115 protein-coding genes and 2 riboswitches are annotated in these 111,579 nt (G+C 68.8%); of the genes, 50 read left to right on the top strand and 65 right to left on the bottom strand.

The genetic code is table 11. The annotated features are described in order from the left end of the window. A partial coding sequence (locus FFS72_RS11615) for a cholesterol oxidase substrate-binding domain-containing protein (RefSeq protein WP_137874089.1) occupies nt 1–1,569 on the top strand: 1,569 nt, incomplete at its 5' end. A gap of 88 nt (nt 1,570–1,657) precedes the next feature. On the opposite strand, the gene FFS72_RS11620 is transcribed toward FFS72_RS11615, so the two are convergent. After that, complete coding sequence (locus tag FFS72_RS11620) at nt 1,658–2,494, bottom strand: mycofactocin-coupled SDR family oxidoreductase (RefSeq protein ID WP_137874090.1); 837 nt, start codon at nt 2,492–2,494, stop codon at nt 1,658–1,660. Nucleotides 2,495–2,670: 176 nt separating this feature from the next. On the opposite strand from FFS72_RS11620, the gene FFS72_RS11625 reads away from it, so the two are divergent. Then, on the top strand, nt 2,671–3,585 hold the full coding sequence (locus FFS72_RS11625; RefSeq protein ID WP_137874091.1) for a bile acid:sodium symporter family protein: 915 nt from the start codon (nt 2,671–2,673) through the stop codon (nt 3,583–3,585). Here FFS72_RS11625 and FFS72_RS11630 read toward each other — a convergent pair. After that, entirely contained in the window at nt 3,534–4,349 is an 816-nt protein-coding gene (locus FFS72_RS11630; protein WP_137874092.1) for an AraC family transcriptional regulator, read from the bottom strand. The two genes, FFS72_RS11625 and FFS72_RS11630, sit on opposite strands and share 52 nt — an antisense overlap. A gap of 69 nt (nt 4,350–4,418) precedes the next feature. Here FFS72_RS11630 and FFS72_RS11635 point away from each other — a divergent pair, with 69 nt between their 5' ends. The 3 genes from FFS72_RS11635 to FFS72_RS11645 all read left to right on the top strand — a co-directional run bounded on the left by FFS72_RS11635 (nt 4,419) and on the right by FFS72_RS11645 (nt 6,760). Beyond that, nucleotides 4,419–4,913, top strand: a complete 495-nt coding sequence (locus tag FFS72_RS11635; RefSeq protein ID WP_137874093.1) for a VOC family protein — start codon at nt 4,419–4,421, stop codon at nt 4,911–4,913. A gap of 111 nt (nt 4,914–5,024) precedes the next feature. After that, complete coding sequence (locus FFS72_RS11640; RefSeq protein ID WP_137874094.1) at nt 5,025–5,939, top strand: ABC transporter ATP-binding protein; 915 nt, start codon at nt 5,025–5,027, stop codon at nt 5,937–5,939. A 2-nt stretch (nt 5,940–5,941) separates the two neighbouring features. Beyond that, the gene (locus FFS72_RS11645) at nt 5,942–6,760 is read left to right on the top strand and encodes a DUF2705 family protein (protein WP_137874095.1); all 819 of its coding nucleotides are present in this window, start codon (nt 5,942–5,944) and stop codon (nt 6,758–6,760) included. A gap of 70 nt (nt 6,761–6,830) precedes the next feature. Here the strand turns inward: FFS72_RS11645 and FFS72_RS11650 are convergent, their stop codons facing one another. From FFS72_RS11650 to FFS72_RS11675, 6 genes are all read right to left on the bottom strand, one after another. Beyond that, nucleotides 6,831–8,003 carry a lipid-transfer protein gene (locus tag FFS72_RS11650; protein ID WP_050063623.1) on the bottom strand — a complete coding sequence of 391 codons (1,173 nt, stop codon included), beginning with the start codon at nt 8,001–8,003 and terminating at the stop codon, nt 6,831–6,833. Further along, nucleotides 8,000–8,410, bottom strand: coding sequence for a MaoC family dehydratase (locus FFS72_RS11655; RefSeq protein ID WP_050063622.1), 411 nt, complete (start codon nt 8,408–8,410; stop codon nt 8,000–8,002). The genes FFS72_RS11650 and FFS72_RS11655 overlap by 4 nt, the downstream gene beginning before the upstream one ends. Further along, nucleotides 8,410–9,435: a bifunctional MaoC family dehydratase N-terminal/OB-fold nucleic acid binding domain-containing protein gene (locus FFS72_RS11660; RefSeq protein ID WP_137874096.1), complete on the bottom strand. Its 1,026-nt coding sequence runs from the start codon at nt 9,433–9,435 to the stop codon at nt 8,410–8,412. The genes FFS72_RS11655 and FFS72_RS11660 overlap by 1 nt, the downstream gene beginning before the upstream one ends. Continuing rightward, entirely contained in the window at nt 9,432–10,580 is a 1,149-nt protein-coding gene (locus FFS72_RS11665) for an acyl-CoA dehydrogenase family protein (RefSeq protein WP_137874097.1), read from the bottom strand. The genes FFS72_RS11660 and FFS72_RS11665 overlap by 4 nt, the downstream gene beginning before the upstream one ends. After that, entirely contained in the window at nt 10,565–11,656 is a 1,092-nt protein-coding gene (locus FFS72_RS11670) for an acyl-CoA dehydrogenase family protein (protein WP_137874098.1), read from the bottom strand. Before FFS72_RS11670 ends, FFS72_RS11665 begins: the two co-directional genes overlap by 16 nt. A 95-nt stretch (nt 11,657–11,751) precedes the next feature. Then, nucleotides 11,752–13,902, bottom strand: a complete 2,151-nt coding sequence (locus FFS72_RS11675) for an acyl-CoA dehydrogenase family protein (protein WP_137874099.1) — start codon at nt 13,900–13,902, stop codon at nt 11,752–11,754. Nucleotides 13,903–14,024: 122 nt separating this feature from the next. Here FFS72_RS11675 and kstR point away from each other — a divergent pair, with 122 nt between their 5' ends. Then, nucleotides 14,025–14,681, top strand: coding sequence for a cholesterol catabolism transcriptional regulator KstR (gene kstR / locus FFS72_RS11680; RefSeq protein WP_050063618.1), 657 nt, complete (start codon nt 14,025–14,027; stop codon nt 14,679–14,681). A gap of 14 nt (nt 14,682–14,695) precedes the next feature. Then, the gene (gene otsB, locus FFS72_RS11685) at nt 14,696–17,236 is read left to right on the top strand and encodes a trehalose-phosphatase (RefSeq protein ID WP_137874100.1); all 2,541 of its coding nucleotides are present in this window, start codon (nt 14,696–14,698) and stop codon (nt 17,234–17,236) included. A 48-nt stretch (nt 17,237–17,284) separates the two neighbouring features. Here otsB and FFS72_RS11690 read toward each other — a convergent pair whose 3' ends face one another. Next, nucleotides 17,285–18,394, bottom strand: coding sequence for a LacI family DNA-binding transcriptional regulator (locus tag FFS72_RS11690; protein WP_137874101.1), 1,110 nt, complete (start codon nt 18,392–18,394; stop codon nt 17,285–17,287). An 86-nt stretch (nt 18,395–18,480) separates the two neighbouring features. Here FFS72_RS11690 and FFS72_RS11695 point away from each other — a divergent pair, with 86 nt between their 5' ends. The 5 genes from FFS72_RS11695 to FFS72_RS11715 all read left to right on the top strand — a co-directional run bounded on the left by FFS72_RS11695 (nt 18,481) and on the right by FFS72_RS11715 (nt 22,731). Next, a complete protein-coding gene (locus FFS72_RS11695) occupies nt 18,481–19,557 on the top strand; it encodes a metal ABC transporter solute-binding protein, Zn/Mn family (protein WP_137874102.1) in 1,077 nt (358 codons plus the stop codon). Then, nucleotides 19,554–20,393, top strand: coding sequence for a metal ABC transporter ATP-binding protein (locus tag FFS72_RS11700; protein WP_137874103.1), 840 nt, complete (start codon nt 19,554–19,556; stop codon nt 20,391–20,393). The genes FFS72_RS11695 and FFS72_RS11700 overlap by 4 nt, the downstream gene beginning before the upstream one ends. Further along, nucleotides 20,390–21,268, top strand: coding sequence for a metal ABC transporter permease (locus tag FFS72_RS11705; RefSeq protein ID WP_137874104.1), 879 nt, complete (start codon nt 20,390–20,392; stop codon nt 21,266–21,268). The genes FFS72_RS11700 and FFS72_RS11705 overlap by 4 nt, the downstream gene beginning before the upstream one ends. Before the next feature lie 96 nt (nt 21,269–21,364). Then, nucleotides 21,365–22,120 (top strand): LamB/YcsF family protein, encoded by a 756-nt coding sequence (locus tag FFS72_RS11710; protein ID WP_137874105.1) that lies wholly within the window; start codon nt 21,365–21,367, stop codon nt 22,118–22,120. Continuing rightward, nucleotides 22,120–22,731 (top strand): 5-oxoprolinase subunit B family protein, encoded by a 612-nt coding sequence (locus FFS72_RS11715; protein WP_137874106.1) that lies wholly within the window; start codon nt 22,120–22,122, stop codon nt 22,729–22,731. Before FFS72_RS11710 ends, FFS72_RS11715 begins: the two co-directional genes overlap by 1 nt. A 41-nt stretch (nt 22,732–22,772) precedes the next feature. On the opposite strand, the gene FFS72_RS11720 is transcribed toward FFS72_RS11715, so the two are convergent. Further along, nucleotides 22,773–23,462: a ZIP family metal transporter gene (locus tag FFS72_RS11720; RefSeq protein ID WP_137874107.1), complete on the bottom strand. Its 690-nt coding sequence runs from the start codon at nt 23,460–23,462 to the stop codon at nt 22,773–22,775. Between the two features lie 106 nt (nt 23,463–23,568). Here FFS72_RS11720 and FFS72_RS11725 point away from each other — a divergent pair, with 106 nt between their 5' ends. Further along, a complete protein-coding gene (locus FFS72_RS11725; RefSeq protein WP_171018642.1) occupies nt 23,569–24,450 on the top strand; it encodes a 5-oxoprolinase subunit C family protein in 882 nt (293 codons plus the stop codon). Between the two features lie 37 nt (nt 24,451–24,487). Here FFS72_RS11725 and rlmB read toward each other — a convergent pair whose 3' ends face one another. From rlmB to carD, 5 genes are read right to left on the bottom strand one after another with little or no spacing between them, the layout of a single operon-like run. Next, entirely contained in the window at nt 24,488–25,468 is a 981-nt protein-coding gene (gene rlmB / locus FFS72_RS11730; RefSeq protein WP_137874108.1) for a 23S rRNA (guanosine(2251)-2'-O)-methyltransferase RlmB, read from the bottom strand. 2 nt (nt 25,469–25,470) lie between these two features. Next, a complete protein-coding gene (cysS, locus tag FFS72_RS11735; protein ID WP_137874109.1) occupies nt 25,471–26,877 on the bottom strand; it encodes a cysteine--tRNA ligase in 1,407 nt (468 codons plus the stop codon). Nucleotides 26,878–26,888: 11 nt separating this feature from the next. Next, nucleotides 26,889–27,365, bottom strand: a complete 477-nt coding sequence (ispF, locus tag FFS72_RS11740; protein ID WP_050063608.1) for a 2-C-methyl-D-erythritol 2,4-cyclodiphosphate synthase — start codon at nt 27,363–27,365, stop codon at nt 26,889–26,891. A 12-nt stretch (nt 27,366–27,377) separates the two neighbouring features. Continuing rightward, a complete protein-coding gene (ispD, locus tag FFS72_RS11745) occupies nt 27,378–28,085 on the bottom strand; it encodes a 2-C-methyl-D-erythritol 4-phosphate cytidylyltransferase (RefSeq protein WP_137874110.1) in 708 nt (235 codons plus the stop codon). A 25-nt stretch (nt 28,086–28,110) separates the two neighbouring features. Next, nucleotides 28,111–28,599, bottom strand: coding sequence for an RNA polymerase-binding transcription factor CarD (carD, locus tag FFS72_RS11750; RefSeq protein ID WP_007528440.1), 489 nt, complete (start codon nt 28,597–28,599; stop codon nt 28,111–28,113). 274 nt (nt 28,600–28,873) lie between these two features. On the opposite strand from carD, the gene FFS72_RS11755 reads away from it, so the two are divergent. The 3 genes from FFS72_RS11755 (at nt 28,874) to radA (ending at nt 31,620) form a co-directional block, all read left to right on the top strand. After that, entirely contained in the window at nt 28,874–29,494 is a 621-nt protein-coding gene (locus tag FFS72_RS11755; protein ID WP_137874111.1) for a copper chaperone PCu(A)C domain-containing protein, read from the top strand. Between the two features lie 154 nt (nt 29,495–29,648). After that, nucleotides 29,649–30,179, top strand: a complete 531-nt coding sequence (locus FFS72_RS11760; RefSeq protein WP_050063605.1) for a gamma carbonic anhydrase family protein — start codon at nt 29,649–29,651, stop codon at nt 30,177–30,179. Between the two features lie 34 nt (nt 30,180–30,213). Beyond that, on the top strand, nt 30,214–31,620 hold the full coding sequence (gene radA, locus FFS72_RS11765; RefSeq protein WP_137874112.1) for a DNA repair protein RadA: 1,407 nt from the start codon (nt 30,214–30,216) through the stop codon (nt 31,618–31,620). Nucleotides 31,621–31,627: 7 nt separating this feature from the next. On the opposite strand, the gene FFS72_RS11770 is transcribed toward radA, so the two are convergent. Continuing rightward, nucleotides 31,628–32,188: a PaaI family thioesterase gene (locus FFS72_RS11770; protein WP_137874113.1), complete on the bottom strand. Its 561-nt coding sequence runs from the start codon at nt 32,186–32,188 to the stop codon at nt 31,628–31,630. 97 nt (nt 32,189–32,285) lie between these two features. On the opposite strand from FFS72_RS11770, the gene disA reads away from it, so the two are divergent. Then, on the top strand, nt 32,286–33,365 hold the full coding sequence (gene disA, locus FFS72_RS11775) for a DNA integrity scanning diadenylate cyclase DisA (RefSeq protein ID WP_137874114.1): 1,080 nt from the start codon (nt 32,286–32,288) through the stop codon (nt 33,363–33,365). 64 nt (nt 33,366–33,429) lie between these two features. Here the strand turns inward: disA and FFS72_RS11780 are convergent, their stop codons facing one another. Further along, nucleotides 33,430–34,128 carry a hypothetical protein gene (locus FFS72_RS11780; protein ID WP_137874115.1) on the bottom strand — a complete coding sequence of 233 codons (699 nt, stop codon included), beginning with the start codon at nt 34,126–34,128 and terminating at the stop codon, nt 33,430–33,432. A 70-nt stretch (nt 34,129–34,198) separates the two neighbouring features. Then, nucleotides 34,199–34,840: a carbonic anhydrase gene (locus tag FFS72_RS11785; RefSeq protein WP_137874116.1), complete on the bottom strand. Its 642-nt coding sequence runs from the start codon at nt 34,838–34,840 to the stop codon at nt 34,199–34,201. Nucleotides 34,841–34,919: 79 nt separating this feature from the next. On the opposite strand from FFS72_RS11785, the gene FFS72_RS11790 reads away from it, so the two are divergent. Beyond that, nucleotides 34,920–35,801 carry an iron-sulfur binding domain-containing protein gene (locus tag FFS72_RS11790; protein WP_137874117.1) on the top strand — a complete coding sequence of 294 codons (882 nt, stop codon included), beginning with the start codon at nt 34,920–34,922 and terminating at the stop codon, nt 35,799–35,801. Between the two features lie 7 nt (nt 35,802–35,808). On the opposite strand, the gene FFS72_RS11795 is transcribed toward FFS72_RS11790, so the two are convergent. Beyond that, the gene (locus tag FFS72_RS11795) at nt 35,809–36,552 is read right to left on the bottom strand and encodes an alpha/beta fold hydrolase (RefSeq protein WP_137874118.1); all 744 of its coding nucleotides are present in this window, start codon (nt 36,550–36,552) and stop codon (nt 35,809–35,811) included. Between the two features lie 102 nt (nt 36,553–36,654). On the opposite strand from FFS72_RS11795, the gene FFS72_RS11800 reads away from it, so the two are divergent. Then, on the top strand, nt 36,655–36,966 hold the full coding sequence (locus FFS72_RS11800; RefSeq protein WP_050063599.1) for an antibiotic biosynthesis monooxygenase family protein: 312 nt from the start codon (nt 36,655–36,657) through the stop codon (nt 36,964–36,966). Nucleotides 36,967–37,014: 48 nt separating this feature from the next. On the opposite strand, the gene FFS72_RS11805 is transcribed toward FFS72_RS11800, so the two are convergent. Beyond that, nucleotides 37,015–37,800 carry a helix-turn-helix domain-containing protein gene (locus FFS72_RS11805; RefSeq protein ID WP_137874119.1) on the bottom strand — a complete coding sequence of 262 codons (786 nt, stop codon included), beginning with the start codon at nt 37,798–37,800 and terminating at the stop codon, nt 37,015–37,017. Between the two features lie 132 nt (nt 37,801–37,932). On the opposite strand from FFS72_RS11805, the gene FFS72_RS11810 reads away from it, so the two are divergent. The 3 genes from FFS72_RS11810 to FFS72_RS11820 all read left to right on the top strand — a co-directional run bounded on the left by FFS72_RS11810 (nt 37,933) and on the right by FFS72_RS11820 (nt 39,538). Further along, nucleotides 37,933–38,295 carry a nuclear transport factor 2 family protein gene (locus FFS72_RS11810; RefSeq protein WP_137874120.1) on the top strand — a complete coding sequence of 121 codons (363 nt, stop codon included), beginning with the start codon at nt 37,933–37,935 and terminating at the stop codon, nt 38,293–38,295. A gap of 64 nt (nt 38,296–38,359) precedes the next feature. Continuing rightward, nucleotides 38,360–38,493, top strand: a riboswitch (cobalamin riboswitch). 26 nt (nt 38,494–38,519) lie between these two features. After that, a complete protein-coding gene (locus FFS72_RS11815) occupies nt 38,520–38,714 on the top strand; it encodes a CbtB domain-containing protein (protein WP_050063596.1) in 195 nt (64 codons plus the stop codon). Beyond that, the gene (locus tag FFS72_RS11820) at nt 38,705–39,538 is read left to right on the top strand and encodes a CbtA family protein (RefSeq protein WP_137874121.1); all 834 of its coding nucleotides are present in this window, start codon (nt 38,705–38,707) and stop codon (nt 39,536–39,538) included. Before FFS72_RS11815 ends, FFS72_RS11820 begins: the two co-directional genes overlap by 10 nt. A gap of 103 nt (nt 39,539–39,641) precedes the next feature. Here FFS72_RS11820 and FFS72_RS11825 read toward each other — a convergent pair whose 3' ends face one another. The 7 genes from FFS72_RS11825 to FFS72_RS11855 form a co-directional block, all read right to left on the bottom strand. Continuing rightward, a complete protein-coding gene (locus FFS72_RS11825; protein WP_137874122.1) occupies nt 39,642–40,379 on the bottom strand; it encodes a DsbA family oxidoreductase in 738 nt (245 codons plus the stop codon). A 37-nt stretch (nt 40,380–40,416) separates the two neighbouring features. Beyond that, nucleotides 40,417–43,656 (bottom strand): acetyl-CoA carboxylase family protein, encoded by a 3,240-nt coding sequence (locus FFS72_RS11830; RefSeq protein WP_137874123.1) that lies wholly within the window; start codon nt 43,654–43,656, stop codon nt 40,417–40,419. Between the two features lie 2 nt (nt 43,657–43,658). Continuing rightward, a complete protein-coding gene (locus FFS72_RS11835; RefSeq protein WP_137874124.1) occupies nt 43,659–45,323 on the bottom strand; it encodes an AMP-binding protein in 1,665 nt (554 codons plus the stop codon). Nucleotides 45,324–45,390: 67 nt separating this feature from the next. After that, nucleotides 45,391–46,017: a TetR/AcrR family transcriptional regulator gene (locus tag FFS72_RS11840; protein ID WP_137874125.1), complete on the bottom strand. Its 627-nt coding sequence runs from the start codon at nt 46,015–46,017 to the stop codon at nt 45,391–45,393. 87 nt (nt 46,018–46,104) lie between these two features. Continuing rightward, nucleotides 46,105–46,539 (bottom strand): OsmC family peroxiredoxin, encoded by a 435-nt coding sequence (locus tag FFS72_RS11845; protein ID WP_137874126.1) that lies wholly within the window; start codon nt 46,537–46,539, stop codon nt 46,105–46,107. 80 nt (nt 46,540–46,619) lie between these two features. Next, nucleotides 46,620–48,209, bottom strand: a complete 1,590-nt coding sequence (locus tag FFS72_RS11850) for an MFS transporter (protein ID WP_137874127.1) — start codon at nt 48,207–48,209, stop codon at nt 46,620–46,622. Between the two features lie 224 nt (nt 48,210–48,433). Further along, the gene (locus FFS72_RS11855; protein WP_137874128.1) at nt 48,434–50,983 is read right to left on the bottom strand and encodes an ATP-dependent Clp protease ATP-binding subunit; all 2,550 of its coding nucleotides are present in this window, start codon (nt 50,981–50,983) and stop codon (nt 48,434–48,436) included. Nucleotides 50,984–51,287: 304 nt separating this feature from the next. Between FFS72_RS11855 and FFS72_RS11860 the strand changes: the two genes are divergently transcribed. The 5 genes from FFS72_RS11860 (at nt 51,288) to FFS72_RS11880 (ending at nt 55,325) form a co-directional block, all read left to right on the top strand. Next, nucleotides 51,288–52,061: a DUF8017 domain-containing protein gene (locus FFS72_RS11860; protein ID WP_137874129.1), complete on the top strand. Its 774-nt coding sequence runs from the start codon at nt 51,288–51,290 to the stop codon at nt 52,059–52,061. A 22-nt stretch (nt 52,062–52,083) separates the two neighbouring features. Beyond that, nucleotides 52,084–53,307: a hypothetical protein gene (locus tag FFS72_RS11865; protein ID WP_137874130.1), complete on the top strand. Its 1,224-nt coding sequence runs from the start codon at nt 52,084–52,086 to the stop codon at nt 53,305–53,307. Continuing rightward, nucleotides 53,304–53,678, top strand: a complete 375-nt coding sequence (locus tag FFS72_RS11870) for a hypothetical protein (protein ID WP_137874131.1) — start codon at nt 53,304–53,306, stop codon at nt 53,676–53,678. The genes FFS72_RS11865 and FFS72_RS11870 overlap by 4 nt, the downstream gene beginning before the upstream one ends. Nucleotides 53,679–53,703: 25 nt before the next feature. Next, entirely contained in the window at nt 53,704–54,267 is a 564-nt protein-coding gene (locus tag FFS72_RS11875) for a DUF3558 family protein (protein ID WP_171018643.1), read from the top strand. Between the two features lie 83 nt (nt 54,268–54,350). After that, nucleotides 54,351–55,325: an Acg family FMN-binding oxidoreductase gene (locus FFS72_RS11880; RefSeq protein ID WP_137874133.1), complete on the top strand. Its 975-nt coding sequence runs from the start codon at nt 54,351–54,353 to the stop codon at nt 55,323–55,325. 3 nt (nt 55,326–55,328) lie between these two features. On the opposite strand, the gene FFS72_RS11885 is transcribed toward FFS72_RS11880, so the two are convergent. From FFS72_RS11885 to ftsH, 17 genes are all read right to left on the bottom strand, one after another. Beyond that, nucleotides 55,329–56,264 (bottom strand): esterase/lipase family protein, encoded by a 936-nt coding sequence (locus tag FFS72_RS11885; protein ID WP_137874134.1) that lies wholly within the window; start codon nt 56,262–56,264, stop codon nt 55,329–55,331. A 94-nt stretch (nt 56,265–56,358) separates the two neighbouring features. After that, nucleotides 56,359–56,703 (bottom strand): histone-like nucleoid-structuring protein Lsr2, encoded by a 345-nt coding sequence (locus FFS72_RS11890; RefSeq protein ID WP_050063581.1) that lies wholly within the window; start codon nt 56,701–56,703, stop codon nt 56,359–56,361. A 122-nt stretch (nt 56,704–56,825) separates the two neighbouring features. After that, nucleotides 56,826–58,337, bottom strand: a complete 1,512-nt coding sequence (gene lysS / locus FFS72_RS11895; RefSeq protein ID WP_137874135.1) for a lysine--tRNA ligase — start codon at nt 58,335–58,337, stop codon at nt 56,826–56,828. A gap of 71 nt (nt 58,338–58,408) precedes the next feature. Next, nucleotides 58,409–59,647, bottom strand: a complete 1,239-nt coding sequence (locus FFS72_RS11900; RefSeq protein WP_137874136.1) for an acid phosphatase — start codon at nt 59,645–59,647, stop codon at nt 58,409–58,411. A 115-nt stretch (nt 59,648–59,762) separates the two neighbouring features. Then, nucleotides 59,763–60,185: a rhodanese-like domain-containing protein gene (locus tag FFS72_RS11905; protein ID WP_050063578.1), complete on the bottom strand. Its 423-nt coding sequence runs from the start codon at nt 60,183–60,185 to the stop codon at nt 59,763–59,765. Then, a complete protein-coding gene (locus tag FFS72_RS11910; RefSeq protein ID WP_137874137.1) occupies nt 60,182–60,742 on the bottom strand; it encodes a cysteine dioxygenase in 561 nt (186 codons plus the stop codon). The genes FFS72_RS11905 and FFS72_RS11910 overlap by 4 nt, the downstream gene beginning before the upstream one ends. Before the next feature lie 162 nt (nt 60,743–60,904). Then, nucleotides 60,905–61,720 (bottom strand): type III pantothenate kinase, encoded by an 816-nt coding sequence (locus FFS72_RS11915; RefSeq protein WP_137874138.1) that lies wholly within the window; start codon nt 61,718–61,720, stop codon nt 60,905–60,907. A gap of 2 nt (nt 61,721–61,722) precedes the next feature. Then, nucleotides 61,723–62,163: an aspartate 1-decarboxylase gene (panD, locus tag FFS72_RS11920; protein ID WP_137874139.1), complete on the bottom strand. Its 441-nt coding sequence runs from the start codon at nt 62,161–62,163 to the stop codon at nt 61,723–61,725. 18 nt (nt 62,164–62,181) lie between these two features. Then, nucleotides 62,182–63,108, bottom strand: coding sequence for a pantoate--beta-alanine ligase (panC, locus tag FFS72_RS11925; protein ID WP_137874140.1), 927 nt, complete (start codon nt 63,106–63,108; stop codon nt 62,182–62,184). After that, nucleotides 63,105–64,046, bottom strand: a complete 942-nt coding sequence (locus tag FFS72_RS11930) for a Rossmann-like and DUF2520 domain-containing protein (protein ID WP_050063696.1) — start codon at nt 64,044–64,046, stop codon at nt 63,105–63,107. Before FFS72_RS11930 ends, panC begins: the two co-directional genes overlap by 4 nt. A 110-nt stretch (nt 64,047–64,156) precedes the next feature. Continuing rightward, the gene (locus tag FFS72_RS11935; RefSeq protein ID WP_137874141.1) at nt 64,157–65,140 is read right to left on the bottom strand and encodes a DUF6779 domain-containing protein; all 984 of its coding nucleotides are present in this window, start codon (nt 65,138–65,140) and stop codon (nt 64,157–64,159) included. Nucleotides 65,141–65,208: 68 nt separating this feature from the next. Then, the gene (locus FFS72_RS11940; RefSeq protein ID WP_137874142.1) at nt 65,209–65,676 is read right to left on the bottom strand and encodes a DUF3180 domain-containing protein; all 468 of its coding nucleotides are present in this window, start codon (nt 65,674–65,676) and stop codon (nt 65,209–65,211) included. Next, nucleotides 65,676–66,182 (bottom strand): 2-amino-4-hydroxy-6-hydroxymethyldihydropteridine diphosphokinase, encoded by a 507-nt coding sequence (folK, locus tag FFS72_RS11945; RefSeq protein ID WP_137874143.1) that lies wholly within the window; start codon nt 66,180–66,182, stop codon nt 65,676–65,678. The genes FFS72_RS11940 and folK overlap by 1 nt, the downstream gene beginning before the upstream one ends. Beyond that, nucleotides 66,182–66,553, bottom strand: a complete 372-nt coding sequence (gene folB / locus FFS72_RS11950) for a dihydroneopterin aldolase (RefSeq protein ID WP_137874144.1) — start codon at nt 66,551–66,553, stop codon at nt 66,182–66,184. Before folB ends, folK begins: the two co-directional genes overlap by 1 nt. Continuing rightward, complete coding sequence (gene folP / locus FFS72_RS11955) at nt 66,546–67,397, bottom strand: dihydropteroate synthase (protein WP_050063569.1); 852 nt, start codon at nt 67,395–67,397, stop codon at nt 66,546–66,548. Before folP ends, folB begins: the two co-directional genes overlap by 8 nt. Continuing rightward, nucleotides 67,394–67,987: a GTP cyclohydrolase I FolE gene (gene folE / locus FFS72_RS11960; RefSeq protein WP_502704107.1), complete on the bottom strand. Its 594-nt coding sequence runs from the start codon at nt 67,985–67,987 to the stop codon at nt 67,394–67,396. The genes folP and folE overlap by 4 nt, the downstream gene beginning before the upstream one ends. A 120-nt stretch (nt 67,988–68,107) precedes the next feature. Further along, the gene (ftsH, locus tag FFS72_RS11965; RefSeq protein ID WP_137874146.1) at nt 68,108–70,426 is read right to left on the bottom strand and encodes an ATP-dependent zinc metalloprotease FtsH; all 2,319 of its coding nucleotides are present in this window, start codon (nt 70,424–70,426) and stop codon (nt 68,108–68,110) included. A 250-nt stretch (nt 70,427–70,676) separates the two neighbouring features. Here ftsH and FFS72_RS11970 point away from each other — a divergent pair, with 250 nt between their 5' ends. Both FFS72_RS11970 and FFS72_RS11975 read left to right on the top strand, forming a co-directional pair. Further along, the gene (locus FFS72_RS11970; protein ID WP_137874147.1) at nt 70,677–71,309 is read left to right on the top strand and encodes a maleylpyruvate isomerase family mycothiol-dependent enzyme; all 633 of its coding nucleotides are present in this window, start codon (nt 70,677–70,679) and stop codon (nt 71,307–71,309) included. Nucleotides 71,310–71,401: 92 nt separating this feature from the next. Next, the gene (locus FFS72_RS11975) at nt 71,402–73,417 is read left to right on the top strand and encodes a serine/threonine-protein kinase (protein WP_502704104.1); all 2,016 of its coding nucleotides are present in this window, start codon (nt 71,402–71,404) and stop codon (nt 73,415–73,417) included. 4 nt (nt 73,418–73,421) lie between these two features. On the opposite strand, the gene FFS72_RS11980 is transcribed toward FFS72_RS11975, so the two are convergent. Further along, complete coding sequence (locus FFS72_RS11980; RefSeq protein WP_137874148.1) at nt 73,422–73,991, bottom strand: dihydrofolate reductase family protein; 570 nt, start codon at nt 73,989–73,991, stop codon at nt 73,422–73,424. A gap of 74 nt (nt 73,992–74,065) precedes the next feature. Between FFS72_RS11980 and FFS72_RS11985 the strand changes: the two genes are divergently transcribed. After that, complete coding sequence (locus FFS72_RS11985) at nt 74,066–74,644, top strand: TetR/AcrR family transcriptional regulator (protein ID WP_171018644.1); 579 nt, start codon at nt 74,066–74,068, stop codon at nt 74,642–74,644. Nucleotides 74,645–74,713: 69 nt separating this feature from the next. On the opposite strand, the gene FFS72_RS11990 is transcribed toward FFS72_RS11985, so the two are convergent. Genes FFS72_RS11990 through FFS72_RS12005 form a run of 4 tightly spaced genes read right to left on the bottom strand, consistent with a single transcriptional unit; the run spans nt 74,714 to nt 78,712 of the window. After that, complete coding sequence (locus tag FFS72_RS11990; RefSeq protein WP_137874149.1) at nt 74,714–76,051, bottom strand: amidase; 1,338 nt, start codon at nt 76,049–76,051, stop codon at nt 74,714–74,716. 26 nt (nt 76,052–76,077) lie between these two features. Beyond that, nucleotides 76,078–76,632, bottom strand: a complete 555-nt coding sequence (hpt, locus tag FFS72_RS11995) for a hypoxanthine phosphoribosyltransferase (protein ID WP_137874225.1) — start codon at nt 76,630–76,632, stop codon at nt 76,078–76,080. Nucleotides 76,633–76,649: 17 nt separating this feature from the next. Further along, nucleotides 76,650–77,663, bottom strand: coding sequence for a tRNA lysidine(34) synthetase TilS (tilS, locus tag FFS72_RS12000; RefSeq protein ID WP_137874150.1), 1,014 nt, complete (start codon nt 77,661–77,663; stop codon nt 76,650–76,652). Next, complete coding sequence (locus FFS72_RS12005; RefSeq protein ID WP_137874151.1) at nt 77,660–78,712, bottom strand: Rv3626c family coenzyme F420 biosynthesis-associated protein; 1,053 nt, start codon at nt 78,710–78,712, stop codon at nt 77,660–77,662. Before FFS72_RS12005 ends, tilS begins: the two co-directional genes overlap by 4 nt. 89 nt (nt 78,713–78,801) lie before the next feature. On the opposite strand from FFS72_RS12005, the gene FFS72_RS12010 reads away from it, so the two are divergent. Next, the gene (locus FFS72_RS12010) at nt 78,802–79,959 is read left to right on the top strand and encodes an RNA-guided endonuclease InsQ/TnpB family protein (protein ID WP_137874152.1); all 1,158 of its coding nucleotides are present in this window, start codon (nt 78,802–78,804) and stop codon (nt 79,957–79,959) included. Nucleotides 79,960–79,993: 34 nt separating this feature from the next. Here the strand turns inward: FFS72_RS12010 and dacB are convergent, their stop codons facing one another. Next, nucleotides 79,994–81,403 carry a D-alanyl-D-alanine carboxypeptidase/D-alanyl-D-alanine endopeptidase gene (dacB, locus tag FFS72_RS12015; RefSeq protein ID WP_137874153.1) on the bottom strand — a complete coding sequence of 470 codons (1,410 nt, stop codon included), beginning with the start codon at nt 81,401–81,403 and terminating at the stop codon, nt 79,994–79,996. Between the two features lie 126 nt (nt 81,404–81,529). Between dacB and FFS72_RS12020 the strand changes: the two genes are divergently transcribed. Together FFS72_RS12020 and lexA are read left to right on the top strand one after the other, a co-directional pair. Then, nucleotides 81,530–82,021 carry an inorganic diphosphatase gene (locus FFS72_RS12020; protein ID WP_050063559.1) on the top strand — a complete coding sequence of 164 codons (492 nt, stop codon included), beginning with the start codon at nt 81,530–81,532 and terminating at the stop codon, nt 82,019–82,021. Nucleotides 82,022–82,116: 95 nt separating this feature from the next. Continuing rightward, the gene (lexA, locus tag FFS72_RS12025; RefSeq protein ID WP_050063692.1) at nt 82,117–82,779 is read left to right on the top strand and encodes a transcriptional repressor LexA; all 663 of its coding nucleotides are present in this window, start codon (nt 82,117–82,119) and stop codon (nt 82,777–82,779) included. 8 nt (nt 82,780–82,787) lie between these two features. Here lexA and FFS72_RS12030 read toward each other — a convergent pair whose 3' ends face one another. The 5 genes from FFS72_RS12030 to FFS72_RS12050 form a co-directional block, all read right to left on the bottom strand. Continuing rightward, complete coding sequence (locus FFS72_RS12030; protein WP_137874154.1) at nt 82,788–84,026, bottom strand: arginine deiminase; 1,239 nt, start codon at nt 84,024–84,026, stop codon at nt 82,788–82,790. Nucleotides 84,027–84,039: 13 nt separating this feature from the next. Next, the gene (locus FFS72_RS12035) at nt 84,040–85,479 is read right to left on the bottom strand and encodes a basic amino acid/polyamine antiporter (protein ID WP_137874155.1); all 1,440 of its coding nucleotides are present in this window, start codon (nt 85,477–85,479) and stop codon (nt 84,040–84,042) included. Nucleotides 85,480–85,570: 91 nt separating this feature from the next. Next, a complete protein-coding gene (locus FFS72_RS12040; RefSeq protein ID WP_137874156.1) occupies nt 85,571–87,292 on the bottom strand; it encodes an MDR family MFS transporter in 1,722 nt (573 codons plus the stop codon). Further along, the gene (locus FFS72_RS12045) at nt 87,289–87,795 is read right to left on the bottom strand and encodes a MarR family winged helix-turn-helix transcriptional regulator (RefSeq protein ID WP_137874157.1); all 507 of its coding nucleotides are present in this window, start codon (nt 87,793–87,795) and stop codon (nt 87,289–87,291) included. Before FFS72_RS12045 ends, FFS72_RS12040 begins: the two co-directional genes overlap by 4 nt. Nucleotides 87,796–87,947: 152 nt before the next feature. Further along, nucleotides 87,948–88,775, bottom strand: a complete 828-nt coding sequence (locus FFS72_RS12050) for a crotonase/enoyl-CoA hydratase family protein (protein WP_137874158.1) — start codon at nt 88,773–88,775, stop codon at nt 87,948–87,950. Between the two features lie 146 nt (nt 88,776–88,921). Between FFS72_RS12050 and FFS72_RS12055 the strand changes: the two genes are divergently transcribed. Further along, a complete protein-coding gene (locus FFS72_RS12055; RefSeq protein ID WP_137874159.1) occupies nt 88,922–89,446 on the top strand; it encodes a 2-oxo-4-hydroxy-4-carboxy-5-ureidoimidazoline decarboxylase in 525 nt (174 codons plus the stop codon). Between the two features lie 13 nt (nt 89,447–89,459). On the opposite strand, the gene FFS72_RS12060 is transcribed toward FFS72_RS12055, so the two are convergent. Continuing rightward, the gene (locus FFS72_RS12060) at nt 89,460–90,029 is read right to left on the bottom strand and encodes a TetR/AcrR family transcriptional regulator (RefSeq protein ID WP_249353265.1); all 570 of its coding nucleotides are present in this window, start codon (nt 90,027–90,029) and stop codon (nt 89,460–89,462) included. A 171-nt stretch (nt 90,030–90,200) separates the two neighbouring features. Between FFS72_RS12060 and FFS72_RS12065 the strand changes: the two genes are divergently transcribed. Together FFS72_RS12065 and FFS72_RS12070 are read left to right on the top strand one after the other, a co-directional pair. Further along, a complete protein-coding gene (locus tag FFS72_RS12065; RefSeq protein WP_171018645.1) occupies nt 90,201–91,280 on the top strand; it encodes a hypothetical protein in 1,080 nt (359 codons plus the stop codon). A gap of 48 nt (nt 91,281–91,328) precedes the next feature. Then, nucleotides 91,329–91,802: a YbaK/EbsC family protein gene (locus FFS72_RS12070; RefSeq protein WP_137874161.1), complete on the top strand. Its 474-nt coding sequence runs from the start codon at nt 91,329–91,331 to the stop codon at nt 91,800–91,802. 85 nt (nt 91,803–91,887) lie between these two features. Here FFS72_RS12070 and FFS72_RS12075 read toward each other — a convergent pair whose 3' ends face one another. Genes FFS72_RS12075 through FFS72_RS12080 form a run of 3 tightly spaced genes read right to left on the bottom strand, consistent with a single transcriptional unit; the run spans nt 91,888 to nt 93,938 of the window. Continuing rightward, entirely contained in the window at nt 91,888–92,505 is a 618-nt protein-coding gene (locus FFS72_RS12075) for a hypothetical protein (protein WP_137874162.1), read from the bottom strand. A 49-nt stretch (nt 92,506–92,554) separates the two neighbouring features. Then, complete coding sequence (locus tag FFS72_RS27050; RefSeq protein ID WP_349303991.1) at nt 92,555–92,647, bottom strand: putative leader peptide; 93 nt, start codon at nt 92,645–92,647, stop codon at nt 92,555–92,557. A 10-nt stretch (nt 92,648–92,657) separates the two neighbouring features. Continuing rightward, nucleotides 92,658–93,938, bottom strand: coding sequence for an aminotransferase class V-fold PLP-dependent enzyme (locus FFS72_RS12080; protein ID WP_137874163.1), 1,281 nt, complete (start codon nt 93,936–93,938; stop codon nt 92,658–92,660). A 51-nt stretch (nt 93,939–93,989) separates the two neighbouring features. After that, nucleotides 93,990–94,106: riboswitch (SAM riboswitch) on the bottom strand. A 180-nt stretch (nt 94,107–94,286) separates the two neighbouring features. On the opposite strand from FFS72_RS12080, the gene FFS72_RS12085 reads away from it, so the two are divergent. Next, complete coding sequence (locus tag FFS72_RS12085; protein WP_137874164.1) at nt 94,287–95,507, top strand: L,D-transpeptidase; 1,221 nt, start codon at nt 94,287–94,289, stop codon at nt 95,505–95,507. Nucleotides 95,508–95,557: 50 nt separating this feature from the next. On the opposite strand, the gene FFS72_RS12090 is transcribed toward FFS72_RS12085, so the two are convergent. Genes FFS72_RS12090 through FFS72_RS12105 form a run of 4 tightly spaced genes read right to left on the bottom strand, consistent with a single transcriptional unit; the run spans nt 95,558 to nt 98,541 of the window. Next, on the bottom strand, nt 95,558–96,553 hold the full coding sequence (locus tag FFS72_RS12090; RefSeq protein ID WP_137874165.1) for a heme-dependent oxidative N-demethylase family protein: 996 nt from the start codon (nt 96,551–96,553) through the stop codon (nt 95,558–95,560). Continuing rightward, a complete protein-coding gene (locus tag FFS72_RS12095; protein ID WP_502704105.1) occupies nt 96,550–97,539 on the bottom strand; it encodes a PDR/VanB family oxidoreductase in 990 nt (329 codons plus the stop codon). Before FFS72_RS12095 ends, FFS72_RS12090 begins: the two co-directional genes overlap by 4 nt. Next, nucleotides 97,536–98,069, bottom strand: a complete 534-nt coding sequence (locus tag FFS72_RS12100) for a dimethylamine monooxygenase subunit DmmA family protein (protein WP_249353254.1) — start codon at nt 98,067–98,069, stop codon at nt 97,536–97,538. The genes FFS72_RS12095 and FFS72_RS12100 overlap by 4 nt, the downstream gene beginning before the upstream one ends. Nucleotides 98,070–98,079: 10 nt before the next feature. After that, on the bottom strand, nt 98,080–98,541 hold the full coding sequence (locus FFS72_RS12105; RefSeq protein ID WP_249353255.1) for a cupin domain-containing protein: 462 nt from the start codon (nt 98,539–98,541) through the stop codon (nt 98,080–98,082). Nucleotides 98,542–98,845: 304 nt separating this feature from the next. On the opposite strand from FFS72_RS12105, the gene glnT reads away from it, so the two are divergent. From glnT to FFS72_RS12145, 8 genes are all read left to right on the top strand, one after another. Then, complete coding sequence (gene glnT / locus FFS72_RS12110; protein ID WP_137874167.1) at nt 98,846–100,210, top strand: type III glutamate--ammonia ligase; 1,365 nt, start codon at nt 98,846–98,848, stop codon at nt 100,208–100,210. A gap of 50 nt (nt 100,211–100,260) precedes the next feature. After that, nucleotides 100,261–101,148 carry a class II glutamine amidotransferase domain-containing protein gene (locus FFS72_RS12115; protein ID WP_137874168.1) on the top strand — a complete coding sequence of 296 codons (888 nt, stop codon included), beginning with the start codon at nt 100,261–100,263 and terminating at the stop codon, nt 101,146–101,148. Nucleotides 101,149–101,231: 83 nt separating this feature from the next. Next, nucleotides 101,232–101,927: a GltB/FmdC/FwdC-like GXGXG domain-containing protein gene (locus FFS72_RS12120; protein WP_137874228.1), complete on the top strand. Its 696-nt coding sequence runs from the start codon at nt 101,232–101,234 to the stop codon at nt 101,925–101,927. A 48-nt stretch (nt 101,928–101,975) separates the two neighbouring features. Further along, nucleotides 101,976–103,301 (top strand): FMN-binding glutamate synthase family protein, encoded by a 1,326-nt coding sequence (locus tag FFS72_RS12125; RefSeq protein ID WP_137874169.1) that lies wholly within the window; start codon nt 101,976–101,978, stop codon nt 103,299–103,301. A 32-nt stretch (nt 103,302–103,333) separates the two neighbouring features. Further along, on the top strand, nt 103,334–104,566 hold the full coding sequence (locus tag FFS72_RS12130; RefSeq protein WP_137874170.1) for an allantoate amidohydrolase: 1,233 nt from the start codon (nt 103,334–103,336) through the stop codon (nt 104,564–104,566). Then, nucleotides 104,566–105,123, top strand: coding sequence for a HutD/Ves family protein (locus tag FFS72_RS12135; protein WP_137874171.1), 558 nt, complete (start codon nt 104,566–104,568; stop codon nt 105,121–105,123). The genes FFS72_RS12130 and FFS72_RS12135 overlap by 1 nt, the downstream gene beginning before the upstream one ends. A 34-nt stretch (nt 105,124–105,157) precedes the next feature. Beyond that, the gene (locus FFS72_RS12140; protein ID WP_137874172.1) at nt 105,158–106,351 is read left to right on the top strand and encodes an NAD(P)/FAD-dependent oxidoreductase; all 1,194 of its coding nucleotides are present in this window, start codon (nt 105,158–105,160) and stop codon (nt 106,349–106,351) included. A 117-nt stretch (nt 106,352–106,468) separates the two neighbouring features. Next, on the top strand, nt 106,469–107,119 hold the full coding sequence (locus FFS72_RS12145; protein WP_137874173.1) for an SDR family oxidoreductase: 651 nt from the start codon (nt 106,469–106,471) through the stop codon (nt 107,117–107,119). Here FFS72_RS12145 and FFS72_RS12150 read toward each other — a convergent pair. Then, a complete protein-coding gene (locus FFS72_RS12150; RefSeq protein WP_137874174.1) occupies nt 107,106–107,468 on the bottom strand; it encodes a YybH family protein in 363 nt (120 codons plus the stop codon). The genes FFS72_RS12145 and FFS72_RS12150 overlap by 14 nt on opposite strands. Before the next feature lie 99 nt (nt 107,469–107,567). Between FFS72_RS12150 and FFS72_RS12155 the strand changes: the two genes are divergently transcribed. The 4 genes from FFS72_RS12155 (at nt 107,568) to FFS72_RS12170 (ending at nt 110,533) form a co-directional block, all read left to right on the top strand. Next, nucleotides 107,568–108,443, top strand: a complete 876-nt coding sequence (locus tag FFS72_RS12155) for a LysR family transcriptional regulator (RefSeq protein ID WP_137874175.1) — start codon at nt 107,568–107,570, stop codon at nt 108,441–108,443. Between the two features lie 72 nt (nt 108,444–108,515). After that, nucleotides 108,516–108,962: a nuclear transport factor 2 family protein gene (locus FFS72_RS12160; protein WP_137874176.1), complete on the top strand. Its 447-nt coding sequence runs from the start codon at nt 108,516–108,518 to the stop codon at nt 108,960–108,962. Continuing rightward, nucleotides 108,959–109,930 carry an NADP-dependent oxidoreductase gene (locus FFS72_RS12165; RefSeq protein WP_137874177.1) on the top strand — a complete coding sequence of 324 codons (972 nt, stop codon included), beginning with the start codon at nt 108,959–108,961 and terminating at the stop codon, nt 109,928–109,930. Before FFS72_RS12160 ends, FFS72_RS12165 begins: the two co-directional genes overlap by 4 nt. Before the next feature lie 15 nt (nt 109,931–109,945). Beyond that, nucleotides 109,946–110,533: a TetR/AcrR family transcriptional regulator gene (locus FFS72_RS12170; RefSeq protein ID WP_137874178.1), complete on the top strand. Its 588-nt coding sequence runs from the start codon at nt 109,946–109,948 to the stop codon at nt 110,531–110,533. 9 nt (nt 110,534–110,542) lie between these two features. On the opposite strand, the gene FFS72_RS12175 is transcribed toward FFS72_RS12170, so the two are convergent. Further along, nucleotides 110,543–110,821, bottom strand: coding sequence for a DUF1905 domain-containing protein (locus tag FFS72_RS12175; protein WP_137874179.1), 279 nt, complete (start codon nt 110,819–110,821; stop codon nt 110,543–110,545). Between the two features lie 108 nt (nt 110,822–110,929). Here FFS72_RS12175 and FFS72_RS12180 point away from each other — a divergent pair, with 108 nt between their 5' ends. Next, nucleotides 110,930–111,577 (top strand): helix-turn-helix domain-containing protein, encoded by a 648-nt coding sequence (locus tag FFS72_RS12180; protein ID WP_137874180.1) that lies wholly within the window; start codon nt 110,930–110,932, stop codon nt 111,575–111,577. Nucleotides 111,578–111,579: the final 2 nt, after the last annotated feature.

The raw sequence follows: 111,579 nt of genomic DNA on the forward strand, positions 1-111,579 counted from the left end.
CAGCAGGCGTACCAGAACTGGTCCAAGGAGATCATGCTGGACTCCGTCTGGACCGCCACCCCGAAGAACTCGGGTGACGTTGTCCGCCTCACCAACTGGGCTCACTCGGTTGGATACACGCTGCGTCCGCGTGGCGCGATGCACGGGTGGACCCCGCTGACGGTCGTCAACGGCGCGTCCGTCGACAAGGTCATCCTCGTCGACACGACCGCGCACCTCAACGGTGTCGTGGTCAACGGCGCAGGCTCCCCCGCCACCGTCACCGCCGGCCCGGGCGCCACCCTCGACGCGATCACCACCGCACTTCAGGACAAGGGCCTCGGCTGGGCGAACCTGCCCGCACCCGGCGTCCTGACCATCGCCGGATGCCTCGCGGTCGACGCGCACGGCGCGGCCCTGCCCGCGGACGGCCAGTCCACGCAGCCCGGCCACACCTACGGTTCGCTGTCGAACCTCATCACCTCGCTGACCGCGGTGGTGTGGAACGGCACCGCGTACGCCGAGCGCAGCTTCTCGCGCAACGACCCGAAGATCAAGCCGCTGCTCACCAACCTCGGCCGCACCTTCATCACGTCGGTGACCCTGCAGGCAGGTCCGAACTTCCGGATGCGCTGCCAGAGCTACACCGACATCACGTGGCAGGACCTGTTCGCCCCGAAGGGCGCCTCGGGCCGCACCTTCGAGAGCTACGTCAAGGCCAACGGTGGCGTCGAGGCGATCTGGTACCCCTTCACGGAGAAGCCGTGGCTCAAGGTGTGGTCGGTGGCGCCGACCAAGCCGGCAAGCTCCAAGGAGGTCACCGGTCCGTACAACTACCCGTTCTCCGACAACCTGCCCGAGGCGGTCACCGACCTGCTCGGACAGATGAACAGCGGCGCACCGGGTATCGCGCCCCTGTTCGGTAAGACGATGTACACGACGACGGTCGCCGGCCTCGCCGCGACGAACGCAACCGACATCTGGGGCTGGTCGAAGGACATCCAGTTCTACATCAAGGCCACCACCCTGCGCCTGACCGAAGGCGGCGGCGCCGTCATCACCAGCCGCGAGAACATCGGCCAGGTCATCCACGACTTCGCCGTGTGGTTCAACGAGCGCATCGAGTTCTACAAGTCCAAGGGCCAGTACCCGCTCAACGGTCCCGTCGAGATCCGCTGCTGTGGCCTGGACCAGCAGGCGGACGTGAAGGTTCCGACGGCAGGCGCTCCGACCATCTCCGCGATGCGTCCCCGCCCGGACCACCCGGAGTGGGACACCGCCATCTGGCTCAACGTCCTCGGCGTCCCCGGCACGCCGGGCATGTTCGCGTTCTACCGCGAGATGGAGCAGTGGATGCGGTCGCACTACACCGGCGACGCCTACACCTTCCGTCCCGAGTGGTCGAAGGGCTGGGCGTTCGGCCCCGAACTGCCGTACACCGACGGCGCCATCATCAGTGGCGCACTGCCGCAGAGCTACCGTGACGGCCTGCCCGGTGGCGACAACTGGGACACCGCGGTCGCGGCGTTCAACGAGTTCGACCCGCACAAGGTCTACAGCAACTCCTTCATGGATCAGCTGCTGCCGTAGCCCTTTCCACGGCGCGGTCGCTCGTGCGGCCCCCGCGGAATCGTCCGAAGGTCCGGCACCCGTCACGGGTGCCGGACCTTCGGCGTTCCTAGCCCGTCACGCGAGCCGCGTTACCCGCATCGATCGGCAGGACGGTTCCGCTGATGTGAGCACCGGCTTCGGCAGCGAAGAACAGCACGGCGCGGGTGATCTCCTCGGCCTCGAGCCACGGGACCGGCTGCGCGTGTAGCGACGCGAAGACGGGCGCGACGTCGTCGGCCGTCGGCTTCTCCAGGTCGGGACGCATCATGGAGTACAGGGCGTCGTTGTGGATCATCGGTGTCGAGATGTTCCCCGGAGCAATGGCATTGACGGTGATGCCGTGCTTCGCGAGGTCGAGCGCCGAGCTCTTCGTCAGCCCGATCACACCCCACTTCGATGCGGAGTAGGCAGCCATGTTGGTGCTGCCCGCCCGGCCGAGCATCGACGAGATCGTCACGATTCGGCCGTACCCGCGCTCGATCATTCCGGGTGCGACGGCCCCGATCGTGTTGAAAACCCCGGTCAGGTTGCTGGCGATCGCCTCGTTCCACTGCGCCGACGTCATCGACTGGACGGGCGCAGCGATCGAGACTCCGGCGTTGGCGACGGCGACGTCGACGCGGCCGAACTCCGATTCGGCGCGCGCAACCAGCGCATCCATCGCTGCCCGGTCCGCGGTGTCGGCCTTGACCGCGATGCAGCGACGACCGGCCGCCTCCACCAGCCGGGCCGTCTCGGCGAGATCGTCCTCGGTGGCGAGTGGATAGAACACCACGTCGCTGTCCTCGCACCGATCGCAGATCACGACGTCCGCGCCACCCTCGGCGAATGCCACCGCGTGCGCCCGTCCCTGCCCGCGAGCGCCACCCGTGATCAGTGCGACCCTGCCGTCGAATTCACCCATGTTCGTCTCCTCGCCTCGTGATTCGGGGCCATCTCTACCCCGATACCCCGGCACACGGGGTCGAACTCCCGGCCACCGGTACCGGCGTCGGGATTGCCCGATTCGTCCGCGTGATGATCGTGGGCTCGTTAGGTTGGTTCCGGCCGTGACCCACCCGACCGAACGACAGGGCAAGTATGGATTCCGCACTCTCCACCACCGCCCTCCCGATAGCCCTGGCGATCATCATGTTCGGCCTCGGGCTCTCCCTCACCGTCTCCGACTTCGCCCGCGTCGCGCGACACCCGAAGGCCGTCGGCATCGCGCTGGTGTGCCAGTTGATCGTGCTGCCTGCGATCGCGTTCGGACTGATCCTGCTGTTCGACCTTCCGGCGCTGCTCGCCGTGGGCATGATGCTGCTCGCCGCCTCCCCCGGCGGCACGACGGCGAACCTGTTCTCCCACCTGTTCCGGGGCGATGTCGCACTCAACGTGTCGCTGACGGCGGTCAATTCGGTGATCGCTGTGGTGACGCTGCCGCTGATCACCAATTTCGCTCTCGGGTACTTCGATCCGCCCGAGGGTGCGAATCTGGGCCTGCAGTTCGCCAAGGTCGTACAGATCTTCGCGATCGTCCTGATCCCGGTCGCACTCGGCGTGTGGGTGCGCCGAATCCGGCCCGCGTTCGCGGATCGGATGGATCGCCCGGTCCGGGTGGGCTCCGCCGTGGTGCTGGCGCTGGTGATCGTCGGCACGGTCGTCGCCGAGCGGGAGAACGTGGGCGGCTATCTCGCCGACATCGGCGTGGTGGTGTTCCTGTTCTGCGTGCTGAGCCTGAGCATCGGGTTCCTGGTTCCGCGCGGACTCGGCGTGACGTATCGGCAGTCCATCGCCTGCTCGATGGAGATCGGAATCCACAACAGCACGCTGGCCATCACCATCGCGATCAGCCTGCTCGACAGCACCCGGATCGCGGTGCCCGCCGCCGTGTACGGCGTGATGATGTTCCCGCTGGCGGCACTGTTCGGCTGGGCGATCACCTACCGCCGCACCGCCCCTGATCAACCGGACGGAGTTTCCGAGCCCTCACCCGGGGCCGCGCCCCGCCGGTAGGCGCTCGGCGTGAAGCCGAGTACCGCACGGAAGTCCGCGCACAGGTGCGCCTGGTCTGCGTATCCCAACTCGGCGGCGACCTGCCCGACGGTGATGCCCGGATCCTCCCGCAGCGCCTGCGCGGCTTCCTGCAGTCGGTAGCGACGGATCATCGCGAGCGGCGGAACGCCCACGTACCGCTGCGCGAGGCGCTGAACCCCGCGCACGGACAGTCCGAGTCGCCGCGCCACGTCCTCGACCCGGATCACCGACCGGTCGGTGGCGATGACGTCCTCCATCGCGTTGGCGAGGTCTCCGTCGGCGTCGGGTGGATCGAGGCGGTCGGCGATCCACGCGGCGTACTCCTCGGCGGCACGCGTCCGACGCGCCGCGGCGTCGGTGATCGTCATCGCCGCCGTGACGTCGTGGATCAGTCCGGGTGCGTCGAAGGCGCTCTCGCTGTCGCGGATGCTCCGCGGATCGATTCCGAGCGACGCGATCCCCGCCGGGCGGAGCAGCGCACCGACCGCCCACCCACGGCCGTGGAGATCACGGTGCGACCGTCGGGTGGTTGGCCCGGTCAGCGTCACCTGAGCCTGCTCGACCGTCAGGTTCGACGCGGGGAACGCCAACACCTCCTGGCGGGACGACCGCCCCGGCGCGAGGTGCCACTCGGGAATCCAGAACCAGCGGACGAGACCCGCCAGCGCCCGAGGCGCCGGTTCCCGGTGAAACGTGGGAAGCCGTGCCGGGTACAGCACGCCCCGACCGTCGATCTCATCCATGTCGCACCGGCCCCCGCATGTCGCGAATCTACAAGCCGCCACCGACACCGCGAACCTAGCGTCGAGTGCATGACCAACAGCATCGCGACCGGCGTGACCGGCGCCCACACCACCGACGGCACCCCCCACGGCTACACCAGCCTCACCCCGTTCCTGGCCGTTCCGAACGCACGGGAGGCAATCGAGTTCTACCGCACCGTCTTCGGTGCACGCGTCGTCGACGTCACCGAGATGGGCGGCATCGTCGTCCACGCCGACCTCGACTTCGGCCAGGGTCGGCTCCAACTCGGTGAACCCAACCCGGAGTACGGACTGGTCGCGGCTCCCGCGGGCGACACGGACTGCTGCGCGATGGGCCTGTACTGCTCGAACGCCGACGAGGTCGTCGAGCGGGCCGAGCGGGCGGGCGCAACCGTCCGCGAGCCGCTGAGCACCTTCGTCTCCGGCGACCGGTACGCGTCCATCCGCGACCCGTTCGGTATCCGCTGGTCGATCATGACCCGCGTCGAGGACCTGTCCGAAACCGAGAGCGCCCGGAGGGTCGCGGAGTGGGCGGCCGGCTAGACGCGTCGCACATGTGCGCGGTGTTGGCAGCCCTGACAGCCGACACCGCGCACATGCGGCGGAGCCGCCCTATATTCGGACAATGGCCCCAGCGATGACGCGGCCCCGGAAATGACGCGGCCGCAGACGGCTCCGATCGTCGACGTCGACCACCTGACCCGCCGATTCGGTGAACGGCGGGGCATCACCGACGTCTCGTTCACCATCGCTCCCGGCGAGGTGTTCGGATTCCTCGGTCCGAACGGGGCGGGTAAGTCGACCACCATCCGCCTGCTGCTCGGCCTGTACCGACCGACGTCCGGTCGGATGCGGGTCTTCGACCACGACCCAACCCACGAGAGTGTTCCCATTCTCCGCCGCGTGGGATACCTGCCCGGTGAGCTGGCACTGCACCCGAAACTGACCGGCGCGCAGCACCTGGAGCGGATCGCCCGGATCCGCGACGTGACCGACGTCGGCTACCGAGACGAGTTGGTACGGCGATTCGGTGCGCAACTCGACCAACCGGTGCGCGCACTGTCGAAGGGAAACCGACAGAAGATCGGACTCGTCCTGGCCTTCATGCACCGACCCGAACTGTTGGTGCTCGACGAACCGACCTCGGGCCTGGATCCGCTGATGCAGAACGAGTTCGCGCGCCTGATCCGCGAAACCGTCGACGACGGTCGCACCGTCCTCCTGTCCTCGCACGATCTGGAGGAGGTACAGGAACTCGCGCATCGGGTTGCCATCATCAAGGAGGGCAGGATCGTCGTCACCGACACCGTCGACGGCCTGCGCCGCACTGCGCCCCGCACCGTCGAGTTCCGGTTCAACCATCCCGTGACCGCCGCCGAGTTCCAGCATTTGCCCGGAGTCGAGGTGCGCGGGATCGACGACGGACGGGTGACGCTGTCGGTGACCGGCGCGGTGTCGGAACTTCTCACGGTCGCGGGAAATCTCGGTGCCGTCGACGTCTCGGCCCGTCGCGCCGACCTCGACGAACTGTTTCTCGGCTTCTACCGTGACGAGCAGAGCGGAGACTGACGATGCGCACCGTCCCAAGGTCGTTCCGCGGGGTCCACTCCGAGATAGCGGCCATCGACCTGCTGCTGCGCCGGAAATCGCTGATCTGGTACGCGTTCGGGATGGGTGTCTACGCCCTCGTCGTCATCGCCCTCTACCCGACGTTCAAGGACGACTCCGGCCTCGACGACTTCGCGTCGAGCAGCGAGACCATGGCCGCACTGTTCGGGATCAGCGGCTCGCTCACCTCACCCGCCGGATGGTTGAACGCGAACATCTACAGCAACTTCCTGCCACTGGTGGTGCTGCTGGTGACGATCGGCTACGGCGCGTCGTGCCTGGCGGGCCAGAACGAGGACGGCACACTCGGTCTGGTCGCCACGGAACCGGTGTCCCGGCGCTCGATCGTGGTGCAGAAGTTCGCGGTGATGGCGCTTCTCGCGATCCCCGTGTGTGTGGTGACCGGATTGTGTGCCCTCGCAGGCAGGTGGTTCGAACTGACCGTCGGAATCGGCGCCCTCGTGGGCACCACCGTCGGCGTCGTCCTGCTCGGCGTCGTGTTCGGCGCGTTGGCGATGACGCTCGGCGCCGTCACCGGAAGCCGAGGCTCCGCCGTCGGCATCACCGCAGCCGTCGCTGCCGCCACCTACCTGCTCAATTCGCTGGCACCGGTGGTGAACTGGCTGCACCCGTTCCGGTTCGTGTCGCCGTTCTTCTACGCCGTCGGCGACAACCAGCTCACCGACGGACTTCCCGTGGCCTGGGCCGCGATCCTGATCGGCATCGCGGCCGTCCTTCTCGTCGCTGCCGTCGCCGCGTTCGAGCGTCTCGACGTCCAGTAGACGACAACGGCGCTCGTGCACGGTTTACGGGGCCCTCGACCCGTAAAACGCGCACGAGCGCCGAAGGTTCCTACGCCGTGAGTACCAGGCCCGACGTCGGGACGCCGGTGCCTGCGGTGACGAGCACGTTCTGCACGTCCGGCACCTGGTTCACGGAGGTACCGCGGATCTGGCGCACGCCCTCGGCGATCCCGTTCATGCCGTGGATGTAGCCCTCGCCGAGCTGGCCGCCGTGGGTGTTCAGCGGCAACCTGCCACCGAGTTCGATTGCGCCGTCGGCGATGAAGTCCTTCGCCTCGCCGCGACCGCAGAACCCGAGTTCCTCGAGCTGCATCAGCACGTAGGGGGTGAAGTGGTCGTACAGGACCGCGGTCTGCATGTCCTGCGGCCGCAGGCCCGACTGCGCCCACAGCTGGTCGCCGACCAGGCCCATTTCCGGGAGACCGCTCAGGCCGTCCCGGTAGTAGCTGGTCATGATGTACTGGTCCGCCCCGCTGCCCTGCGCCGCGGCCGCAATGATCGCGGGCGTGTTCGGCAGGTCCTTGGCACGTTCCGGGGAGGTCACGACGATGGCGATGCCGCCGTCGGTCTCCTGACAGCAGTCCAGCAGGTGCAGCGGTTCGGCGATGTACCGCGAGTTCTGGTGGTCCTCGATGGTGATCGGCTTGCCGTAGAAGAACGCGTTCGGGTTGGTCGCCGCATGCTTGCGGTCGGCAACCGCGACGGCACCGAAGTCCGCGCTGGTCGCGCCGTACACGTGCATGTACCGCTGCGCGATCATCGCGACGAACGACGCCGGGGTGGACAGGCCGTGCGGGTAGGAGAACGCGTTGTCGGTACCCGACGAGTTCACCTGCTGCACGAGAGCCGAATTGACCTGCCCGAAGCGCATTCCCGAACGCTCGTTGAACGCGCGGTACGCGACCACGACATCCGCAACGCCGGTGGCCACGGCCATCGCCGCCTGCTGGATCGTCGCGCAGGCCGCACCGCCGCCGTAGTGGATGCGGGAGAAGAACTTCAGGTTCGGGATGCCGACCGAACGGGCCACGGCCACTTCGGTGTTCGTGTCCATCGTGAACGACGTCAGCCCGTCCACGTCGGACGGCTTCAGGCCCGCGTCGTCGAGTGCGGCCTGCACCGCCTCGGCGGCGAGACGCAGTTCGCTGCGACCGGAGTCCTTGGAGAAGTCGGTCGCACCGATGCCGACGATCGCGGCCTTGCCCGAGAGTGCGTCGCTCATGCGTCCGCTCCGTCCATCACGAGGGTGACCGTCGACTTGATGTGGTCGCCGAGGCTGTCCTTGCCGACGATGTCGAGGGTGACGAGTCCGTCCTCGACGGAGGCGACGGTGCCGGTCAGCGTCAGGGTGTCGTAGGCGTACCAGGGCACACCGAGGCGCAGCTTGATCGACCTGATCACCGCGCGCGGGCCGGCCCAGTCCGTGACGTACCGCTGCACGAGGCCGGTGTCGGTGAGGATGTTGACGAAGATGTCCTTCGACCCGCGCTGCTGCGCCTTGTCCCGGTCGTGGTGGACGTCCTGGAAGTCCCTGGTGGCCAACGCCGTCGACACGATGAAGGTCGGGTCGCCGTGAATGGACAGGGTGGGCAGGGTCTCCCCCACGTTCACCTGCAGGGTCGAGCTCATCACTGCTCCTTCGCGGGACGCCACGCGTACAGCGTCCACGGCTTCTGATCGGTCTCGTCGTCACCGGGCAGGTCGAGGAACTCGACCTGAACGCGGCTTCCGATGGTCACGTCCGCAGGGTCGACGCCACGCAGCTCGCCCAGCATGCGCACACCCTCGTCGAGTTCGACGAGCGCGACGACGAACGGCAGCGAACGTCCGGGCACCTTCGGGGCGTGGTGCACGACGAAGCTGAACACGGTGCCGAGTCCGGATGCGACGACGTAGTCGGTGCGCTCGGTCTTGTCCTTCCAGATCGCGGGCACCGGCGGGTGCTGGAACGATCCGTCGGGACGCTGCTGAATGCGCAGCTCGTGCGCGGCCACACCCTCCCAGAAGAACTCGGTGTCACGCGAAACGGACGGACGCAGCATCCGGGTCGGGTCGAGGTCGTCGAGCGACTCGCCGAGGCTCGACGAGGCCTCGCGCGCCGGCGCGGCCTCCGCCTTGGCGGGCGGTGCGAACTTCAGGATGCGGAACAGCATCTCGGCGACGACCTCGTCGCCGACCTTCCAGAAGTTGCGAGTGGTGAAGAACCAGCCCTCACCGAGGCCCGTCTTCTTCGGTCCCACAACGTCTTCGAGGACGGACTCGATCGTCACCTCTTCGCCGGGACGCAGGTACCGGTGGTAGGTCTGGTCGCAGTTCGTCGCGACGACCGAGGTGTACCCGGCCTCGTCGAGGATCTCGGTCATCCGGCCGAGCGGATCGTCCTCCTCGCGGACGGCACCGAGACCACGCATCGTCCACACCTGCGCCATCGCGGGCGGGGCGACGATGCCGCCGTGGCCGGCAGCGACCGCGGCGTCCTCGTCGACGTAGATGGGGTTCTCGTCGCCGATCGCCTCGACCCAGTTGCGGATCATCGGCATGTTGATCGGATCGCGTCCTGCACGGGCCTTGCTGGCGCCGCCGTCCCGAACCCGCTGCGCCGCAGCCAGGATCGAGGCTTCCTTCTCGCTCACTGGGTTCTCCGTCACGGTCATCGGGGCACCTTCGGCAGTCCGAGCCCGGCCATCGCGATCAGCTCACGCATGACCTCGTTGACGCCACCGCCGAACGTGATCACGACGTTGCGCTTGATCTGCACATCGAGCCAGCGCATCAGCTTCGCGGTCTCGGGATCGCCGGGATCGCCGTGCGCGCCGACGATCTCGTCCGCGATGCGTCCGACCCGCTGGATGCGTTCGGTGGCGAAGACCTTCGTGGCCGACGCGTCGGCGACGTCGACGTCACCGGTCGCGGCGGCGACCTGCCAGTTCAGCAGCTCGTTGAGCCGGTAGGTGGCGTGGATCTCGCCGAGCCCGCGCTGCACGTCCGGCTCGGACAGCAGATCGCGCTTGGCCGCCCACTCGTGCACCTTCTCGTACAGCCCGGCGACACGGCCGGCCGGTCCGAGCATGACGCGCTCGTGGTTGAGCTGGGTGGTGATGAGCTTCCAGCCCTTGTTCTCCTCGCCGACCAGCATGCTCGCGGGCACCTGGACGTCGGAGTAGTACGTGGCGTTGACGTGGTGCGCACCGTCTGCGGTGATGATCGGGGTCCACGTGAAACCGGGATCCTTGGTGTCCACGATCAGGATCGAGATGCCGCGGTGGCGCGAGTCCGCGTCACCGGTGCGCACCGCGAGCCAGATGTAGTCCGCGTCGTGGCCGCCGGTGGTGAAGATCTTCTGGCCGTTGACGACGTAGTGGTCACCGTCGCGGACGGCCGTCGTGCGCAGCGCCGCGAGATCGGTTCCGGCGTCGGGCTCGGAATAGCCGATCGCGAAGTGCACCTCGCCGGCCAGGATCGAGGGCAGGAACTTCTGCTTCTGTTCCTCGGTGCCGTACGTCTGCAGGGTCGGGCCGACGGTCTGCAACGTCACCGACGGCAGCGGAACGTCCGCGCGGACAGCCTCGTTGACGAAGATCTGCTGTTCGATCTCGCCGAAGCCGCGGCCACCGAACTCGGTCGGCCAGCCCACACCGAGCCAGCCGTCCTTACCCATCCGGCGAATCACCTCGCGGTAGGTGGGACCGTGCCGCTCGGTGAGCATGACCTCGGCCTCCTCCGGCGAGATCAGGTTGGCGAAGTAACGGCGCAGTTCCGCCTGCAGCTCACGCTGCTGCGGTGTCAGATCGATGAACACCGGGCCCCCACGAGGTCGAGTCGGGACGAGGCTCCGCCGACGAGGCGGGCCAGGTCTTTGGCAATGGAGAAGTAGCGGTGCATCGGGTAGGTCACGTCGACACCGAGACCACCGTGCAGGTGGTGCAGGGTCCGCATCGCGGCGGGCACCTCGGCGGCGAGCCAGTAGGACAACACCTCGAGATCGCCGTCGGCGGAGCCGAGTTCGATCGCACTGTCGGCGTCGAGCCCCTCGGACACCCGCCACACCGACGCGAGCGCCGCGACGTGCAGGGTCCGGGAGGTGACGTACGCGTCGGCGATCTGCTGCGCGACCGCCTGGAACGTCGCCAGCGGCTTGCCGAACTGTTCGCGGGTACGCAGGTGCTCGGCCGTGAGCGTGGTCGCCCCGGCGAGCAGTCCGTCCGCGTAGGCGCCGATCGCGGCCAACGCGATCCGGTACAGCATCTGGTTGTCGCCGCCGAGAACCTCGGCCGCGGGCACCCGGACACCGTCGAGGCGCACCGAGAACTCGGGTCCACGCGAGGACGTCGAGATCGGTGCGAGGGTGACGCCGTCCGAGGTCGGGTCGACGAGCACGACACCGGCGTCCGTCGGAACGAGGATCCGGTACGCGGTGTCCGCGAACGGCACCGCCACCTTGAGCCCGGTGACGACGACGCCGTCGCCGTCCGCGACCGCGGTGGTCGCGGGCGCGACCGGGAACGCCGCGCCGGGTTCGCACAGGGCCGCGGTCAGCACCCGTCCGGTGCCGACCTCACCGAGCAGCGCGTCCTGCTGCTCGGGTGTGCCGAGTGCGAGCACCGGCAGCAGGCCGAAGCCGAGCGTCGCGAGCGCAGGCACCGGGGCGGCGCCGCGGCCGACCTCGGTGAGCACGGTCGCGACCTCGGGCAGCCCGAGGTCGGCACCGCCGAGGCGCTCGGGAAGCGCCAGCGAAAGCAGGTCTGCCTTCGCCATCGCCTCCCACAGTGCCGGGTTGACGCCACTGGGATCGGCAGGGTCTGAGGCCTCGCGGGCAAGCAGCCCGACGACGATCTCCGCCACCGTTTCCTGAGTCTGATCGAGAGAGAAATCCACGCTGAACATCCCGCCTACGAGTTAGAACGTGTTCCAAGTTGTATCAGGTTCGCCGAGGTCCGACCAGTGGTGGACCCCGCGAACCGGTTCAGGCCTCAGGAACGCGGCAACCCGAGGAGCTGCTCCGCGGCAACCGTGAGCAGGATCTGCTCGGTACCGCCCGCGATCGTCAGGCAGCGCGTGTTGAGGAACTGCTTGGCCAGCGGACCCTCGACCGCACCCACGATGCCCGCGCATTCGAGTCCGAACTCGGCGACGGCCTGCCGGTGCCGCACACCGACCAGCTTCCGCACACTCGACTCCGGTCCGGGATCCTGCCCGTCGATCTGCCGCAGGGTGGTGCGGTGCTCGAGCAGGGAGCCGACCATCGCGTCACCGACGAGGAAGCCGATCCGGTCCTCGACGACGGGGTCGATGCCGCCGCGGGCCGAGAGTTCGAGCAGGTCCTCCATCGCCTTGCCGAGCGACGATCCGCCACTCATCGCGACCCGCTCGTTGGCGAGCGTGGTCCGGGCGAGCTTCCAGCCGCCGTTCACCTGACCGACGACGCAGTCGTCGGGCACGAACACGTCGTCGAGGAACACCTCGTTGAACAGTTCGTCGCCGGTGATCTCACGCAGTGGGGACACCCGGATCCCGGCGCTGCGCATGTCGACGACGAAGTAGGTGATGCCCTTGTGCTTGGGTGCGTCCTTGTCGGTGCGCGCCAGGCAGATCGCCCAGTCCGCCTCGCGGGCGAGCGAGGTCCACACCTTCTGCCCGTTGAGCTTCCAGCCGCCGTCGACCTTGTCGGCCGTGGTGCGCAGGGCGGCGAGGTCGGACCCGGCGCCCGGCTCGGAGAACAGCTGGCACCAGATCAGGTCGCCACGCAGGGTCGGCATCGCGAACCGCTCGATCTGCTCGGCCGTGCCGTGCTGGAGGATGGTCGGCACCGCCCACCAGCCGATCACCAGGTTCGGGGTCTCGAGTCCGGCCCGGGACTGCTCCTCGCCGAACAGGATCTGCTCCGCGGCCTTCGCGGACTTGCCGTACGGCGCGGGCCAGTGCGGGGCCAGGTAACCGGACTCGGCGAACGCGACACGCCGCTCCGCCTCGGGCAGTGCCGCGATCGCCTCGATGTCCGCGCGGACGCCCTCGCGCTGCGACTCCAGGTCGCCGAGGTCGACGGTGAGATGCCTGCGGGCACCGCCGCGGGTGAGTTCGGCGACCCGGGCGCGCCACGCGGCGCCGCCGCCGAGCAGCTGGCGCAGCGAAATCATCCGGCGAAGGTAGAAGTGGGCGTCGTGCTCCCAGGTGAACCCGATGCCGCCGAGCACCTGGATGCAGTCCTTCGCCGTGTCGACGGCCGCGTCCAGCGCGACGGCCGCGGCAACGGCCGCTGCGATCGGCAGCTCCTCGCCCGTCTCGGCCGCGACGGCGGCGTCCCACGCCACGGCACGGATCTGCTCGGTGCGGCACAGCATCTCGGAGCACAGGTGCTTGATGGCCTGGAACGACCCGATCGGCTTGCCGAACTGCTCGCGGATCTTCGCGTACTCGACAGCGGTGGTCAGGCACCAGCCTGCGACGCCCGCGGCCTCCGCCGCGACCAGTGTGGCGGCGAGGTCGCGGACCCGGCCCGCCGGCACGTCGGTGAGCACGCGGTCGCCCGACACCCGCACGCCGTCGCAGGTGACCGTCGCCAGCGGAACGGTGACGTCGACGTTCTGCGCGGCGTCGACCGTCAGCCCCGCCGCACCGGCCTCGACCAGGCACCACACGACGTCGTCGCCGCGCGTCGCGGACAGCAGGACACCGAGGTCGGGTGCGGCGCCGAGCGCGTACCCGGCCGCCCCGCCGAGCACCAGCGACCCGTCGGCCTCGACTGTCGCCGTCACGTTGCCGCCGAGCGCGACACCGACCGGAAGGGCACCCTCGGCGAGTTCCGGCCCCCACTGCTTGGCGGCGGGTTCGCCACTGCGACCGACGACGAGCGCGGCCAGTGCCGTGGAGAGAACAGGGCCGGAGGCCAGGGCTCCCGCGGTGGCCTCGAGCATGGCGGCGAGGTCGACGACCTCACCGTCCGCGCCGCCCACTTCCTCGGACTGGGCGACCATGAACACGCCGAGTTCGGCGAGCGCATCCCAGTGCGTCCGCCACGAATCGGCCGGTCCCTGACGCAACGTCTCGACCGGGTTCGCGGAGCGCGCCCAGGACCGAATCGATTCCTGCACTGCTCGCTGCTCGTCTGTCGTGGCTATCGTCACAAGCCTGGTCGCCCTTCTCAGTACTGACAAAACCGTCTAGAACGTGTTCTAATCTCTTAGTCGGCTCTCAGTCAAGACCGGGCCCGCACATAGCTCCCCTAGCGATTTCAAGGAAGTTGTTGATGACCTCCTCCCCCCGCACGCGTCCGGCCGCGAAGGCCGGGACGAACGGCGCCGTCTCCACCCTGACGGACGACGACCTGAGCTCCAACGCCCAGCGCGAACGCCGCAAGCGCATCCTCGACGCTACGCTCGCGCTCGCGTCCAAGGGCGGGTACGAAGCCGTTCAGATGCGGGCAGTCGCAGAACGCGCCGACGTCGCCGTCGGCACCCTGTACCGGTACTTCCCGTCGAAGGTGCACCTGCTCGTCTCGGCCCTGGCCCGCGAGTTCGAGAAGATCGACGCGCGCAGGCGGATGCCCCCCGGCGAGAGCCCGATCGAGCGCATGCACCTGATCCTCGGACAGATCACCCGCGCCATGCAGCGCGACCCGCTGCTCACCGAAGCGATGACCCGGGCGTTCATGTTCGCAGACGCCTCCGCCGCCGCCGAGGTCGACCAGGTCGGTCGCCTGATGGACTCGCTGTTCGCCCGCGCGATGAGCGACGGCGTCCCCTCCGAAGAGCAGCTCCAGATCGCGCGCGTCGTCTCCGACGTGTGGCTGTCGAACCTCGTCGCGTGGCTGACGCGACGGTCGTCGGCGACCGATGTCGCGAAGCGTCTGGAACTGACTGTCGAACTGTTGCTCGGTGGCTACAAGGATCAAGCGGGATCGTAAGTAGACTCTGCGCAGTGAGTGCGCAGGATCTACCAGTCGAGCTCCGACGACGTCTCGTCGCCATCGCGCGGACGCCGCGTCTCCTCGTGGCGTCCGACTACGACGGCACCATGGCGCCGATCGTGTCGGACCCGTCCAAGGCGTTTCCCCACGCGGACGCGGTGCGTGCCATGCGCGCGCTGGCGATCCTCCCGGGGACGACGTCCGCAGTGATCTCCGGTCGTGCGCTGCGCGACCTGGCGATGCTCTCGCGGCTCCCGGTCGAGGTGCAGCTCGTGGGCAGCCACGGTTCCGAGTTCGACGTCGGATTCGTCCACGAGATCAGCGACGACGCCCAGAGGTTGCTGCGCGAGGTCACCGCCGAACTGCAGGCGATCGCCCAGGAGGCCCCCGGCGTCGCCGTCGAGACGAAGCCGGCCAGCGCGGCGCTGCACGTGCGCAACGCGGACCCGGACGTCGGCGAGCGCGCCCTCGAGCGGGTGCGGCAGGGCGCCGCCAAGTGGAATGGCGTCCAGGTGACCGAGGGCAAGGCCGTCATCGAACTCGCCGTGATCGTCACCGACAAGGGTGAGGCCCTGGACATCCTGCGGCACCGGGAAGGTGCGGCCGCCGCCGTGTTCTTCGGCGACGACGTCACCGACGAGAAGGCGTTCGCACGCCTGCAGGGCCCCGACATCGGCGTCAAGATCGGCCCCGGGGACTCGCTCGCCGAGTTCCGCATCGACAACACCGAGGACGTCGGCACCGCGCTCGCCTTCCTCCTCGAGGAGCGGCGTACCTGGCTCCATGGCGAGAACGCACCCCCGATCGAGCGGCTGACGATGCTCGCCAACCCGCGGACCGTCGCCCTGCTGACACCCGACGCGTCCGTCACCTGGCTGTGTCATCCGGAACCCGACTCCGCCGCCGTGTTCGCGCACCTCCTCGGTGGCGTCGGCGCCGGCCACTTCAGCATCGAGCCGCACCGCGCCGGGCTGCCCCTGAGCCAGCGGTACGTCGACGGCACGATGACGGTCCGGACCAGCTGGGCGAGCCTGCAGGTCACCGACTACCTGCCGCACGACGTCCCCACCGGGCGCACCGAACTGACCCGCGTCATCACCGGCCGCGCGAAGGCGGTCGTGACGTTCGCGCCGCGTCCCGAGTTCGGTCAGGTCCAGATCCACCTCGAGAAGGAGGAGGACGGCCTGCGGGTGTACGGCTCCAACGACCCGATGGTGCTCCGATCGCCGGGCGTCGCGTGGGAGATCACCAGCGACGGCGTCCAGCAGACCGCGCACGCCGTCATCGATCCGAGCGACGGTCCCGTCGTCCTCGAACTACGGTGCGGCACAGCCGACCTGACGTCGTCGGTCACGCCGGAAGCCGAGCGCCGCAGCGAGGCGGAGGCGTACTGGCGGGACTGGGCGGACGGCCTGACGCTGCCGTCCCGCAAGACCGGACTGATGAAGCGGTCGGCGTTGACGCTGCGCGGACTCGTCCACGCCGACTCGGGGTCGATCCTGGCCGCCGCGACCACGTCACTGCCGGAGGATCTCGGCGGTGTCCGCAACTGGGACTACCGCTACTGCTGGCTGCGTGACGCGTCGATGACCGCCTCGGCCCTCGTGGCACTCGGGTCGCTCGGCGAGGCGGAGGCGTTCCTCGAGTGGGTGCACCGCGTCCTCGACACCCTGCCCGGGCCGGAACGCCTGCATCCGCTGTACACGATCCAGGGCTCCAACCTGCCGCCCGAGGCCGTCATCGACTCACTCCCCGGATACGGCGGTTCGCGGCCTGTCCGCGTCGGCAACGCCGCGAACTCGCAGGTCCAGCTGGACGTGTTCGGGCCGATCGTCGAACTCATCGCGCATCTGGCGCATGCCCGCCGCGACAAGGGCATCACAGAGGCGCTGACGGACCGGGACTGGAACCTGGTGCTGGCCATGGTGTCCGCGGTGGAACGCCGCTGGTCCGAACCCGACAACGGCATCTGGGAGATCCGCGGGAACCCGCGTCACCACGTGTACTCGAAGGTCATGTGCTGGGTGACGGTGGACCGGGCCCTGGCCCTGGCCGCCGAGTTCGGGCGCGACGCCGGGACCGGTTGGGCGGCGCTCAGGCGCGAGATCTCCGACGAGGTCAGGGACCGAGGCTGGAGTGACCGCGCCAACTCGTTCACCGCCGCGTACGACGGAACCGACCTCGACGCCGCGACCCTCTACATCGGGCTGTCGGGGCTGATCGACCCGTCCGATCCGCGATTCGCGGCGACCGTCACCGCCACCGAGGCCGAATTGCGCAGCGGTGCAACGGTGTACCGGTACCACCACGACGACGGCCTGCCCGGCGGCGAGGGTGGGTTCCACCTCTGTGCGGCCTGGCTCGTCGAGGCATACCTGCTGATCGGGCAGCGCGCCGACGCCGAAGCCCTGTTCGCGCAGCTGGTTGCCGCGGCGGGCCCGACCGGACTGCTCGCGGAGGAGTACGACCCGGTCGCCGAACGATCGCTGGGCAATCACCCGCAGGCGTACAGCCACATCGGCCTGCTCCGCTGCGCCCAGCTTCTGAGCTAGGCAGCTGCATCCCCCGACAAGCGGAATAGGTGCCCCTTCTCGTGGCGCCTATTCCGCCGGGCCCCGCTGCCAGGTGCGAGGCGGGGCGGCGGTGTGCCCGCGAATCAGTTCCGTGTCGAGGATCTCGACGCTCGGGACACCCGAATGCGAATCGCGCAGCAGCAGCGCGCCTGCTCGGCGTCCCTTCTCCTCGGCCGGCTGACGCACTGTTGTCAGACCCGTGGCGAGCGCCTCGGGAACGCCGTCGAAACCGGTCACGGACAACTCGGAGGGCACGTCGATGCCGCGCCACCGCGCGAATTCCCGTGCACCGAGCGCCAGTACGTCGGTCGTACAGATCAGCGCCGTGATGTCGGGGTTGATCGCGAACGTGCGTTCCGCGGCCGCATGGCCCGCATTCACCGTGTGCTCGGAACTCTCCACGACCGTCAACGTCGCCGGGTCGAGACCGACCGCCAGCATCGCGTCCTGCACACCCGCGATGCGCTCGCGCTGCACGTGGAAGTGCGGGGACCGCAATCGTTCCGCGTCGGCCCGGCCGTCGCGGGCGTCGTGCCCCAGGCGCATACACAGCACCCCGACACGGGTGTGCCCGAGAGCGAGCAGGTAGTCGGCGAGTTCCCGCATCGCGCCGCGGTCGTCGATGCCGACCAGGGACGCACCCTCGATCTCGCGAGGCTGGTCGCACACGACCATGGGCAGTCGCCGTTCGAGGACGGCAGCGAGATACGGGTCGTCGTCGGCAACGGAGTAGACGACGAACCCGTCCACTCCGGCCTGTTGGACGACGGCCGCCGCCTCGACGTCGTCGCGTCCGGGGCCGGCGGGAATGAGCAGCAACCCCTGCCCGACCTCCTCGCAGGATTCGCTGAGCCCGGCGACGAAGCTCGTCGCCGCGGGGTCTCGGAACGAGTAGCTGAGCGCCTCGGTGAGCAGGAGACCGACCGCGCCCGCCTTCCGGGTGCGCAGTGAGCGCGCGACCGGGTCCGGACCGGGGTAGCCGCGACGCTTGGCCGCTTCGAGAACCCGGGTACGGAGCTCGGCGGACAATTGGTCCGGCCGGTTGTACGCATTCGAGACGGTCGTGCGGGAGACCTTCAACTCGGCGGCCAGGGACGCCAGAGTCGCCTGACGACGCGGATGACCGGAGCGGGGCATATCGGGACGGTACTGGGTGCCCTGCGTGATCGAAAGCACGACCCCGCCAATGTACAACGGAAACGGTTTCCATTAATATTTACGCCATGCCCCTCACACCCCACGCACGTCGCCGTGCCCACACCCGTCGTCACCGACGAACCGGACGCGCGACCGCGGTGACAGTGGGGCTGACCATGGCCACCGCGCTGGTTCTCGCCGGCTGCAGCGCCACCTCCGCCGACGACGACGGCCGCATCAGCGTCGTCGCCTCGACCAACGTGTGGGGATCCGTCGCCGCCGCCGTCGCGGGCGACCGTGCCGACGTCACCGCGATCATCACCGAACCCTCCGCCGATCCGCACTCGTACGAGGCAAGCCCGCGCAACGCCGCCGACGTCACCGATGCCGACCTCGTCGTCTACAACGGTGGCGGCTACGACGAGTTCATCGACGACATCCTCGCGGCCGAGGGCGACAAGCCGACCGTCAACGCCTTCGAACTGCACGGCGCGGAATCCGACCTGCATGCCGGGCACGACCACGAAGCCGAAATCGACACGGCAGCAACCGGAGCGGCCGCGCACGATGCGGCCGAGGACGCCGACTCCCACGCGGGTCACGGTCACAGCCACGGGGGCGTCAACGAACATGTCTGGTACGACGTCGCCACCGTCGACACCGTCGCCCACTCGATCGCAGCGGAACTGAGCGCACTCGACCCCGCCAACGCCGACGCCTACACCGCGAACGCCGAAGCGTTCCACGGGAAACTGCACGACGTGTCCGCGATCACGGCCGACATCGCCGCGAAGCACCCGCATACGCCGGTCGCCCAGACCGAGCCCACCGCCTTCTACCTCCTCGCGGCCGCAGGACTCGACGACCGCACCCCCGAGGACTTCACCCGCGCGATCGAGGAAGGCAACGACCCGCCGCCCGCCGCGATCGCCGCGACCCGGGACCTGATGGGCGCCAAGCAGGTTGCCGTCCTCGTCTACAACAGCCAGACCGAGGACAAGGTCACCCGCGACATGCGCTCGGCCGCCGAAGCAGCGGGCATCCCCGTCGTCGAGGTCACCGAAACCCTGCCCGAAGGCGTCGATTACGTGCAGTGGCAGGTCTCGATCGCCGAGCAGCTCGCCGCCGCCCTCGACGGCACATCCGTCGAGGCGTCCGAGTGACCGCGACACCCACGGTCGCCCTGCAGGGCGCCGAACTGTCCTACGGACCCCGCACCCTGTGGTCGGGACTCGACCTGGATGTCGCGCCAGGCGAATTCGTCGCGGTCCTCGGCCCCAACGGGTCCGGCAAGACCTCGCTGCTGAAGATGTTGCTCGGGCAGGTGCCGCTGACGTCCGGGACCGCCCGCATCGCCGGTGAACCCGTCCGCGCGGGAAACCCGCACATCGGCTACATCCCGCAGCAGAAGACGATGGACGAGGGACTGCCGCTGCGCGGCCGCGACCTCGTCGGACTCGGCGTCGACGGGCACAGTTGGGGCCTCGGATTTCGCGGTCGACGCGCCAGGAACGCCATCGTCGACGCCGCCATCGCCGAAGTCGGAGCGCAGGCGTACGCGGGTGCACCGATCGGCGCACTGTCCGGAGGCGAGCAGCAGCGGCTGCGCGTCGCGCAGGCACTCGTGGGAGACCCCAGCGTCCTGCTGTGCGACGAACCGCTCCTGAGCCTCGACCTCGCGAACCAGCGACGTGTCGCCGACCTCATCGACGCCCGGCGCCGCAGCCACGACACCGCGGTCCTGTTCGTCACCCATGAGATCAACCCGATCCTGCCGCTCGTCGACCGCGTCCTGTACCTCGTGGACGGACGCTTCCGCATCGGTACCGCCGCCGAGGTGATGACCTCCGAGGTGCTCTCCGAGCTGTACCGAACCGAGGTCGAGGTGCTGCGCGTCCGCGACCGACTCGTCGTCGTCGGTACCGGCGACGCCATCGACGCGCTCGGCGGCGCGGGCGAACTGAGCACCGACTGCGCACACCACGAGGACCACGCATGAACGACAAACTGTCCGAGGCGTTCGGCAACATGCTCGACTGGCAGACGACTCTCGACCTGCTCCAGTACGACTTCGTCCAGCAGGCGATCCTCGCCGCCGCGATTCTCGGGCTCCTCGCGGGCGCCATCGGTCCGCTCATCATCAGCAGGCAGATGTCCTTCGCGGTGCACGGAACGAGCGAGCTGTCGCTGACCGGCGCGTCCGCCGCCCTCCTCGCAGGCATCAGCGTCGGCGTCGGTGCCATCATCGGATCCGTCGTCGCCGCAGTGCTTTTCGCACTGCTCGGAAGCAAGGCCCGTGAACGGGACTCCGTCATCGGTGTCATCATGTCGTTCGGTCTCGGCCTGTCCGTCCTGTTCATGTGGCTCTACCCGGGCCGCACCGGCACAAGTTTCTCCCTGCTCGTCGGCCAGATCGTCGGCGTCGGCAACGAGGGACTGCAACTGCTGTTGGTGTGCGCGGTGGTCGTTCTCGCCGTCCTCGCCGTCGTGTACCGGCCGCTGCTCTTCGCGAGCACCGACCCCGACGTCGCGCGGGCCCGCGGCGTCCCGATCCGCGGACTGTCGCTGGTGTTCGCGGTGCTCGTCGGCGTCGCCGCCGCCCTCGGCGTGCAGATCGTCGGCGCGCTGCTGGTGCTGTCGCTGCTCATCACCCCCGCAGCCGCGGCCGCCCGCGTCACCTCCAGCCCACTGAAGACCACCCTGCTGGCGATCCTGTTCGCCGAACTCGCCGCGGTCGGCGGAATCGTGCTGTCCCTCGCCCCCGGCGTGCCGGTGTCGACATTCGTCACCACCATCTCGTTCGTGATCTACCTGATCTGCCGCCTCATCGGGTCGCGGCGCCGCGCGCACTCGGGGCGGCTCGTCGCGGCCTGATGTGCGGGGCGGCTCGTCGCGGCCTGATGTGCGGGGCGGCTTGTCGCGGCCTGGTGTTCGGGGCGGCATGCCGTCGCGGCGGCCTAGTCTGGGGTCGTGGCCATCGACCTGAACAGTGACCTCGGTGAGAGCTTCGGCGCCTGGCGACTTGGCGACGACGAGGCGATGCTGACGCTGGTGACCAGTGCCAACGTCGCCTGTGGATTCCATGCGGGCGATCCGGCAACACTGCTCGCGACCTGTCGCGGCGCCGCGGATCGCGCCGTGCGGATCGGCGCGCAGGTCGGCTACCGCGACCTCGCCGGGTTCGGACGCCGCTTCGTCGACGTCTCCTCCGCCGACCTGACCGCCGAGGTGATCTACCAGATCGGCGCCCTCGACGGCCTCGCCCAGTCGTCGGGGTCGGCGGTCGCGTACGTGAAACCGCACGGGGCGCTCTACAACACGATCGTTCACCACCGTGAGCAGGCGAAGGCCGTCGTCGCGGCGATCGTCGCCTACGACCCCACCCTGCCCGTCCTCGGACTGCCCGGATCTGTCTTCTTCGCCGAAGCGGAGGCCGCGGGCCTGCGGACCGTCGCCGAGGCGTTCGCGGACCGCGGCTACCTCCCGACCGGCGAACTCGTCCCGCGCACCCAGCCGGGTGCCGTGCTCACCGACCCCGACCTCGTCGCGGCGCGGGTCCTTCGGATGGTCGAGGACGGTCGGGTCGACGCCGTCGACGGCACCGTCGTCGCCACCCGACCCGAATCGGTCTGCGTCCACGGCGACACCCCGGACGCCGTCGCGATGGCCGTCGCGATCCGCGACCGGCTCGCCGCGGCGGGAGTCGACCTCGCACCCTTCGTGTGATGCGCGTCCTCGACGTCGGTGACGGCGCGGCGCTCGTCGAATTCGGCACCCTCGACGCCGTTCTCGCCGCGTTCCGCGCCCTGGACTCGTCCCGCCCCGACGGTGTCGACGACCTCGTGCCCGCGGCCCGGACGATTCTGGTCCGCTTCGATCAACGGGTCACGAACCGCGAGTCCGTGCGGGCGTGGCTCCGCGACATCCGACCCGTCGACGCGGCCGAGGAGGTACGCGCCGACGCCGTCGACATCGGTGTCCACTACGACGGCCCCGACCTCGAGGAGGTCGGCGATCTCACCGGGCTCGGCGTCGCCGGGGTGATCGCCGCGCACACCGGGGCCGACTGGACGGTGGCGTTCGCCGGATTCGCGCCCGGGTTCGGGTATCTCGTCGGTGGACCGGAGTCACTGCACGTGCCGAGGAGGTCGAGTCCGCGCACGTCGGTGCCGTCGGGGTCGGTCGGGCTCGCGGGCGAGTTCTCCGGCATCTACCCCCGCTCCTCCCCCGGCGGATGGCAACTGATCGGCAGCACCGACGTCAGCCTGTGGGACACCGACCGCGATCCGCCCGCGCTGCTGCGGCCGGGTGTCGGCGTCCGATTCCACGCCCTCTGACCCCGCCACCGCGTGCGCACCTGCGGTCGAGGCGACCCGGATCAGCCGCCGAGCGCGAACGCGACGAGGAAACCGGCCGCGGTCGAGATGCCGACCCACCAACCGCCCTCCCGGTACGCCTCGGGCATCAACGAATCCGCGAGGACCGCGATCGTCGCGCCACCGGCGAACGCCTGGATCACCGCAATCTGCTGCGGCTGGATCGAATCCGCAGCCGCGTTCGCGGCGACCACGACCAGCACCAGGACGACGGCTGTCACCACCCACAGCAGCCGCGCCCGGCGAGCATCGAAGTTCGGCTGGGTACGCATCGACGCCGCACCGGCCACCGCTTCAGGCACGTTGCCGACCGCGATCGCCACCAGCAGGACGAGCCCGCCCTCCGCGCTCAGTGAGACGCCGAGGGCGGTGTTCTCCGGAATTCCGTCGAGCAACGCGCCGAGCATCAGGGCCCAGCCGAGCGCCGCGGGACCGAGCCTGTTCTCGATCAGGTGGTCGGCGACCACGTAGACGAGGGCGCCCAGCATGAGGGCGATGCCCGCAACGACAACCCCTTCCGCTTCGAACGCCGGTTGGAACAGTTCGGTGGACACGGCCGCGACCATCGCGCCCGCACCGAATGCCATCAGCCCGGCCAGCGCCGGGCGCGGCAGGTCGTAGCGCAACCCGACCACGGCACCGATCAGCATCGGCAGGGCCGTACCGAGTCCGTAGAGGGCGGCTGTCAGCATGCGGCGATGGTACGACGCACGACACGACCGCACCGGGTGCGCACCCGCCGGCGCGACACACGAGTGGACGCGTCGGCAGCGGGCACACTCGGCGAGGTGCGCGACAATGGGTTTCGTGAACTCGCTCGAGGTGCAGCGCGTCGGGGCTCTGGTCCTGGTGCAGGACCGGGGCCGGCCCGGATACGCGCACCTCGGCGTGGGGCGATCCGGTGCCGCCGACCTCGCCGCGCACGATGCCGCCAACCGGCTGGTGGGCAACGCGCCCGGAGCCGCAACACTGGAAGTCACGCTGGGCGGGCTCCGTGTCCGCGCCACCGGGAGCGCGACGGCCGCCGTGACAGGAGCACGTGTCCGGTTGTCCCTCAACGGAATCGACGTACCCGACTACTGCACACTCCATCTCGGAGCCGGCGACGAGCTCACCGTCGGACACCCGACGGACGGACTCCGGAGCTACCTTGCGGTGCGCGGCGGCATCGACGTGCCGCGGGTACTCGGCAGTCGCGCCACCGACACCCTCGCCGGACTCGGCCCCGACCCGGTGCGGCCCGGAGACCTGCTGCCGATCGGAGAGGAACGGAGCGAGTGGCCCGCGACGGAACTCGCTCCGCCGCCGCCCGCGCGGCTCCGTCCCGTCGTGCTTCGGGTCCGAATCGGCCCGCGCCACGCCATGTTCGACACCGATTCCCTCCGCGTCCTCACCGGTCAGGAGTGGACGGTGACCCCGGACGCGAACAGGGTGGGAGCCCGGCTCACCGGTTCGTGTGCACTGACGCGGTCCGACACCACCGAGATGCCGAGCGAGGGCATGGTTCCGGGAGCACTGCAGGTACCGAGCAGCGGGCAGCCGGTCCTGTTCCTCGCCGACCACCCGGTGACCGGCGGCTACCCGGTGATCGCGGTCGTCGTCGACGCCGACCTGAGCGCGGCGGCGCAACTGGCCCCCGGCGATGTGATCCGGTTCTCCCAGGTCGCGAACCGTGCGTGATTCTCACCCCGGTGGGTGACAATCACGCACGGGCGCGTCAGCGGCGCTGACGCGCGATGTCGGCGAGGACGACGCCCGCCGCGACGGAAGCGTTGAGCGACTCGACCGGACCGGCCATCGGGATGCTCAGGATCGTGTCGCACGTTTCGCGCACGAGCCGCGAGAGCCCCTTGCCCTCGGATCCGACGACGACGACAACAGGACCGGAGCCGTCGTACTCGTCGAGGGTGGTGTCACCGCCTGCGTCGAGACCCACGATCTGCACACCCTTCGCGGCCCAGTCCTTCAGGGTGCGGGTGAGGTTGGTGGCCTGCGCGATCGGCAGCCGGGCCGCGGCGCCCGCGCTGGTGCGCCACGCGACCGCCGTCACCGACGCGCTCCGGCGCTGCGGGATCACGACACCGTGACCGCCGAACGCAGCGACCGAACGCACCACGGCACCGAGATTGCGGGGATCGGTGATGTTGTCCAGCGCCACCAACAGCGCAGGCTGCTGCTGCGTGCGGGCGTTGGCGATCAGGTCGTCGGGATGCGCGTACCGGAACGGCGGCACCTGCAGCGCGACACCCTGGTGCAGCCCGTTGGCGCTCATCCGGTCCAGATCGGTGCGCGGCACCTCCAGGATCGAAATGCCGTTGTCGGCCGCGATCTGCACGCTCTCCGAGAGTCGGTCGTCGTTCTCGGTGCCGACCGCCACGTACAGCGCGGTCGCGGGAACCCCGGCCCGCAGGCACTCCAGCACGGGGTTGCGCCCGAGGACGTTCTCCGGCCCTGCCTCACCCTTACGCGGGGACCCGCCGCGGCCACGCGGAGCGCTGCCGCCGGTACGTCCGGAGGTAGCTGCCTTCTCTGCCGCCCGGGCACGCTTCGCGGCGGGATGCTTGGTCCGCTCGACGGCGGGCGGGGTCGCGCCGCGACCTTCGAGGCTGCGCCTGCCCTTGCCGCCGGACCCGGTGACCTGGCCCTTCTTGGTACCGGACTTGCGAACTGCGCCGCGCCTGCTCGAATTGCCTGCCATGTCTACCCTGCTTCGTCGTGGTTTTTCTCGAGGGACCACTCGGGTCCGCCCGCGGTGTCGGTGACCGCAATGCCCGCCGCGGCGAGCCGGTCCCGGATGGCGTCGGCGGTCGCCCAGTCCTTGTCCGCCTTGGCCTGCTGACGCGCTTCCAGACTGGACTGCACCAGCACATCGAGCGCCGCGTGCGCGGCAGACGCATCCGTCGACCCCGCGGCCCAGTGCGGGTCGAGAGGATCGACGCCGAGGATGCCCATCATCGCGCGGACCTGGCCCGCGATGACGACAGCGGTGTCGAGGTCGCCCGCGGCCAGCGCGCGGTTTCCCTCGCGTTGACGGCCGTGGATCTCGGCGAGCGCCTTCGGGACGCCGAGGTCGTCGTCCAGTGCCGCGGCGAACGCGTCCGTCCAGGTCCCGACCGGAACCTGTCCCGCCCGCTCGGCCGTCTTGAGCACGAAGGACTCGATGCCTCGATACGTTTCGGCCGCGACGTCGAGCGCGTGATCGGAGTACTCCAGCATCGACCGGTAGTGGGCGCCGCCGAGATAGAACCGGAGTTCCTGCGGCCGTACACGTTTGAGGACGTTCGGCACCGAAAGCACGTTGCCGAGCGACTTCGACATCTTCTCGCCGCCCATGGTGACCCAGCCGTTGTGCAGCCAGTACCGCGCGAACCCGTCACCCGCGGCGCGCGACTGCGCCAGCTCGTTCTCGTGATGCGGGAACACCAGATCGAGACCGCCGCAGTGGATGTCGAACTCGCCACCGAGATACGCCTCGGCCATCGCGGAGCACTCGAGGTGCCAACCCGGCCTGCCGCGGCCCCACGGCGTCGGCCACGACGGCTCACCCGGCTTCTCCGCCTTCCAGAGCGTGAAGTCGCGGGGGTCGCGCTTGCCCTCGGCGGCGCTCTCGCCCTGGTGCACGTCGTCCAGCTTGTGTCCGGACAGTGCGCCGTACTTCTGCCAGCTCTGCACGTCGAAGTAGACGTCGCCGGCCGCCGCGTACGCGTGCCCGGCGTCGATGAGGCGCTGCATCAGCTCGACCATCTGGGTGATGTGCCCGGTCGCCCGCGGCTCCGCCGACGGCGGCAAAACCCCGAGCTGGTCGTAGGCCCACGTGAACGACCGCTCGTAGGTGGCGGCCCACTCCCACCAGGGACGGCCGGCATCCGCGGCCTTGTTCAGGATCTTGTCGTCGATGTCGGTGACATTGCGGACGAACGCCACGTCCAGGTCGTGCGCGGCCAACCACCTGCGCAGCACGTCGAACGCGACACCACTGCGGACGTGGCCGATGTGCGGCTCCCCCTGCACGGTTGCCCCACAGAGATAGATCGACGCGTGGCCGGGGACCAGCGGAACGAACTCACGCAGGGCCCGCGTTTCGGTGTCGAAGAGTCGCAGGGTCACGACGTGCGATCTTACCGGTCCGCAGGGGCGGGGAAGACCAGCGCGGTGGCAACCGCGGCGATGCCCTCACCCCGACCCGTCAATCCGAGACCGTCGGTCGTCGTCGCGGACACCGACACCGGTGCCCCGAGGACAGCCGACAACGCCTCCTGAGCCTCGACCCGTCGGGGGCCGATCTTCGGCCGATTACCGATCACCTGCACGGCACCGTTGCCCACGGCGAAACCGTTCACCTCGAGCAGTCGACGCACCTCCGCGAGCAGCGTCGCACCGCTGGCACCCGACCACTCCGGGCGTCCGGTGCCGAACACGGAACCGAGGTCGCCGAGACCTGCCGCCGACAACAGGGCGTCGCACAACGCGTGCGCGGCCACGTCGCCGTCGGAGTGTCCGGAGCAGCCGTCCTCGCCCTCGAACAGCAGTCCCGCCACCCAGCACGGCCGACCTGCCTCGATCGGATGGACGTCCGTCCCGATGCCCACTCGCACGGCGTGTGACTCCTATTCGTTCGTGTCCGGGTCCGTCAACGCCCGCGCCAACGCGAGGTCGAGCGGAGTGGTGATCTTGAAGGCGAGGGGATCGCCCGCGATGGTGCGGACCTTCGCCCCGACCCTCTCGACGAGTCCGGCGTCGTCGGTCGCGGCGACGTCGGATCCCGCGTAGGCGCGGCGCAGCAGCGCGGCGTCGAACCCCTGTGGAGTCTGCACGGCCCGCAGTTCCGACCGCTCGGGCGTCGCGACGACGACGCCGAGAAGATCCACCGTCTTGATCGTGTCCGCGACGGGCAGAGCGGGCACGACAGCCTCGCGTCCGGCCCGCAGTTCTGCGACCACCCTGGCGATCAGTGCCGGTGGCGTGAGCGCGCGGGCGGCGTCGTGTACGAGCAGCAGGTCGGCGTCCGGGGCCGCCTCGATTCCCGCGCGAACCGAGTCCGTTCGCTCCGCTCCCCCTGCCACCACGGAGACACCGACGGGAAGGTCCGCGCGAACCTCGTCGACACGCTCCTCCGGCACGATCACCACGACCTCGTCGACCACACCGGAGTCGAGCAGGCCGCTGACCGCACGCTCCAGCAGGGTCCGACCGCGCAGTGCCACGAAGGCCTTGGGTATGCCCTCACCCAGGCGAGTTCCCTGCCCGGCCGCGGGTACCAATGCAACGACCCGGCCACCGCTGCGCGCGTCGACCGGGTCGTTCACGATGTTCATCTGTTATCGAATGCTGTCGCGGCCGTCAGGACGCTGCCGCGAGAACCTCGTCGAGGATGATCTCGGCCTTCGCGTCGTCGGTGCCCTCGGCGAGTGCCAACTCACCGACGAGGATCTGACGAGCCTTCGCCAGCATCCGCTTCTCACCTGCGGACAGGCCACGATCCTGCTCCCGGCGCCACAGGTCACGAACGACCTCTGCCACCTTGTTCACGTCGCCGGAGGCCAGCTTCTCCAGATTCGCCTTGTACCGCCGTGACCAGTTGGTGGGTTCCTCGGTGTGCGGTGCACGCAGCACCTGGAAGACCTTGTCAAGGCCTTCCTGACCGACGACGTCACGAACGCCGACGTACTCGGCGTTGTCTGCGGGGACCCGGACGGTGAGATCGCCCTGGGCGACCTTCAGTACCAGATATTCCTTTTGTTCACCCTTGATGGTGCGAGTCTCGATTGCTTCGATCAACGCCGCGCCGTGATGGGGGTATACGACGGTGTCTCCGACCTTGAAAATCATCTGTCCCGTGCCCCTTTCGATCTGCCCAGTTTATCACGGGTTCCACCAGGGGCGGTTCCAACGTCGCTGGTCAGACGCGCAGAGCGAAGATAACGGGGGTTGACACCAGGTCACGAACATGCATCGACGGGGCGGTCGGGCAGGCGCCCGGAACACCTTTCGAGCCGTTCCGCGGTCGACACGTACGGCCCGAACGTCGACCCGGGGACGCCCGCCCGCGCGATGACTACTACTCTGCCTAGTTGTTACGACCCGACGCCGTGGAGGACACCCCGTGACAGCACTCAATGCGTCGACTCGCCGAGTCGCCACCGCCGTTGCCCTTGCTGCAGCAGCTGCCATCTCGCTGTCCGCCTGCAGCGCGGGCCAGATCACCCAGACCGCCACCCAGGTTTCCGCCGTCAACGGCAATTACGCGAACCAGGGCGACATCTCGCTGCGCAACGTGCACGTCGTCTACCCGAACAGCGAGGAGTACAGCCTCGAGCCGGGTGGCACCGTTGCGCTCGCGTTCACCGCGATCAACGAGAGCGAATACCAGGCCGAGCGCCTGGCCAAGATCACGACCGACAAGGCCGCGTCCGTGACCATCGCGGGTGAGCCCGGCGAACGGATCATCCCGCCGCAGACCGCGCTGGCAGCGGGCACCCTCAACGCCACCGTCGTCGACGACGGCGAGGAGATCGAGTCGAAGATCATCCTGGTGACGCTCAACGACATCGGCCAGGACGTCTACCCCGGCCTCACGGTCCCGGTCACGTTCAGCTTCGAGCGGTCCGGCGACATCACCGTCGACGTGCCCGTCGACGCGGGCCCGGCCACCGATCGTCACGAGTCCGACAAGTCCGGCAACGAGGGTGCAGGCACCCTCGCCGAGATCGCCGGCGGTCACTGACCGTCCCACGGACATCGAGCGGCCCCCGACCTGTCACAGGTCGGGGGCCGCTGCCGTCGGGACGACCGGTGTCACTGCCGTCGGGACGGCCGGTGTTCCTGCCGTTGTCGGGGTCGATAGGGTCGACCCACTTTCCGATGAACAGGAGCGTGACATGACCGGACCGACCGTGGTGTCCTTCGACGACGGCGCGACGCCGCGCATCGCCGATTCGGCCTGGCTGGCCCCGACCGCCGCCGTGATCGGCGACGTCACCCTCGGGGAGGACGCCAGTGTCTGGTACGGCGCGGTCGTCCGCGGGGACGCCGACTCGATCAGCATCGGCGCGGGAACCAACGTCCAGGACAACGTGTCGATGCACTCCGATCCCGGGTTCCCGCTGTCCGTCGGCGCGAATGTCAGCGTCGGGCACAACGCTGTGGTGCACGGCTGCACGATCGGTGACGCCTCCCTGATCGGGATGGGCGCGGTGGTGCTCAACGGCGCAACGCTCGGCGCGAACTGCCTCGTCGCCGCTGGCGCCGTGATCCTCGAGGGCACCGTTGTCCCACCGCGGTCCCTGGTGGCGGGAGTCCCGGCGAAAGTGCGCCGCGAACTCACCGACGAGGAGGTCCGTCATATCGAGTTCAACGCCGAGGGCTACAAGGCACTCGCGAAGAAGCACCGGGCCGCGACGTCGTCCTGAGTGATGTCGGTGCCCACACCTAGTCTTGGGCACCGTGGCGAAAACGAAGACCAGCTACCGCTGCACCGCCTGCCGGTACACGGTCGCGAAGTGGGTGGGCCGGTGCCCGGAGTGCGGTGAGTGGGGTTCCGTCGAGGAGGCGGCCCCCGCCCTCACCCCGGTCACCAACCGGCCGGGCGCGAGCGCCGCACGAGCGGCCACCGCGCTCGTACCCACGTCCCCCGCCATGCCGCTGACCCAGGTCAGCTCCACCATCAGCCGGGCGAAGCCGACGGGTGTGCCCGAACTCGACCGGGTGCTCGGGGGCGGCATCGTCCCCGGTTCGGTGGTGCTCCTCGCCGGAGAGCCGGGCGTCGGAAAGTCGACACTGCTGCTCGAGGTCGTGCACCGTTGGGCGCGCCGCGGCCCGGACGACCGGTCACTCTACGTCACCGGCGAGGAGTCGGCGGGTCAGGTCCGGCTGCGGGCCGACCGGACCGGCGCCGTGCACGACCGTGTGTACCTCGCCGCCGAATCCGACCTCGCCACCATCTTCGGCCACGTCGAGCAGGTGCAGCCGACGCTGCTGATCGTCGACTCGGTCCAGACGATGCTCGCTGCGGACGTCGACGGCGTCACCGGCGGCGTCACCCAGGTGCGGGCGATCACGGCCGCCCTGACGACGCTCGCGAAGACCAGCGGGATCCCCGTACTGCTGATCGGTCACGTCACCAAGGACGGTGCGGTCGCAGGCCCCCGGGCTCTCGAGCATCTCGTCGATGTCGTCCTGCACTTCGAGGGCGACCGGCACTCGACCCTGCGGATGCTGCGTGGAGTGAAGAATCGGTTCGGCTCGGCCGACGAGGTCGGCTGCTTCGAGCTGCACGAGGAGGGCATCGAGTGCGTCTCCGACCCGTCGGGTCTGTTCCTCCACCACCGTGAGGCGATGGTGCCCGGCACCGCCGTCACCGTCACGATGGACGGCAAGCGGGCCCTGCTCGGCGAAGTGCAGGGCCTCGTCGTCCCCACTCAGAACCCGTCTCCGCGGCGAGCGGTCAGTGGCATGGACTCCGCGCGTGTCGCGATGGTGTTGGCGGTCCTCGCCAAGCACGCCAACATCCGCACCCACGACAAGGAGGTCTACGCCGCGACGGTCGGTGGCATGCGGGTCACCGAGCCGTCCGCCGACCTGGCGCTCGCCCTTGCCATCGCGTCCGCCGACCGCGACACGGCGCTGCCGTCCGGGCTCGTCGTGCTCGGTGAGGTCGGACTCGCCGGCGAGGTCCGCCGCGTCAGCGCCGTCGGCCGCAGGCTCACCGAGGCAGGCAGGCTCGGGTTCACCGAAGCGGTGGTGCCCGGCGGCTCCGGCCCGTACCCGAAGGGCGTGAAGGTCGTCGAGGTCGGCAACCTTCAGGACGCGCTGCGGGTCGTGCCGCGGCGAGCGAGGGCCGCCCGGGACTAGGCCGGCGTCAGAGGGTCGAGTTCCCGAAGTTGGGCATCGTCGGGACACCGTCGACGAACTCGGCCATCGGCGTGAAGTGCTCCGGCTTGATCCGCAGGAACAACCCGCGCGATGTGGCGACAACCTCGTTACTCGCCGCGGGCCCCTCCACGATGCGGGCCTCCGAGCTGGCGTAGACCTTCCGTCGGATCGTCCCGTCGATCCGGGCCCGGAATTCGAGCACCGAACCCAGTGGGATCGGCCGGGCGAAGTCGATCTGCAGGTGGCCGGTCACCACCGGCGTCCCCAGCACCATGCACGCCATGCCCTGGGTCTCGTCGAACGCCGTGGTGAGAATGCCACCGTGGATCACGCCAGGTCCACCCTGGTAGCGCGACGCCACGGTCAGTTGTCCGACGACCTCGATCCCCTCGGTTGCGGTGAAATGCATCGCGAGTCCGGCGGGCTGCTCGTCGCCACAGCCGAAGCACTTGGCCCAGTGCTGGGGCAGTGCGCCTCCGGGCTCCGGGAAGAAGTCGGGGCGACTCGGAATCTCGAGATCGTCGGGCAATATCCAGGTACCGCTCATGTCTCGGTAATCTAGTCGCGACATGTGCGCCGGGGAGCCAGAGGCTCCGTCGCATCGGATCGGGGCCGCGAGGTTCCTGCGAGGCAGGGGGACGGCGATGGACGACACCGCGGCCACGCTTCGCGAGACGATCGCACGGTTGGCGCCGGGAACCGAGTTGCGGGACGGACTCGAGCGGATCCTCCGGGGACGCACCGGCGCACTGATCGTGCTCGGCTACGACGACGAGATCGAGGAACTCTGCGACGGCGGTTTCGTCCTCGACGTCGAGTTCGCGCCCACCCGCCTGCGTGAGCTGTCGAAGATGGACGGCGCGGTCGTGCTCTCGACGGACGGCACCCGCATCGTGCGGGCGAACGTGCAGTTGGTTCCCGATTACAAGATCCCGACGGTCGAATCGGGTACCCGACACAGGGCTGCCGAGCGGACCGCCATTCAGACCGGATATCCGGTGGTCTCCGTCAGCCAGTCGATGAGCATCGTCTCGGTGTACGTCGGCGGGGTCCGGCACGTCCTCGAGGGCTCGTCGACGATCCTGTCGCGCGCCAATCAGGCCGTGGCCACTCTCGAACGCTACAAGTCGCGGCTGACGGAGGTGACGAGCGCGCTCTCCGTCGTGGAGATCGAGGACTTCGTGACACTCCGTGACGCCCTGACCGTGGCGCAGCGACTGGAGATGGTGCGGCGGGTGTCCGTCGAGATCGAACGTGACGTGCTCGAACTGGGCACCGACGGGCGGCAGCTGGCGCTGCAGTTGGAGGAACTCGTCGGGGACAACGACGTCGCGCGGCAGTTGGTCGCCCGCGACTACCTGGCCGGCGCCGGTCAGCCCGCGTCCGAGGCGGTCGAAGCGACGCTCGCGGCGCTCGACGAACTCACCGACGCCGACCTGCTCGACCTGACGACCCTGGCACGGGCATTCGGGTACCCCGCGACGATCGAGTCGCTCGATGCACCGATGAGCCCCCGCGGCTACCGGGTGCTCGCCCGCGTGCCGAGGTTGCAGTTCCATCAGGTGCACCGGCTCGTCGCGTCGTTCGGGACGTTGCAGGGCCTGCTCGCCGCCACCGCGGCCGACCTGCAGGCCGTGGAAGGGATCGGCGGGCTGTGGGCCAGGCACATCCGGGAGGGTCTGTCGCGGCTGGCGGAGACGTCGATCACCGGACCGTTCGACTGAAGCGCTGTGCGTGACCTTCACCCCGGTGAGGGTGAAGGTCACGCACAGTGGCGGCGGAGCCGCGTCAGCTCAGATTGAACGGTTCCGGAGCACTGCGCAGGTTCCCCAGCTGGCCCACGACCGAGTAGGCGCCCGCAGGCACCGGCTCGCGCGGTGCCGTGCACCCGGGTTCGGAGGTCGCGCCGGACCACTTGACCGTGAACGCGGCCTGCTCACCGGCGGCGAGGGTGCGGACGTCCGCCGCCGCGTTGGGGAAGCAGTCGTTGTTCGACCACAGGCGCTGCTGGGTGTCGAGCGTGTAGACCAGCACCTGCTGCATGCCTGCCCCGAGTTCCCGGTCGCAGGGAGCGTTGCCGATGTTCGTGACCACGATGCCGAACTCGGGTTCCTCACCGGCAGGGTAGGTGGGTTTGCTCGCGCTGACCTTGACGGCAAGGGAGCTGTCGGGGCACTGCCCCGCGGCCACGGGCGTTGCCGATGCGTCCGCGGTGCCGGACGCCGAATCCGTGCCGGACGCCGAACCACCCGACCCCGAACCCGAGGCCGATCCCGATTCGGAGGCGGACGTCGAGGGCGACGCCGTCGTGGTCGTCGTCAGTGACGCGCTGGCGGCGGCCGCGTCGGTGGCCTCGTCGTCGCCTCCCCCACGCACCGCGGAGACGATCCAGATCAGCAGAACGAGCGCGACAACCGCCGCACCGATGGCAAGCCAGCGGCGGCGCCGGTAGATCTCGGGGGGCAGCGGCCCGGACGGTTCCATCACGGATACCACGGTAGGTGTCCGGGGTTCCCGGCACCTCCACCAGGTCCGGCGTGTCGCATCGGCGGCACTGTCAGAGTGCGGCTGTCTCGTCCGCGACCTCGCCGATCTCGCCGACGACGCTGCGCAGCTTCACACCGCCGTCGTCGAGTGCATAGGTGACACCCACGATGGCGCACGTGCCGTTCTCCACCTTGTCGGCGATGATCCGCGAGCGCTCCATGAGCAACTTGCCGGTCTCTTCGACGTGACGGGACTCCAGTTCGTCGATCGTCGTCAGGCCCTCGGTGCGGCCGACGAGGATGGACGGAGCGACCCGCTCGACGATGTCACGGATGAAGCCACCCGGAATCTCGCCCTTGTCGAGAGCGTTGAGGGTCGCCGCGACGGCACCGCAGCTGTCGTGGCCGAGTACGACGATCAGCGGGACGTTCAGGATCCCGACGGCGTACTCGATGGAACCGAGAACCGCGCTGTCGATGACGTGACCTGCCGTGCGGACGACGAACATGTCGCCGAGCCCCTGGTCGAAGATGATCTCGGCGGCGACGCGTGAGTCACCGCAGCCGAAGATCACCGCGGTCGGGTGCTGGCCGCCGACCAGCTTCGCGCGATCGGCAATTCCCTGGCTCGGGTGCATCGACGTGTCGCCGACGAACCGCTCGTTACCCTGCTTGAGGGCTTTCCAGGCCGAAATGGGATTCGAGTTGGGCATGCCTGCCATTGTGCACCCCGCCCCGAATTCCGTGACGGCCCGACCTGGAGAAAGCCACGAAAGAAGGTATGACGATCCCGTGAATTCCTCCGCACTCATCGCCTGGTACGAACGAGCGGCCCGCGACCTGCCGTGGCGTCGCGACGACGTGACGGCGTGGCACGTGCTGATGAGCGAGATCATGCTGCAGCAGACCCCGGTGGTCCGGGTGGCGCCGATCTGGGAGCAGTGGGTCGAACGCTGGCCGGTGCCGTCGGCGATGGCCGGGTCGAGCCAGGGCGAGGTGCTGCGCGCATGGGGCAAGCTCGGCTATCCGCGTCGGGCACTGCGACTGCACGAATGCGCGGGCGTGCTTGCCTCGGAGCACGGGGACGTGGTCCCCGACGACGTGGACGTGCTGCTGTCGCTTCCGGGAATCGGCGACTACACCGCGCGTGCGGTCGCCTGCTTCGCGTATGGACAGCGGGTTCCGGTGGTGGACACCAATGTTCGACGGGTGATCGCCCGAGCGGTGCACGGCGCCGCCGAACCCGGCAATCCGTCGACCAGACGCGATCTCGCCGACGCCGACGCACTGCTGCCCCGCACGCGAGCCCGGGCGGCGGTGTTCTCGGCCGCGTTGATGGAACTCGGCGCGACGGTGTGCACCGCGCGCAGCCCCGAATGTGAACGCTGCCCCCTCGACGACTGCGCGTGGGTGACGGCCGGACGACCGGCCCACACCGGACCCGCCCGCAAGGTGCAGAAGTTCGCGGGCACCGACCGTCAGGTCCGCGGCCGACTGCTCGACGTGCTGCGGGGCAGCGACGGCCCCGTCGAGCGCGCACTGCTCGACCGGGTGTGGCTCACGGACACCGCTCAGCGCGACCGGGCTCTCGACTCGCTGCTCGTCGACGGACTGGTCGAGCAGACCGACGGCGGCCTGTTCGCCCTCGCCGGCGAGGGCGACGCCCGCCGCTGACCGGGCGTCAGAGGTCGCCGAGGAACGACTCCACCGCGGCGCGGTACTCGGCGGGGCGGTCGTCGTGCACGAGGTGTCCGGCGCCCGCGACGAGTTCGTAGCGGGTCTCCGCCTGCCGCGGGGTGCCCGCCATCTCGCGCATCTGGCCGATGGGCGTGATGGTGAATTCCCCCTCGAGCAGGAGCGCGGGCGCCTGCACGGACCGCCACTGGGTCCAGAAGTCCCTGGTCCCCCACTCCTCGGAGATGTCCCGCCAGACCGGGACCTCGCCGTGCAGGTGGTATCCGTCGTCGCGCAGCTCGAAGGAGTCCATGAAGTACTGGGCCGCGACGGGCCCGAAGAACTCGACCATCGTCGGCTCGTCGCGGAACGGGGTCGGCCAGGCGGCGATCATCGCCGCCCAGTCGGCCGCGGTCCGACCACGGAAGTCGGGCGCCATGTCCTCGACGACAACGGCGCGCACCCGATCCGGATGCGCGGCAGCGAAACACCACGCATGCAGACCGCCCATCGAGTGGCCGATGACGACCATCGGCTCCGTGATCGACTCGACGGCCTCGGTGAGGTCGGCGACGAACGCCTCGGTGCTCGGCTCGGCGGGCGCTGGACGGCCGTGCCCCGCGGCGTCGAAGGTGTACACGTGGCCGTGTTCGCGCAGCCACGGCACGTGTCGTCGCCAGGTGCGGGCACTGCCCATCAGCCCGTGTAGCAACAGAATCGGTTCGCCGGTCCCACCCTCGTCATGGAGCACGGCACCGAGGTTAGCGGTCCGGTGCCGCGACTCCCGTCGGGTTTCGCTTTTCGGTTACGTGGTCTCGCCCGCCCTGTGTGTCGCGCGAGTACGCTCGCGGCCATGGCAGTGGTGAAGATCAACGCAATCGAGGTGCCCGAGGGCGCCGGTCCCGAACTGGAGAAGCGGTTCGCAGCGCGCGCCGGAACCGTGGAGAACTCGCCCGGGTTCCTCGGGTTCCAGCTGCTCCGGCCCACCGGTGGCGAGACCCGCTACTTCGTGGTGACGCAGTGGGAGTCCGAGGACGCGTTCGCGGCGTGGCGTGACGGCGACGCCCGTGCCGCGCATGCGGGTGAGGCGAAGAAGCCGGTCGCGACCGGCGCCTCGCTGCTCGAGTTCGAGGTCGTCCTCGACGTCGCCGCCAAGCAGTCCTGACGCGGCACTCCCCGCACCGGTCGCCCGTCGGGCGGCCGGTGCCCGCCGTCATCCCAGGTGGCGGCGCAACGCCTCGGCGGTGGCCTCGTCCGCCGGGTGAAAGGTCTCGATCGCGAGTTCGGCAACGGTGACGTCGAGTGGCGTCCCGAACACCGTCGTCGTGCTGAGGAAGGCGAGTTCCCCTGCTGCGGTCGCGATTCTGATGGGGACGACGAGTGCGCCCGGTTCCATGTCGACATCGGGATCACCGCACGGATAGCCCGCGAGTTCCGCGGCGAGCGCGACGAGTTCGGCGTCCCCGGTCACCGCGATCTGATGGTCCAGGCGATGCAGCAGATGTGCTCGCCACTGTCCGAGGTTGCCGATTCGGGTGGCCATGCCGTCGGGGTGCAGGCTCAGGCGCAGGACGTTCACCGGCGGTTCCAACAGGTGCGCGGCACACCCCTCCACGAGAAGAGCGACGGCGTCGTTGCCGTCGACGAGGTTCCAGTGCCGATCGACGACCACCGCAGGCGACGACCGGTGAGCGTGCAGAATCTGACCGATCGCCCGCGACACCGACGCCATCGGAACGTCACCGAGTGCATGCTCCGGATACGCGGGAGCGAACCCGCCTGCCAGGAGCAATGAATTACGTTCCCGCAGAGGAATTTCCAACTGGTCACTGAGTTTGAGCAGCATCGTACGCGTCGGACGTGACCGGCCCGTCTCGACGAAACTGACATGCCGCGCGGACACTTCCGCTCGGGCCGCCAACTCGAGTTGACTCATCCGGCGGCGCTCACGCCAGTTCCGGAGCAGTACCCCGACGGTCGGTTCGGCGAGCGTGGTCATGGGGAGAGCCTAGATTCGCGGCGGAAGCAGGACCATTACCTCCGAGGTAATCGACGCGCCGCGACGCCCGTCGCACAGTTGTCTCATCGCCCGGCGACCGGCGCCGGCACCCGAGAGAACGAGAGCGACGACATGAGCGACTTCGACACCCTCGCAACGAAATACATCGCGGTGTGGAACGAGACCGATCCGGACGCCCGACGCGCCGCGATCGAGGACCTGTGGGCACCGGACGGGCGGTACGTCGACCCCGCCGTCGCCGCGCACGGTCACACGGACATCGACGCGACGATCGCCGCAGTGCAGGGCCAGTTCGCCGGGATGCGGTTCCGCCTCCGCGGGGACGTCGACGGCCACCACGAGCAAGCACGCTTCGGCTGGCAACTCGGACCCGCAGGAGCGGAGAACCTGATCGAGGGATTCGACGTCATCGAACGCGGCGACGACGGACGACTGGTGCACGTCCTCGGGTTCCTCGACAGGGTTCCGTCCTGACCCGACCGTCGCCGGTCCGCGTCGAACGGACCGGCGACGGTGGTTCGTATTTGTTGACACCACGGGCAGGTCGGTGCGACAGTGCGCGAGTAAACGCGACGTCGTACGGGAATTCCGGTGCAACTCCGGAGCGGTCGCGCCACTGTGATCGAGGTTCGCCTCGAGAAGCCAGACACCGTCGACGTCGCACGGACTTACGGGACGCGTTATCCCAGGAGGAACCCATGGCTGTCGTTCACACCCCCGACAGGTCGACCGAGTCGGCCGGTATCGCACTCATCGTGGCTGGCGTCGTCCTGCTCGCGATGCTCACCCTCTACCTGGTCGGATTCGACCAGGGCGCGGTGTCGCGGACCGGTATGTACATGCATGAACTCATGCACGACGGTCGTCACCTGCTGGGGCTTCCGTGCCACTGACCGGAAAATTCACGCAACTCCTCATCCGCGGCCTGCTGGCCGGACTCGTCGCAGGCCTGCTCGCGGGAGCCGTCGCGTACGTGCTCGGTGAGCCGCACATCGAGGCCGCCATCGCGATCGAGGAAGCTGCATCGGCGGACGCCGAGCCCGCGGCGGCCGCCGGCCATTCGCACGACTCCGGAGCAGCCGCCGAGGAAGACCACTCGCACGACGCCGGAGCAACTGCCGAGGAGGGCCATTCGCACGGCGAGGACGCCCTGGTCAGCCGTGACGGCCAGAAGGTCGGACTGTTCCTCGCGACCACCCTCGCGGGCCTCGCGCTCGGCGCGATCTTCGCCGCCGTCGCGCACTACGCCCGCCGGGTGACCACGGCGTCGGGACCGGTCCTGGCGCTGGCTCTGGCCGGGCTGGGATGGCTCGCGATCGAAGTGGTGCCGTTCTTCAAGTACCCGGCGAACCCGCCTGCCGTCGGCGACCCCGACACCATCAACCAGCGCACCTGGCTGTGGCTGGCGTCGGTGGTGCTCGGCCTGTTCGCGGTCGCCGTCGCCGCCTACGTGCGTCAACTGGTCGCCGCCTCGGGCTACGTGTCCGCGCAGGTCGCGGCACCGGTGGCGGCGTTCCTGGCGATCGTCGCCGTCGGCTACGCCGTGCTGCCCGACATCAACGAGGTCGGCGCCGACTTCCCCGCATCCCTGCTGTGGGACTTCCGGATCTCGTCGCTGGCGATCCAGGCGACGCTGTGGCTGACGCTCGGCGCGGCGTTCGCGTTCCTCACCGAACGCGCCACACGCTCGCAGCCTGCGCTCGCCGGCGCGCACTGACGCCGGGCAACCCCATCCCCCGCACCGACCGAATGTGGCCGTTGATCACGTCAGGTGATGAACGGCCACATTCGGTCTAGCGGAGCAGGGGTGACGCAGATCCTCAGACCGCGCAGGACCCATCGGTGCAGGCGCCGTCGGCATCGGCCGCTCCGGCGAGGGTGACGAGCGGCTTCGCGTCCGTGTAGGCCTTCTCCAGCAGTTGGGTGAACACCTCGACGGGCTGGGCGCCGGAGACGCCGATCGCACGGTTGGCGACGAAGAACGGGACGCCGGTGACGCCCAGCGCACGGGCCTGGGCGAGGTCGTCACGGACGCGATCCGCTTCTGCATCCGAGTCCAGGGCAGCGCGCACCGCGTCGGCGTCGAGCCCGGTCTCGGCCGCGATCGCCACCAGCTCGTCGCGGTCGTCGATCACGCGGCCCTGCTCGAAGTGCGCTCGGAACAGCGCTGCCATCACGTCCGTGCCACGATCACCCGCGAAGTGGATCAGCCGGTGCGCGTCGAAGGTGTTGGCGGCGATGACGGTGTCGAAGTCCATGGCCAGTCCGTCGGCGGCGGCGGTGCTCGCGACGTGCGCGAACATCTGTCGTACCTGGTCGGCGGGCATGCCCTTCATCTCGACGAGCGCGTCGATCTCGGAACGCCGGAGTCCGGCGGGCGTGTCCGGGGAGAGCTGGTAGGAGCGCCAGACGACCTCGACCTGCTCCCGATGCGGGAACTGCGCGAGCGCCGCCTCGAACCGTGTCTTGCCGATGTAGCACCACGGGCAGGCGATGTCGGACCACACCTCCAGCACGACGGCGGCGGCGGTGGACTTCTCGGGAGATTCGATGCTCACAAGTAGTTGAAACGTCCACCACCGCCGGTTTGTTCCGTCAGGCCCGCGCGCGTCCCAGCTGCCGGATCCAGGCTCGGGAGCGCGCCGGGTCGATCACGTCGTCGACCTCGAACGTCGTACCCGCGTGCAGCGCCTTGCCGTGCTCGTAGGCCTTCCCCAGCAGCGTCGCGAACAGGGCGTCGCGTTCGGCCGGATCGTCGATCGCCTCGAGTTCCTTCCGGAACCCGAGTCGTACCGCACCCTCCAGCCCCATCGGTCCGATCTCCCCGGTCGGCCACGCGACCGTGAACTCCGGCGCGTGGAACGAGCCGCCCGCCATCGCCATCGCACCGAGCCCGTACCCCTTGCGCAGGATGATCGTGCCGAACGGCACGGTCAACCTGGCTCCCGCAACGAACAGCCGGCTGAACCTCCGCACCGTCGCCTCCCGCTCCGAGTCGGGGCCGACCATGAATCCCGGCGTGTCACAGAGGGTCAGGACCGGCAGCCGGTGCGCCTCGCACAGTGCCAGGAACTCGGCGCCCTTGTCGGCCGCTTCGGCGTCGATCGCACCGCCGAGGTGGTGGCTGGAATTGGCGAGAACGCCGTATGCGACGCCCTCGACCCGGATCAGCGCCGTCACGAACCCGACGCCGTAGTCGGGCTGCAGTTCCAGTACCGAGTCGACGTCGGCGATCGCCGTGACCGCTTCGCGAACGTCGTACGCGCGCAGCCGGTTCTCGGGGACGACGTGCCGTGCCAGGCGCTCGTCGGGCGCCGTCCAGTCGGCAACGGCGCCCTGGAAGTACGAGAGGTACCGCTTCGCGAGATCGACGGCGTGCGCCTCGTCGCGGGCGAGCACGTGCACGACGCCATTGCGGGTCTGGACGTCGATCGGGCCGATGTCCTCGGGGCGGAACACCCCGAGACCGCCGCCTTCCACCATCGCCGGACCACCCATCCCGATGTTCGCGTCGGGGGTCGCGATCAGAACGTCGCAGGCGCCTGCGAGCGCGGCGTTGCCCGCGAAGCAGCGTCCCGACACGACGGCGACGGTCGGGACGACACCGCGCAGCGCTGCCATCGCGCGGAACGTCCCGAGTTCGAGCCCGGCTGCACCGTTCGCGTCGGTGTCACCTGGACGCCCGCCACCGCCCTCCGCGAACAGGACGAACGGAATGCCCTTGCGCGCGGCCAGTTCCAGCATCCGGTCGGTCTTGGTGTGGTTGCGCATGCCCTGCGTGCCTGCGAGCACGGTGTAGTCGTAGGAGACGACGACCGCCTCCGCCGCGGCCGCGCCGAAGGTGTCGGCACCGATCGTCGCGACTCCCCCGATCAGTCCGTCGGCGGGCGTGTTCTCGATCAGATCCTGCTCCGTGCGCCGGGTCCGCTGGGCCGCGAGCGCCAGCGCTCCGTACTCGACGAAGCTGCCCTCGTCGACGAGATCGGCGATGTTCTCGCGGGCCGTTCGACGACCGGCGCGGTGCCGCTTCGCGACAGCCGCTGGGCGCCTCGCGTCGAGTGTGACCTCGTGCCGGCCCTGCACCTCCGCGAGATCCGGCCGGATGCGGTCGGCGTCGAATGTCGCGTCCACGTCGGCTGCGGATCCCGCGTCGCTCGCGGCCACGACCACGAGGGGGTCGCCGACGTTCACCACCTGGCCCGGCCGAACCAGCAGTCGCAGGATCTGCGAATCCGACTCCGCGACGACGACATGCTGCATCTTCATCGCTTCGAGCACGACGACCTGCGCACCGGACGCGACCACGTCGCCGACCGCCGCGACCTCGACGACGGTGCCCGGCAACGCGGCCCGCACGACACCCTCCCCCGATGCGAGGTCCGGGGCCGAGACGGGCGCCGGGGCGGCGCCCGGGGCCGGGACCAGGTCCGCGATGCGTTCACCGAGGAACGTCGTCGGCACGGTACCCGAGCCGAAGTCCTTGTCCCCCAGGATCGCAAGCAGGAATCCGATGTTGGTCGCCACTCCCTCGACGGTGAACTCGCGGAGCGCGGCGTCGCTCTTGCGGATCGCGGCGGCGAAGTCGTCGGCGCGGGTGTGCGTGACGACCTTCGCGAGCAGGGAGTCGTAGCGGGCACTGGTCACGAGCCCGGTCCGACCGAAGGTGTCGACGCGCACACCGGGCCCCGCGGGTACGGAGAAGGCGGTGAGCGTGCCCGCGGACGGCACCGTCGAGCCGTCCGGCGTCATCGACTCCATGTTGACGCGAGCCTGAATCGCGATGCCGCGCGCACGGGCGGGGGTGCCCGTGACGACACCGCCGTGTGCGACGACACCTCCGGGCAGGTCGAGGTCGCCGAGCGACGCGCCCCGTGCGATGTCGAGACCGACCGCGACGAGGTCCGTTCCCGTGACCTCCTCGGTAATCGTGTGCTCGACCTGGATCCGCGGATTCACCTCGAGGAAGACGAATTCGTCTCCGGTGACCAGGAATTCGACGGTGGCGAGGCCCCGGTAGCCCTGGTCCGCGCACAGCGTGGCCGCGGCGCGGTGCAGCCCGAGGCGAACGGCGTCGCTCACCTGCTGGGCGGGCGCGACCTCGATCAGCTTCTGGTGGCGGCGCTGCACGCTGCAGTCCCGGTCGCCCAGTGCGAGTGCACGGCTGCGGCCGTCCGCCTCGACGGCGGCGACGACCTGTACCTCGATGTGGCGGGCACCCACACACAGCGCCTCCGCGAACAGGGCCGGATTGCCGAATCCCAGTTCGGCCTCGGCAGCGGCAGCGCGGTAGGCGTCCGCGACCTCGTCGGTTCCGCGGACGGCGCGCATCCCGCGACCCCCACCGCCCGCGACCGCCTTGATCATCACGCCCGCCGGGTGAGTCTCCACGAACGCGCGGACCTCGTCCTCACCGACGCCGCCGTCGGTGGCGGCGAGCACCGGAACCCGCGACGCGATCGCCGCCGCGCGGGCCGACGCCTTGTCTCCGAACACGTCGAGAAGTGCGGCGTCCGGACCGACGAACGTCAACCCCGCAGCCGCACAGTCCCGAGCGAAATCGGCATTCTCGCTGAGGAATCCGTAGCCGGGGTGGACCAGCGTCGCGCCGGTCGCTGCCGCCGCCGCGAGCATCGCGCGGCGGTCCAGGTAGGCGGACGGACCGGATCCGGCGAGCGCGACCGCTGTCGTCGCGGCGGCGACGTGGGGCGCGTCGGCATCGTCGGTCGCGTAGACCGCGACGGTATCGAGGCCGAGTTCCGTTGCGGACCGGATGATCCGCAGGGCGATCTCGCCGCGGTTCGCGACCAGCACCGTGGTCGTGGACAGATCGGGCATCGTCAGCGCTCCTCAGCCATCGTGAACAGGTCGCCCTTGCGGACCTTTCCGGTCGCGGTCATCGGGAGCACGTCCAGGATCTCGATCATCGGCACCTTGTAGCCGGCCATGTTCTCGCGTGCCCATCCGACGAGTTCGTCCGCGCCGGCGTCGGTCCCGTCGACGAGCTGGACGAACGCGAACGCGACCTGCCCGCGGGCGGCATCGGGCTTCGGGACCACGGCCGCCTTCTCGATCGCCGGGTGCAGCATGAGCAGCGCCTCGACCTCGGACGGGAACACGCTCATCCCGTTGGTCTTGATCATCTCCTTGTTGCGCGCGAGGTAGTGCAGCGCACCGCGTTCGCTGAACTTTCCGAGGTCGCCGGTCTGCAGCCAGCCGTTCCGCAACGCGTCCGCGGTCGCCGCCGGGTTGCCGTGGTAGCCCGTCATCACCGACGGGCTGCGCACGATGATCTGTCCCTGCTCGCCGATCGGGACCGGAACTCCGTCCGCGTCGACGATCAGGATGTCCGTGCCCGGCACGGGAATTCCGCAGAAGACCGGGTCACCGCTCAGGTCGTAGTCGTCGTCCTGGAAGCCGAGGGTGATGGTGTCGGCGGTGTGCGTCTCGGTCATCCCGTAGCTCCCCTCACGCAGCACGTGCCCGGTCGCGTCCCGCCAGCGCGCGCGGATCACGGAGTCCAACTTGAGCACGAAGGAGACCGCCATCGGCGTGTCCAGGCTGGTCAGGTCGCGGTCGGCGAAGTCCTCGCGGTCCATCATCTCGACGTAGTTGTCCACGGTGCCGACCATCGACGTGACGCGGCGGTTCTCCACGGAGGCCAGGGCGACTCCCGCATCCCACCGCGACAGCAGCACCACCGTCCCACCGTTGACGAGGGGCAGAAGAATGCCGAAGTCCTCACCCGCGATCCAGAACACCGGCAGGAATACCAGCGCGGTGAGCGAAGTATCGCCGACGCGGCGACCTGCCGCTGCGGTGGCGGTCGCTGCCGTGTAGACCATGTGCCGCTGGGTGTGCTCACACCCCTTGGGCATTCCCGTGGTTCCACCCGTGTAGTTCAGTGCGGCGAGGGCGTCCGGGTCCGTCGGAATCGGTTCCGCGCGATCGCTTTCCATGATGGTGGGCCAGTCCGTGACCACTGCGTTCTCCGCCGAACCGGAGGACATGTCGGACATGTCGGTGACGGCGACGAGCCGCACGGGTGTCTGCGCGCGCACCGCCTCGACCAGCGGCGCAAGGGCGGGCATCGTCAACACCACGGTGACCCCGGCGTCGGAAAGCTCGTGCGCCAGTTCGTGTTCGCGCAGCATCGGGTTCACGGGGACGTGGACGCCACCGATCTTGAGGATGCCGAGCATCGCGATGTGGAACTGCAGACAGTTACCCAGGTGGACCCCGATCCGATCACCCCGCGCTGCACCGTTCGCCAGCAGCCACCCGGCGAACCTGTCCGAGAGCTGGTCGTACTCCGCGTAGGTGATCTCGCGGCCGTAGTAGTCGATCGCGACGGTGCCGGGCCGCTCCGACGCCCAGTGCCGCAGGTAGTCGACGAGCCCTCCGGCCTCGAGGGGGAACTCGACGTCGCGCGGGACGTCAGCGGGCCAGTTCGCGTGCTGCAACTCCCGCAGTTCGGCCAGTGCGGTGTCGAGGATTGGTGTCACGACAGGTGCTCACTTTCGTTCTCTCAGCGATCCGAAGACCGGACGCGTGCGTTCCGGCCCGGTTCGATCAGGTGAAACCGATGAGTCGCTCGGACATCACGATCATGTCCGAAATGTACTGCGCCCTTTCGTCATCCGAGGATGATGCGAGGCGTGCGGAACCGACGAGTTGAGCGTCGGCAAGGGTCTGCGCCACCGTCGCGGGCGGCGCACACGGCGTCGCCTCACCGGTGGCCGCGATTCGGGAGATGAACCGCGCGTAGCGGGCGACGAGCCGCTCCCGGACGGACGACCACAGGTCCCCGATCGCCGGGTCGAGCCGCGCACGGTGGTCGACGAGGCCGACGATCGCCCCGTGCCGGAAGTATGCGGTGATCACGGCGGTCGTCGTGGCACGCAGGACCTCGCGCAGGTCGTCGACGATCGCCCCCTCGAGATGCTGGGCGTCGAGGAGTTCCTGGCACACCTGGCCGGCGACCGCACCGAAGATCTCCTCACGGGAGGAGAAGTAGGCGTAGAAGGTGGCGCGGGAGACCCCCGCCCTCGACGTGATCGCCTGCGCGGTAGTCGCCTCGTAGCCGAGTTCGCCGAAGCACGACGTCGCGGCCTCGAGCAGTTCCCGGCGGCGCTGACCGTCGGACGCGCGTCGCGCCGACCTCGCCTGCTCCTGCTGCTCGCTCGTGGTCACCGTCACAGTATGTGTTGACGTTGACGTCAACGTCAATAGCGGTCGCGAAGAACAGGGGTGCCGCGACCGTCGCGACACCCCCGGGTGAACGGCTCAGACCAGTGCGGCATCCAGCGTGATCTGGACGCCGGTCAGCGCCTTGCTGACCGGGCAGGTCTCCTTCGCGGCCTGCGCGGCCTGCGCGAAGCCGTCGGCGTCGAGTCCCTCCACCTCACCGCGCACCGTCAGGGTGATCCCGGTCAGTTTGAAGCCGACGGTGTCCGGGCCGAGCCCGACGACGGCCGTCACGTCCAGGCTCTGCGGGACGCCGCCCGCCTCGCCGATCAGTGCCGACAACTGCATCGCGTAGCACGCCGAATGCGCCGCGGCGATCAGCTCCTCGGGGCTCGTCGCACCGTTGGCGTCGTCGGCGGCGCGCTTGGGAAACGACACGTCGAACGTCGCGAGTCCGGAGCTGGTGAGTTCGGTCTGGCCGCCGCCGTCCTGCAACGTTCCGTTCCAGGCGGTGCGAGCTGTACGAGTGGGCATGGACCAACCTTTCTGTGGTGCCGGCCGTCCGGCCGGCGACGAACTTCCCTGCACAGTCTTCTCCCGAACCGAGGTGCGCGTCACGCGCTGCGAACGGCGCCCTCCGACGACTCGTCCTCGGCCTGGTACCGGGCGAGCAGCGCACGTTCCTCGTCACGCTTCGGGAAGACGAAGAAGACGAGGACAGCACCGATCAGCACGATCCCGATCGCCGCGGTGTACGCGCGGGTGTCCCCGTCCAGGAAGGCGGAGCGCGCGGCACCGATGATCTGCTGCGCGTACTGCGGATAGCGTTCGGCGATGTTCACCGCGCCCGCGAACGACTTCTCCAACGCGGCTTCCGTCTGCTCGCTCACCGATGCCGCCTGTGGTGTCGCAGCAACGGTCGCCGTGAACGACGCCGTGTACCCGGCGGTGAGCAGGGCACCGAGGATCGACTGCACGATCGCACCGCCGAGGTCGCGTTGCAGATCGGCGGTCCCCGACGCCATTCCCGCCCGGGACACCGGAACGGATCCGGTCAGCGAATGCGATGCGGGCGTTCCGGCCAGTCCGACGCCCGCGCCGAGGAACATGAACCCGAGCGCGATCGCCCAGTAGCTGGTGCTCTCGTCCCAGAGCAGCAGCGCCACTGCGAGACCGAACAGGATCGCGACGTATCCGCAGAGCAACGTGAATCGCGCACCCCTGGCCTCCACCAGCTTCGCCGATTGGGGTGCGACCAGGACCATGACGATCGCCGCGGGCAGCGCCGCCGACCCCGCCTCGAGGGTGTCGTACGCCAGCACGTTCTGCATGTACTGCTGGCTGATGTACATGACGCCCATCAGGGTGCCGAAGACGACGATGCCTGCCACGGCGGCAACCCAGAAGATCCGCCGCGCCGCAACGTGCAGGTCGTACAGCGGATTGCGGGCTCGCATCTGCCGCAGCACGAACACGATCCCCGCCACGACCGCCACGCCCAGCGAGATCACCGCGGTGGTCTTCATCCCGTCGATCGGCAGGAAGTTGATCCCGAGTACCAGCGCGCCGACGAACACCACCGACACCATGCCACCGAAATGGTCGACCGAGTCGGCGGACTCGTTGACGTGGCTCGGCACCAACCAGAGCGTCATGCCCAGTGCGATCACCGCGAGCGGAATGGTCACCAGGAACACCGAACCCCAGAAGAACCATTCCAGCAGCGCACCTGCAACGAGCGGCCCCAACGCGGAGAGGCCGCCGCCGATCGACGACCACAGGGCGATCGCCTTGGTCCGACCCGCGCCGGACCACAACGCCGTGATGAGGGCGAGGGTCGTCGGGTATGCCATGCCTGCCGAGAGCCCACCGATCACCCGAGCCAGGAACAGCACCTGCTCGTTGGGGGCGAAGCCGGCGAGCAGCGACGCCGGGATCGACAGTGACATGCCAAGCACGAGCATCGTCTTGCGTCCGTAGCGGTCGCCCACCGCGCCGAGATACAGCACGGAGGCGGCGAGACCGAGCGAGAACCCGACGGCGATCAGATTCAGCGAGGTCTGGCTGGCGTCGAAGGCCTTGCCGATGTCGGGTAGCGCGACGTTCGCGACCGCGAGGTTCAGGTTCGCGACCGCAGCGACGAGGATCAGCGACGCCAGGACCAGGTTTGCGCGCGCGGGGCGGCCGTCGGTGAGCGTGGTCACAGAGTCAATGGTGCGCGCTCGGGTCCACTTCCGCTCGCCGTGACCGCCCAGGTCCGCACACCTTTTGCGGCGTCCACACCCCTTTTCGGCGGGCAGGAGCGCTGCGGACACTCGAAAAGGTGTGTGGACAGCGGTGAGAGGGCCCGACACACGGCGACGCCCCGCACGCTGTTGCGTGCGGGGCGTCGGTTCGTGCGGTTGTTACTCGCCCGAGGCGATGCCGACTATTCGCCCGAGGCGATGTCGGACTCGCCTGCGCCTGCCAGCGCCTCGGCGGGAGAGTCCGGAACCTTGACCGGCTTCGGGGATCCGGCGAACGTGAACTTCGCGTCCTCGCCGGAGCTCTCGCCGTCCCAGCCCTCGACGTCGACGAGCACGATCTGCCCGGGGCCCAGCTCGTTGAAGAGGATCTTCTCGGAAAGCTGGTCCTCGATCTCGCGCTGGATGGTGCGACGCAGCGGCCGCGCACCCAGCACCGGGTCGAACCCGCGCTTCGCGAGCAGCGACTTCGCCTGCTCGGTCAGCTCGATGTCCATGTCCTTGTTCTTCAGCTGCTTCTCGACGCGCCCGATCATCAGGTCGACCATCTGGATGATCTGATCCTGGGTGAGCTGATGGAAGACGATGATGTCGTCGATACGGTTGAGGAACTCGGGCCGGAAGTGCTTCTTCAGCTCGTCGTGGACCTTGTTCTTCATCCGCTCGTAGTTCGACTCGCTGCCGCTGCCGGACGTGAAGCCCAGGCCGACGGCCTTCGAGATGTCGGCCGTGCCGAGGTTCGAGGTGAAGATCAGCACCGTGTTCTTGAAGTCGACCGTGCGACCCTGACCGTCGGTGAGACGGCCGTCCTCGAGCACCTGCAGGAGCGTGTTGTAGATCTCCTGGTGTGCCTTCTCGATCTCGTCGAACAGCACCACCGAGAACGGCTTGCGGCGCACCTTCTCGGTGAGCTGGCCGCCCTCTTCGTAGCCGACGTATCCCGGAGGGGCACCGAACAGCCGCGACGCGGTGAAGCGGTCGTGGAACTCGCCCATGTCGATCTGGATGAGCGCGTCGTCGTCGCCGAACAGGAAGTTCGCCAGCGCCTTGGACAGCTCGGTCTTACCGACACCGGACGGGCCCGCGAAGATGAACGATCCGGACGGACGCTTCGGATCCTTCAGGCCTGCGCGAGTGCGGCGGATGGCCTTCGAGACCGCCTTGACGGCGTCCTCCTGGCCGATGATCCGCTTGTGCAGCTCGTCCTCCATGCGGAGCAGACGGGTGGTCTCCTCCTCGGTCAGCTTGAACACCGGGATGCCGGTCCAGTTGCCCAGGACCTCGGCGATCTGCTCGTCGTCGACCTCGGCGATGACGTCCAGGTCACCGGAACGCCACTGCTTCTCCCGCTCGGCGCGCTGCGCGACCAGCTGCTTTTCCTTGTCGCGCAGGCTCGCGGCCTTCTCGAAGTCCTGCGCGTCGATCGCGGACTCCTTCTCCCGGCGCGCGTCGGCGATCTTGTCGTCGAACTCGCGCAGGTCCGGCGGAGCGGTCATCCGGCGGATGCGCATCCGGGCACCGGCCTCGTCGATGAGGTCGATCGCCTTGTCCGGCAGGAACCGGTCGTTGATGTAGCGGTCGGCCAACGTCGCCGCCGCGACCAGCGCGCCGTCGGTGATCGAGACGCGGTGATGAGCCTCGTACCGATCCCGCAGACCCTTGAGGATCTCGATGGTGTGCTCGACCGTCGGCTCGCCGACCTGCACCGGCTGGAACCGGCGCTCGAGGGCGGCGTCCTTCTCGATGTACTTGCGGTACTCGTCGAGGGTGGTCGCACCGATGGTCTGCAGCTCGCCGCGGGCAAGCTTCGGCTTGAGGATCGAGGCCGCGTCGATCGCGCCCTCGGCCGCGCCGGCACCGACCAGGGTGTGCAGCTCGTCGATGAACAGGATGATGTCGCCGCGGGTGTTGATCTCCTTGAGGACCTTCTTCAGGCGCTCCTCGAAGTCACCGCGGTAGCGGCTGCCCGCGACCAGGGAACCCAGGTCGAGGGTGTACAGCTGCTTGTCCTTGAGGGTCTCGGGGACCTCACCGTTGACGATGGCCTGCGCGAGACCTTCGACGACGGCGGTCTTGCCGACGCCGGGCTCACCGATCAGCACCGGGTTGTTCTTGGTGCGGCGGGACAGGACCTGCATGACGCGCTCGATCTCCTTCGAGCGGCCGATGACCGGGTCGAGCTTGCCTTCGAGAGCGGCCTGCGTCAGGTTGCGTCCGAACTGGTCGAGGACCAGCGACGTCGACGGCGTTCCCGCCTCGCCACGGCTGGTGCCTGCACCTTCGGTGGGCTCCTTGCCCTGGTAACCGGACAGCAGCTGGATGACCTGCTGACGGACCCGGTTCAGGTCGGCGCCGAGCTTGACGAGCACCTGTGCGGCGACGCCCTCGCCCTCGCGGATCAGGCCGAGCAGGATGTGCTCGGTGCCGATGTAGTTGTGGCCGAGCTGCAGCGCCTCACGCAGGCTGAGCTCCAGCACCTTCTTGGCGCGCGGGGTGAAGGGGATGTGACCGGACGGAGCCTGCTGCCCCTGTCCGATGATCTCTTCCACCTGGCTGCGCACGCCCTCGAGGGAGATGCCCAACGACTCCAGCGACTTCGCCGCCACACCTTCGCCCTCGTGAATGAGGCCGAGCAGGATGTGTTCCGTGCCGATGTAGTTGTGGTTGAGCATCCGGGCCTCTTCTTGGGCCAGGACAACAACGCGCCGTGCGCGGTCGGTGAACCTCTCGAACATCGCTCTCCCTCACGTTCTTTATGGGTAGATCCCCAAGCGGGATTTACGAGCCGTACCTCCACTGTAGTGGCCGGTGATACGGGCTGCGCCGTGTCCATCCCCATTCACTGCGGACAGTCTGCCTGCTCATGGGTACCAACGCAGCAGCCAGGGCTTTCGTTTCCCGATCAGCGCTACGCCCGCAGCGAACACGCCGGTGGGACCGATTTGCCCGGTTGAGCGGACACAATTTCAGACCGATCACCCTGTTACGCTCGCGCCGGTCGTCTCAGGGGGAGGCGGCGGTCACGGGGGGAACGGCGCATTGCGTTCGAAACGGTCCATCGGCACCCGACTGCTGATCATCGCCGGAAGCTTCGTCGTCGTGTGGGGCGTGACCCAGGTCGCGAATCAGAAGAACGAGGCCGTGCCGGACGTGGACACGCTCGCCACCGCCCTCGTCCCCCGCACCAGCGCCGCAGCCGTCCCGACCTCGGCGCCGCCGCCGCTGCCTCCGGGCTTCCCCTCGATGGACCGACCGCCACCGAAGATCGAGGTGCCGGAGGGGCAACCACAGCCAATCGCCACCAAGTTCGGTCTCACCTACGACATCCCCGCCGACTGGCGGAACTTCTCCACCGGCGTGGCCGGCTGGAACGGCCACTCGGAATCGGTCACATACAGTGCCGTCGGACTCTTCGGCGATGATCACTGCCCAGAATCCGGTTACGCACAACTGGCCATGTCCGGCGCCACCGGCCGCCGGGGAATGGACGCCGCAACCGCCGCAGTCGACGAGGCCGACAAGATCCAACGCAGTCTCACCGAACCTGAGGCGCCGGACGTCCGCTTCCATCGCACGGCACCGACCGAGGTCCGGATACACGGCCGATCCGCCATCCGCATCACTCTGTCGGTGACGGGACTGCCACGCGAAGTCGACTGCGACCCCCCCGAGGCCCGCTACGACATCGTCGCCACCCCCGCCCTCGCCACTGCCAACGTCATGCTCCTCGTCATCGACAGCTCACTCGGTCTACCCGAATCACTCGACGAGACGGTCACCGACCAGATCATCAGCACCCTCCGCCCGTCCTGAGATGGAAAAGGGAACCCCCGACATGAGTGAGAAATTCAAGTCCGAACCAACCGAGATTGCAGGACTGTCGGTCCTCGCCCACAAGATTGCCGTCGATGCCTGGGAGACAACCAACTTCGCCCGGAGTCACACGCCACCTCTGGGCGACTTCGGCGATGGCGTGATGTGGGCCCTGTACGAGCCACTCGGCATGTACAGCGACGCCGTGGTCCGGCGTTACGACGCCAACCACGAGAACTGCCGCGGCATCGGCGTGAACCTGAACCGGACGGCGTGGATGTACCACGACCAGGAGGCACGCAACTACGCCGCGCTCAACGCGAACGTGATCGGCCTCGAGAACCTCGACCCTGCGAGCTACAGCGACACGGCCCCGGCCCCGGGTCTCGCCAACGACTACGAGAACCCGGCCCGGTACGTCGCGCCCGAGTCGGTCAAGCTCGATCCGCCAGAGACCGCAGCCGAGGACATCCGAAAGATCATCGCCGACGAGGCGGGCTGGCTCGGCGACGTCGATGATGCCGTCAAGGCGGTGACCAAGTGGTCCGCGCTCGAAGAGGTCATCAAGCCGATCAGCGGAAACTGGAACGAACTCAAGCGAATCGGTGAGTCGCACAAGATCGCAGGCGAGGCGATGGAGAAGTGCGGCAAGAACCTCGAGGCCGGCGCCGAGCAGGTCACCGGCCATTGGAGCGGAAAGGCAGAGGAGTCCTTCCAGGACTACGCCCGCCGTCAGGTCGAGTCGATGAAGTGGGAGGGGCCGGTCGGACGGCTCACCAAGGAGGCCCTCGACGCCGCCGGGACGGAGATCCAGGACGCGTGCATCGAGGTCGTGCGGCAGCTCGCCGACCTCTTGGCCAAGGAGGTGGAAGGCGACAGCATCAAGAGCCTGGTCAAGTTGCTCGCGAAGAAGATTCCCGTCGTCGGGACGTCCTACCAGGCCTGGGCGGTCTACGACATCATCATGAGCGTCAAGGAGCGGGTCGAACAGCTGGTCGCACAGGTGCAGGGCATCGTCGACGCGATCAAGAGCTTCCTCGAACCGCTCATCGCCATGAACGACAGCGCCAACGCGATCTCCGAAGAAACTCTGGGGCCGATCGCGGAGCGGGTCCGGGACACGCGGCGGAAGGTCGAGATCGGTGTGGACATCAAGGCCGCTGCCGACGCAGACGGGCCGCTGCACCGACCCGACGAGGACTACTCACCGGGAGCCGGCACCGAACCGTGGGAAGACGCAGCATGAACGAGGACATCCCACCCTTCCTGCGCTCCGCCTACAACCGTCTGATGGACGCGATCGACGATTCCGCCACCGCCCGAATACGTGCCGCGAAGGTCCGCGAAGGCGATTGGGACGATCTGATCGACATCACGGACGCGATCATGGAACGGACCGCGCAGCTCGAAGACGCCTCCCCCGCGATCCGCGCCTACGCCGTGCGCGTCGCGGCCGACGAATGCCGTTGGCACGAAATCGAATCCCGGTGCCACCCCATTCCCCCCGAGGTCGACCACATCAAGAGTTCCGGCATCTATCGCTGGTATCCCAACGCCACACCGCCGCCGGCTCCCGAGCCGGACGAGCCCGAGCCGTACCGGATTCCTTGGGAATGATCCCCCGCCCCTCGACAGGAGAACAGTGAAGTTCAGCCGTTTCGCCGGGCTCGGACTGTGCGCCATTGCGCTCGCCGTCTCGTCCGCCTGCTCCACGTCGGAATCCGACGCCTCGAGTACCGCCACCGCGACAAGCATCGCCCTGACCGAAGCACCGGCCGCCGAAGATGCCGTCAACCGAATCGGCATCGACCCGTGCACTCTGCTGACCGCCGCCGAGGCGCAGGAAGCAGTCGGATTCGCACCGTTGACGCCCACCAGGCAAGTCCCGCCGGACAAGGAAGGGGCCGCGTGCGACTGGCTTCCACCCGACGATGCCCCCGCGGGAATGATCGGTGTGGTGATCGGCGTACCAGGGCGCCTCCCGGACTCCGCCCCCGAGAAGATCGCGGGTGTCGACGTGGTGCTGACCGAATCACCGGATCGATGCTTCGCACACGGACGGTTCGAGGACGGGCGCGGACTGTTCCTTCTCGTCTCACCCAGCGTGGAGAAGGTCGCCGCCGCCGGCCTCGACCCCGGCGTGACGTGGTGCACGCAGGCCGTCCCAACGCTGGAGAAGATGCTCACCCGACTCGGCTGGAAGTAGCGCCCAAGTCGGGACCATCGGCCCTAGTCGCCCGATTCCAGCAGGTCGACACTGGTTATCAGGACGCACAGTGAGGACCGATCATGGACGCGCTCATTCCCGATACCGATGTCGTACGCACGGCCGTGGATCTGGCGTGCCGGGCACCGTCGGTGCACAACAGTCAGCCGTGGCAGTGGCGGTACGACGCCGGCCGACTCGACCTGTATGCCGACCCGACGCGACTCCTCGTCGCCGCCGACCCGCGCGGACGTCAGTTGCTCATCAGCTGTGGCGCCGCGCTGCATCATCTGACGGTCGCAATGACGTCGCTGCGCTGGCGCACCCACGTTCGCCTGCTCCCCGACCCGCTGGCACCACGACTGGTCGCGTCGGTCACGTTCAGTCGCGACGCGCGCCCTCAGTCCCACGACTTCGATCTGCTCGCCGCCATCCGCCGCCGCAGCACCGATCGCACCCCGTTCGAACCGTTGCCGGCGAACCCGCTGCTGCCCGAGTTGTTGCGGACCGCCGCGGGCACCGACGCGACCCTGACGGTTCTCGGCGAGGACACCCGGCCCGCGTTGGTGGCGGCCACCGAAATGAGCGCCGCGGTACGCCGCTACGACGCGTCCTACCAGGCCGAACTGCACTGGTGGGCCGGGCACGGTTTCGACACCGAGGGAATTCCGGACACCGCGCTGGCCTCGCGTGCCGAGCGCGCGCGGGTGCCCGTCGGCCGCGCCTTCCCCGACTCACACGCGGTCGCGTCCGCGGAGCCGGGTCCATCGGACCAGTCGACGGTGATGCTGCTCAGCACACCGGGCGACTCCCCCACCGACTGGATTCGATGCGGAGAGGCGATGTCGGCGGTGACGTTGGAGGCGACGGTGCAACGCCTGGCGACGTGCCCGTTGACGCATCTGACCGACATCGAACGCAGCCGCGACACGATCCGGGCACTCGCGCCCGGTGCGGGTGTACCGCAACTGCTGCTCCGGGTGGGCACATCCACCCACCCGGCGCCGCTGAACATCACGCCGCGTCGGCCGGTCGCGCAGGTGCTGACCTTCGGCTGATCGTCAGCCGAAGACCGGTGGAACGAACACGCACGGCACGGGACGCTGATTCGCGGGATCGAGCGCGTTGAGGACAAGCGCCGCGGCGACGGGCTCACCGGCGATCGAGAGGTGCTCGCCGAAGTTGCGGTCGCAGAAGTCCTGAACAACGAGGTTCGTCGTGTTCGGTCCCTCTTCGTACCCGCTGGTGTACGGGATCACGATCTCGTCGTAGCGGGTGATGATGTTGGTGTAGGTGATGCCCGGTTCGTAGACTCCACCGTCCCGGACGGCGTTCATGAAAGGCGAACCCGCGACCAGCTGTCCGCACGCACCGCAGAGGGGCGCCAGCGCAGCTCCGGCCACGTCCATGCCGCCTGCGCGTAGCGCGGCAGCATTCCGATCGAGGTCGAATGCGCCTTCCCCCTTCCAGACCGGAGCCAGCGAGACGTACTTGTCCACCTTGTCCGCGCCACCGAGGAACTTCACCCAGTACGTCGGCATCAGGGTGCCCTGGGAATGGCCGACGAGGTCCACCTTCTCCGCGCCGGTCGCGGTGAGCACCTGATCCACGAACGCGCCGAGTTGCGCAGCGCTCTGATCCATCGGTTTCATGCCGCCGATCGCACTGAGCGGCCAGGGCAGTTCCTCATGGGCCCCGTAGGTCAGCGAGAAGACGCAGTAGCCCTCGTTCGCGAGGAGGGGCGCGTACGTCGCCCAGTTGGTCTGGCGGTTACCGGCGGTGCCGTGCACGAGAACGACAGGATTCGGATGCTCCGCGGTGGGCTTGCACGACCAGTCGTTCGATCCGGGCGCGGAACCGCCGGGATTGGTCAGTTCCAACGGAACTCCGGCCAGGAACTGATAGGGAACGGGCAGCGGATCCGCGCCCGCCGTCCCCGACCCGAGGAATAGTGCGGCCACCCCAACCAATGCCGCGACCACATTTCGAACACGCATCGCGCCCCCCATTCTCGTCCGTTCCGCCTGTTCGCGGCAGGCTAACAGGGGAGCCGAACGCGAACAGGCAGAACGAACGAAAAACTCGGGCGGGTCAGTTCGCCTTGTTGTACAGTTCCGTGATTTCCGCGGAGATTCGACCGCGCGCGGAGACCGGATGACCATTGCGACGCGCCCACTCGCGAATCGCGGCACTCTGCTCACGATCCACTGCGGCCCGTGCCTTGCCGGTCGGTGCAGCAACCTTCCCGCGACGTCGGCCGGTGGAGCGGCGCGCGTGCGTCACCCATACCGCGAGTTGGTCACGCAACTTTTCCGCATTCTCGGACGAGAGGTCGATCTCGTAGGTCACGCCGTCCAGCCCGAATTCGACAGTTTCATCGGCAGCCGACTCCTGATCCACGTCGTCGATCAGTGTGACCGTGACCTTCTTCGCCATGAGTCGAGTTCCCTTCGAATTGAGCGCATCATTACCAACCCCGGTGAACCGGTTTCGGCGAGTCTACCCCCGGAACAAGAATCACGATTACCGAGAATTCTGAGAATTCCGTTGTAATTCGATCAACGCGTAGAAGGACGCACAATTGGGAACAGGATGGTTTCGCGGATACCCAATCCCGTCAATGCCATCAGCAGTCGGTCGATACCCATACCGGTGCCGGTGGTCGGCGGCATTCCGTGCTCCATCGCCGCAAGGAACTCCTCGTCGAGGACCATCGCCTCGTCGTCGCCCGCTGCCGCGAGACGCGCCTGATCGACGAACCGCTCCCGCTGGATCACCGGGTCGACGAGTTCCGAGTAGCCGGTGGCCAGCTCGAACCCGCGGACGTACAGGTCCCACTTCTCGGTGACGCCGGGCAGCGAACGGTGCTGCCTGGTCAGCGGGGACGTCTCGACCGGGAAGTTCCGGACGAACGTCGGCTCGTGCAACTGGTCGCCGCACTGGTGCTCCCACAGCTCCTCGACGAGCTTGCCGTGCCCGTAGCCCTTGTCCTTCGGAACCTCGAGGCCCACCCGCTCGGCGAGCGCGAGCAACTCGTCGACGGTCGTGTCGGGCGTGACCTCGACACCGATGGCCGCGGACAACGACGGATACATCTCCATCGTCTTCCACTCGCCGCTCAGGTCGTATTCGGTACCGTCGACCAGCGTCACGACCTGCGTCCCGAGAGCGTTCTGCGCGACTTCCTGAATCAGCTCACGGATCATCGTCGCGGAATCGTCGTACGTGCCGTACGCCTCGTAGGTCTCGAGCATCGCGAACTCCGGCGAATGCGTCGAGTCGATGCCTTCGTTGCGGAAATTGCGGTTGATCTCGAAAACCTTCTCGATTCCGCCGACGACGCACCTCTTGAGGAACAACTCGGGCGCGATACGCAGGAACAGGTCGATGTCGAGTGCGTTCGAGTGTGTGACGAACGGACGCGCGGCCGCACCGCCTGCGACCGTCTGCAGCATCGGGGTCTCGACCTCGAGGAAGCCGCGGCTCTCGAGCGCGTTCCGCAGTTCCCGGACGATGGCGACGCGCTTGCGCGCGGTCTCGCGGGCTTCGGGCCGCACGATGAGGTCGACGTACCGCTGGCGGACCCGCGACTCCTCGTTCATCTCCTTGTGAGCGACGGGGAGGGGACGCAGCGACTTCGACGCGAGCTGCCACGCGTCCGCCATGACCGAGAGCTCGCCGCGACGGGAACTGATGACCTCGCCGTGGACGAAGACGTGGTCACCGAGGTCAACGTCCGCCTTCCACGCTGCAAGCGCGTCCTCGCCGACGTTCGCGAGGGACAGCATCGCCTGCAGCTGGGTGCCGTCACCCTCCTGCAGCGTCGCGAAGCACAGCTTGCCGGTGTTTCGGACGAAGATGACGCGGCCCGCGACGCCGACCTGCTCGCCGGTGGCGGTGTCGGGTTCGAGATCCGGAAACTTGGCGCGGATCTCGCCGAGCGAATGGGTCCGGGGCACCGAGACGGGGTACGCCTCGAGTCCCTGTTCCAGGAGACGCTCACGCTTCTCCCGGCGGATACGCAGCTGCTCGGGGGTGTCGTCTACATGCTGGGCCGGTGCATCACTCACGGGCTCCAAGACTATAGGGCCACCACCACCGCGCGACTGCTGGGCCGCGCGGTGGTGGGGCACGTCTCGGTTCAGGACACCGCGACGGAGCCGTCAGGGCGGACGGTCACCGTTGCCGCCGAAGCGGCTGCGAGGTCGAGGCGCTGCCACCCACCCTGCGGGCCCGTCTTGTCCAGCGGGTACCCGGAGTCGACGGAGGTCTGCGCCAGGACCTGAAGGCGCTGCGCGTCGGTCAGGTCGGGGAACACTCCGCGTAGCAGCGCGGCAGCCTCCGCCGGAACCTCGATCGGCACGCCCGACGCCCCGACCCGGTCGAACCCGTACGTCATCCGCTCGCGGTAGACGCGCGTCGCCTCGTCCGCCGACAGGTAGGCCGAGTCCTCGGCGATCACCTGTGACAACGGCCGGCCGGTCTCGCGTTCGAGCACCGTCCGCAGCTCGACTCCGGCCTCGTCGACGAGCGGAGCGAACGCCGGGTCGGCGAGCCGGTCCGCGGCGGCGGCGGTGCCGAGCATGCGGCCGCTGATCACGTCGAGCGGGTAGTGCACGCCGAGCACGATGCGGCTGTTGCCGACCTCAGAGGCGCGGGTCAGGATCTGCGGCGCCAACTCGGGAACCATCGTGGCGAGGAGCGAGGCCGTCAGGTACGCGCCCGAGGTGTGGCCCGACGGGTAGGAGCCGCTCGACTCGACCGACGAGTACACGGTGCCGCGGGCGTCGTCGTGGCGCACGATCCTGGCGGGGTCGACGACGAACGGGCGGGGATTGTTGTAGACGGACTTCTCGATCAGCGACGAGTTGACCAGTCCGCCTGCCCGCGCGAGGTACCCGCCGAGCAGCGCCTTCACCTTGGGAAGCCGCCCGCCCTCGTAGGCGTCGAGGAACGCCGCGCCGAGTTCGTCGCCGAGCGAGTCGGCGAGGGAGATCTCGCGGTCCTCGTAGTTGTCGAAGATCGCGCGCTCCACAGTCCGCGCGTCGGCGGAGTTGTTGACGTCGACGACCGTCTGCAGGTTCTTCGCGATGACATCGGGCCGCTCTGCGCGCAGAGCGTTGAAGCCGTCCATCAGGGCGATGTAGGTGCCGCGTGCCGGGAGGTCCGACGGGTAGATGCGCGCGAGCTGGTCGAGCCCGTATCCGTCTGCAGGCAAGCCGAGTGCCGACTCGATTGCGGCGGCGGTGCCGCCCTGGACCTGAACGGCCTGCGGACCGGTCGGTACCTGTGCGGCGGCGAGGCCTGCGGCGGTGAACTGGCCGCCGAACACGGTCACCGCCGCGATGGCGGCGAGGGCGGGACGTCCTGTCAGACGCATTGTCGGGTCTCCTGGATGGTCGGCGGTTCGGACGCGGCGCGTCCTCGCCGCGACCCTAGCCGGGGCAGAAGACCAGAACTGGACGGTTGGTTAACTGCAGCTGAACCCGAAATGGTCAGTGCGCGGCGACCGTCGACAGTTCGCGGGTGCAGTGCGTCTGCCCGATCAGCGCCCCGAGCAGTCCGGCGGACCGCAACGCCTGGTAGCCGCCGACCAGGTCGGTCGCCCGGTGCAGGCCGAGCTGACGCAGCGATGCCGCCGCGAGGCTCGAGGTGTACCCCTCGGAGCAGACGATCACCCATTCGACGTCGTGATCGACGGCGAGTGCCAGGTGTGCGCTGCTGGTCGGATCGGTCCGCCATTCGAGGACGTTGCGTTCGATTGCGAGCGCGCCAGGCAGGGTGCCTTCGCGTTCACGCTGGGCCTGGGGCCTGATGTCGACGAAGACGGCACCGCGGCGAACGGCGTCGGCAACCTCGAACACGTACATCCGGTCGATGCGGGACCGGGCCTCGTCGAGCATTTCGTCGATGGTCATGCCGAGAGCCCTTCCGGAAGATCGGTCAGCGTGGTGCGGGTGCGACGCAGGCTGCCCTGGTCGGTGACCTCGTAGTAGGACATCGCGGTCAGGGGCGGCGAATACGCGTGCACACTGAGTGTCGGTGCGCCGGGACCGGATTCGGTGTCGGGCGCCTGCACGACGTCGTGCACCCAGCCGAGGGGGAACGACGCCTGGTCGCCCGCGGTCAACGTGCGGTACTTGAGTTCGCTTCCACCCCAGCGGTATTCGGCGAGCGTTCCGCTGAGGACGGTGAGCGCACCGAGGGAACCTGCGTGATCGTGCAGTTCCGTCGATTCGCCGGGAACCCAGCTGATCAGCCAGACGTCGACGTCGTCGTCGGCGTGCAGCCGGGAGGACCAGCGCTCGGCGACAGGCCACTCGTCCGCACCGGGGATGAGGTGGGCGAAACGGCCGTCGAGCACGTCCTGCGCACCCTGATCGGTGATACGCAGCAGGTCAGCGGGCCGGAGGCGGGAGGGCGACACCGATGGTCGCGCGGGACGAGGCCCGGAAAAGACAGGTGTGGAAAGCATGGAAACAGCTCCAGGAGGTGGAATCGTTCGAGGGCAAAGGACATGCCTCGAACAGATCGAGGCGGCGGTCAGCCTCGACAACACTCCTGAGCAACCATGCGAGCAATCACGCCGACAAGTGTGACACAGAATCCGGGATCGGCAAAGGGTGCAGCGACGAGCTCACACCACGGGGGCGCGTTTCGCGGCCCGTCTGGCCTGGTTGCGCTCGTAGACGATGCGCAGCCCCTCCAGCGCCAGGTGACGCTCGAGGTGCGCGATGGTCTCGGACTCCGGCATCACCAACGGCGCGCTGTCTCCCGTCGCGAGCACCGTCACGTCCGTGCCGGCGAACGCGGGCAGCTCGGCGCGCACGCGGCGCACCAATCCGTCGACCAGGCCGGCGAATCCGAACACCGCACCGGACTGCATGCACTCGACGCTGTTCTTGCCCACGACCGCTCGCGGTCGGACCAGTTCGAACTGACGCAGTGCGGCCGAATGGGAGGCGAGGGCGTCGGTGGACGTCTCCAACCCCGGCGCGATCGCGCCCCCGAGGAACTCCCCCTTCGCCGACACGACGTCGACGCACGTCGCGACGCCGAAGTCGACCACGATGCAAGGTCCGCCGTAGAGATGATGCGCGGCAAGGCTGTTCACGATCCGGTCGGCACCCACCTCTTTGGGGTTGTCGACCAGGAGCGGCACACCCGTACGGACGCCGGGTTCGACGACGACATGCGGGACGTGATCCCAGTACCGGCTCAGCATCACCCGCAGCTCACGCAGCACGGACGGGACCGTGGACAGTGCCGACACCCCGACGATCGTCTCGACCCGCGACCCCAGCAACCCGCGCAGCAGCAGTGCGAGCTCGTCGGCCGTCATCCGCGGATCGGTGCGCATGCGCCAATCCTGTTCCAGCCGAGCGTTGTCCCCTGTTCCGGTGAACACCCCGAGCGAGATGGTGGTGTTGCGGACGTCGACCGCAAGGAGCACGGTTACACCAGTGCCGAGGTGTTCTCGAGGGTGCTCAGCATCCGCGGGGTGATCAGACCAGAGCCCTCGGGCGCGTGCGCGGGATCGGACCCGAGCTCGACCTGCTTGTTGTCCGCGTCCACGAACACGACGCGCGGGCTGTAGTCGCGGCACTCCTGCTCGTTCATCACGCCGTAGGCGATGAGGATCACCAGGTCGCCCGGGTTGACGAGATGCGCTGCCGCACCGTTGATCCCGATCACGCCGGTGCCGCGCTCCCCCGCGATGACGTAGGTCTCGAGGCGGGCACCGTTGTCGATGTCGACGATGCACACCTGCTCACCCTCGAGGAGGTCGGCGGCGTCCATCAGGTCCTGATCGACGGTGACGGAGCCGACGTAGTGCAGGTCGGCGTGGGTCACGGTGGCGCGGTGGATCTTCGACTTCATCATCGTGCGAAACATGTACTGCCCCTTACGGTTCTAGCGAACGATCTGATCGTCGGCGACATTGGAGATGACTACGGGATCCTCGTCCCGCTCGAGGAATCCGGTGCCGACGGCGACACCGACGTTGTCGATGAGCCGGGTGTTTCCCACCCGGACCGCGACCAGCAGTCGCCCGTCACCCCGATCGGGTGCCGGACCGAGATCGACGCCGCGCACCTCGAGGTAGTCGACGACGATCTCCGGGGTGGTGGCAAGCACCTCGCCCGCGACCGAGAGGATCGCCTCGGCGCCACCCGAAGCGGCGTGCGCACCCGCGACGAGAGCCGCGGAAATCGTTGCGGCCGCGGTCCGCTGGGCCTCGTCGAGGTAGCGGTTGCGCGACGAGAGCGCGAGCCCGTCCTGCTCACGGACGGTCGGTACGCCGCGGATCTCGACGTCGATGTTCAGATCGCGGACCATCTGACGGATCAGCGTCAGCTGCTGGTAGTCCTTCTCGCCGAAATACGCGGTGTTCGGGGCCACGATCAGCAGCAACTTCGCGACCACCGTGAGCATCCCGGCGAAGTGCGTCGGCCGGCTGCCACCTTCGAGTTCGCCGCCGAGCGGACCGGGAAGCACAGTGGTGCGCGGTCCGTTCGGGTACATCTGCGCTGCCGACGGAGCGAAGACGAGTTCGACGCCCTCGCCGCGCAGCAGTTCGAGGTCGGCATCCAGCGTCCGCGGGTAGGCGTCGAGGTCCTCGCCCGCGGCGAACTGCAGCGGATTGACGAAGATGGAGACCACCACGACCGCGCCGCGCAGCTTGGCCTGACGCACCAACTCGATGTGCCCGGCGTGCAGTGCGCCCATCGTGGGCACCAACGCCACCTGCCGTCCGACACCGCGCAGTGCCCGCGTGACCCGCGTCAGCTCTGCGGGTTCGTGGTGCACGGTCAGCTCGCCGCGCGTGTAGCCGTTCACGATTGGTCCTCCAAGAACTCGATCAACGCCGGGTCCGCCCCGGCGACCTGTGCCGACCGCAGCGACAACGCCCGATAGCCGGCGGCAAGTTGTGGGTCCACCTCACCGAGCACCCGCAGGTGTGTGGCGACGGCGGTCCGGTCGCCGCGTGCGACGGGTCCGGTCAGGGCCGCGGGTCCGCGGCGCAGCGCGTTGTCCAGGGCCGCGGACAGCAGCGGTGCCAGCACCCGCTCCGCGACACCGTTCGGCGCGGCGTCGACGACCTGCTGCCCGAACAACTCGTCACCCGACAACGCGACGCGAAGCGCGGCGACGGCGTCGGAGACCAGGGTGACGAGGTGATTGCTGCCGTGAGCGAGAGCCGCGTGGTACAGCGGCCGCACCTCTTCACGAACGCGGACCGGCTCACCACCGATCTCGAGCACCAGGGACTGCGCGATCGCGTACCCGACCTCGTCGGCGGCGGTGATCCCGAAGCAGGTCGACGCGAGCCGGGAGACGTCCTCGTCGTGGCCGGTGAACGTCATCGCGGGGTGAATCGCGAGGGGAACCGCCCCCCGCGCCGTGAGGGGCGACAGGACGGCGATGCCGTTGGCGCCGGACGTGTGCGCGACGATCGTCCCCGGACGGAGCGAGCCGGTGGCGGCGAGACCGTGCACCAGGTCCGCGAGCTCGGCGTCGGGAACAGCGAGGATCAGGAGTTCGCACCGCGACGCGACGTCGGCGGCGGGCAGGATCTGGGTGTCGGGAAGGCGCTGCTGGGCACGCCGCACCGACGCCTCGGAGACGGCGGAGCATGCCACGACCAGGTGGCCGACGCGTTCGAGTGCTGCACCCAGAGCGGTGCCGACGCGTCCCGCCGAGACGATTCCTACCGTCAACCGTGCGGGCGCCGGGTCCGAAAAGGACCCACCTCGAGTGATCTCGGAAGAGGTCACCGTTGTTCCTCTCAGTTCGTTCCAGTCCCGCATGGCGGGTACCGGACGTTCACAGCGAGGATAGTCGGCCACTCCAGCGCGCCGCCACGGTGGAAATAGTGATCTACGGCTCACTCACGACGGCGACGGCCCTGCCGCGGTCCGTCGGCGTCGGACTTCTCGGCGCGTACGTTCGCGAGAATCTCGGCGACGGTGAGTCCACTCGAGTGAGCTCCGTCACCCTCCTCGCCCTCCGCGGCGCGTCGCCGCCCACTCCGAGTCGTCGGCGTCTGGGCCGGCGATTCCGCTGCAGGACCGGGTTGCCCCGTCGGATCGGGCTCGGCCTGCTCGACGTCGGGCTCGGCCTGCTCCTCGACGTCCGGCGCCGGTGCTTCGTCCGCGCGTTCCGGCGCTTGCGGCCCGTCGTCGTTCGCGATGACGGGTGCACCGCTGTCCATGCGCCCACGGGCGGGGACCGGATCAGGCGCGCGGCCCGGGACGGGAATCGGCCCGGTCTCGTCCTCGGGCACGACGTCCACCTCGGCGGTCACGGGTTCGTCGTCCGGTGAGGCGAACTTCGGGCCCGCTCCGGGATCCGCGTACGCGGGTTTCGGGGCGAAGGGCACGGCGCCGGCCGCACCCGGACCGAGCTCACCCCGACGCGTTCCTTCCGATTCGATCGCGACACGGTCGGCGGGGAGCCTGCCCTCGAACAGCACTTCGAGACTGCCGCGAAGTGCCGCGAGCTCGGCCCGCAGCGCGGCGATCTCGGACGCCTCCAGGCTCGTCTCGCTACGCACGCGCGCCTCGACACCGGCCTCGTACTCGCGGCGGGCGGTCACCTCACGTTCGAGCTGCAGTTGGTACACCGTCTGCAGGTCCCGGATCTTCGCCTTGTCCGCCGCGGACTCGCGCCGGTACTTCGTCATGGCGATGGCGCCGACGACGGCGGCCCACAGGGCAGCGACGAGTCCGATCCGCAGAATCTGAACGCTGTCACCGAAAATGAGGAACAGGCTGGCGACAACCGCCAGCACCACGAGACCGGCAACGATGACCTGGCTCGCGCTGCGCCTGTTCCTTCGAATCGAACCCGCGCGACCAGAAAACGTCATGGCGCCCAGGATAGCCGTCGGCGGCCTGGAGTCCGGGACGCCGGAACGCGATGTCCGGCCGAACCGAGCTACATCGCGGGCTCGTCCGGCGGCTCGTCGGGAGTTCGGCAGCAATGTTCCAGCCACATCGCTGCCGCCACCAGAACCACGCCGCCGAGCAGCCCGACAACCGTTCCGGCGGTGTCCTGCGCCGCGGCATCGACCTCGGCTCGTTCCGGCAGGAGATACAGGAGCAAACCGAACCACACGCCCGCACTAGCCGCTCCCACCAGTGATGACGCCTTCGCGAGAGCGACGGCACGCGCAGCGGTGATCGGGTGCAGCTGATGCCGGTCCGTCCCGATTCTGCGGTCGTCGACCCGCGAGCGGATGACGAACGCCAGGACGAACTCGATCAGCGCCACCGGGTACAGCGAGGCTCCGGCAAATACGGACACCGGGGGTAGCGAGCCGTAGAAGGACCGAACGAGGATCCACGTCACGACGGCCGCGAATGCGGCCAACGCCACCAGGTCACGACCCCGTGTCGGCTTCATCACGACACCGCCAACGCCATGTCGGTGCGGCGGACACCCGCCACCTCCGCAGGGTCCAGCGACCGCGCGAGTTCGGCGACCCCGACCGCCGACCCGTCGACCGTGAGCACAGCGTCCGGATCGATCTCCAACCAGGGCACCAGCACGAACGCCCGCAGATGTGCCCGCGGATGGGGAAGCGTCAATTCCGGGTCGGCACTGACGACGCCGCCGCAGTCGATCACGTCCACGTCGAGACTCCGAGGTCCCCACCGCACGTCCCGCACCCGGTCCGCACGCTGTTCGAGATCCTGCCCGAATCGCAGCCAGCCCCGGCAGTCCAACTCGTCGTCGTCCGCGATCAGCGTCGCGTTGAGGAAATCCTGCTGATCGACGCCACCCCACGGCGCGGTTGCGTAGACACTCGAGACCGCCACGAGCCGCGGGCCGAGTTCGTCCACCACGGAACGCAGATTCGCGAGGGGGTCGCCGAGGTTCGAACCGATCGACAGCACCACCCTCGCCATCAGCGCGACCCCGTCCGCGACCGGTACGCCACCACCGCAACGTCGGCAAACGTCAGGGGGATCGGAGCGGACGGCTTGTGCACGGTGACCTCCACCGCCGCGACGCGACCGTCGGTGAGCACGGCGTCGGCAATCTCGGCGGCAACTGTCTCGATCAGGTCCCGCGGCGGCCCCGCGACGATGTCGGCCGCGGTCTGCGCGAGCGCGCCGTAGTCGAGGGTGTCGGCGAGGTCGTCCGACGCCGCAGCGGCCGCGAGGTCCATCCACACGGTGACGTCGATCAGGAAGTCCTGGCCGTCGCGCTTCTCGTGGTCGAAGACGCCGTGATGCCCGCGTACCCGCAGTCCACGTAGTTCGATGCGGTCAGACACCTCGAGCCTCCTGTGCGCCACGCCATGCCTGCTCGACCGCGATCGCGTCCCGCGATCCTCGGACGTCGTGCACTCGGACACCCCACGCTCCTCCGCGAGCGGCGAACGCGGACACCACCGCCGTCGCGATCTCGCGGCCGTCGGGGGCGCGATCGCCGTCCCGGTCGGCGAGCAGTGTGCCCAGGAAACGCTTGCGGGACGCGCCGATCAGCACGGGGAAACCGAGGGCCCGCAATTCGGGCAGCGCACCGAGCAGCGCCCAATTGTGTTCTGCCGTCTTGGCGAAACCGAGACCGGGATCGACGATCAACTGCGACGGATCGACGCCCGCACGCACCGCGGCGTCGACCGTCTCGGTCAGTTCGGCACAGACATCGGCGACCACGTCGCCGTAGTGCAGGACCCCGCCGGCGTGGACGTACTCCCCCGCCGAACGCCAGTGCATCAGGATCCACGGCACGCCTGCATCGGCGATCACCGACGCCATCGCCGGGTCGGCGCGACCACCCGACACGTCGTTGACGACGTGCGCACCCGCCTCGATCGCGGCCTGCGCCACCGACGCCCGCATCGTGTCGACACTGACCGGGATGCCTTCGGCGACGAGGTCGGCGACGACCGGGGCCACGCGCTGCGCCTCGACGTCGGGGTCAACCCGCTGTGCGCCGGGACGCGTCGACTCGCCCCCGACGTCGATGATGTCGACACCGAGCCTGCGTAGTTCGAGTCCGTGAGCGATCGCCGCGTCCCGGTCGAGGTAGCGCCCGCCGTCGGAGAAGGAGTCGCTGGTGACGTTGAGAACACCCATCACCACGCATCGTCCGGGTGTCGGGAGCACGGTCACCTGCGGACGATGAGGTCCAGCGCCTCGGCCCTGGAGGCCGCGCTGGTCTGGAAGAGGCCACGGACCGCGGAGGTCGTGGTGCTGGCGCCCGGCTTCCGGATGCCGCGCATCGCCATGCACAGGTGCTCGGCCTCGACGACGACGATGACGCCGCGCGGGTCGAGTTTGCGCATCAGGGCGTCCGCGACCTGGCTCGTCAGCCGCTCCTGCACCTGCGGACGCTTCGCGTACAGGTCGACCACGCGTGCCAGTTTCGACAGGCCGGTCACCCTGCCGGTCGGTCCCGGAATGTAACCGACGTGCGCGACACCGTGGAAGGAGACGAGGTGGTGTTCGCAGGTCGAGTACAGCGGGATGTCGCGCACGAGCACGAGTTCCTGATGTCCCTCGTCGAAAGTGGTGTCGAGGACACTGTCCGGATCGGTGTAGAGACCGGCGAACACCTCGCGGTACGCGCGCGCGACCCGCGCCGGGGTGTCGAGCAGTCCGGGACGGTCCGGATCCTCGCCGACCGCGATCAGCAGTTCCCGGACCGCTGCTTCGGCTCGCGGCTGGTCGAAGACACGCCCCGACTCGATCGACTGCAACACGTCGCCCGCCTCACCTGTTCCAGCGCCACCGAGTTGATGAACCGACACCTGGACCGCACCTCCACCTCGCTCGAACCGCCGATCCGCACCTCGGCGAACCTCGTCAAACACTAGCGGGGCCTACTCCTTGCCGTTCGGCCCGTCCCAACGCTGCGTCGACGCATCCTTGTCGTCGGCCGGAGGGTGCGCCGGCTGCGGCGGCGGGTTCCACTGCGGATATCCGGCGTACGGATTCTCCGACTCGGGGTAGGGGTTCGTCGCGGGACGCGCATGCTGCGTGTCTCCGCGCGGCGGCCAGCCCGGCGCCGACCATCCGGCGGGGGCGCCGTAGTCGGGTACCGATCCCTGCGGTGCCTGCTGGTGCTGCGGCGGCGGGTACGGCGGGTACCCGGCGGGCGGGACCTGGTATCCGTTCTGCGGCTGCGGCGGGGCGGGCTGCTGCGGGACGGGCTGCGGCGCCGTGTCACGGCTCGCGTACGTCGGGACGCGCGAGGGCTCCTCCGGCAACGGCTCACCGCGTTCGATCGCCAGTTCCTTCGGCGTCTTGATCGGCGGCTTCTCCGAAGGCACCCGGTCACCGAAGTCGTTGAACGCGGTGATCCGCGGACGCTTCTCGACGCTCGTGAAGAGCGCTTCGAGGTCCTTGCGGGTGAGGGTCTCGTGCTCGAGGAGCTGCCCTGCGAGTACGTCGAGCACGTCGCGGTACTCGTTGAGGATCGACCATGCCTCGGTGTGCGCGGCCTCGATCAGGTTGCGCACCTCCTCGTCGATCTCGCGGGCGACCTCGTGCGAGTAGTCGGACTGCTGACCCATCGACCGGCCGAGGAACGGATCGCCGCCCTCCTGCCCGTAGCGGACCGCACCGAGCTTGGCGCTCATGCCGTACTCGGTGACCATCGCACGGGCGATCTTCGTGGCCTGGTCGATGTCGGAGGACGCACCGGTCGTGGGCTCGTGGAACACCAGTTCCTCGGCTGCGCGGCCACCCATCGCCATGACGAGGCGCGCGATCATCTCGGAGCGGGTCATCAGGCCCTTGTCGTCCTCGGGCACCGTCATGGCGTGACCGCCGGTGCGACCGCGCGCGAGGATGGTGACCTTGTAGATCGGCTCGATGTCGGGCATCGCCCACGCCGCGAGGGTGTGACCACCCTCGTGGTACGCGGTGATCTTCTTCTCGTGCTCGCTGATGATGCGGCTCTTGCGGCGAGGGCCGCCGATGACGCGGTCCACCGACTCCTCGAGTGCGGCCTCGGTGATGACGGCACCGTTCTCGCGGGCCGTGAGCAACGCCGCCTCGTTGATGACGTTCGCCAGGTCCGCGCCGGACATGCCGACGGTCCGCTTGGCGAGCCCCTCGAGGTCCGCATGCTGGTCGAGCGGCTTGCCCTGCGAATGAACCCGCAGGATCGCGCGGCGACCGGCGAGATCCGGGTTGCTCACCGGAATCTGGCGGTCGAAGCGACCGGGACGCAGCAGTGCCGGGTCGAGGATGTCGGGCCGGTTCGTCGCGGCGATCAGGATGATGCCCTGCCGGTCGCCGAATCCGTCCATCTCGACGAGCAGCTGGTTGAGGGTCTGCTCACGCTCGTCGTGACCGCCGCCGAGGCCCGCGCCGCGCTGGCGGCCGACCGCGTCGATCTCGTCGACGAAGATGATGCAGGGGCTGTTCTGCTTGGCCTGTTCGAACAGGTCACGGACGCGGGACGCGCCGACACCGACGAACATCTCGACGAAGTCGGAACCGGAGATCGTGAAGAACGGCACCCCGGCCTCGCCCGCGACCGCGCGCGCGAGGAGAGTCTTGCCGGTTCCGGGCGGACCGTAGAGCAGGACGCCCTTCGGGATCTTCGCGCCCAACGCCTGGTAGCGCGCCGGGTTCTGCAGGAAGTCCTTGATCTCGTAGAGCTCTTCGACGGCCTCGTCAGCGCCCGCGACGTCGGCGAACGTGGTCTTGGGCATGTCCTTGGAGAGCTGCTTCGCCTTCGACTTCCCGAAGCCCATGACGCCGCCGCGGCCGCCGCCCTGCATCCGGCCCATCACGAAGACGAAAAGGCCGAGCAGAATGATCATCGGAAGCACGAACAGCAGGATCTGGGTCAGCCAGCTCTGCGTGCTGACCTTCGTGTTGTAGTTCTCGAGTCCGGCGTCCTGGACCTCGGTGAAGATCTGCTCGGACGCCGCCATCGGGTACTTCGCGAGGATCTGCGTGGCATTCTCGGTCGCATCGTTGCCCTGCTTGAGGGTCAACCGGATCTGCTGCTCGCGGTCGTCGATCTGCGCGTCGGTGACGTTCTTCGCGTCGAGCTGCGCGATCGCCACCGAGGTGTCGACGGTCGTGTACCCGCGGGTGTCGTTGCCGAAGTAGCTGAACGCGTAGATGATCAGCAGGATGCCGGCGACGATCGCCAGGTTGCGAAACACTGTCTTACGGTTCATACAGGTTCAGCCGCGAGGGCCAGTCCTTTCCAGTTCCGGTCGAGCCAATCAGCTCGGGTCGAGCTCGGTGCGCCGGCTTCCGGCTGCTTACCGGACACCTCAGATTACCGCGAACCGGGGTGGTGATCTCCGAGGCCACGTCACCCGCGTTCCGGCGAGGATCCCACACCGACTCCACTAACCCAACGTGCGGACGGATGCAATGGTTCCGGGCGCGCGATGTCGGCCGCCACCACTAACCTCGACCACCATGGGGGACACATACGAAGACATGATCGACGAGGTCGAGCGGTCGCAGGCGCGGCTGGACCTGACGCTGGCGGGGCTCACCGAGAAGCAGGCGCGGGACGCGTCCGCGCTGCCCGGCTGGAGCCGCGGGCACGTGGCGACACATCTCGCGCGCAACGCCGACGGCCTGCGCCGTTTCGTCGTCGGAGTGCGGTCCGGCGTTCCATCCGAGATGTACCCGGGCGGACCCGACGCGCGCGCCGCCGCCATCGAGGAGGGTGCGGGCCGTCCCGTCGACCTGCTCGCAGCCGATCTCCGCTTCGCGGGGGGCCGCCTGATCGACGACCTGCGGGCCGCCGAATCCGCCGGCCTCGACACCCCGGTGAAGTGGCGCACTCCCGTGCCTGCCCGGTTCATCCCGGTCCTGCGCTGGCGGGAGCTGGAGATCCACCACCTCGACCTCGCGGTCGGCTACACCTGCGACGACTGGCCCGCCGCGTTCGTCGAGTCCACGCTGGCCACCGAACTTCCGGCACTGGCTGCGCTGGCACCGGACCTCGTGCCGCCCGCGCTGCCACGCGCCGAACTGCTGGCGTGGCTGATCGGCCGTCCCACCCGGCCCGACCTCCCCACCGTTCCCACCTGGCCGTTCTGACTCCGGGACTATCCTGAGGGTTCAGGCCCGAGGAGTCGACGCCGGCACGCAGCGGTCCGGCAGGTGTTCCTGACGAAACAACTGCGGAGCAGATGTTCGTGAAACAGCGCCGAGCACGATCCGTTCCCGACGACACCGTGGCGGCGACCGCGACGGTGGGGTCGCCCGCACCTCACGACGCCGAGGCAACGGACGTCGCGGCTGCCACCGCACTCGACCCGACGACCGCAACGGCGCCCGCCGACGGTCACGACCTGACCACCCGCTCCGCGGGCGGTGCCACAACCACTCGCCCCGCGGGAGACAGCGTCACACTCGACGATCTGGACGTCGGCGACCGTGTCGACGACTTCGACCTCCTCGTCGCACTGGGCCGGGGGGCGTTCGCGCGGGTGTTCCTGGCCCGGCAGCGATCGATGCAGCGCATGGTGGCGGTGAAGATCTCCCGCGACCACGGCACCGAACCACAGACCCTCGCACAACTCGACCACGACTACATCGTCCGAGTCTTCGACCAGCGCCTCGTCCCCGATCTGGAGATGAAGGTGCTGTACATGCAGTACGTCCCGGGCGGCACGCTGCTGTCGGTGCTGCGCCGCGTCCGGCAGACACCGCCCGAGCAACGGTCGGGTGCGCTGCTGCTCGAGGCCGTGGACGCGACACTCGCCGCGAAGGGCGAGATCGTGCCGACCGATTCCAGCGTGCGGGCCGAGATCGCGTCGCTGTCGTGGCCGGAGACCGTCGCCTGGCTCGGCCGACGACTGGCCGACGCCCTCGACTACGCGGGCCGTCGCGGGGTTCTGCACCGCGATGTGAAACCGGCGAACGTCCTGTTGACGGCGGAGGGTGTGCCGAAGCTCGCCGACTTCAACATCAGTTTCAGCGAATCCGTCGCCGACACCAGCCCCGTCGCCTATTTCGGCGGTTCCCTCGCCTACATGTCTCCCGAGCAGTTGCGGGCCTGTCACCCCGGTCGCGCGGGCACGGCCTCCGACCTCGACACGCGCAGCGACATCTACTCGCTCGGCGTCGTGCTGTGGGAGTTGCTCGCCGGGAGCCGGCCCTTCCCCGACGTGGCGGACGCCGATCCGCTGGACGGGATGCTGGCACTGCGCGAGTCCGGGGTCCGCGGCGACGCGCAGGCAGCACTGCCCTCCGACTGCCCGGCGACCCTCGTGCGGGTCCTGCGCACCTGCCTGGACCCCGATCCGGAAGGGCGATGGCCGAGCGGCGCCGAATTGGCGCGCCAGTTCGATCTGTGCCTCGACGCGCACGCCCGTGACCTGGTCGACCCGCCTCCGAGCCGGCGCCGCCGACTGCTTCAGCGCTGGACGGTTCCGATCCTGATCGCGGCGGTCGCCGTCCCGAACGCCCTCGCGGGCGCCTACAACTACCACCACAACAAGACGCTGATCATCGACAATCTCGACCCGCTCGTGCAGCGGAACTTCGACCAGATCCAGTACGTGATCAACGCGATCGCGTTCCCGCTCGGCGCGGCCATCCTGCTCTACATGTGTCGTTATCCACTGACCGTGCCGCGCGGGCTGCGCAAGGGCAGACGCTACGACGCCCCGACCCTCGCGCGGGCCCGCACCGACACCCTACTGCTCGGCGACAGGGTCGTGGCGGTCGTGTTCACGCTGTGGGCGATCGCGGGCCTCGTGTATCCGGTGACCCTGCAGATCATCGCGGGCGGCATCCCCTCGAGTGCGTACCTGCACTTCCTTGGGTCACTGCTGGTGTGTGGGGCGATCGCGGTGGCGTACCCGTTCTTCTTCGTCACCTTCTACGCCGTGCGCTACCTGTATCCGGTGTTGCTACCGCTCGGCATCACCAGCAGCGACGACGACCGTGAACTCCGCGGTCTGGATCGCCGCAGCACCCGCTATCTCGCGGTGGCCGCGTCGGTGCCGCTGGTCGCGGTCGCGGGGGTGACGTTCCTGACCCCCGCGCAGATCGGGGAGGTGATCGGCGCGGTCAGGGTGTTGTCGGTGGGTGCGATCTTCGCGTTCGTCGGCGCCTACTGGCTGTTCCGGCAACTCGAAACGGATCTTCAAGCGCTCGAACGCGTCGTCTCCCACGACACCGCGTCGCGATCCGACTGACTCGTCACGTCCGGGCGTAGTTCAGCACCACTGTGCCGTTGTCGAAGGTGCGCGAGCCGGTCAGCGTGAACGCGGTGGGCCGGAACCCTCCAGAATACATGGGGATTCCGGTACCCGCGACCACCGGGTACAGCTTCACGATCATCTCGTCGATCTCGGGGAGCAGTGCAGCCGCCAGCCGGCCGCCGCCAGCCAGGTAGATGTCGCGACCGTCCTCGCCCTTGAGTCGACGGACGAGGTCGACCGGATCGCCGGAGTACACCTCCACATCCGGGTGGTCCACCGCGTCGAGGGTGGTGGACACGACGTACTGCCGCAGGGGCGAGTACGGGCTCGCGATCCCGACGGCGAGCGCCGGTTCGTAGGTGCCGCGGCCCATGACCAGGGTGTCGTAGCGGATCGGGTCGGCCTCCAGGCCGATGGCCTCGCGGACGTGCGCCGGAACCACCTCCGGGAACTGGGTGTTCATGTACTCGGCGAGGTCGGCACCGACCGGGTAGAAGTCCCACTCTCCTTCGGGTCCTGCGATGTAGCCGTCGATGGACGTTCCCACGTAGTACACGAGCTTGCGCATGTTCCACCCCGTTCGGTGCCAAACCACTATAGTTGAAGTGGTAGAAACGTAGTACTACAGATGGAGTGGTGTCAATGGTGAGGCGAAACCCGGAACGTCGAGCAGCACTCGTCGACGCCGCGATCGAAGTCCTGGCACGGGAAGGCGCCCGCGGGCTCACCTTCCGATCCGTCGACACCCAGGCCGACGTACCCGCAGGCACCGCATCGAACTACTTCACCAACCGCGACGACCTGTTCACCCAGGCAGGAAGCCGCATCTACCAGCGCCTCCAACCGGACGCACCCACCCTCGCCGGCAGCCTCGCGGGTCCCCGCGACCGCGCCCGCGTCGTCGAATTGATGCACGAACTCGTCGATCGGATCAGCGCCTTCCGCACCGGCTACCTCGCGCTGCTCGAACTACGACTCGAGGCGACCCGGCGGCCGGAACTCCGCACCGTCCTGACCGACAGGATTCGCGCCGACGTCGACGCGAACGTCGCCTACCACCTCGACTCCGGACTCCCCGGCGACACCACCGCCGTACTCACGCTGTACCTCGCGATGAACTGGCTCATCGTCGAGCACCTCACCCTGCCCGACGTCTTCCCCGGGGACCGCATGGGCGAGCTGATCACCGCCGTCGTCGAACGCGTTCTGCCTGCCGACTAGGACCGGCGTGACCCGCTGCTCCTACACCGCCGCGACCCGCTGCTCCTACACCGCCGCGACCCGCTGCTCTTACATCGCCGCGACCCGCTGCCATGGCAACAACGACTCCAACTGCGCCGCCACCGCCAGGATCCGCGCTTCCCCACCGGGAGGCGCTGCGATCTGCACCCCGAGCGGCGTGCCCGTCTCGGGGTGGATTCCGAGTGGCACGCTCGCGGCAGGCCACCCGGCGAAGTTCCACAGCGACGGGAAGGGCGCGTACCGAATGTTGGCGACCAGGTTCGCGAGCCACGAGCGGTCACTCCACCGATGCGCCGCGATGGGAACGGACGCGAGCGTCGGCGTGATGACGACGTCGTGGTCGGTGAAGAAGCGACGCAAAGCGCGGTCCACCGACTCCACCTGCGCGGGATTCACCCAGCGGCGCATCACTTTTCCCACAGCAACGTGACCTCGGGTGCGACGCTGCAGCAGCGCTCTGTCGAGACCGGCGGCGTCCGCGGCCGTTCCGGCGGTCCACCGCGACAGCAGCGGAACCGGATTCGCCGGATAGGGCAGCGTCGCGGTGGCGACGTGATGACCGAGGGCGCCCAGCGCTGCGGCGGCACGCTCGGCCGCTTCCCGCCAGTGTGGGTCGACGCGCACGACCGGCAGCGGCGAACGCACCGACACCGCGATCCGCAAGCGGCCCGGGTCCTCGATGTCGGCGAGGTCGGGCCGGTCCGCCATCACCGACAGCAACAGCGCCGCGTCGGCGACCGTCGTCGCTATCGGCCCGTTCTCCGACATCCCGAACCAGGAGTCGACGCCCAACTCCGCCGGCACCACCCCGCGCCCCGGTTTGATGCCGAACACCCCGCACGCCGCGGCGGGGATACGGATCGACCCCATCCCGTCGGCGCCGTGCGCAGCGGGAACCATTCCGGACGCGACCGCGACCGCGGACCCACCTGACGAGCCACCCGAGGTGATCCCGGGGTTCCAGGGATTGCGGGTGACGGCGTCGGGGGTGTCCGTCGCGGCCCACACACACAGTTCCGGAACGGCGGTGAGCCCGACGACGACGGCGCCTGCGGCCCGTAGGCGCGCGACGACGGGATGGTCGGCTTCGGAGGGCTCGGCCGGCGACGCCATCGAACCGTTGCCGAGCCGGTGGCCGGCGACGGGGACGTTGTCCTTGACGGCGATCGGAACCCCGGCCAGAGGCAGCGACGACAGATCGGGCCGTGCGGACACCGCCGCGGCCTCGGCGCGAGCCTGTTCGCCCCGGACGGCAACGAACGCCCCGAGCCGCGGATCCCTGGTCGCGATCCGGGCCAACGCATCGTCGACGGCGTCGACCGGCGTCAGCGTCCCGGCGCGTACTCGACGGGCGATGGAAGTGGCGGTGAAATCCGGGTCCATCACCCGATTATGCGCGGAGGAAGGCGGGCTCAGCCGCCGTAGACACTCGGTTCGAGGGTGCCGATGTAGGGCAGGTCGCGGTACCGCTCCGAGTAGTCGAGGCCGTAGCCGACCACGAACTCGTTGGGGATGTCGAAGCCCACCCACTCGACGTTGACGTCGATCTTGGTGGCCTCCGGCTTGCGCAGCAACGTCACGACCGTCAGCGACGCCGGGTTCCGGGTGGACAGATTGCGCATCAGCCACGACAGCGTGAGTCCGGAGTCGATGATGTCCTCGACGATCAGGACGTTGCGCCCGGCGATGTCCTTGTCGAGGTCCTTGAGGATCCGGACGACACCGGAGGAGGACGTCGACGAGCCGTAGGAGCTGACGGCCATGAACTCCATCTGCGTCGGGATCGGGAGCGCCCGCGCGAGGTCGGTCATGAAGAAGATCGCGCCCTTGAGCACACCGACGAGGAGCAGGTCGCCCTCGGGCGCGTCTGCGGGGTACTTCTCGGCGATCGCTGCGGCCAGTTCGGCCGTCTTGTCGCGGATCTCCTCTTCGGAGATCAGAACCGATGCGATGTCGCCTTCGTACACGGCGTTTGCCCCTTCGTTCATCGACCTGCGGGTTCACTCGTGACGAACCCGACCGACAGCCTGCCATGCCGCCGCGTGAGCACCAACCTGGCGCCGTCACGACCGCCGCCGAGCGCGACACCGCCCTGTCCGCGCCACCGACCGACCAGCTCGTCAGCGGCCCGCAACTGGACGTCGGTGAGACCGACGACGCCACTGAACTGCAGCCATTCTCGCATCGCTCGCCTGCGAATCGCCGGATGCGCGGCACCGAGGACGTCGGTGTCGAGTTCGTCACCCCCCGTCTCCGAGTGCACCGTCGCGGCCCGTCGCAATTCGGCCGCGGACGCGTCGAGAACCTCCCCGTCCTCGCGCAACTGGGCCGCGGTCCGGGCGAGGGCCTGCGCGACACCGCCGCCGAGGATCTGCTCGAGAAGCGGCAGGGCTTCGATCCGGAGCCGGACGCGCGTGAACGCCGGATCGGCGTTGTGCGGGTCGTGCCACGGCTGTAGCCCCAGTTCGCCGCACGCTCGTTCGGTCGTGTCGCGCCGCACCCCGAGCAGGGGCCGTGCCCACGGCTCGTCCCAGTCCCGCATGCCTGCGATCGACCTCGGCCCGGAGCCGCGGGCGAGCCCGAGCAGGACGGTCTCCGCCTGATCGTCGAGGGTGTGTCCGAGCAGCACCGGACGGCTCTCGCGGGCACCGTCGAGCGCGGCGTAGCGGGCGGAACGAGCGGCCGCCTCGACACCACCGCGCCCGGTCACGTCGACGGCCAACACCCGCGCGGACGCACAGCCGAGCGTCCGCGCCCGGTCCGCTGCCCGCTGCGCTACATCGCCCGAACCCGCTTGGAGTCGGTGATCGACGACGAGGGCGTGTACTTCTCCGATCTCGGCGACCGCCGCGGCGGTGAGCGCGAGTGAGTCGGCTCCCCCCGACAGCGCGACCGCGACACCGTCGACCGGATCGTGGGCGGCGAGCCAGCGCCGGATACCGTGCCGAACCTCGAGGAGCGCGGGCCCTTCGGGCAGGCGTCCGCGCGCCTCGGTCATGCCAGGACCCGGTCGATCCACGCCTGCGGGTTCTCGATCTCCTGGGTGCGCGGAAGCGTCTGCGGACCGGTCCAGATGGTGTTGAACTCGGCCATCCCGACCTGCTCGACGACCGCGTCGACGAATGCCTTGCCTCGCACGTACTGCGCCATCTTCGCGTCGATGCCGAGCAGCGCACGCAGCAGTCGCTGCACCGGATTGCTCTGGGTGGCGCGGCGCCGGTCGAAGGCGCGGCGGATCAGGGCCACCGACGGGACGACGTCGGGTCCGACGGCGTCCATCACGTGGTCGGCGTGCCCCTCGAGCAGGGTGCCGAGCATGAGCAACCGGTCGAGGGCGTCCCGCTGGGGTTGCGCCTGGGTGGCTCGGAGGAGGCCGACGATGCCGCGTTCCTCGGGGGGCTGGTCCGCGGCTTGACGCCGCGACTGCAGCACTCCCGTGAGTCGGCCTGCGAGATCGACGATCGAGTCGTCGCCGATCTCCCCGAGCGTCGCGACGGTCTCTCTCATGTAGTCGGCGATCCACGGCGCCGACGAGAACTGCACCCGGTGGGTGACCTCGTGCAGGCACACCCACAACCGGAAGTCGGCGGACGGCACCTTGAGGGACTTCTCCACCGAGACGACGTTCGGCGCGACCAGCAGCAGGGTGCCGTGTTCGCCGGTGAACGGGTCGTACTGGCCGAGGATCGCGGACGACAGGAATGCCAGCATCGCGCCTGCCTGGACCCCGGCCGGGCGCCCACCGAGCAGCCCGGTCCTTCCTGGGGTGTCGTCGCCGGTCAGGTGCGCCATCGACGCGGACGCCGCCCTGATCCAGCCGCTCCTGTCGACGATCCGGGCCTGCGGGACCGGCAGTCCGTCGGCGAGTCCGGTGACGTCACGGACGGGTCCTTCCGCACGGACCGACGCATCGGCCAGGTCGTCGACGACCCGTTCGGCTTCCTCCCTGGTGATGCGCGGCCCGGGCCGAACCAGCCGGACACCGGTGCGCGCCGCGACATCCCAGTCCACCGCTCCACCGAGTCCACCGGTCCGGTCATCGGTCATCAGATGTTTGGCGCGGATACTCCCTCGTTCACGGGAGAGTGAAAGCGCCATCCTCCTATCTGTCGGGGGTCTCCGATACGTTGCCGTGCATGGGGGAAGAGGTCGTTCGGTACACGTTCCGGCTCCGGCCCGGCGCTCAGGCGGAGCACGCCCTGGTTGCGGAGTGGGATCGGTGCCGATTCCTGTGGAACGAGGCCGTCCACCAACAGAAGTCGGGCACACGGCCGACACTCGGAACCCTGTCGAAGATGCTGACGAAGGCGAGGGCGCGTAACGCCTGGCTTCGGGAGGGATCGCAAGTCGCGCAGCAGCAGATGCTGCGCACGTATGCGCGGGCGCTTGATCAGTCGTTCACGCTGAAGGGTCGTGGTCGGCCGACATTCAAAGCCCGCAAGAAGGCACCTCTGACGTTGGAGTTCACGCGTCGTGGATTCCGGATCCACGACGGTCGGCTGATTCTGCCGAAAGGCGTTTCCGTTCCGGTGGTGTGGTCGCGGGAGTTGCCGTCGGAGCCGTCGAGTGTCCAGATCACCCGGGATTCGCTCGGCCACTGGTACGCCTCGTTCGTCGTCCGACGCGACGTTCCACCTGTCCCGGAAGCGACGGGTGGGATCGGCATCGACTGGGGTGTGACGACCACGGCCACCACCACCGACGCCGCCTTCGACCTGCCGTATCTCGGCCACCGGAAGCGGTGTGCGGCGGAGTTGGCGAAGGCGCAGCGGACAATGGCCCGCCGCCACACCGGAAAGCGGGGCCCCCAATCCAAGGGCTACGGGCGGGCGAGGCGGCAGGCCGCGAGGCTGCAGAAGCAAGCGGCCCGACAGACCGAACATGATTCGCGGGTGTGGGCGAAGCGGGTTGTTGACAGCCACGCTCTGATCGCGGTGGAGGACTTCACGCCGACGGTCCTGGCCAGGTCGACGATGGCGCGTAAGGCCGCCGATGCTGCGATCGGCGGCGCGAAGCGAGAGTTGATCGAACGGGGCGTGCGGGCCTGCCGGAAGGTGGTGTTGGTGCGGCCCGCGTACACGAGCATGACGTGTTCGAGGTGTTTCGCGAGAGCCAAGCAGCGCCTCGGGCTCGGTGAACGAGTCTTCCGATGCTGGTCCTGTGGTCATGTAGAGGGTCGGGATCGGAACGCTGCCGGGGTGGTCCTGGCTGTGGCAGAGCGCGGCCACACACGTGTTGACGATGTCAGTCAATCTGATCACCTCTCTCCAGGAGTTGGTCGGGTTGCGGTCTGAGCGTGGAATCTCCTGCCTTCAGGCATGGGAAGCGTTAAGTGCACCCACAGGACCGGAGGGTCGATGCGATGGCGTCGAGGGCGGGACGACTGACGTCCGGCGACCGGTCGTTGGACATCAGCGCGAACGCGAGGACGCGGTCGCCGACATCGGTGACGTATCCGACGAGCGCGCTGGCCTGCGACAACGTCCCGGTCTTCGCGCGCACCCAGCCCGCTCCGGCACCGGTTCCGTAGCGCGCGGACAGGGTGCCGGTCGCGCCCGCCACCGGCAGGTCGTCGAGCATCGGACGCAGTTCGGGCATGCTGTCGCCGGTCGCGGCGGTGAGGATCTCGTCGAGCAGGCGGGCGGGGATGCGGTCGTCGACGGACAGCCCGCTCGCGTCGTACAGCGCGACGCCGCTGACGTCGAACCCGGCGTCGCCCAGGACCTGCACGATCGCCGCGGTCGCGCCCGCGAAGGACGGCTCGGCACCGACCTTTGCCGCGATCTCCCTGCCGATCGTCTCGGCGAGCACGTTGTCGGAGTGCTCCATCATCTGGCCGATACGGTTCCGCAGCGGTGCCGATTCGACGGAGGCGAGGGGTGCGGCACCCGACGGTGCGACACCCGCGGTGACCCGATCGGGCGCGACGCCGAGGGCGGCAGCGAGTGCGTGACCCGCGTCGAGCGCGGGCGTCGCGCTGCGGGACGACTCGTCGACGAGCGCTTCGCGGCGGGCACCGTCGAGCATCACGGGCTCGATCGGTGCGATGTAGCCGGCGGCGATGTCCGTCGGCATCCAGCCTCGGGCCATCGCCTGACCGACGTAGGCACTGCTGTCGACGACGACGGACGTCACGGCGGTGCCGGTGCCACGAATCTGGGCGACGAGGTCGTCGAGCCGCGGAGCGCCCGGGTAGTAGCCGGGCTGACCGGCCGGTTGCGCTGTCAGGGTGGGGTCGCCGCCGCCGACCAGCACGATCTGGCCGGGCTCGGCGCCCTGCACCACGCGAGTCGCGACGCGGTGTTCGGGCGGGAGCGTGAGGAGCGCGGCCGCGGCGGTGAGCACCTTCGCGGTCGACGCCGGGATCATCGGGATGTCGGGCCCCTGGCTCCACAGGACCTTCCCGGTGACCGCGTCGGACACGACCCCGGTGAACGCGCCGAGGTCCGGGTTGCCGACGACGGGCGCCAGCGCGGCTGCCAGCGCCTCGGGCGTCGGTGTCGGCGCGCCGTCGGAGACGGGCGCCACCTGAGGTTGTGCGGTGACCGGTGGCGGCGCCGCCACCGTGGTGGTGGTCGTCGCGTCGGCCCCGAATCCGGGCTGTTGGATCACGACGACCGCGGCGAGCGCGGCGAGGACGCCGACAGCGGTCACCCCGAGCAGGAGCCGGACCCGTGTGCGCCGTCGTGCGGCCAGGGACCCGATCTTGCGGTCCTTCGCCCCTGCGTTGCCCAACATCCCTCCGATGATCTGATGGTCCGGACGCGTGGGTCCGGACGCTGCATGTCGTACTTTGTCCGCCATTATCCCTGACCGGTTACCCTGTTCGTCGCACCATTCACCGAGACAAAGCGAGGAAGACGCGTGTCGTTCGACGTCACCATCGAGATCCCCAAGGGTCAGCGCAACAAGTACGAGGTCGACCACGTCACCGGACGCGTCAAGCTCGACCGCTACCTGTACACGTCGTTCGGCTACCCCGCCGACTACGGCTACATCGAGGACACCCTCGGCGAGGACGGCGATCCGCTGGACGCGATGGTGCTGCTGCCCGAGTCCGTGTACCCGGGCGTGATCGTCGAGGCCCGCCCCGTTGGCATGTTCAAGATGGTCGACGAGGCAGGCGGCGACGACAAGGTGCTGTGCGTGCCTGCAGGCGACCCGCGCTGGGATCACGTGCAGGACATCTCGGACGTCTCGCAGTTCGAGCTGGATGCCATCAAGCACTTCTTCGTCCACTACAAGGACCTCGAGCCGAACAAGCACGTCACCGGCGCCGACTGGGTCGGACGCGAGGAGGCCGAGAAGGTCATCGCGGAGGCGTTCGAGCGCCTGAAGGCCAACGGCGGCCACTGAGTTCATCCGAGAAGTGCGGCATTCCCCCGGAACCCGGAGGAATGCCGCACTTGTCGTTTCGGGGTATGTCGGTGGTCGCCACTACGATTCGCGACGTGACCGGATACGACGACCTCGACCCCTTCGGCGGCCTCGACCCCAGCGCGCTGCCCGAACGCCAGCAGCGCATCCTCGCCACGATCCGGGACTGGGTTGTCGCGCACGGATATTCGCCGAGCACCCGGCAGATTGCGGACGAAGTCGGCCTGCAGTCGACGTCGACGGTGTCGAAGCATCTGAAGTCGTTGGAGGACAAGGGCTTCCTCGGACGCAGCCCCGCGGTGTCGCGACCGATCGACGTGCGCCCCTTCCTGCAGGGCACTACGGCACGCTCCGCCTCGGACGCGTCGGTGGAGGTCCCCGTTGTCGGCGACATCGCGGCCGGAACCCCGATCCTCGCCGAGCAGCACACCGACGACGTGCTGTCCCTGCCGCGCGACCTGGTCGGCTCCGGCACGGTGTTCGGCCTGCGGGTGCGCGGCGACTCGATGGTGGATGCCGCCATCTGCGACGGCGACATCGTCGTGGTGCGCCAGCAGCAGGAGGCGCATTCGGGACAGATCGTGGCGGCGATGATCGACGGCGAAGCCACCGTCAAGGTGCTGCGCCGCCGCGGTGGCCACGTCACCCTCGAACCGCGCAACGACGCATACCCGGTCATCGACGGTGACGAGGCCGCGATCCTCGGTCGCGTCGTCTCGGTGATGCGCCGCCTCTGAGGCGGACGTCAGAAGTCGACGGGGTCGCGGACGATCGGACAGGTCATGCAATGTCCGCCGCCACGTCCGCGGCCGAGTTCGGCTCCGACGATCGTGATCACCTCGACCCCCTCCTTGCGCAGCGCCGAGTTGGTGTGGGTGTTGCGGTCGTACGCGAACACCACACCCGGTTCGACCGCGACGAGGTTGTTGCCGCTGTCCCATTGCTGCCGTTCGTTGGCGTAGTAGCCGCCTCCGGTCGGCACCACACGGAGCTTGTCGAAGTTCAGCGCCTCCGCAACCACGTCGACGAACGGCTTGGTCTCCTCGGTCACCTCGGGCACCTTGTCACCGGGCCGCAGCGAAAAGGTGTGGATGCCGTCGACAATGTCGGGGAACACGGTGACCAGGTCGCGGTCCGCGAACGTGAAGACGGTGTCGAGGTGCATCGCGGACCGCAGTTTCGGCATCCCCGCGACGACGACGCGGTCGGCCGCATTCGCGTCGAACAGCGACTGCGCCACCTGGGTGACCGCCTGCCGCGAGGTTCGCTCGCTCATCCCGATGAGTACCGCGCCGTTGCCGACCGGCATCACGTCGCCACCTTCGAAAGTCGCCAATCCCCAGTCCTTCTCGGCATCACCCCACCACACGGTGGCATCGGTGAAGTCGGGATGGAATCGGTAGATCGCCTGCATCAGCAGGGTCTCGTCGTGCCGCGCAGGCCAGTACAGGGGATTGAGTGTGACGCCGCCGTAGAGCCAGCACGTGGTGTCGCGGGTGTACAGAGTGTTCGGCAGCGGCGGCATCAGGTATTCGCGAACCCCCGACTGCTCCCTCGCCAGCGCGAGGTAGCCGGGCCGAAAGTCCGCGGGCAGGTCGGACGTGGCCAGTCCCCCGATCAGGTACACCGCCAGCGTCCGGCTGTCGAGGGTGTCGAGGTAGGCGCGGACGTCGTCGACCAGACCGAGCCCGACCTCGTTCGCGACGATCTTGCGGTCGAGCAGCCAGTCCTTCGCACCGGGCACCCCGAGGGCCTCGGTCAGCAGATTGTGCAGTTCGACGACCTCGACGCCGCGGTCACGCATCTTGGTCATGAAGTCGAAGTGGTCCCGCTTCGCGTTCTGTACCCACAGCACGTCGTCGAAGAGCAGGTCGTCGCAGTTGGTCGGGGTCAATCGTTCGTGTGCGAGTCCCGGCGCGCACACCAGAACCTTTCGCAGTGTGCCGACCTCGGAGTGGACGCCGAACGTGGCGGGAGCGGTCATGGCGCAGTTCCTCCTAGATGGTGATTGCGCCGGTCGCGAGACCGACGATTCCGGCGACAGCGCCGATCAGGACGACGGCGAAGAGCACGGCCTCCCACGGCGAGAAGAGTCGCTTGCCCGCCTCGCGCCGGGTCAGCACGAACAGGAGGGTGCCGGGGGCGTAGATGATGCACGACAGGAGGAGGAATTCGAGCCCGGCCGCGACGATCATGAACGCGGTGTAGAAGGTCGCGAGTCCGGCGAAGACCAGTTCCCTGGTGCGATTCTCGGGACGGAGGTCGTCGTACGTCTCCCTGGTCCAGCCGAGTTTGAGCGCGTACGCCGCGGCCAGCAGGTAGGGCACCAGCGAGAGTGCGCTGCAGAGTTTGAGCGTGAAGGTGAACGCGTCGTCGGAGAACAGGGTGGTCAGCAGCACGAGCTGGATCAGCACCGTCGTGAAGACCATCGCGATCAGCGGGACGCTCCGGTCGTTCACGCGGGCGAGGAACGACGGCATGTCCCGGTCCTTCGCAGCGACGAACAGCACTTCGGCGGCCATCAGCGTCCACGCGAGGTAGGCACCGAGCACCGAAATGACCAGGCCGATGCTGATGAACCACGCACCCCACGTGCCGACGGCCGACTCGAAGACCGGCGACATCGACGGCTGCTGCAACCCGGCCAGTTCGTCGCGGGGCATGATCCCGTACGACACCATCGTCACAGACGCGAAAATAGCGAGGACACTGACGAATCCGAGGACCGTCGCCCGCCCGATGTCCTCGCGTCTTCGGGCATAGCGGGAGTACACGCTGGCACCCTCGATTCCGAGGAACACGAACACCGTCACCAGCATCGTCGCGCGAACCTGCTCGAACAACGGTTCCGAGTACGCGTCTCCGCCGAGGAAGTTGTCGGCGAAGATGCCACCGTCGAAGTAGAACAGCAGGATCACGACGAAGACCAGGATCGGCACGAGTTTGGCGACGGTGACGATCCGGTTGATCGCCGCGGCCTCCTGGACACCGCGCAGAACCGTGACGTGGAACGCCCAGATCCCGACCGTGGAGAGTCCGACGGCCCATACGGTGTTGCCCTCACCGAAGATCGGAAGGACCTGACCGAGGGTCGACTTGATCAGCACCCAGTAGCTGACGTTGCCGACACAGGCACTCGCCCAGTAGCCGAACGCGGAGAAGAAGCCGAGATACTCACCGAAACCGGCCTTCGCGTAGGCGTAGACGCCGGCGTCGAGGTCCGGCTTGCGGACGGCGAGCGTCTGGAACACGAAAGCCAACATCAACATTCCGGTGCCCGCGATGGCCCATGCGATCAGCGCGCCGAAGCCGCCTGTCGCGGACCCGAAGTTCCGCGGCAGAGAGAACACTCCCGCACCGACCATCGATCCGACGACCATCGCCGACAGCGTCAGCAGCGGCATCTTCTTGACCGAAGCGGTGTCCGTCGACGTCATGTGCACTCCCGAGCCTCATCCGGTTGGAGCCCCGCAAGCGCCGATCCTCCCACCTGAGTGCCGCAGCCACGGCACGCCACGCCCGGCTCGTTCAGTCGCGCCTGTCGCGCTCCGCTGCAGCGGCGGCAAGTCCGCCACCGGCACGCAGCGGCACCTCCTTCCAGAAGGCCACCAGAACCAGACCGATCAGCGACATGACGGTCACGCCGAGGAACACCGCGGACATGGACTCGGCGAAGCCGACCTTGAACGGCTTCGACAACGCAGGGCTGAGCTGCTGGATCACCGAACTGTCGTCCAGCACCTCGGCGGCGGCGGAGGTGTCACCGCTCACGAGGCCGGCGGCGAGCGCGGCGTCGGTGGGGTTGTCGCTGTGCAGGCTGTCGACGACGGTCTGACGGAACACCGGGTCGGCGGCGGCGGAGTGCAACGCACCGGTGATGTTCGGAGTCAGCTGGGCGAACAGGATGGACAGGAAGACCGCGACGCCGAGGGTGCCGCCGATCTGCCGGAAGAAGGTGGCCGATGCAGTGGACACCCCCATGTCCTGCGGCGGCAACGCATTCTGGATGGCGAGGGTCAGCGGCTGCATCAGGTTGCCGAGACCGAACCCGACGATCGCCATGCCCACCATCACGAGAGCGAGTGGACTGTCGGCGGTGACGTAGTGCAGCAGGAACGCCCCGATGGTGAGCGTCGCGGCACCGATCAGTGGATAGATCCGGTAACTGCCGGTCCTGGCGATCAGTTGCCCGGAGAGGATCGAGCCCACCGCCGTACCCAGCATCATCGGGAGCATCTGGAATCCGGCGAGGGTCGGGCTCGACCCCTGGACCACCTGGAGGTACTGCGGGAGCAGGGCGATGGCGCCGAACATCGCGGCGCCGACGACGATCGAGATGACGACGCCCAGCGCGTAGGTGGAATTGCGGAACATCCGCAGCGGGATCACGGCCGCGTCCCGCATACGCCGCTCGACGAGAACGAACACGCACACGCCGACCGCGCCGACGACGTAGCAGGCGATCGATCGACTGCTCCCCCAACCCCAGATACGTCCCTGTTCGGCCACGACCAGCAGCGGAACGAGGCCGACCACCAGCGCCGCGGTGCCCCACCAGTCGATCCGAACCCCGGGTTGGCGCGTCCTCGGCAGGTTCAGCACCTTCCACACCACGGCCAGGGTGAACGCACCGATCGGGACGTTGACCAGGAACACCCAGCGCCAGCCGGCGATCCCCGCGATGACGTCCTGCCCGGCGAACACTCCGCCGAGCACCGGTCCGAGCACGGCGGACGAACCGAACACGGCGAGGAAGTAGCCCTGGTACTTGGCCCGATCCGCCGGCGCGACGATGTCACCGAGGATCGCCAGGCCCAGCGCCAGTAGTCCTCCCGCACCGAGTCCCTGGATCGCCCGGAACGCGGCGAGCATGTACATCGACTGTGCGAGGGTGCACAGCAGCGATCCGGCCACGAAGATCGTGACCGCCGCCAGGTAGAACGGCTTTCGGCCGTACATGTCGGAGAGCTTGCCGTACAGCGGGGTGGCCAGCGTCGCGGTGACCAGGTATGCCGTCGTCACCCAGGCCTGCATGGCATAGCCGTCGAGGTCGTCGGCGATGGTGCGGATCGCGGTGGCGACGATCATCTCGTCGAGCGAGGCGAGGAACGTGCCGAGCATCAGCCCGGACAGGACGACCAGGATCTGCCGATGCGTGAAAACGCCTTCGGACGCCGGAGCCTCGTCCCCTGTCGGGTGGCTCTCGGTGCGTTCTGGTGCGTTCTGGTCTGCGGCTTCCGCCAGTGTCATCGCGCGTCCCGCGCCCGGTCGAAGATCGGCCGCATTCGTTCGTAGTCCTCTACGAAGCGGTCGAGCAGGCGCGTGAATTCGTTCAGGTCGTCGATGGACCACTCCGCGACGACCTGGCCCAGCTTCTCGTTGCGGAGCGCGCGGATTCGTGTGGCCGCGGCCCTTCCGCTGTCGGTGACCGCGAGGACGCTGGCGCGACCGTCCGTCGGGTCGGGTTGGCGCTCCACGTGGCCGCGCTCGACCAGCTGGGTGACCTGCCTGCTGACGGTCGACGGATCGGAGTACATGACCTCTGCGAGTGCGCCCGACCGCATCGGTCCGTCGTGGATCAGCCGGAACAGGCAGGCGTACGCCGCGGGGTCGATCCCGTCGGTGGCCTTCGCGTGCGCGATGGTCCGGTCCCGGACCCGTTGTAGTCGGACGAGGTGGTTGCCGATGCGGTCTGCGAGGGAGTCGACGTCGTCCGACGTCGGCTCGATCTCGCGGTCGGGCGGGGTTGTCACTGTCACTCCTCGGGGCCTCACCAACTGTGTGCTGGCCGCAAGTATGTGGTGTTCCCCGTCACTCGGGCAACCAGCCGACGCATCCACCAGCACGTCCGCACGCTGGGAGTGCGTCGGCCGGTCACCCGGCGCTTCGCAGCGGACCCTCTCTCCTAGCGGCCCTTGAACTCCGGTGCCCGCTTCTGGAACACGGCGGCGATGGCCTCGCCGAGGTCCTCGGAGGGCAGGAAGGCGGAGTTCCACGCGGCGACGTAGCGGAGGCTGTCGTCGACGGCGGGCTTGCGCGTGTGGTCGAGGACCTGCTTGACGCCCTGCACCACGAGCGGGGGGTTGGCGGCGATCGCGGCGGCGGTCTCGTGCGCAGCGGCGAGGGTGGCCTCGGCATCGGCGTACACGTCGTTGACCAGACCGATCTTCTCGGCGCGGGCTGCGTCGATGTCCTTGCCGGTGAGGGCGAGTTCACGCAGGTGACCGTCGCCGATGATCCGGGGCAGTCGAGCGAGGGTTCCGACGTCGGCGACCATCGCGACCTTGACCTCGCGGACGCTGAACTTCGCGTCGGCGCTGGCGTAACGGATATCGGCGGCGGTGATGAGGTCGACGCCACCCCCGATGCACCAGCCCTGGATCGCGGCGACGACGGGCTTGCGGCAGTCGGCGACGGCGGTGATGGCGTTCTGCATCTTCCGGATGACACCGTGGAAGTCGGTGCGCGGCGCGGCCTGCGCCTTGTCGGCGAGCACCGGGGCCATGGCCGGTGCCATCGCCTGGAGGTCGAGTCCGAAGGAGAAGTGCTTGCCCTCTCCTGCGAGGACGACGGCCCGCACCTCGGGATCGGCGTCGAGTTCGGCGAACAGCGGCGGCAGCTCGTCCCAGAAGTCGGGGCCCATGGCGTTGCCCTTACCGGGTCCGATCAGCGTCACCTGAGCAACGTTGTCCTTGATGTCGACCGTGAAGGCCTTCCAGGCATGTTGAGTCATTACTCAAGAGTAACCTTCGCGCCGGGCGCCCGTTAAGGCTGGGAAAACTTCATCCGCTTCTGCTGGATCGGGCGGCGACCACCGCTCAGGATGAAGGGGACCACCGCCGATCCGACGTGACGGGCGGCCGCATCGCAGGAGGCCACATGCTGATGCACCAGGGAATCGGACTCGACGGGTTCAACTCCCTGTCCGAGCGCCGAGCGACCCATGCCCTGTTCGAATGCTGCTCCTCGGTGATCTGGGCGGGCACGCTCGCGTCCGGCCGCCCCTACGCCACCCACGACGCCCTGCTGACCAGGGCGGACTCCGAACTCTTCGAGCTCTCCCCGGAGGCCGTCGACACCGCTCTGCATTCGCACCGGGGCATCGCGTACCGGGTTCGCACGACCGCCTCGTCGCTCGAACAGTGCGCGGTCTGGGCGCCCGACGAGGAGACGATGCTCGCCGTCGTCGCCGCATGCGACCGCTACCTGCGCCAGTTCGGATACCCGTACCTGTGGTGCGCATCCGGACGCGACGCCGTCGATCTGCTCGGCGACCTCGACCTCCGCATGTCCCACTCCCCCGACATCGAGCGCAAGACGATGCTCGGCGAACTGGCCAAGGTCAACCGGACAAGGATCCGGCGCATGCTCGGACCCGAGGGCGGCTACGACAACTACTGCTGAGTGTATTCGCAGGTCAGGGCCGCGCGAAGGCGCCGGCGAACACACCCGCGACGGCGGCCTGCACCGCCTGCTGATCGACCTGTTCGGGGTCGACTGCATGTTCGAGCATGAGCCCCGAGATGAGCGCCATGATCGTGATCGCGAGGACGTGGGCGTCGACACGGTCCGCGATGCCCCACGCGTCGGCTCGTCCGGCGATGAGGTCCTCGAGCTGGCTCCGCAGAGATCGCCGTTCCCGCAGGTACGCCTCGGCAATGGCCGGTTCGCGTGCGGCCTGGACTCCGAATTCGAGAACGAGCAACGCCCATCCGGGTTCACCGACGAGCCAGGTGCTGATCGTCTCGCCGCCGCGGCCGACGGCATCGGCGATGTCGAGGTCCGCGATCTCCGCGAGGACCCGGCCCGCGAGTTCGAGCGAGCGCTCGGCGAACAGCTCCGCGAAGAGATCCTGCTTGGACTCGAAGTTCGAGTAGACGGCACCCTTGGTGAAGCCGGCACGCCGGGCGATCTCCGTGAGCTTGGCTGCCGCGAAGCCTCGAACGGCAAATTCCTCGGCCGCGGCGGCGAGAATCCGGCGTCGCACCTCGTTACGCGACGGACGGGCGATCGGCTCGCCCTGTGGCGCATTCCGCGGCAGTTGGTCCGGTGTCGCGCTCGACTCAGTTTCCACGATGTCCATTTTCCGGCTTGACGACTCCAATTTTCGATACCTACGGTATTCAATACTTCGGGTATCGACAAGGCAGGGGCGTACATGAGCACGACAGTCGACGCGAACGCGCGCGAGACGAGCGCGATTCGGGAGGACACGGCGGCGCACCGATCCACCAGCCCCACCGACAGGTACAGCCAGCGACAGATCCTGGTCGCCGTCGCGATCGGGGTCCTGCTACTACAGATCGGCTTCATCACCAGTTACGTCGCCGCCTTCCATCAGCCGACCCCGCGGGACATCCCGATCACCGTGGTCGCAGACTCCGCACTGCCGGCCGGCACCGGCCAGCAGGTCGTCGACCGCCTCAACGCGATCGACGGGCATCCGGTCCAGGCGCGGCTCGCCGCCGGCACATACGAGACGCGCACCCTGATCGAGACGCGGGAGGTCATGGGCGGATACGTCATCGCGTCATCCGGCCCCGACACCCTGATCGTCGCGAGCGGAGCAGGCAGTTCCGCAGCGACCGCACTCGAGGGCATCTTCACCTCCGCGACAGCGGACATGGGCCGGGAGTTCGTGGTCCGCGACGACGTACCCGTCGGGGCGCACGACAACCGTGGCCTGTCCGGGTTCTACCTGTCGATCGGCTGGGTGGTCGGCGGATACCTGCTGGCAGCCGCGATCGGCCTGCTCATCGGGGCACCGAGGACGCTGCGCGAAGCGGGTGTGCACACGGCGCTCATGGCCGCGTACGCGCTGGTGTCGGGATTCCTCGGCGCGCTCATCGCCACGAACATCCTCGGCACGTTCACCGGGCATCTGCTGCCCCTGTCCCTGCTGGGTGCGGGAGTGGTGTTCGCGACCGGCATGTTCACCATGGGGCTGCGGGCGGCGATCGGAATCCTGGCCGTCCCGCTGGCGATCCTGATCTTCGTCGTGCTCGGAAATCCCAGCGCAGGAGGGGCATTCGGGTCGAATGTGCTGCCCTCGTTCTACGCCGCGATCGGCCGGTGGATCACGCCGGGAGCCGGAACGGAGGGTGTGCGCAGCATCGTGTACTTCCACGGAACCGGGCTCGGGCAGCCGACCGTGACGCTGGTCGTGTACGCGGTCGCCGGGCTCGCGGCCGTGTTCGGATTCACCGCCGCCCGATCTCGCCGGACACGTTCCGCCTGACGAACGTTTCGCCGAGCGAGCGGTGCCTCTCACGTCCTATGGTGGGTCATGGCGAGGACACTGCATCCGGACGCGGCGAACGTCGCGAGGACGCTGATCGCGCGGGGCCACCACGGGGTGGTGGCCACGCTGGACCAGCCGACCCACACCGCGGCGGAGGCGGCCGCGGTCCTCGGCGTCGACATCGGCGCGATCACGAAGTCGCTGGTGTTCCTGCTCGACGACGAACCCGTCGTGCTGCTCGTCTCCGGAGCTCATCAGGTGGACACCGAGCGCACCGGTAAACGTCTCGAGGGGACGTTGACGCGAGCGCCCGCGTCGCTCGTGCGTGAGGTGACCGGGCAACCGCTCGGCGGGGTTGCCCCGGTCGGCCATCCGACGAACCTGTCCACCTACGTCGATGCCTCCCTCGAGGCGTATCCGGAACTGTGGGCGGCCGGCGGCCGCCCCGACGCGGTGTTCCGAACGACCTTCCGCGAGTTGGTCCGCATCACCGCGGGCCTGCCCATCGACGTCGACTGAGCACCACACCCCTCGGTGTCAGGGGAACCCGAAGACGGTCGGACCGGGCAAGCGTTCCCCTCACCCCGAGGGGTCGAAGCGGAGGTCAGGAGGCGAGGGCGCGGGCGGTGAGGCCGAACCGGCCGAGGATCTCGCCCAGGACCGTCGACGGCCGGGTCACCCCCTGCTCGTGCAGCACCGGTAGGACGTCGTCGACGACCCGGTCGAGCACCTGCGGCAGAACGAGCGGGAGCAGGGTGACGCCGTCCGCGACACCCGCGGCCCGGATGTCCGCGAGCAGACCCACCAGCCCGGACGCAGTGCCGACGTACGAGATCGATTCCGGCACACGAGGTTCACGCAGTCCCGCGTCGAGCCGGGCAAGTTCGCGTCGGGCCCCGCGATGGTCGTCGGCGAGGAGCACCTCGACGTCGAGCAGAACGGCAACGGAATCGGGATCGCGGCCGTCGCGTTCGGCGCGGGCCCGGGAGACGTCACGCCGACGCTGCGCTTCCCCCAGGTCGTGCGCACGAATCCTGACAACGGAGTCGGGGTCGCCCGCGAGGTCGAGGGTCGACGACGTCAGTTCGACCCAGTAGTCGCTGAGGCCGAGCGGAATTCGGAAGTCGGTGTGGGCGGCCGCAGCCGGGTGACGCCCGGCACCGGAGAGTTCGACGGCCACGTGCAGCGGCCTGGACGACGGGTTCGAGAAGGAAGCAGACATGACTGTCCTCGGAATGTGACGGGGATGATCGGGGCGGTCGAGGTGGTACTCAGACCGGACAGATGCCCGACGCGGTGCGGCACAGATCGACATGCCTGCGGCACCACTGGCCGCCGATCGTCTCTGCCGCTTCCGAAGTCATGCGCCCGATACTAGCGTCCCGCTGCGGAGGTCGTCGCGCGCTCACGAACGAAATCCGCGATGGCGGAGACCAACCGGTCGACGTCGCCACTGCTGCTGCCGAGTCCGAGGCTGGCACGAACGGCCCCCTCGACGTGCCCGAGACGGGCGAGGAGCGGGTGAGCGCAGAAGCGGCCGTCGCGCACACCGATGCCGTACCCGTCGGACAGGAACGTCGCGACCTCGCGGGGCTGTGCGCCCGCAACGGTGAAGGTGACGATGCCGACCGCGTCCGGCGAGTCGGGCCAGATCCGCAGGATCTCGACGCCGTCGATGTCGGAGAGTCCGACCGTGAGCCGGTCGCACAGAATCCGCTCGTGGAGCTCGGCCTCGTCGGCGTCGAATCCGGCGAGCGCCTCGCATGCCGCGGCGATGGCGACGGCACCGAGAACGTTCGGGGTGCCCGCCTCGTGCCGCTGCGGCGCGGTGGCCCACTGGACGTCGTCGAGGTCGACGTTCTTGGTGGCGCCGCCGCCCGCCAGGTACGGCTCGGCGGCGTCGAGCCAGTCTGCGCGGCCGACGAGGGCGCCGGCACCGAACGGTGCGTACAGCTTGTGCCCGGAGAAGACGAGGTAGTCGACGCCGAGTTCGGCGATGTCGACGCGACGATGCGGCAGCAGCTGGGCGCCGTCGACGACGATGCGCGCACCACACTCGTGCGCGATGCGGGCGAGGCGGGCGATCGGCAGGACCTCACCGGTGACGTTCGACGCCCCGGTGACGGCGAGCAGCGCGGCGGGGCGCGTGCAGAGCTCGGCGACGATCCGCTGGATGGTCTCCTCGATCGTATCGGCGGACCGCACGACCCGGGCACCATTCCGGTTCCAGGGCAACAGGTTTGCGTGGTGCTCGATGTCGAGGACGACGGTGTCGCCGGGCACGCAGGAGGCCAGCAGGTTGAGGGCGTCGGTGGTGTTGCGGGTGAACACGACGACGTCGTCCTCACGGGCTCCGACGAAGTTCGCGACGACGCCGCGCGCACCCTCGTACCGCTCGGTGCACACCTGCGATGCGAAGCCCGCGCCGCGGTGGACGCTGGCGTAGAAGGGCAGCAGGTTCTGCACGGTTTCCGCGACCGCGGTCAGTGCGGGAGCGCTGGCCGCGTAGTCGAAGTTCGCGTAGGTGGCGGTGGTGCCGTCGGCGAGCGGGGCGACGAGGTCGGATCCGCACACGGGAGCGAAAGCGGCAGTGTCGCAGGCATTTTCATTGGCCGAGAGGTCGGCACAGGCGGTGGATTCCAGAACTGCGGTCATGGCGTCATCCCTTGAAACTCAGGGACCCGTGCGTGAGGTGGTTGTGCATCGAGTCCGCGCTTGCCGTGTCCGGTGTTGGATTCACGGCCAGGTCGTCACCCGGGGCACCCCACCGCGGTGGAGGGTTGCCGGCCAGCAAGCCGGGGCTAAGCGCTGGCACTCATAACCTGCAGCGAGAATGGCAGCCTTGCCGAGCGGCTGTCAACCCGAAGCTCCGGGGCTCCTCGGTGACCTCCATCACTCCCCCGCGTCCGAGCGCGCCGGTCGCGAGCCCGCCCACCAGCGGAAAACACCTGTTCACGGTCCGTCTATAGGCTGGTCGGACAGTTCGAACCTGGGAGGCGTCTCGTGCCGAATCTTCGTCGAAAGTCCATCGCCCTCGCGGCTGCAGTCGCAGCGGTCGTGTTGGTGGCCGGATGCTCCGGCGGCTCCGACTCGTCCGGTTCGACCGCGTCGGGCTCGCAGGAGTCCGACGCGACGATCACCTTCACCCCCGCCGACCTCACGGCGCCGGTGGACCCGCTCAGCCCGATCACCGTCGACGTGGCGGACGGGTCACTGACATCGGTCACGCTCACCAACCCGGAGGGCAAGGTGATCGAGGGCATCACCACGCCGGACGAGACGTCGTGGAAACCGGGCGAGCCTCTCGGCTACGGGAAGACGTACGACCTGGCGGCGCAGGCGGTCGACGGCCGCGGCGTCGCGACGTCTCGGGACGCCACGTTCACCACCGTGACCCCGAACAACCAGACCCGCCTCTACCTGAACACCACCGGCGGGCAGTCCCTCGTCGACGGCGGCAGCTACGGCGTCGGACTGGTCGTCGTCGGGCATTTCGACGAGCCGATCGGGGACCGCGCCGCCGCGGAGAAGGCGATGACGGTGACGACGAATCCACCGGTCCAGGGCTCGTGGTTCTGGGTCGACGACCAGAACGCGCACTGGCGTCCACAGCAGTACTACGCGCCCGGCACGACGGTGTCGGTCGACGCGAAGGTCTACGGCACCGATCTCGGCAACGGCCTGTACGGCGAGCAGGACGAGGCGGTGTCCTTCCGGATCGGCGACTCCCACGTCTCGATCGCCGACGACAACACCAAGATGGTGACCGTCTACGAGAACGGCCAGCTGGTTCGGGAGATGCCGACGTCGATGGGAATGGGTGGCACGGAGACGATCGGCGACACGACGCTGTCGTTCTGGACGCAACCAGGGGTCTACACGGTGATGGACAAGGCGAACCCGGTGATCATGGACTCGTCGACGTACGGGCTGCCGATCAATTCGCGGCTCGGATACAAGGAGACGATCAACTGGGCCACGCGGATCAGCTCCGACGGCATCTACCTGCACGAGCTGGCGTCGAGCGTGTGGGCGCAGGGCAACACCAACACCTCACACGGCTGCCTCAACCTCAATCCCGAGAACGCGCAGTGGTTCTTCACCTTCTCGCAGCCGGGCGACGTCGTCGAGGTCCGTAACACCGGCGGCGCACCGCTCGAGGTGTGGCAGAACGGCGACTGGAGTCTTCCCTGGGACCAGTGGCTCGCGGGCAGCGCGTTGTAGGCACTGCCCGTTGGGATCGCTTGCGCCCTGGAGGTGGTCGAATCCGATACTCATGCGATCACCCCAGTATGGGCACGGAGCCAGTCGATTCCGGGTCCTCGGGTGCGGGCGATGCCCTTGTAGTCGGCCATGTCGTCGGGCAGTTCGACGAGGATGTCGTGAAGTCGCTGCGCCCATTCGGGAACCAACGCGACGTCCTCGAACGGCAGCAGGTGGGTGCGAATGAGGAACAGAATGGCATTGGACGCGCCGAGGCGGATGAGGTGCTGCACCTCGACTCGCAGGTGCAGGCGTCGTCCGACGTCGGCCAACGGGCCTTCCCCGAGCAGACGCCGGTCGCGACCCCAGTCGGGGTAGGTCTCGGTGGCGGTGTCGAGCCTGCGGTCCACGGTCAGCGTCCAGTTGGTGCGCCGATACCGTTGTCCCGCTTGCAGTCCCATCAGGAACTGTTGCGCCCGCGGAATGACGCCCTCCTCGTGGACGCGGGGAACGGGTCCGTGGATCTGCAGGAAGCTCATCCCGACGTCGAACCGCAGCGACCAGTCGGCGGCGAAGGTGACCAGCCCGGCGTCACCCCACAGTGCGCCCTCACGCTGGTCGAGAAGGACGACGTCCTCCTGGACCTGCCTTCCGATGTACCGCAGTGGCGGCTCGGGCAGACTGTCGGCGACCCCGATAGCGAAGGACTGATCCCATCCGAGTTCGCCGTTGTGCCAATGCCATCGGTCGCCGTCCCGGGCGAGGGAGAACCGGTCGGGGTGGGCGTCGGCAAGCATCCGCATGAGCGTCGTCATCGTTTCCCACTGTGCGGCCTCCATGTGCGACAGCGCCTGGAAGCGCTCCGGATCGGCGCGGAGAATGCGGTCACGCTCGGCCAGATCGCCCAGGTAGAACTCGTCGACGTCAACGGGATCTTCGCCCCAGCTTCCCGCCGCGGTGACGGCCCGCGTACCTGCCCGCTCGACGTTGGTGCTGTAGCGGTAGGTCTCGTGCGGGAAGGGGAACGGGAAGCGGGCCACGCGGGCGGGCAGGGCAACGGCTGTCACAGGTCGACCTCGATTCGGTTGCCGTCGGCGCGAGAGACGCAGGGCATGAAGTGACCGCCGCGCTCCTTCTCCTGGTCGGTGAGATAGAGGTCGCGGTGCAGGGGCGTACCACCGACGACTGCGGTGCGGCACTCGCCGCAGACGCCCTGGCGGCACAGGTTCGGGACCGGGACACCCTGCTGTTCCAGCGCGTCGAGCGCGCTGACTCCGGCTGGCACGGGGACGTCGATGCCGCTGCGCCGCAGCCGCAGAGTGAACGGTTCGCCCGCGTCGAGGTCGCCGACACCGAAGTGTTCGTGGTGGATTCGCGCACCGGGCCAGCCGGCGGCGCCCGCTCGGGCGACGAGATCGTCGATGAGGACACCAGGACCGCATGCGTAGAGGTGGGTTCCGAGCGGGCTGTCGAGCAGAGCGGGTCCGAGAGCATCCCAGAACTCGTCCGGCGTGTGGTAGCAGTGCAACCGGTCGCCGCACAGCGCGCGCAGCTCGTCCAGGTGGGGACCGTCGCCGGGTCGGAAAACGTAGTGCACCTCGAACGACCGGCCCCAGGCCGCGGCCGCCCGGACATGCGACAGGATCGGCGTGACGCCGATCCCGCCCGCGACGAGCAGGTGATGGCGGGCCGTGAGAACGGGGGCGAATGCGCTTCGGGGACGGCTGATCTCGACGACGTCCCCGACGGCGAGGCCGTGGATCCACTGGGAGCCGCCCCGACCGGAAGGGTCGAGGCGGACGGATATCTCGTAGGCCTCGGGCTCGAACTCGGGTCCGGTCAGCGAGTACGAGTTGTTTCGGGGCCGTCCGTTGTCGGCGACTCCGCACGACACCACGACGTGGCTACCCGGGGTGAAGGACGGCAGCGGTGTGCCGCCGGGGTCGGTGAATCTCACATGACGGACGCCGTCCACCGGGGTGTCGACGGCGTCGACGACGAGAGCGCGAGCCGGGGCGTCGCCGCGCACCGGAAGGTCGGATGTCAGGGTCACGGGCATTCCTCCGCATCGTTCATGTAGCCGAGGTAGGCGCCGGTTCGGCGCGAGAGATGGTGGTAGACGATCAGATCGGCGGCACACTCGGGGCAACGCGTGAGTCCGCCGACGACCACCGCCGCGAGGTGGACGGTGGCGCAGTGCGCGCAGTGGACGCTGCGGATGTCGGCATCGGGGCCTCCGCCGTCGACGACCTCGGCGAGGATCTCCGCATCGAGCAGGCCCGCGCCCTGCGCTCTCGCCTGGGCAGCGAGCACCGGCGCCTCGGCCCCGACGAGAACCAGGCGCCACCCGACCCGGGCGGCGGCGAGCCTGAGGTCGAGGACGTCGGACGCGATCTGCGTCCAGTCCGGCGGCAGCCGAAGCCAGTCCACGCGGGTGCCGGCGAAGCTGCCGACGAGTTCCTGTGCGCGGCGTCCGGCCGCGGCGCCGAACGAGAGGACGGTGACCGTGCGGCCGCCGTCGGCGACGGCGGTCCGCTCGGCGTGCCACCGTCCGACGGTGGTCGTGCCCATGCAGACGGTCATGGCCGGACTCCTACGGCGCGAAGCTGCGCTGGCCGACGTAGAACGCGAGCGCTCCCGCCGGGGTGGTGAATCGGATTCGCGAGCCCTTCGGAAAGAAGATCGCGTCGCGCGGTCCCGCTGTCTCGACCTGCCCGGTGTCGAGGTTCTCGAGGCGGAACTCACCGTCGAGGACGACCTTCATCTCGTCGTACTCGTAGGTGTAGTCGAGGGGCGCGTCGGTGGGGTCGAGCTTGAAGTAGCCGGCGGCCATCTCCGAGCCCTCGGGGTTCGGGTAGACGTCGTCGATGTAGCCCTCGGTGCCGGGGAACTCCTCCACCGGCATCTGTGGGAGGGACTTCCAGAAGCCGGCGGTGACCCGGAAGGCGGGAACCGCCGTGGTGTCGCTGCTGGCGGGAACCGCCGTGGTGTCGCTGCTGGCGGGAACCGACGTGGTGTCGCTGCTGGCGCGAACGGCGGTGGTGACGTCTGCCATGACTGCTCCTGGCGATGGGGGCCGGTGAGGGCCGGCGGGAGTGGAGGAAAGCGCCGAATCGCTGGCGTGAAACAGACGCTACCGAGAGGAAACTCTCGCGGCAATTGCGCGGCGGTTAACTCGTGTAACCGATTCCTCTCTCGCTCAACCGAATTCGACCACACGGCCACCCGAGGGGCTCGTCACGACAACCTGACGCATCCGTAACACGCCCGTCATGGATGCTATGTTTCCTGGTATTCGACAGCGATTCACACAGTGAAACGACATGCAGAACGACTCGCAGCCGAGACCAGGAGCCCTGATGACGCTCGACACCACCGACCTGAACGTGACGCGTCTACCCTCGTCGTCCCACACGGCACCCACCGACCTCGCCGGCCTCGCCCACGCCACCGGCACCCGCTTCATCCTGGCGATCTTCGTCAACCTGGCCGGCAAGCCCTGCGCGAAGCTGGTTCCCGTCGAGGCCGTCGACGAGCTGGCCACCGACGGCGTCGGCTTCGCCGGCTACGCGGCGGGCGCGATGGGCCAGGAGCCGAAGGACCCCGACCTCGTCGCCGTTCCCGACCCGTCCTCCTTCACCCCGATCCCCTTCGTCCGGCCCGGCCTCGCGCTCGTGCACTGCGACCCGCACGTCGAGGGCAGGCCCTGGCCGTTCGCGCCCCGCGTCATCCTCAAGAACATGCTGGCCAAAGCGGCCGAGAAGGGCCTCGACGTCAACGTCGGCGCCGAGATCGAGTACTTCCTCGTCAACAAGGACGACACGGGCGGACTGCGCACCGCCGACGCTCTCGACACCTCCCGGCAGCCCTGCTACGACGCCCGCGACGTCACCCGCATGTACGAGCACCTGACATCCATCTCCGCGGCGATGAACGCCCTCGGCTGGGGCAACTACGCCAACGACCACGAGGACGGCAACGGCCAGTTCGAGCAGAACTTCAACTACGCGGACGCCCTGACCACCGCCGACCGCGTCGTGACGCTGCGCTACCTGATCTCGGTACTCGCCGAGGAGCGCGGCATGACCGCCACGTTCATGCCGAAGCCGTTCGCCGACCGCACCGGCAGCGGCCTCCACATGCACCTGTCGCTGTGGAGGGACGGCGAATCCGCGTTCCCGGACGCCTCCGACCCGCGCGGCCTCGGCCTGTCGAAGACCGCCTACTCGTTCATCGCGGGCATCCTCGAACACGCCTGCGCGCTACAGGGCGTGATCGCTCCGACCGTCAACTCCTACAAGCGAACCGGTGCCACTGCGACGAGCAGCGGCGCCACCTGGTCACCCCGCTACGCCACCTACGGCGGCAACGATCGCACCCATTACCTGCGCGTGCCGGACCACAACCGAGTCGAGCTGCGCGGCGGCGACGGCTCCGCGAACCCGTACCTCGCCGCAGCCGCCGCGATCGGGGCCGGACTCGACGGCATCGACCGCAACCTCGACCCGGGCGAGCCCGGAGCGGGATCGGGACCGGACACGCTGCCGATGACGCTCCTGCACGCGATGGACGCACTCGCTGCCGATCCCGTCGTCTGCGGGGCACTCGACGCCGCGGGTCCCGGAGTCGCCGACTACTTCGCCGGCCTCAAGCGCGAGGAGTTCTTCTCGTGGCACAACACGGTGACGCCGTGGGAGGTCGAGACCTACCTCACCGCCTTCTAGTCCCCCTGAAAACCGCCCCCCACTGCGTCCAACACATCTAGGAGACTGCCATGTGCGGCATCGTCGGGCTCCACCTGCGTGAGCCCTCCCTCCACCCTCGCCTGGGTGAACTCTTGACCGGAATGCTCGGTGAAATGGTCGACCGCGGACCGGATTCCGCGGGCATGGCGATATACGGCGACCCCACCTTCTCCCCCGCCGGCCACGCGTCGGTGTCCGTACTCGGTGCCGACACCGGCCTGGCGGCCGCCGCGGGCGCCCTCCTCGGAGTGGACGTGACAGCCATCGACCTCCCGCCGACGACCGTGCTGCACGCCCCCGTTCCGGCACACGAACTGACCGCGGTCATCCGGTCCATCGACCCCGGTGCGACCGTCATCGGCCTCGGCGAGGAAGTCACCGTCCTCAAGGGCATGGGCGATCCGCTGGACCTGGCCCGCGGATTCGGCCTGCCCGCAGCCTCCGGCTGGCAGGGAGTCGGGCACACCCGCATGGCCACGGAATCCGCGGTCACTGCCGCCGGCTCGCACCCGTTCGCCGTCGGACCCGACCAGTGCCTGGTGCACAACGGCTCGTTCTCGAACCACCTCTCCGTCAAGCGCGAACTCGAGGCCGAGGGCGTGCAGTTCGACAGCGAGAACGACACCGAGGTCGGTGCCCGTTTCGTCGCCAAGCACCTCGCCGAGGGAGCGGACCTCGAGAAGGCGCTCCGCCTGCTCGGCGAACGCTTCGACGGCTTCTACACCCTGCTGGTCTCCACCGCCGATTCCTTTGCCGTCGTGCGGGACCCGATCGCCTGCAAGCCCGCGATCGTCGCCGAGACCGATGCCTACGTCGCGATGGCGTCGGAGTTCCGCGCCCTGGCCCACCTCCCTGGCATCGCGGACGCGCACCTGTTCGAACCCGAACCGGACCGCGTCTACGTCTGGAACCGCTGACGTCCTGCGCCCGATTGCGCAGGCGCCCTGCGTCCCGTGCAGCCGACCCGACCACCCCTGACCTTCCGGAGCCGACCGTGACACTGACCGACACCCCCACCGTCACCACCACCTACGACCTGGCGGAGATCTCGACGCGTGAGCTCAACGCCGCGCTGCACGCGACCGAGTCTCCCGCCACCGTGCGGGTGGTCAACCCGCAGGGCGCCCATGCACTCGCCTGCGGCCTCGACCGCCCCGTCGACGTCACCATCGAGGGCCACACCGGCTACTACACCGCAGGCATGAACAAGCACGCGACGGTCACCGTCGAGGGCAACGTCGGCGTCGGCGTCGGCGAGAACATGATGTCGGGCACCGTCCGGGTCACGGGCGACGCCTCGCAGTCCGCGGGCGCCACCGCGCACGGCGGACTGCTGGTGGTCGAGGGCAACGCCGCGGCCCGCTGCGGTATCTCGATGAAGGGCGTCGACATCGTGGTCGGCGGCGACATCGGACACATGAGCGCATTCATGGGCCAGGCCGGGCGCCTCGTCGTCCTCGGCAATGCCGGTGAGGCGCTGGGCGATTCCCTGTACGAGGTGCGCATCTACGTGCGGGGCACCGTCGCCTCGCTCGGCGCGGACTGCGTCAAGAAGGACATGCGTCCGGAGCACCTCGACGAACTACGCGAACTGCTGACGGCAGCAGGCCTCGACGCCGACCCGGCCGACTTCACCCGGTACGGCTCCGCCCGAAGTCTCTACCACTTCCACGTCGACAACACGTCCGCGTACTGACCCCGGCGCCCCTACCCGCCACTTCCGCGAACACTTCAGGAGTACACCATGACGACGTTCCAGCCCGGACTGCGCGAGTCGGCCACCTTCGACCGCGGCGTCATCCACGACATCCAGCGTGCCGCCGAGACCGGCATCTACGACATCCGCGGCTGGGGCGCGAAGCGAAAGCTCCCGCACTTCGACGATCTGCTGTTCCTCGGCGCGTCGATGTCCCGCTACCCGCTCGAGGGCTACCGCGAGAAGTGCGACACCGATGTCGTGCTCGGTGACCGGAACGCGAAGTTTCCACTGCACCTGGACATTCCGGTCACCATCGCGGGGATGAGCTTCGGTGCGCTCTCGGGCCGCGCCAAGGAGGCGCTGGGTCGCGGGGCGAGCGAGGTCGGGACATCGACCACCACCGGCGACGGCGGCATGACGCCGGAGGAGCGCGGGCAGTCGAAGAACCTGGTCTACCAGTACCTGCCGTCCCGCTACGGCATGAACCCGGACGACCTGCGCAAGGCCGACGCGATCGAGATCGTCCTCGGCCAGGGCGCGAAGCCGGGTGGCGGCGGAATGCTGTTGGGCCAGAAGATCACCGAGCGGGTCGCCGGGATGCGCACCCTGCCGGTCGGTATCGACCAGCGCAGCGCATGCCGGCACCCGGACTGGACGGGTCCGGACGACCTCGCCATCAAGATCGTCGAGCTGCGGGAGATCACCGGCTGGGAGAAGCCGATCTATGTCAAGGTCGGTGCCACCCGCACTTACTACGACGTCAAGCTCGCGGTGAAGGCAGGCGCCGATGTCGTCGTGGTCGACGGCATGCAGGGCGGCACCGCCGCCACCCAGGACGTGTTCATCGAGCACGTCGGCATCCCGACGCTGGCCGCCATTCCGCAGGCCGTGCAGGCACTGCAGGAGATGGGTATGCACCGCACTCCGGGTGGTGTGCAGCTGATCGTCTCGGGCGGCATCCGGTCCGGCGCGGACGTCGCCAAGGCGATGGCGCTGGGCGCCGACGCCGTGGCGATCGGCACCGCCGCTCTCATCGCGCTCGGCGACAACGACCCGAAGTACCAGTCCGAGTACGAGAAGCTGGGCTCGGCCGCCGGGTTCTACGACGACTTCCAGGACGGCAAGGACCCGGCAGGCATCACCACCCAGGACCCGGAGCTGCAGGCCCGCTTCGATCCGATCGAGGGCGGCCGCCGTCTCGCGAACTACCTGCGGGTGCTCACGATGGAGGCACAGACCATCGCCCGCGCCTGCGGCAAGTCGCACCTGCGCAACCTCGAGCCCCAGGACCTCGTCGCCCTGACCGTCGAGGCGTCCGCGATGGCACGCGTCCCGCTGGCGGGCACCAATTGGATCCCCGGACAGTTCTGAGCTGCAGGCACTCCCGTCGGAAGGACAGTTCATTGACGACCGCATTCGACTCGCTCTGGGCGTCGATCATCGACGTCGGCAAGCACGCGAGCACCGGCGGCTACCGCCGCTTCGCGTGGAGCGACGCCGACCTCACACTCCGCGAGTGGTTCCGTGGCTGCGCCGCCGAGCGTGGCATGGACACCGAGGAGGACCGCAACGGAAACCTGTGGGCGTGGTGGCTTCCGGACGGCTGGGTCGGTGAACCCACCGGCGCGTTCGTCACCGGATCCCACCTCGACTCGGTGCCCGACGGCGGCGCCTTCGACGGCCCGCTGGGTGTCGTCTCGGCGTTCGCCGCCATCGACATCGTGCGGGAGCGGGGCGTCGTCCCGACCGTCCCGATCGCGATCACGGCGTTCTCGGACGAGGAGGGCGCACGATTCGGGGTCGCGTGCGTCGGCAGCCAGCTCACCACCGGCGCGTTGGCACCGGGCAGGGCGTTGGGGTTGCGGGACCGGGACGGAATCACGCTGGCGGAAGCCATGACCCGCGCCGGGCGCCTCCCCGAGCACGTCGGCGCCGACCCGACGCTGGTCGACCGGGTCGGCGTGTACGTCGAACTGCACGTCGAGCAGGGCCGGGCACTCGACCTCGTGGACGCGCCGGTCGCGCTCGCATCGTCGATCTGGCCGCACGGCCGGTGGCAGTTCACGTTCACCGGTGAGGCCAACCACGCGGGTGCGACGCGTCTGGTGGACCGCCGCGACCCGATGCTGGCCTACGCGTCGTCGGTGCACAGCGCACGATCGTGCGCCGCCGACCTCGGTGCCGTCGCGACGTTCGGCAAGCTCGAAGTACTCCCGAACGGCGCCAACGCCATTCCGTCGGAGATCAAGGCGTGGCTGGACGCCCGCGCCGCGGACGAGGAGACGCTCGCCACGCTGGTCGCCGAGATCGAGGCGCAGGCGCGTCGCCACTCGTCCGTCGACGACATCACTCTCGACGTGTTCGCCGAGTCGATCACGCCGATCGTCGAGTTTCCCTCCGGGCCGCGAGAACGCCTGAGGCGCGCCCTCTCCCACCTCGGCGACATTCCGGTCCTGCCCACCCAGGCCGGGCACGACGCGGGCATCCTTGCCGAGAAGGTACCGACCGCAATGCTGTTCGTGCGCAACCCCACCGGAGTCTCACACTCGCCGTACGAGTTCGCCGAGGCGGACGACTGCAACATCGGCGCCGAGGCTCTCGCGGACGTGATGGCGGACTGGACGGCCGGTGCGTGATGGCGACAGTTCGTCTGGTCCGCGCCGTGGACCGTCGTCGTGTCGCATGGCGAAACGGCGCCGGGCTCACGGAGGAGATCGCCGCCTGCCCCGACACCGCTGCGGGAGTATCGCTCTGGCGGATCAGTCTCGCCGATCTGGGTGAATCACCGACCGCGTTCTCCACGTTCGACGGCGTCGACCGGGTCTTCACGGTCGTCGGCGACCACGGCGTCACGCTGGAGTGGGACACGCACTCCGCGACGGTGCCGCCGTGGTGCCCACACTCGTTCGCCGGCGGGCAGGCTCCGCGTTGCATTCCGGCGGGTGCGACCGGCGCACTGAACGTCATGGTGGACGCCGCGGCCGCGGACGCCGCGGTCACGCCCGTCGACCTCGCCGTCGGCCCGATCGTCACCAGACCCGCCGAGGTGACGGCACTGTTCGTCCATTCGGGCACCGCGACCACCGAGGTCGACCAGGCCGAACCGGGCGACTGCCTCGTCGTCAGTCACGGCGAGATCCCGCTGCGCGGCGACGCGCGGGGTCTGCTCGTTCGCATCCGCCTCCACCCCTGAATCTCCCGACCACCGTCAAATCGAAGGATCCCACGTGACGCAGACAACCAAGTTCCTGATCGTCGGCGGCGGCCTCGAAGGCTTGGCCATCGCCTACTCGCTCGCTGACCGAGGCGAGTCCGACGTGCTGGTGCTCGAGCGCGACACGTTGTGCTCCGGCATGACCGGCAAGTCCAGCGGCGTCGTGCGCTGCCACTACGGGACGCCGTCCCTGGCGGCGATGTCCTGGTACGGCGTCGACATCTTCACCCGCGCGACCGAGATCTTCGGCGACGATATGGCATTCCGGCAGTGCGGTTACGTGGTCGGCGTCGGTGAGAACAACGTCAAGCCACTCGAGGCGAACATCGAGATGATGCAGGGACTCGGCATTGCGACCGAATTCATCGACCACGACACCATGGCCGAACTGTGGCCGGGCATGCACCTCGACGACTTCGCGCTGTTCGCGTACGAGCCGCTCGGCGGTCGCGGTGAGGCGTACATGACGGGCATGGCGTTCGCGGCCACCGCCCGGAAGATGGGCGTCACTATCAAGCAGTCCACGCCGGTCGCCTCGCTGCTGCAGAACGCGGCCGGACGCGTGTACGGCGCCGTCCTCGCCGACGGTTCCGAGGTGCACGCCGAGCACGTCATCGTCGCCGCCGGGCCCTGGACGCCGGCGCTGACCGCGGGCGTCGGTGTCGACGTGGACGTGAAGGCCCAACGCGCGCAGCTGGTCCTCGTCGATCAGGGCGTCCCCACGCCGGAGGTCCCGGTCCTGTCCGACCTCGCGGGCCTGCAGTACATCTGCCGGGAACCGAACGGCGAACTGCTGGTGGGGAATTCGGATCACCAGGCACCGGAGTACATCGATCCGGACAACTACAGCAACCGCGCCGACGCCAGCACCATCGAGAAGAACATCATGAAGCTGGGCAACCGCCTGCCGGACATGCCCGATCCGCGCATCACCAGCACCTACGTCGGTGCGTACGACGTGACGCCGGACTACAACCCGATCATCGGCCCGGCACCCGTCGACGGCCTGTTCCTCGCGACGGGCTTCTCCGGGCACGGGTTCAAGATCTCTCCCGCCGTCGGCAAGCTCGTCGCCGATATGCTCCTCGACAACGGCAAGACCACGCTGCCGAATGTGGATCCGCACGATTTCCGATACTCCCGCTTCGCGGAGGGTGACCTGCTGCTGAGCCTGAACCCCTACGAGGGCGCTGGCGAGATGCGCTAGGCGCCTCCGCCGCCCGTGAGTCCTTCTGGTCGTCTCCTGGCGGGCCAAAAGGACTCACGGGTGCGAAGCGCCTGTAGGTTTGGACGCGAACCCGGATTCCCTACGGAAGGAACGGTCATGGCTCGCGTCGTCGTCATCGGTGGGCACGGGAAGGTCGCCCTTCACCTCGAACGGATCCTGAGCGGGCGCGGCGACGAGGTGACCGCACTGATCCGCAACCCCGGGCACGCCACGGACATCGAGGCCGCGGGCGCCACTCCAGTCGTCGCGGACGTCGAGAACATGACCACCGATCAGATCGCGGACGTCCTGCGCGGCCACGACGCGGTCGTGTGGTCCGCGGGTGCAGGCGGCGGCGACCCCGCCCGCACCTACGCCGTCGACCGCGACGCCGCGATCCGTTCGATGGACGCCGCCGCGGCCGCCGGGGTGCGCCGGTACGTGATGGTCTCGTACCTCGGCGCCCGCACGGACCACGGTGTCCCTCAGGACAACTCGTTCTTCGCCTACGCCGAAGCGAAGGCCGCCGCGGACGAGTACCTGCGCGGCACCGACCTGGACTGGACGGTCCTCGGACCCGGGACGCTCACCCTGGAGCCGGGCACCGGGCACATCGAGGTGAGCCCGACTCCGGCTGCCACGTCGGTGTCACGCGAGGACGTCGCCGCGGTGGTCGCCGCTGCCCTCGCCGACCCGACCACCGTCGGCCGCACCATCGGGTTCAACAGCGGACGCACACCGATCACGGAAGCGCTCACTCGGCGCTGACGGGCACGAATTCCGGCTGGTCGAGGACGCGCAACCAGCTACCGTCGGGCTGACGCCGGACGACCTGGGCGCGGGCGCCCGCACCGTCTCGCGGCGGCGTGGACGTCAGGGCGAGGTCGCCGCTGATCAGCGTCGGCAGCGGCTCCTCTGGCACGAAGTGCGGACGGCCTGCCAGGACGGCCGCCCACAACTCCTGGATCGCGGCGCGGCCGACGGTCCGGCTGCCGGGAGGGTAGGCCATCACAGCGTCTTCCGCGTACAGCGCAGCGACGCCGGCCGCGTCCCCCGCATTGGACCGTTCGACGAACAGCCGAGTGATGTCCTCGGGGTGCATGGCCTTCTCGTACATGACGTTCTCCTGTCGTCGCGTTCGGTGTGGTTTCCAGCGTCGTCACCCTGTGACGAGAAGTCCAACAGATAGTTCTGATCAGTTCTAGAATCATTAGTTATGGAACTGAGGCAGCTCGAGTACTTCGTCGCGGTCGCCGAGGAACGAAACTTCACCCGCGCCGCCGAGCGGGTGCACATCAGCCAGTCCGGAGTCAGCGCTCAGATCCGTTCGCTCGAACGTGAACTCGGTGCCGAACTGTTCGACCGCTCCGCCCGCACCGCGACCCTGACCGTCGCAGGCAAGGCCGCGCTCGAACACGCCCGTGCCGCACTGGCCTCGGCCGAGGCACTCACGCAAGCGGTCGGCGAGGTCACCGATCTGATCCGCGGGGAACTGACCATCGGAATGGTCGTCGGATGCACGGTCACCCCACTGTTCGACGCACTCGCGGGATTCCATCGTGCGCATCCCGGCGTGGAACTCACACTCATCGAGGACAACTCGGACCGCCTGCTCGACTCCGTCCGCGACGGCAGCGTCGACCTTGCACTGGTCGGTACGGCGGCGACTCCCACGGACCTCGAATCGATCACCGTCGTCAGTGAGCCTCTGGTCGTCGTGTCGCCCGCGGATCACCCTCTGACCCGACTACACCGGGTCACCCTGCGGGACGTGTGCGCCGACACGGTCGTGTGCATGCCGCCGGGAACGGGCCTGCGCACCGTCTTCGACAACGCTTGTACCGCAGCGGGTCTCACCCCACGGATCGCACTGCAAGCCGGGGCTTCCGACGCCATCGCCGACCTCGCCGCGCGCGGACTGGGGGTGGCGATCCTCAGCGAGTCGATGGTCGCCGCCTATCCCGATCTGGTCGCCCGCAGGATCGACGACGCGCCCGCGCCCGCACTGCTGGCCCTGGCGTGGAAGGACGCGGTCCGCCCGGCGGTCCGCGAACTCGTCGCACACAGTCGCCGCGCCTTCGCGTCCCATTGACACGACCCGCCTCCCCATTGCTAAATAGAGACAGATCTGTCTCGATAGGGGTTCAAGGGAGGCGAGTGCAGGATGATCGAACACACCATTTCGGCGACCGATGCGATCGGGATCGTGGAACAGTTGGCGCAGGCGAAGAGCCGGCAGGACACGTCGGCGGCGATGGCGGTCTACCACCCGGAGGCCGTGCTCGAATCGCCGCCGCTGAGGACGAGGCACGTGGGGCCCGAGGTCGAGCACGCCGTCGCGGGGTGGTTCGTGTTCGCGCCCGACTACGCCGTCCGCGTGGACGGTCACGGACTGCACGGTGAGACGTTGTGCTGCTGGGGCGAAATCTCGTTCACCCCGGCGTTCACATGGACCGGGGTCGCGCTGAACGGCGTGCGGGCAACGGTGCCCGTCTTCATGCTGTTCCGATTCGAGGACGGCCGTGTGAGTTACGAGAGCTTCCACTTCGATGTCGCCGGGGTCGCGCGTCAGTGCGGCGTCGAGGCGTCCGACCTGGTGCGGGCGTCATGATCGTCGGTGGTCGTCGGCCCAGCAGTGCCACGATGCGCGCCGCGCTGCATCGTGAGTGGGGCGCGGCACTCGAGATCGCCGAGGTTCCCCGGCCCGAACCCGCGGCGGGCGAGGTACGCATCGCGGTCCGGGCGACGAGCGTGAATCCGATCGACATCTACACCGGGTTCAACGCAGGCTATGAGCAGTCCATGCTGTTGCCGTACATCCCCGGCTGGGATGTCGCGGGCGTCGTGGACGCGGTCGGCTACGGCGTTACCCGCCATGCCGTCGGCGATCGACTCTTCGGTCTTGCGTGGTTCCCGCATCCCGCCGGAACCTACGCGGAGTACACGACGGTCCCCGCGCATCATCTGGCAGCAATGCCCACCTCGCAGTCGTTCACCGAAGCCGCATGCCTTCCGATGGCGGCGCTCACCGCCTGGCAGATGCTCGACGCCGTCGGTGTGGGCGCCGGGCATCGCGTTCTCGTCAGCGGCGCCTCCGGCGGGGTCGGGCATCTCGCCGTCCAACTGGCGGTCGCACGGGGCGCCACCGTCACCGCTCTGGCACGGCCCGCCAATCACGCGGCCCTGTACGAGCTGGGCGCACACTCGTGCGTCGACTACACCGATACCGCCGCGATCGCGGCGATCGGGACGGTCGACGGCGCGATCGACCTGGTCGGCGGCGAATTCGGTGCCTCGCTGTTCGACCTGGTCGCAGCCGGGGGCACGATTGCGCTGGCGACGGCATGGTCGATTCCGAAATACGATGTGGCCGCGGCCGAGTGCGGGATCCGGGCGGTTTCATACCTGGTCGAACCGGATGCCGAGGCATTGCGGGCGATCACCGACCTGATCGACGCGGGACACCTCCAGGTGATTGTCGGCGCCGAGTTCGATCTGTCACGCGCGCCCGAGGCCCAGCGATGGGTGCAGGAGCGCCGCGGATTCGGCAAGGCTGCGATAGTGATGGGCAGTCGATAAGGGAGGGCGCACGACATGTCCAAGCAGGTGCGAGGGCAGGCCCTACGCGAGAAGTTGGTCGACATCGCAGCGGACCTCTTCTACACCAACGGTGTTCGTGCCGTCGGGGTGGACGAGGTCGTGCGCCAGGCCGGGGTGGCGAAGGCGAGTCTCTATCGGTGGTTCCCGCACAAGGACGACCTCGTTCTCGCCGTGCTGCAGCGGCGCGACGACCTCTTCTGGGCACAGTGGGAGGCCACCGCCCGGCAACACCCCGACCCGCGCGAGCAGCTCGACGCCCAGCTGGCCTGGATCGAGGATCTCGCGACCCTTCGCGGGTATCGAGGCTGCGCATTCGTCAACACCGCAGCGGAATTCGACGGCGACGAGTCGCCCGACATCAGGAATCGCTGCCTCGCGCACGAGGACGAACTCCGGCGCCGGCTGCGGGAGTCGACCGGTCGACTCGGAGTTTCCGACAGCGATCGGCTGGCCGATCGGCTGCACCTGGTGATCGTGGGCGCGTTGGCGACCGGCGGCCTTTATCCGACGAGTGGGCCCGCAGCCGAACTGCGCTCCCTTGCCGCCGACCTCGTCGCCGCAGCGGAGGCCGCCGACCACTGACCGGGCTGCTCAGGCGAGGCGTTCGAGCAGCCGCACAGTCACCTCGTCGCCCACCTGCTTGCCGATCGCGTCGCGCACCGACGCCTTGACCGGCAACTTGTGGGTGCCGTTGCCGAGCGCCATGAACGAGCTCTCGAATGGATGTCCATCGACGGTTCCGCGCACCTTGACCAGGCCGCGGGTGCCGAAGTACTCGACGGACTCCGGCCACACCAGGTACGTCCAGCCGCCTTTCGCGGGGCTCTTGACCAGGGTGGCGACGAATTCTCTCTCCAGTGCAGTGCCCATGACACGCCTCCTCGCGTGAGTGTCCCACCACAGGGTGGACGCCGCGAGTGCCGGGAACTCATCGCGCGCCGCGTCCACTGTCGAGAAACCCGTCGCTATCCTGGGTGAATGCCGCGCCCGAACCGCCCCGTGCACCACGACACCGCGCCGCGCGAAGTTCCGACGGACACCCCGACCGGTGTGGATCTGGAGCGGGTGATCGCCGCGCAGGTGCGCAAGCTCCGCCTGGCCAGCGGACTGTCGGTCGGCGACATGGCCACGAAGATCGGCATCTCGAAGGCCATGCTGTCGAAGATCGAGAACGCGCAGACCTCGTGCAGCCTCTCGACGCTGGCGCGGCTCGCCGCCGGCCTCGACGTCCCCGTGACGTCCCTGTTCCGCGGGGCGGACTCGGCGCGGGACGCCGTCTTCACCTCCGCCGGGCAGGGCGCCGAGATCGTCGGCCGCGGCACCCGTGTCGGCCACCACTACGAGATGCTCGGCGCGCTGCGTGGGCAGCACAAGCGCCTCGAACCGGTGCTGGTGACGCTGACGAACGCCAGCGAGGTGTTTCCGCTCTTTCAGCATCCGGGTACCGAACTGCTGTACATGCTCGAGGGGGAGATGGTCTACGGGCACGGCGAGAGCGAGTACCGGCTCAAGCCGGGCGACGCCCTGCTCCTCGACGGCGAGGGGCTGCACGGCCCGAACGAGTTGGTGGAGTTGCCGATTCGCTTCCTCGCGATCACCGCCTACCCGGACAACCACCAGGGCTGAAC

The sequence above is a fragment of the Rhodococcus sp. Q genome, from assembly GCF_005503035.1.
Taxonomy (GTDB): Bacteria; Actinomycetota; Actinomycetes; order Mycobacteriales; family Mycobacteriaceae; genus Rhodococcus_G.

Bases quoted from the DNA above. Each gene is read 5' to 3' on its own strand.
- FFS72_RS11865 (WP_137874130.1), top strand. From the start codon at position 52,084: ATGAGTGAGAAATTCAAGTCCGAACCAACCGAGATTGCAGGACTGTCG.
- FFS72_RS11855 (WP_137874128.1), bottom strand. From the start codon at position 50,983: ATGTTCGAGAGGTTCACCGACCGCGCACGGCGCGTTGTTGTCCTGGCC.
- FFS72_RS11705 (WP_137874104.1), top strand. From the start codon at position 20,390: ATGAACGACAAACTGTCCGAGGCGTTCGGCAACATGCTCGACTGGCAG.
- FFS72_RS12180 (WP_137874180.1), top strand. From the start codon at position 110,930: ATGCCGCGCCCGAACCGCCCCGTGCACCACGACACCGCGCCGCGCGAA.
- tilS (WP_137874150.1), bottom strand. From the start codon at position 77,663: ATGACCGAGGCGCGCGGACGCCTGCCCGAAGGGCCCGCGCTCCTCGAG.
- FFS72_RS11650 (WP_050063623.1), bottom strand. From the start codon at position 8,003: ATGAGCGACGCACTCTCGGGCAAGGCCGCGATCGTCGGCATCGGTGCG.
- FFS72_RS11810 (WP_137874120.1), top strand. From the start codon at position 37,933: ATGAGCGACTTCGACACCCTCGCAACGAAATACATCGCGGTGTGGAAC.
- carD (WP_007528440.1), bottom strand. From the start codon at position 28,599: ATGATTTTCAAGGTCGGAGACACCGTCGTATACCCCCATCACGGCGCG.
- FFS72_RS11630 (WP_137874092.1), bottom strand. From the start codon at position 4,349: ATGGATGAGATCGACGGTCGGGGCGTGCTGTACCCGGCACGGCTTCCC.
- FFS72_RS12010 (WP_137874152.1), top strand. From the start codon at position 78,802: ATGGGGGAAGAGGTCGTTCGGTACACGTTCCGGCTCCGGCCCGGCGCT.
- FFS72_RS12050 (WP_137874158.1), bottom strand. From the start codon at position 88,775: ATGACTCAACATGCCTGGAAGGCCTTCACGGTCGACATCAAGGACAAC.
- FFS72_RS11975 (WP_502704104.1), top strand. From the start codon at position 71,402: ATGTTCGTGAAACAGCGCCGAGCACGATCCGTTCCCGACGACACCGTG.
- FFS72_RS11625 (WP_137874091.1), top strand. From the start codon at position 2,671: ATGGATTCCGCACTCTCCACCACCGCCCTCCCGATAGCCCTGGCGATC.
- FFS72_RS11900 (WP_137874136.1), bottom strand. From the start codon at position 59,647: ATGCGTCTGACAGGACGTCCCGCCCTCGCCGCCATCGCGGCGGTGACC.
- FFS72_RS12040 (WP_137874156.1), bottom strand. From the start codon at position 87,292: ATGACACTGGCGGAAGCCGCAGACCAGAACGCACCAGAACGCACCGAG.
- FFS72_RS12115 (WP_137874168.1), top strand. From the start codon at position 100,261: ATGTGCGGCATCGTCGGGCTCCACCTGCGTGAGCCCTCCCTCCACCCT.
- FFS72_RS11725 (WP_171018642.1), top strand. From the start codon at position 23,569: ATGGGTTTCGTGAACTCGCTCGAGGTGCAGCGCGTCGGGGCTCTGGTC.
- FFS72_RS11830 (WP_137874123.1), bottom strand. From the start codon at position 43,656: ATGCCCGATCTGTCCACGACCACGGTGCTGGTCGCGAACCGCGGCGAG.
- FFS72_RS11985 (WP_171018644.1), top strand. From the start codon at position 74,066: ATGGTGAGGCGAAACCCGGAACGTCGAGCAGCACTCGTCGACGCCGCG.
- FFS72_RS12155 (WP_137874175.1), top strand. From the start codon at position 107,568: ATGGAACTGAGGCAGCTCGAGTACTTCGTCGCGGTCGCCGAGGAACGA.
- FFS72_RS11715 (WP_137874106.1), top strand. From the start codon at position 22,120: ATGCGCGTCCTCGACGTCGGTGACGGCGCGGCGCTCGTCGAATTCGGC.
- rlmB (WP_137874108.1), bottom strand. From the start codon at position 25,468: ATGGCAGGCAATTCGAGCAGGCGCGGCGCAGTTCGCAAGTCCGGTACC.
- FFS72_RS11635 (WP_137874093.1), top strand. From the start codon at position 4,419: ATGACCAACAGCATCGCGACCGGCGTGACCGGCGCCCACACCACCGAC.
- FFS72_RS11870 (WP_137874131.1), top strand. From the start codon at position 53,304: ATGAACGAGGACATCCCACCCTTCCTGCGCTCCGCCTACAACCGTCTG.
- FFS72_RS11760 (WP_050063605.1), top strand. From the start codon at position 29,649: ATGACCGGACCGACCGTGGTGTCCTTCGACGACGGCGCGACGCCGCGC.
- FFS72_RS12100 (WP_249353254.1), bottom strand. From the start codon at position 98,069: ATGACCGTCTGCATGGGCACGACCACCGTCGGACGGTGGCACGCCGAG.
- FFS72_RS11655 (WP_050063622.1), bottom strand. From the start codon at position 8,410: ATGAGCTCGACCCTGCAGGTGAACGTGGGGGAGACCCTGCCCACCCTG.
- FFS72_RS12170 (WP_137874178.1), top strand. From the start codon at position 109,946: ATGTCCAAGCAGGTGCGAGGGCAGGCCCTACGCGAGAAGTTGGTCGAC.
- FFS72_RS12135 (WP_137874171.1), top strand. From the start codon at position 104,566: ATGGCGACAGTTCGTCTGGTCCGCGCCGTGGACCGTCGTCGTGTCGCA.
- FFS72_RS12165 (WP_137874177.1), top strand. From the start codon at position 108,959: ATGATCGTCGGTGGTCGTCGGCCCAGCAGTGCCACGATGCGCGCCGCG.
- ispD (WP_137874110.1), bottom strand. From the start codon at position 28,085: ATGAACATCGTGAACGACCCGGTCGACGCGCGCAGCGGTGGCCGGGTC.
- FFS72_RS11800 (WP_050063599.1), top strand. From the start codon at position 36,655: ATGGCAGTGGTGAAGATCAACGCAATCGAGGTGCCCGAGGGCGCCGGT.
- FFS72_RS11770 (WP_137874113.1), bottom strand. From the start codon at position 32,188: ATGAGCGGTACCTGGATATTGCCCGACGATCTCGAGATTCCGAGTCGC.
- FFS72_RS12080 (WP_137874163.1), bottom strand. From the start codon at position 93,938: ATGACCGCAGTTCTGGAATCCACCGCCTGTGCCGACCTCTCGGCCAAT.
- FFS72_RS12105 (WP_249353255.1), bottom strand. From the start codon at position 98,541: ATGGCAGACGTCACCACCGCCGTTCGCGCCAGCAGCGACACCACGTCG.
- FFS72_RS11890 (WP_050063581.1), bottom strand. From the start codon at position 56,703: ATGGCGAAGAAGGTCACGGTCACACTGATCGACGACGTGGATCAGGAG.
- FFS72_RS11905 (WP_050063578.1), bottom strand. From the start codon at position 60,185: ATGACCATCGACGAAATGCTCGACGAGGCCCGGTCCCGCATCGACCGG.
- FFS72_RS12055 (WP_137874159.1), top strand. From the start codon at position 88,922: ATGCTGATGCACCAGGGAATCGGACTCGACGGGTTCAACTCCCTGTCC.
- FFS72_RS11720 (WP_137874107.1), bottom strand. From the start codon at position 23,462: ATGCTGACAGCCGCCCTCTACGGACTCGGTACGGCCCTGCCGATGCTG.
- FFS72_RS11980 (WP_137874148.1), bottom strand. From the start codon at position 73,991: ATGCGCAAGCTCGTGTACTACGTGGGAACGTCCATCGACGGCTACATC.
- FFS72_RS11785 (WP_137874116.1), bottom strand. From the start codon at position 34,840: ATGCCCAACTCGAATCCCATTTCGGCCTGGAAAGCCCTCAAGCAGGGT.
- FFS72_RS12030 (WP_137874154.1), bottom strand. From the start codon at position 84,026: ATGACCGCTCCCGCCACGTTCGGCGTCCACTCCGAGGTCGGCACACTG.
- FFS72_RS12150 (WP_137874174.1), bottom strand. From the start codon at position 107,468: ATGTACGAGAAGGCCATGCACCCCGAGGACATCACTCGGCTGTTCGTC.
- FFS72_RS11695 (WP_137874102.1), top strand. From the start codon at position 18,481: ATGCCCCTCACACCCCACGCACGTCGCCGTGCCCACACCCGTCGTCAC.
- FFS72_RS27050 (WP_349303991.1), bottom strand. From the start codon at position 92,647: ATGACTTCGGAAGCGGCAGAGACGATCGGCGGCCAGTGGTGCCGCAGG.
- FFS72_RS11910 (WP_137874137.1), bottom strand. From the start codon at position 60,742: ATGCTTTCCACACCTGTCTTTTCCGGGCCTCGTCCCGCGCGACCATCG.
- FFS72_RS11935 (WP_137874141.1), bottom strand. From the start codon at position 65,140: ATGACGTTTTCTGGTCGCGCGGGTTCGATTCGAAGGAACAGGCGCAGC.
- FFS72_RS11660 (WP_137874096.1), bottom strand. From the start codon at position 9,435: ATGACCGTGACGGAGAACCCAGTGAGCGAGAAGGAAGCCTCGATCCTG.
- folK (WP_137874143.1), bottom strand. From the start codon at position 66,182: ATGGCGAGGGTGGTGCTGTCGATCGGTTCGAACCTCGGCGACCCCCTC.
- kstR (WP_050063618.1), top strand. From the start codon at position 14,025: ATGACCTCCTCCCCCCGCACGCGTCCGGCCGCGAAGGCCGGGACGAAC.
- FFS72_RS11845 (WP_137874126.1), bottom strand. From the start codon at position 46,539: ATGCCCACTCGTACAGCTCGCACCGCCTGGAACGGAACGTTGCAGGAC.
- FFS72_RS12160 (WP_137874176.1), top strand. From the start codon at position 108,516: ATGATCGAACACACCATTTCGGCGACCGATGCGATCGGGATCGTGGAA.
- FFS72_RS11645 (WP_137874095.1), top strand. From the start codon at position 5,942: ATGCGCACCGTCCCAAGGTCGTTCCGCGGGGTCCACTCCGAGATAGCG.
- FFS72_RS12065 (WP_171018645.1), top strand. From the start codon at position 90,201: ATGAGCACGACAGTCGACGCGAACGCGCGCGAGACGAGCGCGATTCGG.
- FFS72_RS12070 (WP_137874161.1), top strand. From the start codon at position 91,329: ATGGCGAGGACACTGCATCCGGACGCGGCGAACGTCGCGAGGACGCTG.
- FFS72_RS11880 (WP_137874133.1), top strand. From the start codon at position 54,351: ATGGACGCGCTCATTCCCGATACCGATGTCGTACGCACGGCCGTGGAT.
- FFS72_RS12175 (WP_137874179.1), bottom strand. From the start codon at position 110,821: ATGGGCACTGCACTGGAGAGAGAATTCGTCGCCACCCTGGTCAAGAGC.
- FFS72_RS11970 (WP_137874147.1), top strand. From the start codon at position 70,677: ATGGGGGACACATACGAAGACATGATCGACGAGGTCGAGCGGTCGCAG.
- FFS72_RS12125 (WP_137874169.1), top strand. From the start codon at position 101,976: ATGACGACGTTCCAGCCCGGACTGCGCGAGTCGGCCACCTTCGACCGC.
- FFS72_RS12145 (WP_137874173.1), top strand. From the start codon at position 106,469: ATGGCTCGCGTCGTCGTCATCGGTGGGCACGGGAAGGTCGCCCTTCAC.
- FFS72_RS12075 (WP_137874162.1), bottom strand. From the start codon at position 92,505: ATGTCTGCTTCCTTCTCGAACCCGTCGTCCAGGCCGCTGCACGTGGCC.
- FFS72_RS11640 (WP_137874094.1), top strand. From the start codon at position 5,025: ATGACGCGGCCGCAGACGGCTCCGATCGTCGACGTCGACCACCTGACC.
- FFS72_RS11805 (WP_137874119.1), bottom strand. From the start codon at position 37,800: ATGACCACGCTCGCCGAACCGACCGTCGGGGTACTGCTCCGGAACTGG.
- FFS72_RS11940 (WP_137874142.1), bottom strand. From the start codon at position 65,676: ATGAAGCCGACACGGGGTCGTGACCTGGTGGCGTTGGCCGCATTCGCG.
- ftsH (WP_137874146.1), bottom strand. From the start codon at position 70,426: ATGAACCGTAAGACAGTGTTTCGCAACCTGGCGATCGTCGCCGGCATC.
- disA (WP_137874114.1), top strand. From the start codon at position 32,286: ATGGACGACACCGCGGCCACGCTTCGCGAGACGATCGCACGGTTGGCG.
- dacB (WP_137874153.1), bottom strand. From the start codon at position 81,403: ATGTTGGGCAACGCAGGGGCGAAGGACCGCAAGATCGGGTCCCTGGCC.
- FFS72_RS11620 (WP_137874090.1), bottom strand. From the start codon at position 2,494: ATGGGTGAATTCGACGGCAGGGTCGCACTGATCACGGGTGGCGCTCGC.
- FFS72_RS11885 (WP_137874134.1), bottom strand. From the start codon at position 56,264: ATGCGTGTTCGAAATGTGGTCGCGGCATTGGTTGGGGTGGCCGCACTA.
- FFS72_RS12005 (WP_137874151.1), bottom strand. From the start codon at position 78,712: ATGACCGATGACCGGACCGGTGGACTCGGTGGAGCGGTGGACTGGGAT.
- glnT (WP_137874167.1), top strand. From the start codon at position 98,846: ATGACGCTCGACACCACCGACCTGAACGTGACGCGTCTACCCTCGTCG.
- FFS72_RS11815 (WP_050063596.1), top strand. From the start codon at position 38,520: ATGGCTGTCGTTCACACCCCCGACAGGTCGACCGAGTCGGCCGGTATC.
- FFS72_RS11690 (WP_137874101.1), bottom strand. From the start codon at position 18,394: ATGCCCCGCTCCGGTCATCCGCGTCGTCAGGCGACTCTGGCGTCCCTG.
- panD (WP_137874139.1), bottom strand. From the start codon at position 62,163: ATGTTTCGCACGATGATGAAGTCGAAGATCCACCGCGCCACCGTGACC.
- FFS72_RS12035 (WP_137874155.1), bottom strand. From the start codon at position 85,479: ATGACGTCGACGGACACCGCTTCGGTCAAGAAGATGCCGCTGCTGACG.